We start from the raw sequence: 115343 nt of genomic DNA, 5'->3' as shown, positions 1-115343 counted from the left end.
GGGGCGACCTGCCATTGTTGCAGCTCTTTTAATGTACTGCGCACCGCACGCGAGCGATCATCTTCAGCCATCAGGTACTGATCTAACCACTGTTGCACACGCTGCAGACTGTGCTGGTACAAGGCTGGCTCTTGGCGCATCAATGCAACCTGAGCCTGCTCCAGCATCAAATGCATATTTTGCTGTAGATAATAAAACTGATCGGGCGTTAGTGGTGCTTCCATGGCGACATCGCGCTCACGCAAGCGCACCATAGTACTGAGCGCATTGCTCATGTTATTCCACAGTTGCCAGTACCAGGCCTGTGGTTCTTCACCCTCGGTCTCCACCGCTTGTGCCTGTGGACGCTTCAGTTTTTCTGGCAGCCAGGGCAAGTCTTGCAGCGACTGTTGCAGGCTTTGCAGTCGATAAACAGCACCGACACTATCTAAAGCGGGCACTGCTCGTAGTGTTTGAATCTCATTTGCCAGGGTTTGGCGCACGGGATTCAAACGAGGATTGCGACTTTCCAACAGCACATTATCTGCCGCTTGCAGCATGCTTAAAGCACCGCTCCAATCACGCTCCAGCTGCAGCCTTTGATTGGCCAAACGCAACAAATACTCGGCTTCGGCCAGCAGCCAGTCCTGGCGCTCAGCACCCGGCAACTTGGCCAAACGATCGCTGTTGCTATCGATTTGCTGACTCAAACGGCTGATATCTGCCAGCAGTTGTCCAGTTTGCTGTTTTAGCTGTTGCTCTTGCTGCTGTATCGCTCCGGACTGCTGCTGTGCTTGCTGCAAACGATCTTTAAGTACTGCCAGCTCAGACGTTGTTTGCTGTTGCTGCTGCCAGCCCAACCAAGCACCGTAGCCGGCCACAGCAAACAAGCCCAGCATCAGCACCAAATTGATCCAAGATAACGGATGCGGCCCTGTGCGCTGGGCTTTTTCTGCCGAGCTATTGTTGCTTGGTTTGTCATTGCTTGGATTTGTACTCGGCTTCTCTGCGCCTGGCTTATCTGCAGCCGCAGTTGCCGCTTTGCTGGCGCTGGGCTTAGTGTCAGCTTCCGCCTTAGTGCCAGCCTCGCTAGGCTCATTGCCCTCCGCCACCACGTCAGGTGTTTGCGGCGGTTGTGGTTTGGCTGCGTCCTGTTGCTCGGACGGCTGCGGATCAGATGAAGGGGTGCGTTCGCTCACCGTTGGTTTCCTTGTCTGGCTGCCGTCGTCAGCAGCGAATTAATCTCTATGCAAACATTGGCTGACACAGGTCAGCATATCCTGATCACGGGCACTGGCGGCCTGTATCACGGGAATACCCAGTGCTTGTGCCTGCTCAGCCGCGCGTTGACTGGGCACCACTAACGCACGGATGCGCTGGGCCAAATCAGGCACCTGCTGGTACACAATATCCAGTGCCTGACTGCTGCTCAACAGCAGCAGGGGTTTTTGTGCCAGTCGCTGCGGCCAGTCGTTAACGTCCACCACCTGGCGCTGATACAGCTCGGCGTAATCAACCTGTGCCCCTCTTTCCTTTAATACCGAGGCCAGAGTTTCACGGCCGCCTACACCGCGCCAAATCAATACTTTGGTACCAGCCATGCGGGCAGCGGCCAAACTTGGCAACGCCAGCAGGCCGTCACTATCAAACTGCTGCAGTGGCATGCGCACACGCAAGCCGGCTGCTTGCAAGACTTCAGCGGTGGTCGGGCCAACGGCATACCAGTCGATTCCTACTGGCGCTTGGGGCCAAAACTCGTCCAACCAGCGTAAGCCGTGTTCAGCGGCGTTACGGCTGATGGCAATCACCGCCTGATAGTGATCCAGGTCGATCATACTCTGCCTGAGAGCTGCGTTAGACGCCAGCGCCTCGATACGGATGAGTGGCCGATGAGTGGCCTCAACGCCCAACTTAGCCAGCCCTTGCATCAGCTCATGCTGCTGGCCTTCAGGACGGGTGACCAGTACCTGCATCAGTCGACCTTATGACCATAAACGTCGGCCAGGATATCGCCAGCCCCTTGCTCTAACAGGTGCTCGGCGACGCGAATACCGATCGCTTCGCAGTCGCTGGCAGCGCCTTGTTGCTCGCTGCGCAGCATACGAGTGCCATCAATACTGCCGACCAAACCGCGCAAATGCAGTTGCTCACCATCTAGGGTGGCATACGCTGCGATAGGGACCTGACAGCCACCCTGCAGACGGCGGTTCAGTGCTCGCTCAGCCAGTACACAAGCCGCCGTTGGTTGATGGTGCAAAGGTTTTAACAGCTCATGAATGGCGCTGTCCTGGCTGCGCCATTCAATGCCTAATGCGCCCTGACCGCCAGCCGGCAACGACTGCTCAGCGCTGATGTAACTGGCGATGCGGTTCTGCATTTCTAATCGAATCAAACCCGACGCTGCCAGGATGATGGCATCGTATTCACCCGCATCGAGTTTGCTTAACCGGGTTTGCACATTGCCACGCAGGGTTTTGACTTCAAGATCGGGCCGCGCCTGTTGAGCCTGACACTGGCGGCGTAAGCTTGATGTGCCCAATACTGCGCCCTGGGGCAGCTCTTCCAGGCTGGCATAGCGATTAGACACAAAGGCATCGAGTGGACTTTCGCGCTCACAGATAATGCCCAGCTCCAAGCCTTCAGGAAACTCCATCGGCACGTCTTTCATCGAGTGCACTGCAATGTCCGCTTCGCCAGCTAACATGGCGTTTTCCAGCTCTTTTACGAATAAACCCTTGCCGCCAATTTTGGCCAGCGGGGTATCAAGAATTTTGTCGCCCTGGGTGGTAAAGGTAACCAGTTCAATCGTCAGGTCGGGATACAGCGCCTGCAGACGGGCCTGAATATGCTCGGCCTGCCACATGGCGAGCGGGCTCTTGCGAGTGGCGATACGCAGATGGGTCACAGCAGTCATAACGATCCTTTCAGTCGGGCCAACGGCGGCAGCAGCGCCACCAGAACAATGGCGCTGATGATACCAGCGCCATCGCCGCAACCGAAATGATCGCTGTCAGTAGTAGGTCAGCTGCTGGGCTTTGCCGCTAAACACACGGTAGGCAAAAATGGTGTAGCCAATGATACATGGCAGCACCAGCAAGGCGCCGACAAAGATAATCCACAGCGACTCAGGGCTGGCAGCGGCGCCATAAATGGTCATTTGCTCGGGCACCACATAGGGGTAAAAGCTGTAGGCCAGGCCCTGAAAACACAAGCCAAACATGGCCGCAGCCAACCAGAAGGGCCAGCGATAGAAGCGATCGCGATGGTAGGGCATGCCCGCCAGCAAACGATCCAGGGCCAAGACTAGCAGTGCCGTCAGAAGCGGAATCGGTGCCAACAGAATGATTTCCGGCAGGCTAAACCACTTGGCAAAGATACGCTCATTCACCAAAGGAGTAACCAGAGAGATGGTCGCAATCCCCACTGCCGTTAGCCATAAACTACGTCGCGCCCAGCGTACCGCACGACGCTGCAGCTCGCCTTCGGTTTTCATCACCAGCCAGCACGCCCCCATCAGGCAATAACCCGCAGCCAGCGAGATGGCCACCAACAAGGCAAAGATGCTGGCCGACAGCGACGACTCAAAGCCCATGATATACAGCCCGAGCATATAGCCCTGACACAAAGCCGCCAGCAAAGAGCCTGCAAAAAAAGTTTTATCCCAGCGCTGCTTGTGCAGAGAACGCGCCTTAGCACGAAAATCAAAGGATACGCCACGTAAAATCAGCGCCATCAGCATCAAGGTGGCGGGCAAATACAGTTCAGATAAGATCACCCCATGAGCCGCTGGAAACGCCACCAGCAGCAGGCCAACACTGAGCACCAGCCAGGTTTCATTGGCATCCCAAAACGGCCCGATAGAAGCAATCATGCGATCTTTCTGCTCATCATCGGCTGCTGCCATCAGCATGCCAACGCCCAAGTCGTAGCCGTCGAGAATCACGTACAGCAAAATCGACAGCCCCATCAAGGCTGCAAAGGCAACGGCCAGCCAGTGGCCTTCGGTCGCTAATACGTCCATTACACACCCTCCTGTTGAAAGGCCACGGCTAACGGCTTGGCTTCATTGGCACTAGGCTCAGGTAAATGCCCAGCCCTGCGTGCCAGGTAAAACAAGGTACCGATAAAAGCACTGATCAAAAGGCCATAAAGAATTAAATAGCCGGTTAAGGTGGTGGCAATCATCCCCGCTGCCACGTCGGAGGCGGCATCCGCCGTCAGTAGCACGTCTTGCACCAGCCACGGCTGGCGACCAATTTCGGTGGTATACCAGCCCGCCACGGTGGCCACCCAGCCGGCAAAGGTCGTGGCGACCAAGGCCTTGGCCAACCAGGGCTTGGGCTCACCCTGACGTTGCAGTTGCCAGGCACCGAGCCAAGACAGCAGCAGCATTAACATGCCAACGCCCACCATAATGCGAAAAGAGAAAAACAGTGGCGCCATAGGCGGATGGTGCTCAAAGGCATCAAATCCTTTTAACTCGCCGTCCCAATCATGGGTCAGAATTAAACTGGCCAGCTTAGGGATCTTAATTTCGTAGTGATTGGTCTGCTGCTCGGCGTCGGGAATGGCAAATAGACGCAGGCCAGCACCTTGCTCCGTTTGCCATAAGCCCTCCATGGCTGCCACTTTTTGTGGCTGATGTTCCAGGGTATTGAGGCCGTGCAAATCGCCCATGAATATTTGCAGCGGAATCAAGCCTGCGGCCAAATAAATGCCGGTTTTTAACCCCGCTTGCACCCCCCCAGAGCGATCACCACGTAGCCAGCGATAGGCGCTCAGGCCAGCCACCAAGAACGCCGCCGTTAAGCCAGACGCCAGTAGCATATGAGACAAGCGATAAGGCATGGAGGGGTTAAAGATAATGGCCCACCAGTCCGTCGCGTGGGCAACACCATCGCGCATTTCAAAGCCAGCGGGCGTGTGCATCCAACTGTTGAGTACCAGAATCCAGAACGCCGATAGCGTTGTGCCTATCGCCACCAACAATGTCGCCGTGGTATGCACCCGATTCGACACCCGGTTAACGCCAAACAGCATAATGCCAAGAAACACCGCCTCCATAAAAAACGCGGTAAGAATTTCATAGGCCAGCAAGGGGCCAGCGATATTGCCAACGGTTTCCATAAAACCGGGCCAATTGGTGCCAAATTGGAATGACATGGTAATGCCCGACACCACACCCAGGGCGAAGCACAGCGCAAAGACTTTGACAAAAAACTGGTAGGCCGCCATCCACTGATCGTCAGCGGTGCGATTAAAGCGCCATTTGAAAAACAGCAGCACCCAACCGAGGGCAATGGTGATGGTAGGAAAAAGAATGTGGAAAGTAATATTGGCGCCAAATTGCGCCCGAGCCAGCATTAACGCATCAAGCGTCTCCATAATGCCTCCAAAGTGAGAAAGTTCTGAATAACCCACAATCCCGTAGAGGTTATTCACAGCTTTCTGACTGAGCGGGCAAAGTATGCCAAAAGCGCCGCCGTCGCTACCTGTATAGAAGTGTGCAGAAATGGCAATACGGCCAGCCAGCACAAGGTATCACAGAGCCACGTGGCAGTGCTGTGACAAAAGCGCACGCCGGCCGTGCAACTCAGTGTTGCAATCGGTCGAACAGATGTTAGGCGGGGTTTTTGCTTGTGCCGATGGCAGTACTAAAGGCCAAGGTCAAAGTTCACGCATCGCCCGACGCACCATAGGGACATGGCGGCGACTCACTGGAATACCTTGAGCGTAGCCGCGCAGATACAAACATTGGCCACCGCCGCTTTGTGCCTCTAGCCGCTCAATGCGTGAACGCGCCACCAGGGTGCTGCGATGAATGCGCAAAAAGCGCTCGCCAAATTCGTCTTCTAGCTGGCGCAGCGAATCGTCGATCAGAGTTTCGCCGCCTTCGTGAAAAACACTGACGTACTTATGATCGGCAGTAAAAAACAACACCTCTTCCACTGGAATCAATTGCAGCCCGGCGTGAGTACGAGCACTAAGGTGACTGCGTGCACCGCTATTGCCGACGACGCGCTCAGGATGCTGCTGCAACCACTGACTGGCACGCTGCAAGGCTCGGGTCAGGTTTTCTTTGCCAACCGGTTTCAGCAGGTAATCGAGGGCTTGCACCGAAAACGCTTTTAGCGCGTGCTCTTCATAAGCGGTGCAAAAGACCACCAGCGGTGGGTTCGGCAGCTGCTGCAGCCGCTCGGCGGTTTGCAAACCATCCAGCTCAGGCATTTGAATATCGAGCAGCACCAGATCAACGGGGTTATCGCGCAGCCACTCGACGGTGGAGGCGCCGTCGCCGGCTTCTGCCACCCATTCAAAATTGTCATGTTCTAACAGCAGACGCTTCAGGCGCTCCCTGGCCAGGGGCTCGTCGTCTACCAGCATGACACGGTATGTCATTTTGCCTTCCTCGGTAATATCAGCGTGGTGCGATAGTGGCTGCCCAGATGCTCGGTGTGCAGTTGCGCCTCACCGTCGTACACCGCCTGCAAACGCGCGCGAATATTGCTTTGCGCCATGCGATTGCCAGTGCTAGCGACGGGCTTTTCTGGGCAGCTATTGTCAATCACTATGCGACAACTGTCTGTGCGGCTAAGCACAGTCACACGAATTTCACCGCCTTGGCGGCGTGGTTGCACACCATGATAGACGGCGTTTTCCAGCAATGGCTGCAGCAACAATTGTGGCACAGCGATATCCGGCAGCTCACTCAAATCTGGCCAATAGAGCTTAAGCCGCTCACCGAGGCGCACCTGCTCAATATCGAGATACCCTCGACCCAGCTGCAGCTCAGTGGCCAAAGGCACCAAGCGGTCATCGGCTTTTAATACGGCGCGGAATAAACGTGCCAGGTCGACCAGCATTTGCTCGGCTTTATCCGGGTCGACCACAATCAGTGACGCCACGGTATTAAGGGTATTAAAAAAGAAATGTGGCCGGATATTGGCCTGCAACACCGCCAAGCGAGAACGTAACTCAGCTTGGGCTTGCTGACGCCATTGGCTTTGCACGTAAAAATAGCGCAGTGCCATGGCAGCAAAAATGGCGGCAATCAGCTGATTGCGGGCGACCCAGAACCAATCGGTTGGACCCTGATTAAGAGGCCAAAGCCATTCACTGGCGAGGCTGACCAACAAAGTCACCAATTGAGTGGCCGCCAGGGCAGCGGCGCTGGCCACAGCAACACTGCAACGGGTCAAAAAGCGTCGTAACTGACACACAAAAGCCACCGACAACAGGGCGACCCACAAAGCAAAAAACGACACCAATGAAAAGCGTTGAATAGAAAACTGCTCGAGCCCGGTTTCCACCAGGGTCAACGCCAATACCAAGGCCTCCGTCACCCCCAGCAACAGGATCACCGCCCGGGTATTGCACAAGTCAGGCAGGAAAAACGCATCCAGTTCGGCTTGCGACGGACTGTTTTCATCAACAGCAGCAGATGACTTCACGACGAAACTCTTAAAGGCAATAACAGCTTTCAGTGTTGCCACAGAAGCGCGGCCCTGCAAGGCCCGGCGCGCCAATTGACTCACCACTCGCCTTATTTGCGAGGCCTATCGCGTAATTAACATCATGGACAGCGGCAACAGCATCATTTGGTTGGCCACCTGTCTGCCGCTATACTCGGCCACCGCAATTGAATGCCGACGTTGCTAAGACGCAAATCCAAACGACGCCAATACGACGCAATTAACCGACATTATTAAAAAGGTGCGCCATGACTGATCAAACCAATGCCTCCTGGGGTGGCCGTTTTTCCGAACCGACCGATGCTTTTGTCGCCCGCTACACCGCTTCCGTCAGCTTTGATCAGCGCATGTACCGCCAAGACATTCAAGGCTCCATTGCCCACGCCAAGATGCTGTGCAAAGTCGGCGTATTAAGCGAAACCGAGCGCGACGACATTATTCGCGGCCTAGAAGAAGTGCGCATTGAAATTGAGCGAGGCGACTTTAACTGGTCGGTCGAGCTGGAAGATGTGCATATGAACATCGAAGCAGCACTGACGCAGAAAATCGGCATTACTGGCAAAAAGCTGCACACCGGCCGCTCGCGCAACGACCAGGTCGCGACCGACATTCGCCTCTACTTGCGTGATGAAATTGACGTAATCGCGTCAGAGCTAACGCGTTTGCAGCAAGGCCTGATTGAATTGGCCGAGCAAGAAGCTGACACCATTATGCCAGGCTTCACCCACCTGCAAACGGCGCAGCCAGTAACCTTTGGCCATCATCTATTGGCCTGGAACGAAATGCTACAGCGCGACTACAGCCGGCTGATGGATTGTCGTAAACGTATTAATATCTTGCCTTTAGGCGCAGCAGCGCTGGCCGGCACCACCTACCCCATTGATCGCCATTACACAGCCGAGCTTTTAGGCTTTGAGCGGCCGACGGAAAACAGCCTGGATTCCGTCTCCGACCGTGATTTTGCCATTGAATTTACCAGCGTTGCGGCCATGATCATGATGCATATGTCGCGCTTCTCCGAAGAGTTGGTGTTGTGGGCGTCGGCGCAGTTTCAGTTTATTGATTTGCCAGATCGCTTTTGCACCGGCTCATCCATTATGCCGCAAAAGAAAAACCCGGACGTGCCCGAGCTGGTGCGCGGCAAAACCGGCCGCGTATACGGCCATATGATTTCTTTGTTAACGCTGATGAAATCCCAGCCCCTGGCCTACAACAAAGACAACCAAGAAGATAAAGAGCCACTGTTCGACACCGTCGATACCCTGCGGGACAGTTTGCGCGCGTTTGCCGATATGGCACCGCACCTGCAAGCGAAAAAAGACAGCATGTATGAAGCGGCCAAGCGCGGCTTTTCTACCGCCACCGATCTGGCCGACTACGTTGTGCGCAAAGGCATTCCCTTCCGCGACGCCCATGAAATTGTCGGCAAGGCCGTGGCCTATGGTATTGAAAGCGGCAAGGACTTAAGCGATATGACGCTGCAAGAACTACAGCAGTTCTCTGCGCAAATCAGCGACGATGTGTTTGAGGTATTAACGCTGGAAGGCTCGGTTGCTGCCCGCGACCATATTGGCGGCACCGCACCAAACCAAGTGCGTGCTGCAGCAGGTCGGGCCAAAGTAGCAGTGGCTGAGCGTTAAAAGAACGCGTCGTGTCTGCGTCAAGCATTGAAAGGGCACTGACGCAGACATAAAAAAGCGGGGGCACTTAGCCCCCGCTCAAATCTATTCTTTATTCGTTTTTTTGCCAAACCAGCTGGCGACATCCACCACCTGTACAAAGCGAAATACCAACACCGCGTGCATCAAGGCAATGATAATGCCCATTCCTTGCTGGCCACTGGACATCATTTCCCACACCAACGCTGGTAACACCAGGATTGGAAACCAAGCGATATAGCGGTAGAACACTCGCTCGAATGTGCTGGTGGCTGGGTTGGAGGTATTGTTATTGTTTTTCATCGCTGCTCTAAGCTTCTATGAAAGTGCAAATCGAGCTTAGCACACCACCTTTTGATACATTATGTGATTAGCAATTAGTAGTAACGGTTAAAACTCGCGCAAAATCTTAATTTATAATCGTTCTAATCAGCATTGCTGACGGAAATATCAATCTCAGTTACTGATTCTTTAATCTGCTGCCAATCATCCTTCAGCCGAATTTCACCATTAACAGCTCGATAACAATAGATTGGTTCAACAACTTCACCAGCTAGCTCACAGTAACCGATGTTCTCGTCCAGGAAACCTGCAACCTGATGATCAGCCACATTGGCAATAGCGATTAAATTCTTATCTTCAGATAACAGATAGAGCTCTTTCATAGATTTTCCTCCAATACTCTCATTGTTATACTAGCGTTTCCCTTTACTACAACTGACTGCCCTCCAGAGAGTATTAGCTCAGCTTCATTTAGATACCTAGAATGAGAAATATTCCCCCCGCTATGATGAGCAACAATTCTATTGCCGACAGCCCTGGCAGCTGAGCTTACATTTTCAGAGAGAAATGGGTTGATTGACATATATCGATATCCACTAGAAGCAACTGAGTTGAGCAAGGTGATACCACCTACGATAAGACTTCCCCCATCAAATACCTTATTTGAAGTCGGTGCACCAGAGGCTACAACGGAACCGCTGTCTGAGACACTGCTGGTTGAGTTCGTAAAAACTAGCTTTGCAACTTTACCCGCCGGACAAGTATACAATGTCCGCGTTCCTGACGAATTGTTTGAAAATATAGTAACAATATTTACTGCCATAATTTAAATACCTTTAAAAATTCCACTTTCGAATAGGGGCTTAAAGCCTTCTTTCTTAACTTGATTTCGAATCTGATCAACTTCTTCCCTTGTATAGAAGCTTTTAAACTCGTAACCATCTTCGTTTTCATTTGCTACCAACACTTTTCCAGCGTTGCCATATGCACCTGGCATATTTAATGTCGCTGCATACCCCTGCGCTTCATCACGATAAGCCGCAGCCTGATCTGAATGACCTAAAGCATCGTTGGCGTATTGCTGTGACTGCTGTGTCCAGTTCTCAGCCGTATCCGCCTGAGTTGTTGCCCGATCAGCTTGCTCACTGGCTAGGCTCACCTCCGCCTTTGCCTTTAACACTTCAGCTTCAGCTAAGGAAACCTGCTGCGCAGCATTTGTTGCAGATTGCCCGGACTGCTGCGCTTGTTGCTGTGCACTGCTGGCGTGCTGCCGTGCGGCATCAGCAAAACCACTGGCCTGCTGAGCAGCGCTGCTGGCGTTGTCGACTTCGGTTTTGGCAGCCTCTACATGTTGTTCTGCTGCCTGTTCGTACTGATGTACATTAGTGACTTTTTGCCCCAGCCATTGCCCAAACTGGGTAAGTGAATTGGCCCATTCTGGTAATGAGGAAAAAAATCGGTTTGCTTTACTGGTAAACTGATCCTGACTATCGGACCGGTTTGGAAGGTCTGCGGCGATATCTTTAATCGCCGGCGGATCATTGGAAATAGGATTGCTCATATTAATCCCTCTATATTAATTGTTAAATCATCAAATTTGGCATTGCTTTGTGCAACATCGAGCGAGCGATAGAATCCATATATCAAGCTGCTTTCACGTCGTTCTGTGCCTATCCACACAACAGGTGTAGAACGCAACTCATCTAACAGGTTATATACATAATCGGCCTTAGATGATGGCACCATTACGGGTGCACGCAGGCGCTTAGCGCTTTTACGTCGTACAAACTTAGTTTCTCCAAATTCGTTGGTATCGGCAGTAGAAAAGTCTTTAATGCCTGGGTTCATACCAAATAGGGTATCGCCGATTTGGTGCTGGAATCCCATCACCAGCATGCCACAACGCGCTTCGGCACCTTGCTTAGCTATGCTGATTCGAATAGCTGAGCCACCGTAGTTGGGCAAATCCAGCACCACCAGGTCACGTTTGCGTTTGATCGGTTGAAAAAAGTAGGTATACCAGTCGTATACGCCGCTGTTATCCAGCAGTGCATAGGTTTTGTCGTATACCACACCGTCATTGCTATCAATCACTTCAATGCGCACGCTGTCGGCAAAGACATTAAACAACGCCAGGCCATTGACTACCGAGGTCGGCGTTACTTCTACCTGGATGCCTTTTCCCTCGCCGGCAAAGAACGGTGCGGCGCTTTCACTCTGGCTACTGACTGCCGCATCAAACAATCTGTGGCTATTGACTGGACCCAAACGGGTCCAGTCGTTATTGCTAATGGCAGGCGCTTTATTGGTGACAATATTGGCTTGCCAAATATCATTACCGACAATCACTTTACTATCTTTAGGCCACTGCTGCTGTGACCAGCCGGGGTAGTTTTCATTCACCATATTGGTGATTAAGTTAGCCCCTTGAACTTGAATGGGTTTAATTATTTTCATGCCACTCCCTCTAACGGCTCAATCTGGCGCTCAGCCGGCATGCCGACGGCATCCCAATCATCCATAGTATTGGCGGTAACACTGGTTGAAATACTGATGCTGCGTAAATAGCTCTGCACCAGCGCTAATTCATTACGAATCGCTTCAACGCTGCGGGTTAAGGTATCTGAAGATTGCTGTGCATTAGATTGCACATTACGACGCACGGTGTTGGCAACATCTGCAGTCAATACCATTTCATCCCGATGCAATTCTGCACGATAACCATCAAAAGGAACGCGGTTAAGTCCTTTGGCATGTGACCCGTGCGGTGTATTGCTCAAATGTTGATTAATATTGTAACGCACGTCTTCCAATGTCAATTCGCGTTGAACTAATTTATTACCCCAATAAGCAAGACCTTCTTCGTCAATATCACGCCCCAACAACTCCCGATATAGACTTCTAAGATCAGCGATTAAATTCGGGTTATATTTTTCTAGAATATTGTTCTTATATTCGGCACTATTCTCGATTCCCCATTTCACGTCATTTAGGTTGAAGTTATCGGCCAATAACTTGTCTGACCAATAATTCAAACCTTCTTGATCTGGTGCGCGACTCAGCAGCTGCTGGTATAGCTGATGAATACCTTGAGGATTAGAGCTATTCAAATCGATGTTGTTATGAGCTAGCGCTTCATCTGCCTGGGCAGATCTTAAACTGTGAACTGCACTTTCAACTGACTGGACGCTCTCATTGATGCCACGTAACTCTTGAACTTCTTGTTCATGCTGGGTATAGATCGCATTTAGGTTATCTATTTCCAACTGAGCGGCCATCTCAGCAATCTTTAATTGCTGATCAAACTGGGTTTCAATCAGCTCTATTTGATTCTCTGCAGTACGTAACTGTTTTTCTGCTGTTGATAACTGTGCATTGCCATCTGTATCCAGGCGCTCTAATAGTGCCAGGGTTTTACGCTGCTCCCGCTCAAAGGAAATACCGTCCACATATTGGCTAGAATCAATATCCGTGGCCTTGCTGGCATATTCTCCTACGTCGGTTAATACGCCATTGCTGGCTGCCAGCTGCAACTTAGCCACAGCCTGCTGTCTGTCCAACTCCTGTAAAGGTTGCACCTTATCGCGCAGCGAGTCATAGGCACTGCTGATTTGCTTAACGGTATCTTTAAGCGACGAGACTTGTTCTTTGGCAGAATCCACGCGCAACTTTGCGCTTTCAATAGCAGTCTTCTTCTGCTGTTCCAAAGCGTCTTTATCAAGCTGCAGTTGATCTTGGACATACTGAACTTTTTGATCAATAGCTGATCGTAACGAGCTAAGTGATTTATCAGTACTAGCTCTAGTTTCCTCTAGTAGCCTCTCTGACGCTTCTTCCAGGGTTTCTATATAACTTACAAACATATCGCGTGAACGAGAGATACTTTCATAAGCCTCCGCACCGGCCTCAGTTTTGAGATCCAGTTCGTCTATCATAGTTGCCATACCCTGATTGCTCTTAGGCAACTTTAGATTCAACTCGCCGTACTTATTATTTAGTCGCTCTATCTCAGAATTGAGCTGGTCAGTGATTATTCGGTTACGATCTTGGTCAGTTAAGAATGAATCAGCTAGCTCTTTGCTAGCCGAAATCATTTCCGATTCACTACCAAACAGATTTATCAATCTCTCTGATGCTTTGCCCAAGGCAAGTCCATTAACACTTTCAAGAGAACTATTTAAGCCATCAAGACTAGCGGAAACAGATTCAATGTAGGTTGCTGTACGACTCAATGCGGTGAACGCGTCATCATCAACATTTTCAATAAATGATGCGACCTCGGGTAAACCATCTGCAGCTGACGTTAGCAGTTGATTGACTACCGCGGACATCAATTCAGCTTGTTCCTCCGCCCCCATACCAGCTGTACCGATGTCGCCCAAAAGGGATGGATCAACAGCATTCACAGCTTTCTCAATTTCTTCACTACTGTAGCCTAACCTATCGGCCAGCTCAGCTAGCAGCGCTATTCCTTTGTCAATTGAGTATTGAAATGCTCCCTCTAAGGCTTCATTTCCTTTCAAGAATATTTTCCCGCCAAGATCTTGAAAAGTACTTACATCGATATCGGTTAAATTACCGGACAAGGTTACTCCGATATCATCAACTGCCCGGATTTTTACTGTATCGGGAAAATCGTCAGTAGATGAATAGCCATAGTCATTTGCATTGATGAAAGTGGAACCTTCTAGATTCGCATATTTACCGTCTTCATTGCCAAAATATAAAGCTGAAAGCTCTTGTGCGACAGTTATTCCTAATTTATCTAAACCTCTTTGTGCATTTGACTGTGCATTTATTATTTCACGATTAATCCCGACGAGCTCTGACATAGAGTCGGCTGTCTGCTGACTGCTATCAGCTATTAAATTTGATTTTTCACTAATGTCACCAAGGTACAGCTGTAGTTCCTCAGCACGATCTTCTGCACCGGTATATTCATCCTTGTCAGATCCACCAAACAGCGAACCACCAATAATTCCCCCAATCGCTCCACCAACACCAGGCATTACAGCATTGCCTATTACTGTCCCAAGTACGCTGCCGATTTGCTGTCCCGTGTTATCCCAGTCACCAGTAATCAAAGATTCTGTTAGAGTAGCTGCTACCGACTCCATCGCCTGCTCAAAGTCTTGTTGCAAAGCGTTGGCTGCTTTCATGCCTTCGTTTCGATCGTATAGCTCTCCGGCTAACTTACCGGCTTCCTTTACCTGATCTGCAGTTGCATTTGCAGTTAGTTTGGCTTGTTCCGCCTGTATGAACTGCTCCCTCGCTGTTTGTTCTTGTAGCTGAAGTTGTTGTTTAAGCTGTGATATTACGCCTTGGTCTTTTTGAGCATTCACCAGCTTGCGTTGCGCGTCTTCAGCTGCTGCAATTTTTTCAATCAGCTCGGTAGTTACGTTTGATGATTTAAGTTGTTTGAGGTTTTGCTGGTCCTGTATCTCAGACTGCGCTTCCCTCAATGTATAGCCTTGTTGCAGAAGCTCGTTTTCAGTCTCTAGTGTTTGCAGGCGTTGAAGCGCCTTCTCATTTGCCTTTTTTGACTCCCCGTCAGTGTCTTCATTCGCTTTATTTTTCTTAGTATCGTGATATTGCTGAAGCTTAAGCTCACCCAGTTTCTGGATTTCTTCTTTGGTTGCTTTGGTAGCGTCTCGTTCAGCAATTGAGTCAACAATGCCCGCTCGGCGCGCCTCGTTAATGGCTTCTATTTTTTGGCGGGCTGTTTCATAGGCTTGCTCGTTTTCAGCGCTGACTTCAGCACGAGCGTTGTCGAACTCTCCGATTAAATCGAAGGTATCGCCATCAAACGGGTTGAGCAAATCCAAAAGTTCTTTGCCAACCGCTTCGGCAACAGGAAGGGCCCCATGCAGTTCGTTGCTGAGGACATCCACAAAGGCACTGCCATAGGCACTGCCGGCATCAATTAGCGATGCTATTTCAATGGTCATCAGCTGAATCAACGCTCTGGTATTCTCAGGCAAGCCAGAGATCGCCTCAATCAGTAAATTGGCTGCTTCCGGACCCGTGGCGGAGACCCCAAACAGGTCTTGCATTACAGATTCGGCAAAGCTTGTAAACTGTTGGGCGATTTCATCAGGCACCAATTGCTCATATAAAGCATTGATGTCGTCACCATAGCCGCTGAATCCTGCAAAAAATGCATCCACTTCCGCAGCCATTTGCCCTGAGGCAAAGCTATCTTTAACACCATCAGACAGCTTTTCTACATCTGTTAGAAAGCCATCAATAGCTTCTTTACCGACACCCGTTGCCTTAGACAAGTCATAAATGGCAAGCCCTAGCTCAACGGCTAATCCTGCTGCGGGGATGGCTTTGCTACCGAATCTAAACAGGCCGCTTAGAGACGTCAGGCTCGATTTAGATTTTTTTCCAGTTTCAGATACCGCATCGGCTAGACTTGAAAGCGCCGTTGCACCCTTGTCTGAACCTGACACAAGGCTACTAAGACTGTTTTTGAAGGCCATTGCCTTCTCTGCTGTAGCTGATGCTTTGGAAACGATGTCCATCGCATCGGCGATATTATTCAATTTTGGTGAAGCATCACGTAAGCTCTTGGCTAACTCACTGCTTTTTCCAGTAAGAGCAGACAGTTGATCTGATAGAGGTGTCACTTTAGTGGTAGTCGAACTCGCTGCATTTCCAGCTTTATTGACAGCCTCCGATACTTGATCTGCCGAATCCTTGGCCCCCTGCGCTCCTACTAAGTCTATTTCATACTCTGAAATGGACTTTGCTGCCGATCGAACATCCATCAGCTTTGCATGAAGTTCCTCGAGGTTCTCTATTGAATCACCAGTCTTCACCCTTATTTTTAATGTAAATTTTCTAGCCACGTTTTTCACTCAATGCGTTGAGTGCGCCGATTTCAATCAAGCGCACTTTTTGAAAGGTTTCTGCGGTTTTTTCGATATTCATCATTCGCATGACCGATTCCACCGCACTGTAATCGAGGCCTGTCTGCACACCGGACATACCGGCAAACCGCCATTGGGTGCTGCATGAGCAAAACACCTCAAAAGCGAGGCAGTTTTCCTCATACAGTTGAAATTCTTCAGGCGGCTGAAGATGATCATAGGTGTTGCTTGATAAGCCAAAGGCACTGAGATCATCTTCGAGTGATTCGTGCCCGGATGATGCTCCCATCACCCAAGCACGGCCTGCATCTTTTAGGTTTTGCTCTGGCCCTTTTTTGCGTAACTATCCTGGTAGGCGGCCCAAATGGCTTGGGAGATGTCCGGATCAGAGCGCAGGGCTGCGAGCATGTCGTCACCGCTTAAGCTCTGACCGTCATGGCCTTCCATCTCTACGCCTTCGGCGCCTACAAATACGACATCCAAGGCTTTTTCGTCATCGGCGCCTACACGCTCGAGTTCGGCCATATTCAAGGTTTTGAAAATGCCAACAAATTCGCCTTGTTTTTCTTCGTTACCTTCGCGGTAAGTAACAGCAACTGGGTATTGGTAGGTACGGTCGGTTTTGATCTTAAACATGTGATATTCCTTACTTAACTGTGATTTGAATTTCGTCGTTACCGGTATTTGGATTGATCGTTAATGGCACTTGCAGCATTTGCATACCATTAAGATCCGATTCCGTTGGTGCACCGGTACCTACTTGCGGGCAATCAATTTGTACGATATTGCCGGCCTCGGTGCCGTGCACTAGGCTCAGTGTTCCCAAATCGCCCTGGCGAGCTTTTTCATATAGGTTAATGGTGGCCAAATCTGGCTCTTCGACGGTAGCGCTGCCACTTGGTGCACGGCCGTTAATTTCAATGGATGAGCTGCTGCCTACCACCTGGTGCTTGACGACTTCGATGGCCATATCCAGTGACAACTGGTTAAAGCTCAACGGCAGGCCGTGCAAGGTAAAGGACGGCGTATTTGCAGCGGTGACCGGCATAGGCGTTTGGTAAGCACTAAAGTCAGCATCCGTTGGCATATCGCCATTGGCAATCGGTGAAAATAGACCCTTAAAGGTAAAGCTCATTACCGGAATGTTGTTGACATCAAAGGTAAAGGAGACTGAGCCACGGCCGCCGGTAAATTTATGCAATACGCTGTCACGGTTGATATATGCCGTTAATGATTCTTCGGCGCCCGTCACTGGGTTATAAACCACATCTGAGCCATCGTTAACGGTCTCTTTAAAGCCACAAGCACGCATCAGTGGTGACCAAGCGGGGGCAGCGCCAGCGGTACCTGATCCTGCCAGTTCTACTTCGACGGTGAGTTCGACGTGTTTTTCACCGGCAATGGTTTGCGCGTTGCCAAAGTAAGGCCGATCCAGTTGGCGCTGAACATCGTCACCGGCCAGAGGGGTTAGAGAAATGGAGCGCGTTAATACCGCATTCAGGGCTGCCGTTGGCGCTGCATCATCACCATAAGTGTTTTCAATAGCCGCCAATAGCAGACGGCGATTAGTACGATTTTTCATTTTTTATCCTAATCTTTGTGTAGTTAGATATGGAGGGTATATACAGACCTATATAGCCTTTCTGTTACCTGCCCTTCATATTGCATTTCTGTCTTTTTATTCGTGGCTAACCATTGCCCATTTTTCATCTGGGCGTCGATTTGCCGTTCAAGCATGCAGTTTTTACTGTATACCTGAGATAAGCTTGTCTCAGTGTTTTGGCGATAACCAAAGTATATGTGAACATCTAGTTCACGATTTCCACTGCTATTTATTTCATTGCTCAATAGAGCAGGAACAACACGAACAACCGGGAAGTCTTGTTCCGATAGATTGTCCTCCAGCCCGATTAGGCTACTTACAGCATCAGTATGCTGGGCAAGATCATCAACGATGGCCTGCAATAAGGTTTCGGTATGCACAAGTTACCTCGGCTCTGTATTTCTGATTGTCAAACCAGCCAATCAGTGTTGGTATTATCTCTTTATTCTGTCACCTAGTGTTCAAAAACAGGTTAAGGATTCAATTTTTTCCCTTACTTTTATATCCTGGCTTTTGCAACAGAATATGTGGTTATTATATCGAGAGTTTGTAACCTATTGATCCAAAATATGTTAAAGCTTTAAATTAAATTCTATTTTTTGTTGAGCAAATGCTGATGCATAAGTTGCATGGTACTATTCATTTGCTTTAACTCGCCCTGCACGCTGGTCAACTTTTGTGCCGCGTCATTTATTTGTGAGTGCAATGCCGCCATGTCTTCATGGCTAGGTGCATGTGCTAGGTCACTTTCTAACAAAGTGACCCGCTCATCGATTTTTTTAAGGCGCGAATAGAGCTGCTCTCGCACACTGACAATACTGGATTCATTAGCTTTATATCGACTTAGCATCCAGGTATACACGGCAAATGCTAAGATGATGACTACTTGGACAATATCAAACCAAAATTTCAATGCACGATAGTCTAGCTCTGGCATAACTCATCCGCCGCTGCGATACCCGAACACTCCCGACAATAATGTCGCCGGTGTTGCTGGTAACCATCCAGATAATCACCACAGTAGCTGCACAGTCTCAGGTCTTCACAGTGGCTGAGTTTTCGGTTATTTTGTATATTTATTTGCTCTTCATCATTTAGTTCATCGTACCATTCCGTATCAATGTTCATAATTACTCCGTTATTTTTTCAGTACTGGCACCAGCTTTTCACAGCTACGGCCGACTACATACCCGCCGATGCCAATCTGCAATAGGTTCCAAGCCTGTTCACTTAGGCGAAAGTGAGTTAGTCCTAGCGTGTCTAATACCACTAGTACTAAGAAAGTAAGCATAGTAATAGGTCGCCAGTTTCTTTGTAGCCAGCTTTCACCTTGCGCTTCTTGTACCAATATTTTTTGTTGATTATCGATCAGTGATTTTTCGCTTTCGAGTATGGCCTTTTTAAGATCAATTTCAGCAGTTCTAATCTGACCTTTTATATTGTCCTTTTCTTCCGCCGAGGTATGTAGCTCATCGACCAGATCAACGAGTTTATCAAGCGATGAAGACAACAGTTTATCCCATAGCATAGTTCACTCCGTCTGGTGGCTGATATGCCGTTGCTATGCAGAGTGTATGTTTAGATTCTTCATCAAAGTCTTCATACATCCATCTATGCACATCAAATCCAGGGCAGGTTTTATTGCTGAGTTGGTTATGGCCCAACACTTTAAGTTCTGTGCCTAGTTGCTTTTCTAACAATTTGATTAACTGCTCTAAGGCTTGCCATTGCTGTTGGCTGTATTGATCGCGGCCAATCAAACAAATACCAATACTGCCACGGTTGTGACCGCGGGTGTGGGCGCCACTTTCATTCAGCGGTCGCCCAGATTCAATACGGCCATCAATGCGAATAACAAAGTGATAACCAATAGCCGATAATTCTGGCCTATGTTCAGGCGCAATCAGCAGGTTACGTTTAAAACCTCGATGTCTATGCCATACGTCGATATCCTCGGCGCTGTGATGACGCCCATTTGGGGTATCGCTGCAGTGCAAGATAATGCGGTCTATTTGTTCAAGTGTTTGATAATTACCCATGTGACCTCCATTAGTGAGCTATTGGCTGCCGGGCAGTACGTTTTTTATTGATCAGTCGATATACATGAGTTCTGCTAATGCCATATTTTTCCGCCAGGATCATGGGCTTTAAGCCCTGCTCGGCCCAGTCGCGATAGAGTGCGTCATCGCGCAGGCTGGAATCCATGCGTTCACGTTTGGGGAAATAAATATGGCGGCCGCCACAATATTGGGTCAGCTCGGTTAGCAATACGTGGCAGACTTTATCCGCCGCTTGTTGGTCGTAACCCATGCGCTGTAATGCGCCGTTACACAGTTCTGCAATGGCACAATAGTCTCTCGCCCATTGTTTTTTGTCCGCTGCCGACAGGTGATGAATGTGCTCTTCCCAATGCCCTTGCGTAGCGTTATTGGCTGTCACGTCAACGTACTCCTTTTTGTTTGCACAAATGAGAGTGCTTCGTCAGCTATGCCAAATCAGCAGGGCTTCAAGCACAGTACAAACGTGCTTTTTTGCTGTAATATGGCACAATTGAGCGACACAGCGGCTTACGCCGACCGCGAAGCTCATTTTTGAGTGGCGAATCACTCATTTACGGAAGACATTCTACCCCTTGCCTCACTTGCAATCAATCATTTATGCTATACAAAACGCACAAAGTAACCCCTTTTTGATAAACATGGGACAGAGTAAACAACCATGAGCGATGATCACCACGCCAATCATTCAGTTTTGACAGGCATAGCCTCCCGTATATCATTGGTGGCAGACACAGTCGGTGGAAAACGCCGCCTAGCGGAGCTGATTCAAGTATCGGAGTCTCAGGTACATCGCTATAGCGCCAAAGACAGCGATCCCAAAATCTCGGTATTGTTGGATATGGCCGCCGTCGCCGGGGTACGGCTGCAGTGGCTGATCAGTGGCGAGGAACCGGTGTTTTGTCGCGATGGCGATGGCACCAGTGAAGGAACAGTGGCGCAAGAGTTTGCATTGATTCCTGGTTATAACGTGCATGTGAGTGCGGGCAACGGCAGTATTCCGCTGGATGAGCAACCAGCGCGGCGGCTGGCGTTTCGTCATCGCTGGCTGTCCTATCGCGGCCTTAACGCCAAAGATCTGGTCATGGTGTATGCCCGTGGTGACAGTATGGAGCCCACCATTGCCGATAACGACACCTTAATGGTGGATACCAGCGACACCCTGCCCCAAGACGGCCAGATCTTTGTTATCCGCAACGATGGCCACTTGTTGGTGAAGCGCACTCAGGTCGCGCCAGGTCAGGGAGTATGGCTGCTCAGTGACAATCCTAGCTATGATCGTTTGCTCCTCAAGCTGCAAGATACGCCCGATTTGGAAGTGATTGGCCGGGTGGTGTGGATCGGCAAAAACGTATGACCCTGCCGCTGGTTTACCATCACAACTATTCCTGCCCCTTTCCGCAGCAACACCGATTTGTGATGTCTAAGTTCCGGCGTTTATATGAATATTGCTGTCAAACAGGGCTGGTTAATAACAACCTGTACCAACCAGAAGCCGCCAGTGTGCAACAGCTGGCGCTGGTGCATTCACCCGAGTATTTACAAGGTCTGATACAAGAGTCTCTTGATAGCCGAGTGTGGCGTCGTATCGGCTTGCCCTGGAGCCAGGGGTTGATTGATCGTACCTTAACGGCTCCCAACGGCACTCTGCTGAGCGCACGGCTGGCGCTGCAATATGGTATGGCCTGCCATTTGGCTGGCGGTACCCATCACGCCCACCGCGACTTTGGTTCTGGCTTTTGCTTAATCAATGATCTCGCTTATAGCGCGCAAACTCTGCTTAATAGCGGTGAAGTAGACAGTATTTTAATCTTTGACCTGGATGTGCATCAGGGCGATGGCACCGCCGCCATACTGGCCAACGAACAACGGGCCTTTACCTGCTCCATTCACTGCGAAAAGAATTTTCCATTTCGAAAATCCGCCAGCGATCTGGATATCGGCCTCGACAAGGGCCTTGTGGATGACGCTTATCTGGCTCAGGTCGAACACACCCTGGTATCGCTGTTACAGCGCTTGCAGCCCGATTTGGTGCTGTATGACGCCGGTGTTGATGTCTGGGCGGACGATGAATTAGGGCATCTGAATATCAGCAGCCACGGCATTCGCCAGCGCGACGAGCTGGTCTTAACACACTGCTTAAGACGCCATATTCCGGTCGCTACTGTGATTGGCGGTGGTTACGACCGTGATCACCAACGTTTGGCCCAGCGTCACGCCAGCATTATTGAAACGGCGGCTGAGCTGTTTCCGTTGTACCTGTAAATACAGCCAGAATTTGCTGCTGTAACCACTGTAGCGCCGGGTCACGCAGGGCTTTTTGATGCCAATATAAGTGCAGTTGTAACACTGTCGACGCTACTGGAAATGGCTTTACCAACCACTGCTGTGGCTGCTGGCTGGCCAGTTGCAGAGCATAGTCTTGTGGCACGGTTAACAGCAGATCTGTGCTGGCGGCCAGCTGCAATGCGGCGTAGTAGTTCTGACAGCGCAGCACAATGCGCCGTTGCAACCCTTGTTGAGCCAAGGCGACATCTTCCATACCTGGCCCCTGCGGGCGACTAGAGACTTGCACATGTCCCCAGCCAAGATAGTTATCCACATCCCACGGCTGTAACAAGGCGGGGTGTTGCTGGCGTATTAATACCGCCAGCTGTTGCTCACCAATGCATTGGTGAGCAATGTCCGATTCCACCGGCAGCAGCACATCGGCAGCAAAATCGATATTGCCATTGCGCAATGCCATCACCAGCTCTCGCCGTCGCTGACGCACACTGCGCAAGCGTATGCCCGGTGCTTGGGGCAGGATATGGCTCACTAGGGCTGGCAAGGCCGTTGCTTCGAGTAAATCGCGCATGGCCAGGGTAAATTGTCGTCCTGAGCGGCTGGGCTCAAATACCAGACCTTCATCCAAGGTTGATTCCAACTCGGCTAAGGCGCTGCGAACTCGTTCAATAATGGCCCTGGCCAAGGGGGTTGGCACCATATGCCGGCCACTGCGCTCAAATAGCGGATCGGCAAAGCGTTCTCGTAACCGGCTTAGTGCATGGCTGACGGCCGGTTGGGATAAATGCAGTCGCTCACTCGCGCGGGTTAAGTTGCCTTCCTGATAAATCACATCAAAAACGACAAACAAGTTAAGGTCGGTTTGCGATAATTTCATGGCCGCCTCTACAGCTAGTCTCCGCAGCAGTGTAACTGAACTGAACATGAATACACGCGTTCCAAAAATGGCATAAAGCGTTTACCCACGGTGGTTTTGCAACAGTGTTGGATCCGTTAGCCTTAGGCAAGATTCAACCTGTGAAGGAACACACAATGACTTATGGAAAACTTTCTTACTCTTTGTTGATTGGCTTGGCACTTAGCGGTTGTGCCCAACAGCAAATTGGGCCTCAAGCCAGCTTTGACAGCGGCAACGATAGCAATGCTCCATTGCAAGTGTCGGCCTCATTTTTGCCTGTTTTGTGCAGTGATCAGATTGGCTACCTGGCGTTTACTATGCACAACCCCAGCAATGAGTTTTATACCTTAAACCAGGCCGAGCTGAAGTTTGATCTCGATCATGACAACCAGTACCGAGTATTAGCCGGAAAAGAACTGCTGGCCTGGGCCGATGCCCAAACCAATCTCTCCCTGCGCAATGAACATAACACCAACTTGGCGCGACTCGCGGCCGTCAGTGTGGCAAGACTCATCGCAGAGAGCAGTGACGATAAGACCACCAGGGCCCTTGCCACCGGAGTCGCAGCAGTGACCGCAGCGACGACACTAGACGAGTCTGCCCAGCTGGCGTCTATACCGCCCGGTACTAGTTCCAATCATCTTTACGAAGATCAACTGCTGGTTCCACCGGGTATGAGCCGCACTTTCTGGGTCGCCTTACAAGCACTGCCTGAGGCCCCCTTGCTGCATAAGGTGAGTGTTAGCTACCAAGATAACCAGCAGCAAACTCAGCAGTTCAGCGCCAAGATTAATGACTGGCAAAGCTGCTCATGGCAGCAACAGCGCATAGCCAACTTAAGACAGTGGGGTGTGTCGGAAGGGCTGGTCACCGTGCGCCGAAGCGCTAGTGGATCTAACCAGTATTTGTCCCATAATTTGCTCCAGTTAGAGCGGCAATATCAACAGCAACATGAGCTGGCCAGCGATTATTAAACATTGACCCTATAGCGGCGCCTCCGTATCTTGACAGTGTCAACATTCAAGGAGTCGCCCATGTCCGACTATCAGTGCTTTAGCGTTGAACTGCAGGATCACATTGCTCACCTGATCCTTTCCCGCCCCGATCAACTCAACAGTATGAATCAAGCATTCTGGCAGGAACTGCCGCTGTGCTTACGTGAGATAGAGGCTAGCGGTGATGCCCGTGTGGTGGTGATTTCATCCACAGGTAAACACTTCTCAGCAGGCATGGATTTGGCAGTGTTTAGTGACCCTAAGGCAGTCCCCATGACGGGCGACCCGGGTCGTATGGCCGAGAATCTAAGACGAGTGGTGCTGCAACTGCAGGACTCCCTCAGCAGCTTGGAACAGGTGCGTTTGCCAGTATTGGTCGCCATTCAAGGCGGCTGCATAGGCGGCGCCTTGGATATGGTGTGTGCCGCTGACTGTCGCTACGCCACCGAAGATGCCTATTTCACCATTAAAGAAACCGAACTGGGCATGACTGCCGATGTCGGTACCCTGCAACGTTTACCCAAGTTAATTGCGCCAGGCGTGGTGCGAGAGCTGGCCTATACCGGGCGTAAGTTCGGTGCGCAAGAGGCGCAGCAATTAGGGTTAGTGAACCAAGTGTTTGCCGATCAGCAAAGCATGCTGGCGGAAGTCATGAACATAGCCGCGCAGATTGCCACCAATTCACCGCTGGCAGTGACAGGCTGCAAAGAGATGCTGAATTACAGCCGTGACCACAGTGTTGAAGACAGCCTCAAATACATGGCCACCTGGCAAGCCGGCATGTTCCGCCCCACGGATATGATGAAAAGCTTTCAGGCCAAAGCGGGTAAGTCGGAGCCTGAGTACGATGCGTTGTTTGCGATAAAGCCGCTTTTCGAATCGTAAAAGGGATAAGCCCAGCCTGACCGGCTGGGCTACAACATTAGAAACGAACGTTCGCACCTACCATCAATTGCGTCATGGCTGTGGTGACGTCAATCTCCTCGTCACTGCCGATAACCTCTATGCTCTGCCAACCGATCGCTTTAATTTGCAGGCCAGCCTCTAAATCAAAATGATCAGTGACCTCAAACAAAGCACCACCCGACAAGTTCAAGGCAATACCATTGAGGTCATCGCCATCAGCGAACGCATACCCAGTGTCTTCCCAAGTGTATAAGCCTAAACCGATGCCCAAGTAGGGTTTAACCCTGCTCTCGCCGAATGGAAACTTGGCATCAAAGTCGATACCGCTGAACTCGTGCTCTATATCGGCATCGTCTACCTCAGCATCAATGCCGGTAAAGCTCAACTGCAGGCGATTACCGGCTTGGGTGACATAGCCAATTTTCAACGCCACCGTACCGGTATCAATATCCTGAGTAAGCGTCGAAGACGACACGTCAAATTCGTTTTCACCGCTGCCGGCCGCCAGATCCAAGCCAACATATAGATCAGCATGAGCTGCCATAGGAAGAGCAGCAGAGAGTGTAAAGGCCAAAGTGGCCAAGCGTTTCATCAAGACAGTTCCTTAGTCTTAGTACTTTTATTAGGCTGCCAATTAACGGCAGTTGCCAGGCGCGCATTCAACCACACAGCCCCGCAAGATGAAACAGATCGTCTACTCTGAGAGATGAATCGAAATCGGAGATAACACCGTGAGCGAAGGATCATTCCGTCTAGTAACCCGTAGCGATTTTGACGGCTTGGTATGTGCCGTGCTGTTTAAAGAGCTGGGTATGATCAACGACATTCTGTTCGTTCACCCGAAGGACATGCAGGATGGCAAAATAGAAATCGGTGCCAACGACATCACCACCAACCTGCCTTATGTAGCAGGCTGTCATTTATGCTTTGATCACCATGCATCCGAGCTCAGCCGCCGTGGAGATCAGCGTCCTGATAATCACATTATCTTCGAAGACGCTCCGTCCGCAGCTCGAGTGGTTTATGACTATTACGGTGGCCAAGCGCGCTTCCCCGATATCAGCGACGACATGATGGAAGCTGTGGATAAAGCGGATTCAGCCCAGTTCACTCAGCAAGAAATCTTGCATCCACAAGGCTGGGTGTTGCTGAACTACTTGATGGACTCCCGCACCGGCTTGGGGCGCTTTCGTGAATTTCGCATTAGCAACTATCAGCTGATGATGCAGCTGATCGACTACTGCCGCGATCACAGCATTGAGGAAATTCTGCAGCTGCCGGATGTGAAAGAGCGAGTTGAGCTGTACAACGAGCAGCGGCCGCTATTTGAGGATCAAATCCACCAATGTTCCAGCGTCTATGGCAATCTGGTAGTGCTTGATTTACGCCAGCAAGAAACTATTTATGCCGGAAATCGTTTTATGATTTATGCGTTATTCCCCGAGCAAAATATTTCCATTCATGTGCTGTGGGGGCTGAAGCAGCAAAACACCGTGTTTGCCATTGGAGGGTCTATCGTAAACCGCAGCCACAAAACCCATATTGGTGAGCTGTGCTTATCCTATGGCGGTGGCGGCCATAAAAATGCAGGGACCTGCCAAGTAGACAACGACAAAGCAGAAACCGTGCTGCAGGAGTTGATTAATAAAATCACCAGCGATGGCTGAGTTTAAAAATACCAGCCAGCGCCGGCAAAATATTGCTGTACCAAACCGCCATGGGTCAGTGGGCTATCGCTCACTGAGTGGTCGTACTGATAATGACGCAACCCGATAAACATTCCGACATTTGTATCATCAAAGCGGTAGCTAGCAATTAATTCAAGCTCTAGCGACCAACCAGCATCAGCGTGATAGGTTTGCTGTTGCGATTGACTCAACTCGTTTTGCTCAAGGCCAAAATAATAATTATTAAGCCCCGCACTTTGTCGCTGAAGTCCGGCCACACTCAATAAGATAACGGGAGCAGAAAGGCCGATATCTAACTCATCGCGTCGGTACAGTAATAACTCAGTCTCGCTGCTGTTGTGACGTTGACTGATATCCTGTAACCAGGCAAAACGCGCAAACCAGCCATTGGTAAAACGTCGACCTAGCTGTAAACCCACTTCAAATGCGGCTTTGCGTTCTTGTAAGTGGTAGCGGCTTAACACGTCACTATTGTCAATCTGCTGCTGAGATAAGGCGTTGTGGCTGCGTAAATTACCAACGGCTGAGGCAAACCAAGTGCCATCTCGATAGAAGTTATGGCCAAAGCGATTGGCCTCGATGAATACCGGGCCGTAACCGCCAAACACCAACAGTGCTGGGGTTGTTTGCGCCGGCACATCACGAAACACACTAATGCGATGATTTGCGGCTAATGACCATAAACCGTAAGCGGGCTCTGTCACTGAGGCGATAGCATCATCGGCGCGCACAGAGCTACTCAACAACGACATTATCTGAGTAGCAATCAATAAAGATGTTCTCACGCTAATCATGCGCTGCTCCGTTGTGCGGAAAGAATTGTGCTTCGCAATCTAGCAATAAATACATCGCGGTGGCTGCAGTGATTTCCATATGTCAGACAATAAAAAACCCGCACTGTTTTCACAGGGCGGGTTTTTAACTGCAGCAAACTTAACGCTTGCCGAGTTTTTCGCGGATCTGCTGAATGGTACGCAGTTGCGCTGCCGCTTCGGCCAGCTGAGTCAATGCACGCGAATAATCGAAATCCGCGCCCTGATTCGCCAGAGCCTGCTCGGCATGCTTCTTCGCTTCCAGAGCTGCCGCTTCATCCAGGTTATCTGCCCGTACCGCAGTGTCGGCCAATACCGTAACGATATGTGGCTGAACTTCCAGGTAACCACCGGAGAGATACACGATCTCTTCGCTGCCACCTTGCTTAACGATACGGATCGGACCTGGCTTCAACGGTGTCAGCAGGGGAGTATGGCCGGGTTCGATACCCAAATCACCTAACTCACCAGTGGCAACCACACGCTCAACCAAGCCTGAAAACAGGCTTTCTTCCGCGCTGACAATATCGCAGTGGACTGTCATTGCCATAGTCGATTCCTCTGTTGCGGTGCGGTCAGCGCAGCGGCGCTGACCTCAACCAGTTACAGCTTTTCCGCTTTCTCGATGGCTTCGTCGATGGTGCCACACATGTAGAACGCCTGCTCAGGCAGTGCGTCGTAGTCACCGTTCAGAATGCCTTGGAAACCACGAATGGTTTCTTTCAGAGAAACGTACTTACCAGGCGCACCGGTAAATACCTCGGCCACGTGGAATGGCTGAGACAGGAAACGCTCGATCTTACGGGCACGGGCTACCAGCTGCTTGTCTTCGTCAGACAGCTCGTCCATACCCAGAATCGCGATGATGTCTTTCAGCTCTTTATAGCGCTGCAGAACACCCTGCACACCACGAGCACAATCATAGTGTTCGTTACCGATCACCAGAGGATCCAGCTGACGAGAAGTAGAGTCCAGTGGGTCAATCGCTGGGTAAATACCCTTAGCAGCGATGTCACGAGACAGTACAACGGTGGAGTCCAAGTGAGCGAAGGTGGTCGCTGGCGATGGGTCAGTCAAGTCATCCGCAGGTACGTATACCGCCTGGATCGAGGTGATCGAACCAGTTTTAGTTGAGGTAATACGCTCTTGCAGAACACCCATTTCTTCAGCCAGAGTTGGCTGATAACCTACCGCTGAAGGCATACGACCCAACAGTGCAGAAACCTCGGTTCCCGCCAGGGTGTAACGGTAAATGTTGTCAACGAACAACAGTACGTCTTTACCTTCGTCACGGAACTTCTCAGCCATGGTCAGACCGGTCAGAGCCACACGCAGACGGTTGCCTGGGGGTTCGTTCATCTGGCCGTAAACCATCGCTACTTTAGAGTTAGGCTTGTTTTCCAGGTCAACAACACCGGATTCCGCCATCTCATAGTAGAAGTCGTTACCTTCACGAGTACGCTCACCAACACCCGCGAATACAGACAAACCTGAGTGTGCCTTAGCGATGTTGTTGATCAGCTCCATCATGTTTACGGTTTTACCAACACCGGCACCACCGAACAGACCAACCTTACCACCCTTAGCGAATGGGCAGATCAGGTCGATTACTTTAATACCAGTTTCCAGCAGCTCAGTGCTGTTGGCTTGCTCGTCAAAGCTTGGCGCCAGACGGTGAATAGAAGCACGCTCCTGCTCACCAATGTCACCACACTCGTCGATAGGACGACCCAGTACATCCATGATACGACCGAGGGTTTCAACGCCCACAGGTACCTGGATAGGTGCATTAGTGTTAGTAACAGGCAGGCCACGCTTCAGGCCTTCTGTCGAGCCCATCGCAATGGTACGAACCACGCCGTCGCCCAGCTGTTGCTGAACTTCAAGAGTCGTTTCAGTACCATCCACGGTCAGGGCGTCGTAGACCTTAGGTACGTTGTCGCGTGGAAATTCCACGTCGATCACGGCACCGATGATCTGTACGATACGTCCGCTCATATACGGTTCCTCTTAACCTAAATACTTTGCTGCCGGGCTATACCGCCGCGGCACCGCCAACGATTTCAGAAATTTCCTGAGTAATAGCTGCCTGACGTGCTTTGTTGTACAGCAAGTTCAACTCATTAATCATGCTGCCCGCATTATCGGTGGCGTTTTTCATTGCCAGCATACGTGCAGCCTGTTCACAGGCATTGTTTTCTACGACACCCTGATACACCTGTGACTCGATGTAGCGCAGCAACAGGCCATCAAGAATGCTGGCTGCGTCAGGCTCGTACAGATAATCCCAGGAATGCTTTCTGTCGTCGCTTTCGTCTGCCTCTAGTGGCAGCAGTTGTATGGTTTGTGGTTGCTGAGTCATGGTGTTGACGAATTGATTGTGCATGATAAACAAGCGATCAATCTTGCCTTCGTCGTACGCATCCAGCATAACCTTGACCGAGCCAATCAGGCTGGCCAGTTCCGGCGCATCGCCCAAGTGGGTAGCAGACGCCAGCACATTTCCACCAAAGCTAGAGAAGAACAGGTTGGCTTTTGCACCCACGGCGCAATAGTCAACATCAACCCCTTGGTCTTTCCACGCTTTGCTTTGTTGTGCCAGGCGCTTGAACAAGTTGTTGTTCAAACCACCACACAGGCCACGGTCGGAAGATACCACGATAAAACCAACGCGTTTGATTTCGCGTTCTTCCAGATATCGGTGACGATACTCGCTGTTGGCGATAGCAAGGTGGCTGGCTACCTGACGGATCTTATCCGCATAAGGCCGGCTTTCTTGCATGCGCAGCTGAGCACGACGCATCTTACTTACAGCAACTTTTTCCATTGCTGAAGTAATTTTCTGCGTGCTTTGTACGCTCGATATCTGCTCTTTAATCTCTTTTCCGACTGCCATAATTAAGCTGCCTTCAGTTGAGTTAAGCCAGCTGGCGGCTCTTTACAGAGACGCCAGCGCCGGACTTACCAAGCCTGAGTGCTTTTGAACTTCTCAATACACTCTTTCAGGCCAGCGGCGATATCATCATTGAAGTCACCTTTTTCGTTGATCTTCGCCATCAATGCAGCGTATTCGCTGTTGGCGTAGCTCAACAAGGCGGCTTCGAATGCCTGAATCTTGTCCACTTCAACGTCTTTCAGGAAGCCTTCGTTGGCAGCAAAAATCGACAGACCCATTTCGGCAGTCGACATCGGTGCGTACTGACCTTGCTTCATCAGCTCGGTGACCGCACGGCCATGTTCCAGCTGGGCACGAGTCGCATCATCCAGATCCGATGCAAACTGAGCAAAGGCTGCCAGCTCACGATACTGAGCCAGTGCCAGACGGATACCACCGCCCAGTTTCTTAATGATCTTGGTTTGTGCTGCACCACCTACACGAGAAACCGAAATACCGGCGTTCATCGCTGGACGTACGCCAGAGTTGAACAGGTTGGTTTCCAGGAAGATCTGACCATCGGTGATCGAGATCACGTTGGTTGGTACGAACGCAGATACGTCACCACCCTGAGTTTCAATGATCGGCAGAGCCGTCAAAGAACCCGTTTTGCCTTCTACGCCGCTCACTTGTTTCACATAGTCTGGGTTAACGCGACATGCACGCTCCAGCAGACGTGAGTGCAAGTAGAAAACGTCACCAGGGTAAGCTTCACGACCTGGAGGACGCTTCAACAGCAGCGAGATCTGACGGTATGCCCAAGCTTGCTTGGTCAAATCGTCATAAACGATCAGTGCATCTTCACCACGGTCGAGGAAGTATTCACCCATCGCACAGCCACCGTAAGGGGCCAGGAACTGCATTGCTGCAGGATCCGCTGCACCGGCAGCAACGATGATGGTGTGTTCCAGAGCGCCGTGCTCTTCCAGCTTGCGTACTACGTTAGCAATCGAAGATTGCTTCTGGCCGATAGCCACGTAGATACACTTAACGCCAGTGCCTTTCTGGTTGATGATGGCATCGATAGCCATCGCCGACTTACCAGTCTGACGGTCACCAATGATCAGCTCACGCTGACCACGGCCAATTGGCACCATGGAGTCAACCGCTTTATAACCCGTCTGCAGTGGCTGATCGACGCCCTGACGAGCGATAACGCCCGGTGCAACGCGCTCAACAGGAGCAGTGGTGTCAGTGTTGATTGGGCCTTTACCGTCAATTGGGTTACCCAGAGCATCAACCACGCGGCCCAGCAGAGCTTCGCCTGTTGGTACTTCCAGGATACGGCTAGTACATTTAGCAGTTTGACCTTCAGCCAGACCTTTGTAGTCACCCAGGACTACGGCGCCAACAGAGTCGCGCTCCAGGTTCATGGCCAGGCCGTATACACCGCCTTCAAATTCAATCATCTCACCGTACATAGCGTCGGCAAGACCATGGATACGAACGATACCGTCGGAAACAGATACGACGGTGCCCTCGTTCTGGGCTTGTGAAGTCACATCGAGACTTTCGATGCGTTTTTTGATGACTTCACTGATCTCGGATGGATTCAGTTGCTGCATGCATCGTCCCTCAAACTAGGATTTCATCGCTTCGGCTAATTTTGACAATTTACCTGTGACCGAGCCGTCGATTACCAGGTCGCCTGCACGAATAACGGCGCCACCGATGAGAGACTCATCGACTTCGCTGGTTAAACGTACGTCGCGGTTCAGCCTGGCTTTCAAAGCCTGCGCCAGTTTATCGGCCTGTTCGCTGCTCAGTTCGTGTGCAGAAGTCACGACCACATCGACCGTGTTTTGCAGTTGAGCTTTCAGCTCTTCGAACAGGGCGGCGATTTCAGGCAACAGCGGCAAGCGCTTGTTTTCGGCCAGAACGGCTACCAGGTTTTTGGCTGTGTCATTCAGTTTGTCGCCACATACGTCAATCAACGTCTGTGCTTGCTGAGCAGAGGTCAGAGAAGGATGCACCAGCACTTTTGCCATATCGGCATCGGCAGCAAAGGCTGCCAAAGTGGCCAGGTCAGAAGACCAGGCGTCCAGTACATTTTTCTCTTGTGCTTCAGCAAACACAGCTTTGGCGTATGGCCGAGCGAGAGTTGTTAATTCAGCCATGGCAACCTCGCTTACAGTTCGTCAGCAAGTTTATCCAACAGCTCAGAATGAGCAGCAGGATCAACTGACTTACCGAGAATCTTGGCTGCGCCGGCAACGGCCAGCTCAGATACCTGCTTACGCAGTTGTTCTTTAGCGCGGTTCACCTCTTGCTCAACCTCAGCTTGAGCAGCAGCTACCAAACGCTCACCTTCAGCACGTGCGGCGTCTTTCGCCTCATCGATGATCTGGTTTGCGCGCTTGCCAGCTTGTTCGATGATTTCAGCAGCTTGTTCTTTGCTTTCACGTAACTGGTCTGCTGCTCGTTTTTGAGCCAGCTCCAGGTCACGCTCTGCGCGGTTAGCCGCGTCCAGACCATCGGCGATTTTCTTTGCACGCTCTTGCATGGCACCCAACAAGTGAGGCCATACAAACTTCATGCAGAACCACACGAAGATAGCAAAGGTGATGATCTGGCCGATTAGAGTCGCGTTAATGTTCACGCCAGAGTCCTCATGTTCGTAAGTTAAGGAAGTTCGTTAATCAATGAACCCTTAGGCAGCGAACATCAGGTACAGACCCAGACCAACACCGATCATTGGTACGGCGTCCAACAGACCAGCGATCAGGAACATTTTACCTTGCAACATTGGACCCAGCTCAGGCTGACGAGCAGTACCTTCCAGCAGACGACCACCCAGCAAACCGAAACCAATTGCAGTACCCAGAGCACCCAGACCGATCATCAGAGCCGCTGCCAGGAATACCAGACCTTGTTCCATAATTTTCTCCAAATAGAGTAAGTTAGTTAAAGTGAGTTAAGGGTTAAAAAATTAATGATCTTCGTGCGCCATGCTCAGATACACGATGGTCAACATCATGAAAATGAACGCTTGCAGTGTGATCACCAGAATGTGGAAAACTGCCCAAGCCCATTGCAATACACCGCCCAACAGACCCATGAATGCACCGGCAGAGAACATCAACGCGATAAGGATGAAGATCATCTCACCGGCGTACATGTTGCCGAACAGTCGCAGACCCAAAGAGATCGGCTTAGCGATCAATGCAACAGATTCGAGGAAGAAGTTAACTGGAATAAACAGCGCCTGCACCACAGGGTTTTTCGCATTAAACGGGTGCAAGGTCAGTTCACCAACAAAACCTCCGATACCCTTGATCTTGATCGAATAGAAGATCATCAGGGCAAATACAAACAGCGCCATACCCAGGGTGACGTTTACGTCGGTAGACGGCACGACTTTCATATAATGCACACCGAACAAGCCAAAGATGGTCGGCAATACGTCAACTGGAATTAAGTCCATGAAGTTCATCATGAAGACCCAGGTAAAGATGGTCAGAGATAGCGGTGCTACCAGTGAACTTTTACCGTGGAACGATTCTTTAACTGTGTTGTCGATAAACTCAACAACGAGTTCAACGAAGTTCTGCATACCCGTTGGCACACCGGTGCTGGCTTTTTTTGCCGCACGCCAGAACAGGAACATAATCATGGCACCCAGGCCAATCGACCAGCCAAGTGAGTCGACATGAACGGCGCTGAAGCCCATATCCGCCGCTTCTTGTTTGTTATGCGCCAGGGTCCAGGTGGCTTCCGTCAGTTCACAGTTAGTGACGGTTTCACCCGCGTCGTTGGTGCAAGTCTCACGCACATAACCTGCCGGCAATTTGCCGTAGGTAAGGTTGGTGAGGTGGTGCGAGATATACTCTTGGGAGTTACCAGCCATTGTTCACTCTCAATTCCAAAGGTTTATAAATTCGCTATCTTGGCTGAGGCTAAAGCCCCCAGCTGCACTGTTATGAAGCCCACAAACAGTGCCAGAACATTCAGTGGCTCAACACGCTGGAAGATGACGCCAAAACACAGCGCGGTGAGCACAAATTTCCAGGATTCGCCCTGGTAGAACGACTGCACAATACGTACAGATGACCGCGCACCACTGTACCTGAATGCGCTCCATATAAAATACGCATTGGGTAGAGCGCAGGTCAGACCACCCAGTAAGGCGGATTTTGCCGCCACGCCACTGTGTAGCCACGCCATCAGCGCAACCAGAATCGTGAGCACAAGCTGAAAAAGCACGATCCGGTAGACCGGAGGTCGTGGTATGCCGGGCATCCAGAGCCTCGCTGATTGGCCAATTTCTTGCAACAGCCTATTTTTCAGGCGCCGTGATTATATTGACTCGCCCTTGCAGCATCAACAGAAACCGAAGGTTGTATCAGGCTAATTGACTGTATTTTGATGATGTGGGCCATTCACATTGTGAATGGCCAAATATAACGATACGAAATGTTAACGCGGATCTTCATAATAGGCACAATGCCTTATTAATCAGCGTATTATCCCGTATGGAGCAACAAGGTCGAGAGCCACTGCGGTTCATGCCCGACCTTATTTGATGTGGGCCAAAATCCCTTCTAATTCGTCCACGCTGCCGTAGTTAATGACCAGCTTGCCCTTGCCTTTATTGCCATGCTGAATTGCGACGTTAGCGCCCAACTTATCCCCTAACACCTGCTCTAAACGCTTGATGTCTGGGTCCGCCGCCGCTTTTTTAGCCGCTGCAGCGGGTTGTTGCAGCTGCCGCACCAGCGCTTCGGTCTGGCGTACATTCAGGGCTTTGGCCACCACCTGAGCCGCCGCTTCGCTTTGCTGACCGCCTTCCAGTGCTAACAAAGCACGCGCATGACCCATGTCGATATCGCCGTGCTCGAGCAAACGCTTAACATCCTCATTGAGGTTGGTCAGGCGCAGCAAATTGGCCACAGTCGCGCGGTTTTTACCCACGGCTTCGGCCACTTCTAACTGAGTCAGCTCAAATTCTTGCTGCAACCGCTGCAACGCATTGGCTTCTTCCATCGGGTTGAGATCTTCACGCTGAATGTTTTCAATCAGCGCCATGGCGATGGTGGTTTCGTCTGACACCAAACGAATCAGCGCCGGAATGGTGTCCAGGCCCGCCAGCTGACAGGCACGCCAGCGCCGCTCACCTGCAATCAATTCAAATTGCTCGCTCTGACCGCTCAAAGGCCGTACGACCACAGGCTGCATCAGCCCTTGGGATTTGATCGACGCTGCTAGCTCTTCTAACGCTTCTGGCTGCATATCGCGCCGCGGCTGATATTGGCCCGGCTGAATCCACTCTACCGGTAAACGACGTAAGCTACCGTCTTGCAGTTTTTCTTCGCTGTGCAGTTGCGGGGCTGCAGCTACTTGTTCAGCGCTGATGGTTGTTTCAACGGCGGCTTTGCTGCCCGCCATCAAGGCATCCAGGCCTCGTCCTAATCCACGTTTTTTCTTAACCATGAGTGTTCTTAGTGTTGTCGTCAGTACTCACTAGAGTGAGGCATCTGCGGGAACTTTTTCACTGCGGCGATTAAGCTCACCCGCCAGCGCCAGATACGCCACGGCTCCGCGCGACGTTTTATCGTAAATCAATGCCGGTACACCATGACTCGGTGCCTCGGCCAAACGTACATTGCGCGGGATGACGGTACTGTAAACACGATCGCCAAAGTGCTCGATCAGCTGGTTGGAGACATCCACCGTCAGACTGTTACGCGGGTCGTACATGGTACGCAGCAGACCTTCGATCTGCAGTGCCGGATTCGCCGATGCTTTTAATGACTCTATGGTCTGCATCAACGCACTGAGACCTTCCAGGGCATAGTATTCACACTGCATCGGAATCATCACGCCATGGGCTGCCACCAGCGCATTCAACGTCAGCATATTCAGGGATGGCGGACAGTCGATAATGATGAAGTCATAGTCCGGACGCACCTCTGCCAGCGCTTCGCGCAAACGGCTTTCACGTCGGCTCATATCCATCAGCTCAACTTCGGCAGCGGTCAGATCGGCATTGGCCGGTAACACATCAAAGCCGGCCTCTTGCGAGCGCTGAATAGCCGCCGCGGTGCGACACTTGCCAGTCAACACGTCATACAAAGACAAGGCCAGATCATGTTTGTCGATGCCGGCACCCATAGTGGCATTGCCCTGTGGGTCCATATCAACCAGTAAGGCACGACGTTTGGTCGCCGCCAGCGAGGCACTCAGGTTCACCGCCGTCGTGGTTTTACCAACACCGCCTTTTTGGTTCGCTATCGCCAGTATCTTATTCATACTGTCCGTCCTGTTGTTATCGGGCTCAGTCAGCTGCATCACTCGCCCACCTGTGCCGATCGTAATTGCAACAGATGACGTTCCGCATCCACACCCGGAATCCGTATGGCATGGGATTGCACGACTTCAAAGCGATTCTCAAGCTCGGCAATCTCCTGATCTGGATATTGCCCTTTCATGGCCAAGAAGTAACCCTTCGGTGCACATAAATGCTGGCACCAATGTGTCATATCGTACAAAGAAGCAAATGCCCTGCTAACGATCATATCGAACGGCTGCTCAGGTTTATAGGCCTCAACACGCTGGTTCACAATGCTGACCCGCTGCAGCTTAAGACTGGTTTTAGCCTGAAACAGAAAGCGTGTTTTTTTGCCGTTGCTGTCCATCAGGGTGAAATCTTTCTCTGGGTTCATGATCGCTAGCACTATGCCAGGCAGACCCGGCCCAGTGCCGACGTCAGCAATATGCTGAGCATCACCCAGATACGAGTGCACCGCCAAGCTGTCTAGTAGGTGCAAGGCCACCATATCAGAGGGCTCGCGAATGGCGGTTAGGTTGTAGGCTTTGTTCCATTTCAGCAGCAAATTAAGGTATTCCATCAGCTGCTGTTGTTGGAAGTCTGTTAATTCAATATTGAGTGCCCGTGCTCCATCGCACAGTTGCCGAGTTAAGGCGTCCATCAGGACTCGCTTCCACCAGTATAAAAGCGGCCATACTACCACAGCGCTGCCGATGGATACGTGCTGCAGCACGCTCAACTGACGATTGCGCATCATTATTCAATGTGACTGACTCCACCACACGCAACCAGCTGTTGGCAAATTCAGCCGCGTTATTGTCAACATGACGTAGGGGTTATAGGCCTGTCATCAACCTAAGCGTATGCTGACGGCCAACACATTAGCCGGAATTCGCATGCAACCGTCGTCTCATTGGGGTCCTATCCTGGCCGCTGCTGTTGCACTGGTACTGGTGCATGGCATGGGCCGTTTTGTATACACCCCCTTGCTGCCACTGTTGGTCGACGACGGATTGCTCAGTTTGGCTCAGGCTGCCAGCCTGGCGAGCTGGAATTACGTCGGCTATTTGGCGGGTGCCCTATTGGCACTGTGGCTATTTCAGCGTCGCATGAGTCATAGCGGACTGCTGCTAGGGATTATCGCCAGTGCGGTGCTGTCGCTACTGCAAACCCAGGCCGACAGCTATACACCACTGCTGTGGCTGAGGTTATTCAACGGCGTCAGCAATGGCGTGGTATTTGTGCTGGCACCTGCACAGGTGCTGGAGTGGCTGGTAAAACACCACAAAGGCCATTTAAGCGGCTTAATGTATTTAGGCGTGGGGACCGGCTTGCTAGGCAGCAGTGCCTTGGTGGATGCCACCCCCATGCTTAGCGGTGCCGATCGCTGGTGGCCAGCAGCCTTGGTGGCGATTCCTTTAGCGGCCTGGAGTGGCTGGTATCTGTATCGCTTACCCGCCGCTCATCCTGCTAGCGAGCAACTACAGCGCCCAGCGCTACTAGATCGCGCCAGTCTGCCCTTGTTTGCCGCCTACGCCGGTGCTGGACTGGGCTACATACTGCCAATGACCTTCTTGCCGGCGGTATCGCAGCAGTGGCAATTGAGCATTCAGCCCAGCGCTTGGTTAGTGGTGGCGCTGGCCTCTTTACCGTCAACTTGGCTATGGAATCATCTCGGTGCACGCTTAGGCGATAAACCGGCATTGCTGGCCAACTACGCCCTGCAAGCAACAGGCGTGGCGGCCTTATTATGGTTCGACCACAGCCTGGCCGGCTTGTGGCTATGTGCCGCATTAGTGGGCGGGACTTTCTTAGGCTCAGTGTTATTAACCCAGCGCCTGGCCCGCCAGCTACACCCGCATCAAGGGCCGCGTTTAAGTGCCGCTTTGATTGCGCTGTACGGCTTCACTCAACTACTTGGCCCCTGGCTGGCGCGCTTGGGCTTGCAGCAAGGCATGGATCTGTCATCGACCTTTATTGTTGGGCTAGCAGCCTTAGTGTGGGCTTGGCTATTAATGTGGTGGGTGCCGACAGATGCCAAAAGCTAACTGGACCATTGCGCCAAAAAGTGGGTGCTCTCCACAGATGCGTCAAAAAACTCTTCCTTGGCAGCCAGGTAATCGGGCTGCACAAAAAACTGCTGCTGTTGCTCTTCAGTGGCAAAGGCGATAACAAACAGTCGGTTAAAGTCCTCGCTATTCTGGGCTTTCAATACTTCAGACACCTTAACGTCGTATAGGAAGTCGCCACCAAAGCGCGCCAAGATCGGCATCATCGCCTGGCGGTACTGTCGATACAGCTCGTCATCTTTGACCATCAATCCAACTAACATGTGATACATAGCAGTGTCCTATATATAAAAGTCCACTGTGACAATGTCACTGGCGCCGGACCAGTCTTAACCATGAAACAGTCTGGTTCATGCCGTGAGGTCAATGCAGCCGTCATCGCACTCAGGTACAGTGCGCTGTTTTTCTGTATCGAGTCCTTTGCGTATGCCTGCTTCTCATCCGCTGTCTCAGTGGGCTGAAACCAGCCTGCAACCTCTGATTAAACTGATTCGCTACCAGCTGTGGGCACAGATACTTCTGGCTCTGGCGCTGGGATTGGTCGTGGGCACTTGGCTGTCGCCGGAAGGCGGCCGTGCTGTCAGCCCAGAGCTGGCTTACAGCTTGGCCGAATGGATCAAGCTGCCTGGCACGCTGTTTTTGAATCTCATTCAAATGGTGGTGATCCCTCTTGTTATCAGCTCGATTGTGCTCGGTGTGAGCAGCGGCAGTGAAGGCGATTCCCTGCAGCGCTTAGGTATACGCATTGCCCCCTATTTTGTCTTAACCACCACCGTTGCCGTGACCATCGGCATTAGCCTGGCGCTGTTAATTCAGCCGGGCAATTACGTCGACGTCGATGCACTGATGTCCAGCGCGCCAGTCACCGCAACCAGTGATACGGCCGTTAGTGCGCGTGCCTCGCTGCCGCAGCATATTTCTAACCTGATCCCCACCAATGTCACCCGAGCCATCAGTGAGCAGAGCATGTTGCAACTGGTGATATTTTCGATCTTTGTTGGCTTAGCCTTGGCCAGCATTCCACGCAAGCGCATCGCTGCGTTACGCGATGTGGTGGAAGGCGTGCAAGAAGTGTCGATGAAGGTGGTGAGCTGGGCCATGTTGCTGGCACCTTATGCGGTGTTTGGCATGATTGCTGACATCGCCATTCGAGTTGGCCTGGATGTGCTGTTGGGCATGTCGGCCTACGTCGGCACTGTGTTGCTGGGTTTGTTATGCCTTTATATATGTTACTTGTTGATTATTGCCCTGCTGGCACGGCGTCCTGTGTGGCCCTTTGCGAAAGCCATTCGCCCGGCGCAGTTGCTGGCGTTTTCCACCTCTAGCTCGGCGGCGGTGATGCCACTGTCATTGCAAACGGCGCAGCAAGATCTGCAGATAGACGAAAGCACCGCGCGTTTTGTCATCCCGTTAGGCGCCACCATCAATATGGACGGTACGGCGTTATATCAGGTTATTGCCGCCGTATTTCTGGCCCAGGTGTTTGGTGTGGATATGGAGCTGCATCAAATCATATTGCTGGCGGTGACCACGGTCGGTGCTTCCATTGGCTCACCATCGACGCCCGGCGTAGGGATCGTTATTCTGGCGACAGTATTGACCAGTGTCGGTATTCCCGCTGAGGGCATCGCGCTGATTCTAGGAGTCGACCGCATCCTCGACATGTGTCGTACCGCGGTTAACGTCAGTGGCGATTTGGTCGCCTGCTGTGTCATGCAGCGCTGGGTATAAGGAGAATTCATGCTGTCTGCGCGCCATTGGCTAACCAGCCTTAATGTTCAAATTTTGCTGGCCGCCGTGATCGGCCTGGCATTGGGTTATGGCCTGAACGGCCTAGCCGATGATTCAACACTGAAAACGGAAGTCTTGTATTGGGCCAATATCGTCGGGCGATTTTTTATCGACCTGCTGAAGATGATATTAATTCCGCTTATCTTCACCTCAATTGTGGTCGGTATCGCTAGCCTGCAGGCGCACCATCAGGCCGGTAAAGTATGGCGCTATGCGCTGTTCTTTTTTGTCTTGTCGATGCTGTGCGCCATGGTGCTGGCACTGGTAATGACGGCTTGGGTCAAACCGGGTGGCGATTTACAACTGGCGATGTTTGCCGATGCCATGGCGCAATTTGAAGCCAAGCAAATGAGCGGCGGCGAGTTTTTTGCGCAAATCCTGCACAGCCTGCTTCTAAACCCAATCGCTGCTATGGCCCAGGGAAAAATCTTACCGGTGGTGGTGTTTGCAATTTTTCTTGGCATTGCCCTGATGCAGCACAGCAAACATAAGCCCGACAGTCCGCGTACTTTATTGTCGAGCCTGCAAGAGCTGCTAGCACTGTTGATGCTGATTGTTAACTGGATTATGCGCATAGCGCCGCTGGGCGTGCTGGCCTTGCTCACCAAGTTGATGGCCACACAAGATATGAACCTACTGGCCACCATGGCCGAGTTTATTGTGCTGGTGTTTGCCATCACCATTATTCATGGCGTGGTCATATTGCCTGGCTTGATGTATCTGTTTACCGGTCGCAAGCCGCTGTGGTTCTGGCGCGCTACCCGACCAGCCCTGATTACGGCCTTTGCCACCAGCTCCAGTGCCGCGACCTTGCCATTGAGTTTGCGCTGTGCCGAGCAAGGCTTGGGGGTCAATAAAGATGTTGCTGGTTTTGTGTTGCCGGTCGGTGCCACCATGAATATGGATGGCACGGCGCTGTATGAAGCGGCGGCTGCTTTGTTTGTTGCCTACTTGGTCGGCGCAGATTTAACCATTGCCCAGCAAATTGTGGTGATGCTGACCGCCATGGTGGCCTCCATGGGCGCACCCGGCATTCCCAGCGCTGGCATGGTCACCATGATTATGGTGCTACAAGCCGTAGGGCTACCTGCTGAGGCCATTGCGATTTTGCTGCCGATCGACCGCATTCTTGACACCATTCGCACCGCGGTGAATGTTCAGGGCGATTTAACGGCAGCGGTGGTAGTGGATCATCAGCTAAATAAAGGCAGTCATTAAAACCCCTTTTTCTCATTTTGACGTTGTTAAAAATCGGCTCTAAATGCTCATTTACTACAGTAAACTACGCTTTATCGCCGGTTTTTGCCTCGTCAAAATTTCGCCTCAGTCGTTTTTCTATGCCCCCTGAGCGTAATGGCGGCTCGCTTAGAAGTAGCCTCTAAAGCGATACCCAGCCATTCTGCATGCCTTTGGCAATGGCTTGGGTGCGGTTGCTGACTTCCAGCTTGGCTAGCAAAGCCGATACCTGATTGCGCACCGTGCCTTCGGCTTTAAAAATACGCACGGCAATATCGCGGTTAGATAAACCCTCTGCCATTAGGCTTAACAAAGTGGTTTCTGCATCATTCAATACGATTGTGTCGGCAACATCGGAGCGCTGCTTACTCAGCGCCTTTAAGGTGAGTTCAGGCTGCAACGCCAGCTCGCCATTAGCCACCCGCTCAATGGCCTGCACCAGTACCTCCAGCGAGGTATCTTTTAGCCAATAACCACGCGCGCCGGCGTACAGGGCATCGGCCATCAGCTCGGCATCATCGAAGGTGGTTAATACCAAACAAGCTGGAACCGACTGGCCGTTATTCTGAACTTGCTGTAAAGCTCGCAACACACTGAGGCCGTCTCCTTCCGGCATACGCATATCCAAAAGAATGACCTGAGCCTCTACGTCACCTTGCTGAAAACGCTGCAAAAAGGCATCGCCTCCACTGTCTTGACCGCAGACCTTTACTTGCTCACTCATGCTCAGCAGCGCCGCAAGGCCATCGCGTACCAACTGTTGGTCATCCACCAGATGAACGCCGATTTTGTCCAGCACGGTTTTTGTCTTCTCGGTATCAATCGTCAAAATCTGCCTCCATGACCAACCCCTGCTCCGTCATCACTGCGCGAAAATGCCCATCTAGTGCCACCACCCGCTCATTCAGGCCGGTTAATCCATTGCCATATAAGGGGCTAGAGCCGACAAGATCCAAGTCTAACGCCTGTTCGCTTTCGACAATACGCAAGCTCAGACGGTCGTCATTGCTAGCAATGCGAATCCATAGGTGCTCGGTAGCGCTGTGCTTTAACGCATTGGTAATGGCCTCTTGGCAACAGCGCAGCAAGCAATGAGCCAGCTTGGCTTGCGCCAGTTTGGCATGGGGCTGGATATCGAGATGCACGGTTAAGCGCGGTAAGTGCTGACATAAATCGCGCAAGGCACTGGCCAAGTCTATCTCGCTGTGGCGTTTGTCGCTCACCACTTGGCGAATAGTGGCTAGGCTATCACGCGCCTGTTGATAACAATGATCTAGCCGCTGCTGTAACGCCTCGTTATCGCCTTGCAGAGCCTGGCGGCGAGCGACATCCAACTGCAGAATCAAGCTGGTAAGTTGGTGCCCAGCGTCATCGTGTAACTCACGCGCCAGATTCAAGCGCTCGTCATTGGCAATGGTTTGACTCAACAGCGCTTGCGTACTGTAAAGCTCAGCGTGACTCAACTGCAATTGCTCACGCTGCTCACGTTCCTGATTCAATTGCTTGCTCACTACCCAGGCAAAACCATGAAAGGCACCAAACAACAATACACTGCGGCCCAGCTCTGGGTCTTGCCAGTACAGCCAGTGAATCCCAGCAAATAGCAGCATGACCACACCAGCAAACACAGCACTGGCGCGCTGACCTAAGCAGGCTGTGGTGAGGGAGGTCAGCATAATGCTGTAGACCAGATAAATATTGCTGATCGATTGCAGCATCAACGCCGCCATCAGCATTACAACGACGGCCAGCACCGCCATACGCCAGCGCTTTTGCTGCCAGCTGTGCTCATTGAGCAGCAATAAAGTACACAGCAGCATCAGCCCATGCAGCATGCTCTCCAGCAGCCAAGGTTTATCTTGCGTTATTAGCTGCGTTAATCGCGGCGTTGCTACCACGGCCACGGTCGCCAAACACAGCAGCAACCAAATCGGAGTAAACGACCAGTAGCGATTGTTCAGTAATGTATTTATACGCGGCACACAGCTCACACCTTGTATGGAACTGCTGGCATCCTGACGCGGCTTGGCGGGCGAGGCAAGCCTGTTAAAAACATCGTGACAAATGTCACGGCCACATCATGACACCTCACACTGTGGCGGCGCGCCAGGGTTGGGCACACTGGCCTTACATTGATTCGAGCTGGAGGCCACACCATGTTGCAGAACTATTTTTTCACTTTGCCTGAGTGGGCGCTAACTTTGCAAAACGCCGCCCTGTGGCTACATATTGGTACGGCCAGCCTAGCGTTATTGGCATTCTGGCTGCCGCTGGCGGTACATAAGCGCAGTCGTTGGCACCGTTACAGCGGTTGGCTCTATAGCGGCCTGATGGCGACAACGGTGGTTAGCGCCCTGGCCAGTCAAACCCTGACCTTGCTCGACCCTTGGTCGGTTAATGCATTGGCCAGCGACGTCGCCGGCGAGCACATTATTGCTATTCGCCGCACGGGCTTGTTTTTATTAATGCTGTGTCTGCTGGTGGGCTGCAGTTTATGGCAAGGCCTGCGCACAGCTTATTGGAAGGTCAAACGCCCTGATCCCAGCAAAGAGTGGCTATTGCAAACCGCCATGGGCCTGACCGCTGTAATCGCTGCACTGGTATTAATATTGGGCATAATAAATCAAGCGCTGTTATTGGGGCTATTTGCCCTGGCAACTCTGTGGCTGATGAGCGATATGATTCGCTATTGGTGGCGCGCTCAGCCAGCAGCCTGGTGGCAAGCACATCTGGCTGCCATGCTCGGCTCGGGTATTGGTCTTTACACCGCCTTCGGTGCTTTTGGTGGCCGCGCTTTACTGCAAGCCTGGGTCGGTGACAGTGCCATCTGGATGGGTTGGTTGCTGCCCAGCGTGATAGGCACTATAGGCATTAGCTGGGCGGCACGGCGTTTTCGACAACTACCAAAAGCAAAACAACCGCTAGCCTAAGGTGCAAAGCACGCTGTGCTAAAGAATGTCTTCAGCACAGCGTTTCGCTTTTTTTCATTGCACCAATATGACTATCAACAAGTAGCGACAAAGGAGACTAATCATCTAGCTCTACAATGGGATATACATGCTTCTCGTTGTTATACAGCACAGTGCAGCGTTGACCTTGATGCTCAAAGTCACGCTCTCCGCCAACCACTAGAACTTGATTTTCTTTATCGTTATATAAGTACGCAACCTCAACTTCTTTAGGCAGCTGCTGATTCGTTGATAAGGCATCTATGTACTCAAAGTCTATCACCACATCTTCTACATAGAGGTTTTCACCAACCTTAGTCAGTTGCCTTTTATTTCCTGAATTATCGACTCTATAACCATCGCTAAAATTAAAGACGATTTGTTCAATCACTTGCCAATGAGTAGGACCCTGCCCATTACACTCACCTTTTTTAGAACCATCGATATGAAGCAGAAAATCACTTTCATTCATATTTAAGAGACTGCGACTTGGCTTGGCCAGGGTAAAGAAAAACTCTGAGCTTTCTTGACTGGATTCTACGGTAAATTCAACCTCTGTCACTCGGTCCTCTGGAATATAGATCCAGCGCTGTTGAGGATTCTTTAGTTCTTTTAGTGCTTCAACAAAACCTGTATCTGTAGCGCTGTTCGCTGAGGAAACAGACAACGTCAAATCCGCATCATCGCTGTCGATTATGGCCAGTGCGCCTTGGCCCGGCTCTGGTAAATACTTCAGCGTTAACTGCGTACCCTCAAGCTTGGCGGTGTGGCTGGTATTAAACAGAACCTGATCATGATTCTTTAGCTCACCATCTGCGCCGGGGGCCGGGCTGGAGGTATCGCCTCCACCTGAGGTATCTGGCGTAGTCGGCTGCGGATCGACAGTTGGATCTTCGTCACTGGAGCCACCACAGGCCGATAAAGCTAAAGCCAAGGCAATAGCCATTGCAGGTTTTTTCATCATAGTTTCCTTAACATAATTAATGATTTTTATTCCATCCATTAGCGCTGTGTATGCCAGGGGGGGGCATTTAAAAAGTACGGGCATGATAGTTACCATAGGAAAGTGCAGAAGCACTCTATATCCTTACTGTAAACTCCAGAAGACTTTTACACGTATATCAGTGCCCCAAAATAGGCACTGATAACAACGGTGTTACTTTCGCTATTTTTATCAGTCACCCACTTCTACAATTGGATACTCATACCGGTCATTGTTATAGTTTACACGGCAGTACTGGCCCTGATGTTCAATGCCACGTTTGACCGCACCGATCTCGATTCTTCCTGTCTGACTATCATAAACATACTCTGCCTCAATTTCCGTGGTCAACAATTGCTGCTCTGGATACACCAAGTACTTGAAATCCATGGATAAATTGTCTAAAAAAGAATTCACGCTGGTTTTTCTAAGCTGCTTTTTATTCCACGAACTATCAACCCTATATCCATCTGAGAAATTTACTATTATTTGTCTTAATAGCTGCCAACTCTTATTTACAAGTGGTGTATTATTTTTCCTATTATTGTCACATTCGGCTGATCGATTTCCAACAACATTAAGGAGAAAATCACTTTCATCCATATTTAAAAGTTTGCGACTTGGCCTTGCTAAGGTAAAAGTGAACTCCGAATTTTCTTGACTGGACTCCACTGTAAGCTCAACTTCCGTCACACTGTTTTCTGGAATATAGATCCAGCGCTGTTGAGGGTTTTTCAGTTCTTTTAGTGCTTCAGCAAAACCTGTTTCGCTAGCGCTGTTTGCAGAAGACACGTACAAGGTCATCTCCGTATCATCGCTGTCGATTATGGCCAGTGCGCCTTGGCCAGGCTCTGGCAAATACTTAAGCGTTAACTGCGTACCTTCAAGCTTGGCGGTGTGGCTGGTATTAAACAGCACCTGGTCACGATTCTTTAGCTCACCATCAGCGCCAGGGGCTGGGCTGGTGGGATTGCCTCCACCTGAGGTATCCGGCGCGGTCGGTTGCGGCTCGACAGTTGGATTTTCATCACTTGAGCCACTACTTGAGCCACTACTTGAGCCACCACAAGCCGATAAAGCTAAGGCCAGCGCAATGGCCATTGCAGGTTTCTTCATCAAAGTTCCTTAACATATTCAATGATCGTTATGCCATCCTTTGGCGCTGCCTAAACCAAGGCACTGTAGCCGCCGAGAATACTCGGCAAAGTCGCTACTTTTAGCCAGCAGGCCGACCCTTTCTACACAGGCTAAGCGTCAGTAACATAGGTACTGAAATCAGCAACTAGGTCATTAAGATAGGGTTAAATAGGAGCCATCTTGTAACCGCATACGGGTGGCGACTCAATGTGTCATTTGTCATTATCGTTTGGCAAGAGCAGGAAACAGCGTTCCAGTGGTGGGGACAGCGTGATTGCCTAACGCGAAGAGGCTGTGGTGCTTGTTATTTACGATAGAGTGTTGCCGATTCGTTTTTATTGCCGCCATGCCCTATGCCCTCCTTGGGGGATCTAATCCCTCATGCCAAGCGGGCGAACTCCCTGCGTTGCGCTGCACAGGCCATTGCTCCTTTGTCGTCAATGCTGTGGTCGCCGCAACACCAACAGCCTGCATCCCGGCAGGATGTTGGCTGGCGCTGCCATCCAGGCAGCTCCTGCGGGCACAGCCATTGCCAACTTAGGCGGCCTGCTAAGGCGCAGGAAACCTGCACGCGGGACTGAGAACATATCCATTAGGTTAGGCGACTAGGTTGTATCGATCGTGTAATTTAAGACTCGTGGATGTCTACCTTGCAGTACTTCCGGCCCGCACTGTTATGCAAGAAGCGCCTCTAGTAAATCAAACGGGTATTCGTGTCCCCACGTATCTCGATATGATTGTGACATCAATTTTCCCATAGAGTCAGCCACTTCAAATACTGTTTGTTGGTAGCTAAGTGAAAGACTTTTAGATTTGTCTTTATTCTCAATATATGAGCACAAAGACTCTGGCTTCTTTATCGCCCAAGGAACATCATCTGGAGAATAAAACTTGTATATATTAACGATTAATTCGTCCCCGATTCGAGACAACTCTAAAATATCCGATGAAGGCTCTTTAACTGCTAGAACAAATACTGGACCGAAGCTAGACTTTAGCTTAACAAGTCCCTCAATTAGTTCCCTTGGGGTATCCATGATGTACGAGCACTCACATAAATATTCATTTTCGCCCAGGCACAAAGTTATCCACCCGTAATCATCTGGAAAAATGAAATCTAAATATGTACTCATAATCTCATGTAAAACCCACAATAAAAGCGGCTTCAAAATCTTATCATAATCGTGATACACCTAAAACTGTAATTACTTCAGTTTTTTACTGTAATCACACCTTGCATTGTGAATATTCACCGCAAAGAAAAATCTCATAGTATCATTAGCTACGCAAGTAAGACACCTAACTCAATAGCTTACGAGCAGATAAGTACATAGCTTTCAGGTGGCTTAGGGCGACTTGCGCTAGATGAAAGTTAGGACATCTATTCTAACAACACTAGACTGTGGATTTTAGCCACTTAGCAAAGTAAACTCGGGTGTGGAGGCATCTAGCACCGGTCAAACCAATCCACCACAGGTTAAAGCTATGCGGATGCAAAGGCTTCGGCAATAATGACCCGCTTTACTTTCCCTCTGACGCCAAGTATTAGGAAAATCATGATCAATCGACGGTTATTGCTGAGCATTTCTGGCACAGGCACGCTATTTTTTCTGTGTATCTTGTTGGCCACCGTATTGCTACAAAAGCCGCTTGAGAGAACGGCCATCGGATTTATCAGTGACAAAGTCACGCAACAGCTGCATGAAAAACTAGATAACCTGCTGGGCTCAGGAGATGCCCAGCCTAAGTTGGCACAAAAGCTTTTTCTGGCCGAGTATCAATCTGAAGTGCTGGCACTAAAGCAAGACCTTGAATGCATTAAAAGCGCTTTGAACTCCACCTTAACTAACGCTCCAGCGACATCCACGACGAATGACCTTATAAAAGCCGCTCTTGTTGCGTTACCACGGCAAAGTAAATTGTGGGAGTATCAAGTCATTCAAGCGGGATTGCAGTCTTTGGCTACCGATGTTTCCAGCCGCTATCAGCAGATATGGTCTGACCTCACCAACGACATACGAATATTTTCAGCTATCAACTGCGCTAGCTTTTTATTGGTATTGGCACTGGTCTATCGACAGAAAACTATACCCACTTACCTGTCGCTATGCGCCTGGGCGCTGCTATTTTCCACCGCCATCAGTATCCTAATCTATGTGTATAGCCAGAACTGGTTCTACACCATACTGTTCAACAAGTATTACGGTACCAGTTATTTCACACTGCTGGGTTCTATCTTTGGCTATTTACTGTTTAGGTTAAGCATCGAGTATGGCGTAGCCAAGCTGACCCAAAAATCCGACTTCAAAAAAGCAGATGGACGCAGTAGGGTGACAAATGGAAGTTAATTGGCATGACGCCCCACTCAAAGGTCTAGCGCTACTTAACTACTCTTTTGCTTTTATGGTATCAATCGAGATCGCTGCAAACGACTTTTTACCCAAGAGAGAAAGCTAGCATGCCATACCTTGACTTGGCTGCTGCCCTTTTTAGGACCATTTTTGACCCATCGAATGCTTCAAATTGGATGGACTAAAGGTTCTGGCAGCGGCGGTGATGGTATTGTGCCGCCTGAGTAACTCTGGACCAATTGAAGACGTTAGAGCAACCAAAATCATTATCTAAAGGGTTGATACGATGAGCTTAGATATTAAAGAAAATATTATATCTGTTGACTGGTCAAAGTATTCGGGACCAGAGTACTACGATCCAAAGGAGCTGGTTGAATCCCTTATTCATCTAAGCTCTTACAATGAGTCTAAAGCAAGACATGGTTTAGATCACAAAGTCCTCTCTGCAGTAGGAAACAATCACGCTGGTACTTATTATCCTGCCATTCTCGAGGCAGCAGACCTACTCATTGAAATGGAGCAGTCTTCTGATCAGGAAAAGGTAAGGAAGTGCGCATATTGCATACTCAATAACTTGTACTACTTTCAACCTGATGTAAGCAACTACAAGGATTATAGTTACGAGCATATACTTTCATTTGTACGAGAAAAGCTTTCAGATTACTCCGACTAACACCGCTATCGTTGCCTTAAAACCTGTTCAACACATACTATGAATGAAACACAAACAAGAATCGACGCAAAAATAGCAAAATACAAGTGCACACTAATGAACGACACCAAATGGCGAGAGGTACTTGATGCTATTGGAAAGCTTGATATGCCAGTGCAGTTTTCATTTGTTCAAGACGAAAAGTTCAAAGGACTAACCAAGTTTCCTGAAGGTGGAGCAGAGGGCAATCATGCAACAGACTGTACAGTACATGGCCCTTTTTTATTAAAAGAGATATACGCCATAAGATGCCCTCGATTTGAAGAAAAACCCGATCCAAATACTGGTAAGAAGTACCAAGACGATACTAAGTACACGCTATTCATTGATTACCTTGCTCAGCTGGGGCAGTTACCGTTGACCGAAGACGAAGATGGTGTAGTCATTAGTGGATATCAAAAATAACTACAGCGTGATAGTGGTTACTCATAATGACGTAGGCCGCCACGTCAATGGCAAATACCTGCGGCAACGATAATAGCTTATCTTCCAACCAGCCTCGGCGATGCTCGTAACACTGGCCGCTCAAGTGATCCGTACCACATAGAAAAGCGCGCCGTACACAGCGTGATACACAGTGATAATACGGCGTGGCGTCGAGGGAGACCTGATGTTTTCTGGGTTTAGGCATAATGACACTCCGACTCTGCAGCAGCTGAATGTCAGCCTAGTCGCTGCAAAGTAGGCTGCCACCAGCGTGACAGCTTAGAATGGGTGTCCATGTTGTTGGCTCATGTTGTTGCTGGCTCATAATGGCGTAGGCCGCTACATCAATAGCAAACACTTGTGGCAAAGACAGCAACTTATCTTCCAACCAGCCACGGCGGTGCTCGTAGCACTGGCCGCTCAAATGATCCGTACCACACAGAAACGCGCGCCGTACACAGCGCGATACACAGTGATAATACGGCGTGGCGTCGAGGGAGACCTGATGTTTTCTGGGTTTGGGCATAATGATACTCCGGTTCTGCGGCAGCTGATATCAGCCTAGCCGCTGCGGAGCAGGCTGCCATCAGCGTGACAGCTTAGAGTGGGTGTCCCTGGTGTTTGCTGCCTTGACACCGGGAGAGCGTCTATATATGTCCTTATTGTTGTTATTGTTTGTCGGTATTTTTTTCGTTTTGTTTCTTGGCCTTTTCCCAAAGGCGAGTGAACTCATCTTGTGAAATCTCTTTTTTTGCTTCAGTCAATTCAAACTCTGGTTGATCAGTAAAGAAATATTCTTCGTCATATTCATCAGTTGGAGTTGCCCAGTAAAGGACATCTCCAAACACATTGAGGTGACGAGTAATAACACCTTCTTCTACCTCACAGAAAAATTCACCTTCGTCGCCATCATGAGATTCTGTATAGAATTTATAGTACTTCATTTAATCAAGAACCTTACCTGAGTTAACAATCCGGTTAGTCAAATCCAAGTTATTGTCATTCAAAATAAATTGGACACCATTCCTAGGTTGGTTTCCTTTTGTCGTCACGCCTTGGCGCCTTAGCAGGCCGCCGACGTTGGCAATGGCTGTGCCCGCAGGGGCTGCCCGGACGGCAGCACCAACAAAAGGCCTACAGGGACGTAGGCTTTTTGTGATGCGGCGACTACAGCATTGGTAACAAAGGAGAAAAGGCCTGCGCAGCGCAAGGCAGGGAGTTCGCCAGTCCGGCGTGAGGGATAAGATCCCTCAATGAGGACATAGAATTTAGCGTTAATAATTACCTCGTTGGCGAGGGCAAAAAATGCTCACTGACACAAAGCCCCCTACAACTTAAAACTCTCCGCATGATGCAATTGCCCCTGCAACTGCGCCGCAGCATCTAACGTCTGATCAAGCGTTTGCTGCTGAGCTTCTAGCAATAAGCGTTTGGATTCGCGCAATACCCGGCCGTCATGTACCGCCATTTGCCGCGCTAAGCCCAGGGCCGTGCCCAACAGCTGATCGTCGGCCACCACCTGCATCACCAAGTTCATGGCCAGTGCTTCGTCGGCGCTAAAACGCCGACCCGTCAGTGCCATGGCCATGGCATGTTGCATGCCTACCCGCCGTGGCAGCAGCCAAGCACCACCGTCGCCAGGAATCAGCCCCAGCTGAATAAAGCTTTCGGCAAACACCGCAGAGCGGGCGGCAATGGCCATATCGCACATGCACACCAGATCATTGCCGGCGCCAATGGCGGCGCCGTTGACGGCGGCAATGGCCGGCACTTGCAGGCGGGCAAAGGCGCGCGGAATGCGCTGAATATAATTGCGGTAATTGTCGCTCAGTTGGCGCTCATCACCGGCAAACATACCAGTGCGGGCCTGCATGGCTTTGATATTGCCACCACCACTAAACACGCCGTCGCTGCCGGTCACGACCAATACCTTCACCGCCTGCGGGCCGGTTAATGAGGCATTGATTTCATCGATCAGCTGTTCGATGGCGTCGATCATATCGGCATCGGAAATCGCATGTTTGAGCGCCGCCCGGTTAAAGGTCGCCAGTACGATGCTGGGCTCATCATTGCCGTCGTGGCAGCGTTCTACCAGTAATGCCGGGCTGCTGTCAGTCATGCGGTTAGTCCTGTTTGAGTTCAGCAATGTCTTTGAAGTAATCCAGCGTCTGTGGGTTAGCCAAAGCATCGGTATTTTTCACCGGCTCACCATGCACTACGTTACGTACCGCCAGCTCCACCAGTTTGCCGCTGATGGTACGCGGCAGCGCCGGCACCTGAATGATTTTGGCCGGCACATGGCGCGGCGTGCAATGTTCGCGAATGCGTTGGCGAATTTGCTGGCGCAGCTCATCGTCGAGTTGCAAGCCATCGGCCAACACTACAAACAGCACCACCCGCACGTCGTCTTGCCATTGCTGACCAATCGCCAGGCTTTCCTGCACTGTGGCTAACTGCTCTACTTGGCGATAGATTTCTGCGGTGCCAATACGCACGCCACCCGGGTTTAATACGGCATCGGAGCGGCCGTGAATAATCAGGCTATTCCAGCTATGGCCATCTTGCTGATGAGCGCTGAACTCGGCGTAATCGCCATGGGCCCACATGCCGTCAAAGCGGTCAAAGTAGGCGCTGCGATAGCGCTCACCGTCGGCATCGTTCCAAAAGCCCACCGGCATAGAAGGGAAAGCATGGCGACACACCAGCTCGCCCTTTTCACCAGGCGGGCAGGATTGACCTTGCTCGTCACACACATCCACTGCCATGCCCAGGCCCGCACATTGCAGCTCACCGCGATACACAGGCAGCAGTGGATTACCTAAGGCAAAGCAGGAAATGATGTCGGTACCACCCGATATGGAGCACAGCGCCAGGTCACGGCCAATGGCGTTATAGACGTAGTCGAAGCTTTCATGGGCCAGTGGCGAGCCTGTGGATAACAATGTGCGTAATTTTAACGGCCGTTCGATAGGCCGCTGCTCGGCCTTTTCCAGCGCGCTGATGTACTTAGCACTGGTACCAAACACGGTAACGCCTTCGTCCTCGGCCATTTGCCACAGCACTTCAGGCCCAGGATGAAACGGCGAGCCATCGTACAGCACCACAGTGGCTCCGGTGGCGAGGCCCGACACTAGCCAGTTCCACATCATCCAACCGCAGGTGGTGAAATAAAACAGCACATCGTCTGGACCAACATCGGTGTGCAAACGCAGCTCTTTAAGATGCTGCAATAAGGTGCCGCCAGCGCCATGCACAATGCACTTAGGCACACCGGTGGTGCCAGAGCTGTACATGATATATAACGGGTGATCGAATGGCAGTGAGGCAAACTGCAGCTCGCTGAACTCATTATCATCGTCATGGGTCGCTAGAAACTCGTGCCAACTCCAAGCGCCGTTAGGCGTGCTGTCACAACCTGGGTAAGGCACAGAAATCAGCTGCTCGGTCGGCAGCTGCAAGGCATCACGCAAGGCCGCTACGCGCTCGCTGCAGTCGATCCATTTGCCGGCATAAAAGTAACCTTGAGTAGCGATCAGCAGCTTTGGCTGAATCTGGCCAAAGCGATCCAATACACCATTAAGGCCAAAATCCGGCGAGCATGATGAAAACAAAGCGCCGATGCTGGCGGCTGCCAACATGCTAATGACGGTTTCCGGCACATTGGGCATAAAGGCAGCGACACGGTCACCGGCCACAACGCCACGCTGGCGCATAGCGCTGGCGGCTTTTTCGACCTGTTGGTACAGCTGGCGGTAGCTTAGGCTGGTGCGAATGTCCTGCTCACTGCGAAATACCAAGGCGGTTTTATCGGCCGAGTCATCGTTCATGGCCGGGCGCAATAAGTGCTCGGCAAAGTTAAGCCGCGCGCCTTCAAACCAACGTGTTTGACGCAGATCACTCGATTCTTGCAGCACTTGGCTGGCTGGCTGATGGGCTTGAATATCAAAATATTGCCACAGCGACTGCCAAAACTCGCCGCGCTGCTCGATGCTCCACTGATAGAGCTCGTTGTAATGCTCAAAATTGTGCTGTTGCTGCTCTGCCAGCCAGTGCATGTAATGTTGCATTTGACTGTGCTGGCGGCGCTGTTGTGAGGCCTGCCAAAGCGCTGTTGTGCTCATCCTTGTGACTCCCTGACTGCTGCAGCCTGCTTGGCTGCGATGGCTTTACCGGCTTTGCTGCTGTGATCGCGCTGCAATTGCTGTGAGATCCAAGCGCCTGTTATGGCCAGTTGCTGAAGATCGACGCCACAGCTTAAACCCAGACCTTGCAGCAGGTACACCACATCTTCACTGGCAACATTGCCCGACGCACCCGCAGCATAAGGACAACCGCCTAAGCCAGCCACCGAACTGTCGACGGTGCGTACACCCAGCTCCAGGGCGGCATGAATATTGGCCAACGCCTGGCCATAGGTATCGTGAAAATGTACCGCCAGCTGAGCGACGGGTAACTGCATGGCCAGTGCACGAATCAGTTCACGGGTTTGCTTTACCGTGCCGACGCCTATGGTGTCGCCCAGCGATACCTCGTAACAGCCCATTTCCAACAAACTCTGACTGACGTCCAGCACGGCATCAATGCTGACATCACCCTGGTAAGGGCAGCCCATCACAGTCGACACATAACCGCGTACCGGAATGCCAGCAGTGCGAGCCGCATCTACCACAGCACGCGCCCGCTCCAGTGATTCGGCCACGCTGCAGTTGGTGTTCTTCTGGGTAAAAGCATCGGAGGCCGCGGTAAATACCGCCACTTCTTTGGCATCGGCACTGAGGGCGCCATCTAGTCCACGTAAATTGGGGGTTAACACGCTGTAGCGCACGTCGGATCGGGCCTTCAGCTGCTGCAATACGGCATCGCTGTCCGCCATTTGCGGCACCCATTTAGGCGATACAAAACTGCCGGCTTCAATGCGCGTCAGGCCGCAATCTGCCAGCCGTTCGATCAGCTCACAGCGCAGCGCCACCGATAGGGTTTGCGCTTCGTTTTGCAAGCCATCGCGGGCACCGACTTCGACCAGAGTTACGTGATCTCGCATTAGGCCGGCTCCTCAGTTTGCACAGCGTCACTCAGCACCACCAACTCGTCGCCCTCGCGTACGCTGTCACCGGCTTCACATAGCAGTTGCTCGACTACCGCATCATGACCGGCGCGAATGCTGTGCTCCATCTTCATGGCTTCCATAATCATCAGCACGTCACCGGCCTTTACGGTATCGCCGGCGGCAACGTTAACCGCCAGCACATGACCAGACATAGGCGCATGCAAGCCACCATGGTCATCTTCATGCTGTTCACCTAACCAACGTTGGCGTACAAAACGCTGACTGCCGTGCTGATCAAACAGCACCATATCGTCATCGCTGAGCAATACCCACTGGCGCTGTGGCAACAGTTGGTACAAGTCCTGTTCAACCCGCTGTAGCTGGCTGCGATAGCTCTGACCGTCCATCTGCCAGGCCTGACCAATACGCTCAGCACTGACACGCGTTTCACGGCCATCGGCCAGCATCAGCGTCAGTTGTCGGCTAGCGGCCAAGTTGGGCTGAAAGCCATCGGCGTGCCAGGGGCTGTGGACATTGGAGTTCAGGGTTGGCAGCAGCAGCTCAACCAGTGCGGCACTGTGCCAGTCCGGTGCTTGACTGGCTTGCCAATCACTGCGGTCGATTAAATCGGTGCTGAGGTCGGCGTCGACAAAAGCCGGGCAGCTGAGCAAACGCAACAGAAAATCGCGATTGGTTTTGACCCCATCGATCAGCAAGTCGGCTAATGCCTGGCGCATCAAACGCAACGCTTGCTCACGGGTGTCGCCATGCACGATCAGTTTGGCCAGCATGGGGTCGTAATGCGGGCTAACTTCATCGCCCTGGCGCACACCGCTATCAACGCGCACCTGAGTGGTGGCACGTGGTTCACGCCAAAGGTTAAGGGTGCCAAGGGCGGGTAAAAAGCCATTGTCTGGGTCTTCGGCGTACAAGCGCACTTCAATGGCATGGCCAGTACAGCGCAGTTGCTCCTGCGTCAGCGGCAGGGCATGGCCACTGGCAACCAACAGCTGCCAATGCACTAGGTCTTGGCCGGTGATCATTTCCGTTACCGGATGCTCCACCTGCAAACGGGTGTTCATTTCCATGAAATAAAACGAGCCGTCGGTATCGAGCAAAAACTCCACCGTGCCGGCACCGACGTAGCCAATGGCGTGGGCAGCGGCCAAAGCCGCTTCACCCATGCGCTGGCGCAACTCCGAGGTCATGCCCGGAGCCGGCGCTTCTTCAATGACTTTTTGGTGACGCCGCTGCACCGAGCAATCACGCTCAAACAGGTACACGCCATTGCCTTGCTGATCGCAGAACACCTGCACTTCAACATGGCGTGGTTTACGCAAAAAACGCTCAATCAATAACCGATCATCGCCAAAGGCATTGGCGGCCTCACGCCGAGCGGCGGCAATTTCAGCGCCCAGCTCGCTTTCTTGTTCGACGATGCGCATGCCTTTACCACCGCCGCCAGCACTGGCTTTTAGCAGTAATGGAAAGCCGCAGTTCAGTGCTTCGGCTAACAGCCGTTCGTCACTTTGCTCATCTCCGTGGTAGCCCGGCACCAAGGGGACTTCTCGGCCACTCAACAGCGCTTTAGCGCTGGCCTTATCGCCCATGGCATCAATGGCATCGGCGGGCGGGCCAATAAAGATCAGTCCGGCCTCGGCCACGGCGCGGGCAAAGCCGGCATTTTCACTTAAAAAACCATAGCCAGGGTGGATAGCATCAGCGCCGACCGCCTTAGCGGCAGCAAGAATTTTATCGCTGCGTAAGTAGCTATCGCTGGCTTCATTGGCACCAATGTGCACCGCTTCATCGGCCATATCGACATGCATGGCGTAGCGATCGGCATCGGAGTAAACCGCCACACTGGCAATGCCGAGGTCTTTTAAGGTGCGCATAATGCGCACGGCGATTTCACCACGGTTGGCGATTAAAACTTTTTGCATCATGCCTTGTGCTCCTCGACGGGCGTTGGCTGCTCGGCTGGAGCAGACTCCTTGTCCGGCGTTACCTGCCAGCTAGGCGATCGTTTTTGAAGAAATGCTGTTAGCCCTTCCTGCCCTTCGTCACCGACGCGCAGGCGGGCTATCAAATCGCTGGTGGAATACAGCAGCGCGTCATTCAGTTCACTGCCTTGCTGCTGAATCAAGTGCTTGGTCGCCGCCATGGCCTGGGGACCATTGGCCAGCAATGCCTGACACCACTGCTGCAGCTGATCGTTTAAGTCGTCTTTGGCCACCACTTCATGCACCAGCTGCAGTTGCTGCGCTTGTTGCGCACTGATCAGCTCGGCCGTTAGCCAATAGCGTCGTGCTTGTCTGGGCCCCATCGCCGCTAACACATAGGGGCTGATGGTGGCCGGGCTTAAACCGAGTTTGACTTCGCTTAAGCAAAAACGGGCATCGCTACTGGCGACAGCCATATCGCAGGCACAAATCAGCCCCAAGGCGCCACCAAAGGCCGCTCCTTGCACCATGGCAATGGTGGGTTTGGGAAATTCATACAGGGCTTTTAGCATCTGTGCCAACGCCAGCGCATCGGCTTGGTTCTCTTGCTGGCTGCCGTCTTTTTGCTGCTTCATCCAATTTAAATCGGCGCCAGCACAAAAGTGCTTGCCCTCGCCAGCCAGCACCAATACACGCACGCTATCGTCGTCTGCCAGGCGTTCAAATTGCTGTTGCAGTTCAGCGATTAGCTCGGCATTAAAAGCGTTGCCAACTTGCGGGCGGTTGAGTGTTAGGCGGGCTATGCCCTGTTCAATTGCAACGGTGAGCATAAGGCCTCCTACATACGGAATACGCCGAAGCGGCTGGAGCAGGCTTCGGCTTGATAACAGCTAGACAGCGCCAGCCCCAACACCCGACGGCTATCGGCTGGGTCGATCACACCGTCGTCCCATAGGCGGGCCGAGCTGTAATAGGGATGGCCTTGGCGCTCGTATTGCTCTCGCACCGGCTGCTTAATCGCTTCTGACTGCTCATCGCTCCAGCTTTGGCCTTTTTTCAGTGCCGCTTGCTGTTTTACCTGCGCCAATACGCCAGCTGCTTGCTCACCGCCCATCACAGAAATACGAGCGTTGGGCCACATAAACATAAAGTTGGGATCGTAAGCACGGCCGCACATACCGTAGTTGCCAGCACCAAAGCTGCCACCAATCACTAAGGTCAGTTTTGGCACATTGGCACAGGCCACGGCGGTCACCATTTTGGCGCCATGACGGGCAATGCCTTCGGCTTCGTATTTAGGGCCGACCATAAAGCCGGTGATGTTTTGCAAAAACAGCAAGGCAATACCACGCTGGGCACACAGCTGAATAAAGTGCGCGCCTTTTTGCGCCGACTCAGAAAACAGGATGCCGTTGTTCGCTACGATGCCGATGGGCATGCCATAAAGGCTGGCAAAACCACATACCAAGCTAGTGCCAAAACGCGCCTTAAATTCATCAAACTCAGAGCCGTCAACCAGCCGCGCAATTACCTCACGCACATCAAAGGGCTGGCGGGTATCGCTGGGGATAATGCCGTACAAATCATGAATATCATGGCGCGGCGGCGTAATCGGCTGGCTCGGTTCTGGGCTGGCCGGCCAATTCAGCCGAGCAACGGCTTGGCGTGCCAGCTGCAGCGCATGGGCATCGTTCTCTGCCAGATGATCCGCTACGCCAGATTGCTGGCAGTGCAGCTCACCGCCGCCTAACTCTTCGGCGCTAACGTCTTCGCCGGTGGCCATTTTCACCAGTGGTGGGCCAGCCAGGAAAATCGTGCCTTGGTTGCGCACAATAATGGATTCATCGGCCATCGCCGGCACATAAGCCCCGCCTGCGGTACAAGAGCCCATAACCACAGCAATTTGTGGAATGCCAGCGGCACTCATATTGGCCTGGTTGTAAAAGATGCGACCAAAGTGATCGCGATCGGGAAACACTTCATCCTGACGTGGCAGATTGGCACCGCCAGAATCGACCAAATAAATACAGGGCAAACGGTTCTGGCGGGCAATATCCTGCGCCCTGAGGTGCTTTTTCACCGTGATGGGGTAATAACTGCCGCCTTTGACCGTGGCGTCGTTGGCTACCACCATGCATTCGACGCCATGAACACGACCGATGCCCGCCACTACACCGGCGGCAGGCACATGTTCATCGCCGTACATATCATGGGCGGCCAGCTGGCCAATTTCTAAAAACGGGCTGCCGGCATCCAGCAATTGAGCGATGCGCTGGCGCGGCGGTAATTTGCCGCGCTCGATATGACGCTGCATGGCGGCCTCACCGCCGCCTTCAGCAATGCGACGCGCTTGCTGGTTAAGGTCATCAACCAAAGCCTGCATATGGGCACGATTTTGATCAAAGGCAGGGCTTTTTAGCTCTGCCCGGCTGTTGAGCACAGGCATTACAGATTCTCCTGCAACATCTCACGACCGATCAGCATGCGCCGCACTTCTGAGGTGCCAGCACCGATTTCGTACAACTTGGCATCACGCAGCAGGCGGCCAGCATCGTATTCATTGATGTAGCCATTGCCGCCTAACAGTTGGATGGCATCCAGTGCCATTTGCGTGGCTTTTTCAGCGCAATACAGAATCACACCAGCAGCATCTTTACGGGTGGTTTCACCACGATCACAGGCCGCTGCGACGGCATATAGGTAGGCGCGACTGGCGTTCATGCTGGTATACATATCGGCCAGCTTGCCCTGCACCAGCTGGAAGCTACCAATTGGCTTACCAAACTGCGTGCGTTCGGCAACGTAGGGCTTAACGATATCCATGCAGGCTTGCATGATGCCGGTCGGACCACCCGACAGCACCACACGCTCGTAATCGAGGCCGCTCATCAATACCTTCACGCCTTCGTTGAGGGTGCCAAGAATGTTTTCCACTGGCACTTCAACGTTATCGAATACCAACTCACAGGTGTTAGAGCCGCGCATGCCCAGCTTGTCGAGCTTAGGACTGCGCGAGAAACCGGCCCAGTCACGCTCAACGATAAAGGCGGTAATGCCGTGTGGACCTTTATCAAAATCGGTTTTGGCATAAATCACGTAGACATGGGCATCTGGGCCATTGGTGATCCACATTTTGCTGCCGTTAAGCACATAGTGATCGCCTTTTAAGTCGGCGCGCAGTGTCATGGACACCACATCCGAGCCAGCATTGGGCTCACTCATGGCCAGCGCACCAATGTGCTCGCCGCTTACCAGCTTGGGCAAATACTGTTCTTTTTGCGCTTCAGTGCCATTGCGGTGAATCTGATTCACACACAGATTCGAGTGCGCACCGTACGACAAGCCCACTGAGGCCGACGCACGGCTAATTTCTTCCATCGCGACGACGTGGGCCAAATAGCCCATATCAGCACCACCGTATTGCTCGCCGACGGTAATGCCCAACAGCCCCTGCTCACCAAAACGGCGCCACATGGGCATTGGAAATTCGTTATTTTTGTCGACCTCAGCCGCAATCGGAGCCAATTCCTTTTGCGCAAAGCCATGAACCTGTTCGCGCAACATATCCAGGGTTTCGCCCAGGCCAAAGTTAAAATCTTTCATGGCCAACCTCCTCAGGTGGTTGTAACAGTGATTAAGTTATTATTTTTGCAGTTGATGGGGCTCTAACGCCTGGCGAGCTTTTAGCTCGGCATCGTCTAGCTCTTCCATCATGCGTTGAATATCGTGCAGCTGTTGCTGCAATTGCTGGCGGCGGCGATCAATGGCCGACAGCAGTGACTCCAGCTGCGGCCGATTGGCCGAGGGGTCGTACATATCAATCAGCTCACGGCTTTCTGCCAACGACAGACCCAAGCGTTTGCCGCGCAAAATCAGCTTTAGCCGCACTCTATCCTGGGGCGAATAGATGCGAGTTTGCCCCTCGCGCTGGGGGCTCAGCAGCCCTTCCGCTTCGTAAAAGCGAATGGTGCGGGTGGTGATATCAAACTCGTCGGCCAGGTCGCGAATACTGTAATGGCTGCGTTCTTTCACGCTCATGGGTGCTCACTCTTCATTCTTACGTTTACGTTAACGTAAACCAAAAAGCGGCGACAATGGTGATGGCCCGAATAGCCCTATGGGGTGGCTAAGCACAGCCAACAAACGCCGTTAGCGATATTGAAAGGAATGGAGATGTACTGTGCCTTCGGTGCTCTGCGCGAGCGAGACGCTGGCTACAGCACCGCCGGCACAATGGAGAGCACTAGCAATGCGGCCATGCTGAGGTTGAAGGCTTTTTGCCGTTTAGGCGGCTGCAAGTAGCGCTTTAATAGCCGACCAAACACCAGCCACAACAGGCCGGTGGGAATGGCGGTGGCCAAAAACACGCCGGCAAACAACAGCGCCTGTTGCCAAGGAGCAGTGGGAACCTCTAAACAATTCTGCACAGCTCTGCGCGAGTGCAGCAGGCTTTCAGAACAAGGCGGCGATGGCAGGAAATGGCCAGTCCTTTTCAACATCGATAACGACGTTATGGAAGGCTGCCGCCCGCGCCCTACGGGGAGCGCCAGAGAACTCCAGCTCTGTGTCGCCGATTTTTGCTGTAGCTGGCTAGAGCGGCAAACCGGCTTCGTGATCTAAAGCCCTCTGGCGATCCAGAGCGGGCACCGAATTATTCAGAGGTTCCCTAACCGAGCCATACACAGCCACAGCACCGGTAACCATCATCCAGGATTTGCCGTTAATCCACTGCAGCAGCGCTGCCTTAGTAAAACCAATGGGCGCAGGTTTTTCTTGCTCCAACTGGCTCACCGGTGCCGTGGCCAGCAGCCAGGCCAAATAAGCGATATACGCCAGGCCCAGCCACTGTACCCAGTCGACCAAGCCTGTGCCCTGCAAACCGCTGCTGAGGACAAAGGCCACCAGCCACACCATGGCCGGAAAGAAAGGGAACCTCTAAACAATTCTGCACAGCTCTGCGCGAGTGCAGCAGGCTTTCAGTACAAGGCGGCGATGGCAGGAAATGGCTAGCCCTTTTCAACATCGATAACGACGTTATGGAAGGTTGCCGCCCGCGCCCTACGGGGAGCGCCAGAGAACTCCAGCTCTGTGTCGCCGATTTTTGCTGTAGCTGGCTAGAGCGGCAAACCGGCTTCGTGATCTAAAGCCCTCTGGCAATCCAGAGCGGGCACCGTATTATTCAGAGGCTCCCTAGTACAATGCCAGCAAACAACGGCAAGCTGTTGCGCACTCCGTAGTTAGCACCGGCGGCCATCAACAAGATGTTGTTAGGCCCCGGCGTGACCGCGGTAATAAAGGCAAACAGCAATAGAGGAGCCAGTGTCGTCAGCAATTACAGGTATCCATGGTGCTCAAATACCTTGCGCAAGCTGGCCACTGGCATGCAGCCCGACTTGAGATACACGTCGTGGAACTGGCGATCCAGCTCGTCGGATTCCAGCTGCTTTTTATTGACATCTATGATGTCTTGCTTTAGCTCCCACACCATACGATTACCAGTTAAATAGCTGAGCGGATAGCCTTGCTCACTGCTGTACCAGTTAAGCTCAGCCTGCACACGACCATCGGTAAAGCCGGTGGCGGTTTTAAGCAATTTGGCGGCATTTTCAAAAGGATCGTCACTGCTGAAGTCCAGATCCAGGCCGACCTGCAAGTAGTCTTTATTGCCGGTCATAAAGTACAAGTCGATACCGACACGAGCAACTAGGCGCAAAATTTCTCGCTTGGTGACAAAGCGCACCTCATCCACGATATCGTCACTGACGTAGCCAATATCGAGCATGTAATCTTCCAGCATGGTGGTCCAGCCTTCGGCATGCTCATTGGCAGAATAGATGCGGCGAATAAAGGACTCATGCAACGCCGCCGAGGCAAACTGCAAATGGTGACCCGGTGTACCTTCGTGCACCATCATCATGGGAATACCGAGCTGATTGTGCTCCGCCAATTGATCTTCTTTCAGTGTCAGATACACCATGCTGGTTTTTTTGCCTTCACGCAGCGCCAGCGGTGGCCACATTGCACCGGCTGGAATCACAGGCTCGAGGAAATCTGGCGTTTGCAAAATACGCATGCTTTGCTGCTCAGGCAGCGGGAACAAGGTATTTTGTTGAATAAAGTCTTCAATTTTCTGGCGGTGCTCATGATAATAGTCCAACACCGAATCTAAACGCTCGCCTTTAATTTCTGCGGCGAAATGATTATTTAAAAACTCATGCAAATCCGCTTGGCTGGTAGTGGCATCCAGGTCGTATTTTTTTACCAGTTTATCGGTCAACTCCGCCAACAGCTGCTGGGTTTCAGCCATAAACTCGCTGGCCATGGCTGCCAGTTGTGCTGGCGTTTTATCTATTTGGCGCAGCGCCAACAGCTCTTTGACCTTGTCTTCACCAATGGCAAAATCGTCAATGGTATCGCGGCTTTTCAGCTCGCTAAGGTAATCACCCAAAGCTGTATTACAGGCCTCAATTGCCGCTTTCAGCTCGGCCAACTTGCCATAGCCAATTTGCTCGGCCCAGTCGTAAATGGTGTCGAACAGCGATGGAATGCCTTCACCTTGCTCCAATTCGGTGGCGCACCAGCGAGTAATCGGCTGGGTAATCACCTGCAGCTCCGTGCTCAGGTAAGCTGGTGCCATTTGCAGGCGTGACAAGATATCATCCAAGCGTGGCTCTGGCTCACGCTCATCGTTAATAAACAGCTGGAAGATACCAGCACTGATACCATCCACACCGTTTGGCATGCGACGGCGCTGTGGCTCGCCATGTTGCTGCAAGTTATGAAAAAACAGATCCAGCTTGAGCGAGCGCTGCATCAGCTCAATATCCAACTGCTGCTCAAAACCGTCGGTTTCTACTTGCTGAAGCTGCACCAGCAGCGCTTCTGCTGCTTGCATATGCTGCTGCTCAGCTTCCAGGCTAGGGTCGCCCAAGCGATCAGAGTCTTCTAACACACCCAACGACAGTCGGGTATCTAAGTCGCTTAAAACGTGCTCACGGTAGGCTTGCTCGGCTTGACGAAAGGTCAGCATGGTTATTTTTCTCCAAATTCGAGGGCGCTGGGGTCGATAATCCAGCGCGATGGCGGCAGGCTAGAGCAAATTTACAACCGAGGGAAGAGCAGATATTGCAACACGACTTTCCAAATGTCATGTTGTACACCACAACCCTATAGCATGCGGCGATTATCTGTTCTCACAGCATGTCACCCTCTAAGGGTTCGAATATTGACTATGGGGCTAGGCTGATAATTAAGTATCGATTGAAAAGGCTGTTACTCTGTAACTTAATTGCAAATTGACATTAATGTAATCATCTAAAAATTAGCCTTATCGGCATCTATCTATCCGACTGACCATGACGCTTTACCAGCGACAGTTATGAATTGGTATTCTGATAGTTGACGCGCATCAAACCATAATCAATGACTTATAATTGGTATATTTTACAATTAGTCCATTAACCACATAGATAGTTCGGTTTTTACTATGTCAGAAACAACTTTTTTAAACATCGATCTGGATCTGGAGTCTCAGAATGATCTACAACCCTTGGTTGATGCATGGGGGGAGGAAATATTTGTATTAGGCCTGGATAACGATGATGGCATCTGGCGTGGATCTTTCGAAACCATGGAGGATGAAGCTGAGAAAATCATAGATAAATACTATCAGTTGGTCACTGGGCTTTCACCGGAGCTGAGAGAGCTGTGGAATAGAGCCAGTCAGCGTATATTTGATATTGGCTTTGAAGCAGGCAGTGACTTGCGAGTATTCCAATCACATCTATCAGCGCAAGCAATCGCGAAAATTTGCAGTATTAGTGGCAGTATTACTATGACCATCTATTCAAATAACGAAGAGTAGCCACTTATTATCGTTTTTGGCCCAGAGCCATCTAGGGCCGATCAGGCTGTTATAAACAGAAAATCCGTCTATTAAGTCGTACAAAAGGATGTTTAACAAATTTAAAATAGGATGATCAACACAGAATGATGGATTTTAGCCCTTAGGCGATGGGTTGGAGCCCGCTTTTACCTAAGTTTATCGAACGGGGTAAACGGTGCTCCTCATACCTTGCGCAAGAAAAACGGACCTCAGGCAGCAAAAATCTAAATAATGTTAATAGGCCCTAGGCTGACTCCGATTTCATTTGGCTTACTGAGATAAGGCCGCAACAATCAGACCAGCAAGATATAAGCCCACACCAAATAGCCCATGATTAACCAAACTCCCCCATCTGGCCTTGGCCGGATTAGGTGTACGACTGGCTGCTACGCCGGCGCCAAAGGCAGGTTGCATAATAAAAAATGGAAAGATGACTGTGGCTAAGCCGACAGCCAATGCCGGCGCCAGGCTAGGTTCCGATAGCCAGCCCATACCTTGCCAAAGCACCAGCCCTGCCGCAAAGACTATTCCTACCAGGTAATGCAAGCACCAGCCAATAAGGCCTTCTGCCGGCATCTTGTCAGCCTGTTGAATAGATCTGTGGGTAAAAACACCCTTGCTCATATGGCCCACCCAGCGCCCAAAGCTGGCGTAATCTGGCACGTTTGAGCCCAACAGCCTCTGTCGCAGCCAGTTTATTAGATCGGTCCACAGGGTTGCACCTATACCAACTGCGATAATGATCCAAATGCTCATCTTTTTTACTCCTATTCGCCATTTCAGTGCTATCTTGCAACTTGAAGTCAGCTTTAAGTCAAGGAGTAGAGAGTGGATATTTCTTCGGTTGCCAAAAAATCCGGAATTGCCGCTTCGACGTTGCGATATTATGAAAAGAAGGGACTAATTCAATCGGTCGCAAGACACGGGCTTAAACGAGTATTTCCAACCAATATCATGCAGCAACTGGCATTAATCTCCTTGGGACAGTCTGCTGGCTTTTCCTTGGATGAAATCCGCCAGATGTTAGGACCAAACGGTCAGCCTGAAATTGATCGGGAAAAGCTCCGACAAAAAGCGAAAGAAATAGACGATACGATCGCTCGGCTAAGCTCAATGAGAGATGGGCTTCTTCATGCTGCCGAATGCAAAGCAACAACTCATCTGCAGTGTCCTAAATTTATTAAAATACTAGAAAAATCACTCGATGTACGAAGAGTCAAATAGTTTTCTACCCAGTAGAAAACTATTTATTTATATGATTAAAATATGTCAAAAGTATTACTCTAATTGTGAAATATTGCACACATCAAAAAACTGCTCAAAAACCACTCAAATCGGTCATAATTTAAACAAAAAAGGCTGCAAAAACATCGCAGTGCAAATTTTGACCAATCAGTATCAGTTCAAATATTGACCAATTATGCTCTGCAAACGGCCATCTGACTTCATTGACTGCAGAGACTGATTAAAACTCTCAACAAACGCTTGAGAAATAGATTGCCGGCTCATCATAAAATAGATGTTGTCCGAATAAATGGGGCTGTATTTTTCGACTTTATCGCTTAAACCCAGCTCTTTTAGTCCAGCGGCAGCAGAAAATGGGTCGGCCAATATGCCATCGAGTCGATTGGCCGCGAGTTTTTTATAGTTAGTAGCGTCATCAGCCGCACTTTGCAGGTTATCAGCAAATTCCGCTGTGTTTTCCACAGCTTAGAAGCTTTGTTGTGAGAGGCACGCATATGTCATAAAAATCACAATTGGCTGTTTATTCCAACTGGATTGGAAGTGACAGTAATAGATAGGCGAAAAGCACGAATAGATTACAGCGAATAATGATCAATAATGTTTTGCAATCGGCCGTCCGACTGCATTGCATGCAGTGACTGGTTAAAGGCTTCAACAAAGCGACTTGATAGCGACTTCCGACTCATTAAAAAATAGTAGTTATCGGAACTAACAATCAGATGCTGCTCTATTTTATTCGATACATTGAGTGATCTAGCGATGGCTTTAGCGGCATAAAAATCGAGTAATGTGCCGTCGATACGGTGACTGACCAGCATTTTGATATTGGTGATTGCATCGTTTGCCGGTATTAAATTGGCTGCAAACTCCGGCGCTTCGGCCAATGTTAAAAACATGTCGCCATAGTGTGAGCCACGCACAATACCCAACTTAAACTCTGTTTTTGTGAGGTCTTTTAAGCTGCTAAGACCGGCATACAATGCCGACTTATCGGCCGCAACAAATAACACCAGGGCGTCACTGCGGTAGGGAAGGGAATAAAAGCCATATTGCTCACGCTCAGGCGTACGTAATACGCCTGACGCCATATCAACCAAGCCTTGTTCAATATCTAGCAACAAGCGTTTCCAAGGCGTTTCGACAAATGTTATCGGGCAACCCATATCGGCCAGTACGGCTTTGGCGATATCTAGGTCGAGGCCGGTGTATTCACCGTTTGCTTTCAGCGAATAGGGCGGCCAGGATTCCCAGCCAAACACCACCTCATCTCTTGGACAAGCAGACCACACAGTCATGCTGAACAACAGCAGGCATGCAACTCTAAGCATTTGCAGCTCGCCCCCTCATCAAATGAATAGGCGCCTTCAGGTCTTCTGAGGGTAGCTCACATAAGGGCTACTACGATAACAGCCACTACCGTGAAGATGTGTTAACTGGCCCTAGCCGCGCGCCGCAACCTATCATGAATGGCCAGCCACTCAGGCTGTTGCGGTGGTGTTAATAGCCACAGCTCGTCAAAGCCGCGTTGATCCATTTCATACAAAGCGCCATACAGCTCACGGCCGTAGCCCACGGCATCCGCCGGCAGTAACCGAGCGCTGGTGGGAGCGAACGCCTGCAGCCATTTAGCATCATGCGCCAACAGGCCAATGCCGTTTTCTGCTTGTGCATCGGCATCGACCAGGCGCAATGGTGTATGTGGCTGATAGTGAGCCCTTACATTGCCGGGTACTACTGCTGTGTGCTGCTGTGGCAGCTCGACCTCATAACCCAACACCTGTTCGATTTGCGCCTTGCTAATCGGGCCTGCACGCAAAATACGCACCTGTGGGCCGCAGACATCAACAATGGTCGACTCCAGGCCCCATTCACACGGGCCACCATCCAACACCGCTTCGATGCGGCCATCAAGGCCGGCCAGCACTTGCTCAGCCGACGTCGGGCTTAATGATTTATACGGGTTAGCCGACGGCGCCGCCAAGCCACCACCAAAGGCTTGCAGCAAGGTCGACAGCAGCGGATGGCTGGGCACCCGCAGCCCCACCGTCGGCAAGCCGCCGGTCACTTCGCTGGGCACATGCTCGGCTTTTGGCAGTAATAGGGTGAGAGGGCCTGGCCAAAATGCCTGCGCCAAGGTGTGCGCTGACGGCGGAATATCCCGAGCCCAATCACTGAGCTGTTCCACATGGCCAATATGCACAATAAGGGGATGATTGGCTGGGCGCTGCTTAGCGCTAAAAATGCCGTTAACCGCCTGGGCGTTACTGGCATCGGCGGCCAGTCCATAAACGGTTTCAGTGGGCACGGCCACGCGTCCACCAGCCCTTAAAATGGCCAGCGCTTGCTGTACTGTCGATAGCCGTAACGTTGTTATGGATGCGGTGATTTTGCACATTCAGGGATTACACAAAAGACAAAAATAGGGGTCGGCGAAGGTTTCGCAGGCTTTGTTCGATTCATGCTGACAACGACTGCAGTGCCATCGCTGCAACTTGATCTGTTGAGTTGGCGCAGAGCATACCTCACACGGCAAACCAGGTGTTTGCGCCACCACAGCATAGCCCGGATAGTCACAACTCGGACACGGGTTTTGCAGCTGCTGTGCCAGGGCTTCAGCGGCTTGGCGAATGCGACAGCGACGTTCCGGGCTGTGCAGGGCTCTAAGGTCTGGCTCAAGGGTGATGGGCCAGCTTATACACAGGTTTTCGATATCGGCGGCATGATACAGGCCCTTGTGGATAACGTCAGGCTGCCTAAGTATCCAACCCTGCTGGGGATACGCTTGCAAACTCTGCTGCAGCTGCTCGTTATTACTCGCGCTAATGGCTTTGACCGCCACCGGGCCTTCGGCCTTGGCCAGCAAATGGCTGTCATGGCGACGATCATACAGCACCAGCAATTCGGTATTCCAATGGATGCCGGCAGGCCCAAGACCAAAACTGCCTTCACTGCCTAGCCCCCAATCGCTATCGGCCAGCTCACAGGCTAAGCGGGCCTTGTGTGTGGCACACTCCAGCGGGCTAAGCAGGCGTTCCACCTCACCGGCAAAGGTGCCTAGCTGGTCGGTATTGAACTGATCATATTCACTCAGCTCAATACCAAGCGGTGCCAGCGCCGGAGCAATGCAATCACGCTTTTGATGCTGGCTGAGCAAGACAATTGTATCTGGGCCCATCAGGCCGCTCCCTGCTGGTGGTGCTGCAAAGACTCAACGGCTTGCCACTGGCCCTGATAATAACGCTCGATGCCACTGCCATCGGTTAAGCGAAATAAGTACAGCCAGTCGTTATCCACCAGCTGGCGAACAGAGTCATGGCGCTCGATGATCGCTGCCATGGCGTCGCGTGGTGCATCGATATACACACTGATGCGCAGTGGCTGGTGCATCCACTGCTTGCCATCGTGTAACGACTGCTTCGATAAGCCGATGCGCAAATCACCACCATTGCCTTCAAATACGCCCAAATGGCCACCGACCACATTGTGCAGCACCTTATTGCCACTGCCGTATTTGAGATTGTCGGTCACCGAGGCGTTGTACTGCATATTGATCCAGTGGGTTACCACCATAGGCGCCGTCATAATCAGCTCCAGTACGCCATAGCCATAATCCTTGTGCCAGTCATAGTCATGCAAAAACACTCTGCCGCCTAAGCTCAAGGCCCGTGTGCGAGCCCTGGGGGCAACGATAAAGGCGGCGTTATTGGCCAGCCCCCACTCCGGGCGAACTTCCGACCAATCGCTGGCACGGCGGCGCAGGTGGTTATCTAACTCGCTGTCATCGGGCAGCAAGCCTAGCGCTTTAGCGCGCTCGCGCTGGGCCTGCTTTCGTGCAGCCTGAAGCCAAGCCGCCAGCTCGCTATCGGCACTGACACCGAATAATTCGATGTCATCTGTGGTGGTGTTATGCAGCGCAGCAACAAACTCCACGTCATCGGCGATGGCATGTCCGCGCTGGCGCAGCGCTAAACGCAGGGAGGGATCGTTTAATAAGCGCGCCAATACCCGCACATTGATTTCTCCCGTTTGACCACCACAAGCACCGCAATCCAGGCCGGCGGCATGGGGGTTGTTACGGCTATGGCTGCCATGGCCAACCAATAGTACCGTCGGCGCAAAGTGCGTTAGTCCCATGGCGGTTAAAATGCCATGGGCCAGATCAGCCTTCTCCTGCAGCGTCAGTGGGCGCTCACCTTGGCTTAATAACCAGGGTCCATTGCCAGGTTCCAGCGCATTCAATGGATGAGAATCCCCAGGCGTGGGCCAGAAGCTGTTTTTCAGCAATTTAAATAGCGACCACCAACCCGCGCTTTCTACCATGCTAAAAGACGAGCTGGCGCTATTACCCCATTGTTGAAAACGCAGCGCTCCCAGCTGTGTTTGCTGGCGGCGTTCAGCCAACGCCTGTCCATCAGGGCCAGCTTCGCTAACACGGATAGCAGCGCGCAGCAGCCCGGGTAATTGCGGCCGCACGCTATGACCTCCAGCCGGTGCGTATTCCAGTGGCAGGCCAAAGAAGCCAGCAAAGCCCAAGGTTTCGATGCCATCATTTTGCGCTTCTAGGGCTCGGCGCATGACTTCGGAGCGCACATCAATACAAAAAGCCGCTTGCACGGCTGGCCGCTCAGTACGCGCTGTTGCCTGCCACGACTGCGGCTGTTGCAATTGCTGCTGTAACCCTTGCTGATAAGCGAGTTCGCTGGCACGTTGCCATACCCACAGTGGCGCTTGCGCTTGGCGGTGTTGCTGCAATAAGGAAGGCAGCAAGCTCAGTTGCTGGCGCCATTGATGCAGCCACTGGCGTGCTTGCTGTGGCCGCTGCACATGGTGGTAGCGCCATAACACCAGCTCCCAGGCCAGGCGAATGGCCAACAGTTGTGGTAGCTCGTCTCGCTGCTCGCCATCTAGCCGCGCTTGCCAGCGCTCATAAGCCAGCCAGGAGGCCCAGCCATTAATGTCGAGCAGCAGCGCATGGCCGTAGTCAGTCATCACTTCGCTGCTGACGCCAAGCTCCGTGAAGGCCTCAAGCAATAACTCTTCATGATGCTGTGGCAGCGCTTTAAACGCCGTCATTAACCCTGAGCTGGCCATTAAGATGGCGATGCCGCGATCTTTGACGGTGACATCCAGCCAGTCGCGATAGAGGCTGTCGGTCGCTGGTACCACGCCGTCATGCTGATAACGAGCGGCACAAAACTGACTGATCTGATGGCTGATTTCATCGCGCCAAGCCACCTCGTGAGCATGGTCACGGCTGGCATCAAGCCAGTCACTGATATTGTGCCAGTGGCTCAGTTGCGCCGGCTGCTGCAACGCAGCGACCAAGCTGTGCTGATCGCCTTGATAATTCAACTCAGCACCGGCCTGGCTCAGCTGCGTTGCACTGATGGCACTGCGCTGCCATAAACGAGCGTAATGTTGTGCTGGCATCAGCACCTTGGCACCGGCCAGGGCATCGAGCTTAGCGGCCACGTCCGCTATCGGCTGATCACGCATTTCCCACCAAGGGTTGACGGCAATCAACTGATCCAGCGGCCAAGTGGGAGCAATGCGTTGCCCGGCTTGCTCAACTGCATGTAATAGCTGTTGTAACTGGACATCCTGGCTCATGGCAGACTCCTTAGTGGTCGGTCGCAGACTGAGTTAAATGCTGACGCTTGGCGTTGGCCCGCTGTGGCACCCGTGTTGGCCAAAGGCGCAAGGTGGTGCGGGTAAACCATTCATCCAAATAAAAGCCTGCGTACAAATACAGGTTCATGCGTTGAGCGGCGTTGCTATCGCTGTGACTGAGCCAGCTGCGCAGAGCAAACAAGGCACACACCAGCACAGCCACCCAGATATCGTTCCAGCCAGATACCGCCATCTGATAATCCGGCAATAACGCCGCGCTGCTGAGTTTGAGCAGGCTATAAACCGCTAATAACACCATGGCCAGCAAGCTCCAGCGCATTAGGCTGACGTCATCACGGCGAGCCAATAACACAGTGAATGCCAGCGCCAGCAACAACCACGGGCTATAGGGGCCGGTCGGCGTCAGTAGGGCACAGGCACTGGCCACCAGAGGCCAGCTAATAACCGCCGCTAACAGCCATGAGGCTTTGCCAGCCGTGCGTGCCGGCAGCCACTGCTGCTGCAAATATTGCTGCACCGCAGAACCTGCATTGAGAAAGGCATAAGCCTTGTACAGCGAGTGGGCAACCAGGTGTAACAATGCCAGCTCAAACAGCCCTAAGGCGCATTCCACAAGCATCAAGCCCATTTGTGCACTGGTCGACCAGGCTAGGCGGACTTTAATGCTAATCCGCGTTGCCATAATCAAGGCCGCCAATACCGTGCTGATGCCCGCGACAACCAGCAGCAGCCATTGCGCTGGCTGAGACAGCAATAACAAGGGCGCAAAACTGATCAGCAGAAAGCCACCGAGGTTAATCACACCGGCATGCAGTAATGCCGATACCGGTGTCGGTGCTTCCACCACTTGCATCAGCCAGCCATGCACTGGCAATTGGGCGCATTTGATCAATGCCGTAGCGGCAATCAACAACATGGCGGCTTGTTCGTTTGCCGTAAGCACAGGAGCAGAGCCATAGGCGGCGACTATGTCAGATAAATAGGCGCTGCCATGCACCTGATAGAGCAACACAAAAGCCGCCAGTAAGCAGCATTCTGCCAGCCGTGCCAGCAAGAATTTTTTGTGCGCGCCAAGGGCCGCGCGCGGACGTTCGGGGTAAAACATCAGCAGATTATGCAGCGCCCAACTGATCGCCACCCAGCCAAGCCATAACAGGGCCAAGTGGTTGCTGATGATCACTAAGGTGACTGCAGCCAAAGTGAGCTGCAGCCATTGAGCGTAGCGCCACGCATTAGCCTCGCCATCCATAAAGCGTTGGGAATAACGCATGATCACCAGCGCCAGCAAACTGATCAGTGCCAACATCACTAGGGTCAGTGGCTGCAGTTGCAGTAACGGCAGAGGTTGCAGTTGGCCTGCTGCATAGGCCAGCGCCAATACGCCGGTTAGCACTAACGCTGCCAACGGCAGCTGTAGAGATAAATGGCAGCGGTCACGCTGACCGCGGCTTTGTCCTGCCCCCATCACAAACAATACCGGGATCGCCAGTAGCAGCAGGGTGTTGAGGGTATCTGTCAGCGCCCAGTTCATGGTGCCTCCTGCCAAATAATGGTCATTTTTTGAACCCTGTCAGTATCTGCAACGGCTTGATTTCAGTAAAATAGATATATCTTTAGAAACCGTTCTGTATTTGAGAACGATGTTGCTGCACCTAGCCTGCTAGCAGCCATAGAGTCCGCCCTCGGGGCCGTTGAGATGGCTTGATCCGCACAGCAAGGGCTTGCGAGGAATTGTTATGAGTCGTCTGAATTACCATCACTTATATTACTTCTGGCAAGTAGCGTGCAGCGGCAATCTGACCCGCACCGCTCAGCAATTGCACGTGTCGCAGTCGGCGCTGTCAGCACAGATTCGACAGCTTGAGCAAAGCATGGAGGTACAGTTATTTGAGCGCAGCGGACGGCAGCTGGTGCTGACGTCAGCCGGTAAGCGAGTGCTTACTTATGCAGAGGATATTTTCCGTAAAGGTGAAGAGTTAGAGTCCTTACTCCGACACGGTGTCGAGCCTGAATATCAGCAGCTGCGCATTGGCATGCTGTCGACCATGTCGCGTAACTTTATTGAGAACTTTATTTCGCCCTTGCTGCACGATCGGCGGGTGCGCTTTAGCCTGCATGCTCGCGGCATGAGTAACTTGCTCGACGGTTTGGCGCGCCATCAGTTTGATCTGGTGCTGACCAATACCCAAGTGCCTGTTAGTGGCGATCAGCAATGGCAAAGCCAGCGCTTATCACATCAGCCACTGGCCATCGTTGGTCCGCCTGACTTCCAGCCAGAGGGGGAGTTTCCCAACGGCTATCAACATATGCGCTGGGTGTTGCCCACCGCACAAACCGAGCTACGCGCGGCCTTCGATGGCTTTTGCAGCCTGTATCAGTTTGAGCCCGATGTATTGGCCGAAGCAGACGACATGGCCATGCTGCGACTGTTAGCCCGTGACAGCGGCGCCTTGGCGCTGCTGCCAGAGGTGGTGGTGCGCGACGAAATGGCCAGCGGCACCTTGGTCAGCTATATGACCTTGCCCAATGTGCACGAAAACTTTTACGCCATTACGGTTAAGCGCCAATTTGTACCGCCGGTATTAACGCAGCTGCTGAATCAACAGTCGTTAAAGACAGGCAGTACCAGCTAGTTCATCAGTTAACTGCCAGCCGGTGCCGGCTTTTGCCAGCGATAAGCAAAGCGGTTAGCGCGAAGGGTATTATTGGCCGACAGCCATAACATGGCAGCAAAAGCCAAGGCCAAAATCTCCAACAACCAAGCGGAAAGGCTTGATGTTATTGGCAGGGTATTGTCTGGCAATAATCCAGCACACCAGGATACCAGCGCAATGGCAGCATAGGCGGCGGCGCAACATCGTTTTAGTTCAACGACGCTGCTGGCGGCGTCTCGAAAAAACGCCCAGATGACACAGCTGATAAATACCAAATAATAACTGCCAATATACACCGCATTAATATTGCTGCCTTCGCTGCCAGGCACTAACGGCCATAGACGACCGACCACCATAGCGCTGGCAATGCCCGCCATACAGCCATAACTGACGCCTAGAGTGAGGGCCGTCATATTATTTAATACGTTGGCCGGAGCGTTTTTTTGCTGGCGCCGTTTTTCCAGCCACAGCAGGTTGCCACTATAAAATAAATAGGCGCCGCCTAAGCCCAATATAAAATACATCCAGCGAGTCCAGTCGCCGCCATAACTGCCAAAGTGCAATGAAAAAAAGCTACTGACAATTCGACCCCAAATGCCTTCGTCGCCTTTAGGGTTGGTGCTGTAGGTCACCTTAAGGGTAAATGGATGCAACATCAGTATGTCACCCACCGGGTTGATCATCATACGATCGTTATTAACCAACTCCAGTCGGGCCGAAGCCCGTGGGCTACCTAAGCCAGACAAACGAATCGTATGCAGTTGATAGCCCGGCATTTGCTGCTCGGCGGTGGCAATAAAAGCAGACAGCGGCGGTAATTGCTCAAGATCATAAATCTGTTTATCTGGCGCTGCGCGTTCAAACAACGGCTGACCGTCGTAAACTGCCTCAAGGCCAGCATAAAACTGATCATGGAAGGCAAAGACCACCACGCTAAAAGCAATAATGATATGAAATGGCAAGCTCACCACACCTACAAGATTATGAGTGTCGAGCAAAAATCGAAAACGCCCTTTATTGTGTCTTAACGCCAAAAAGCTTCGTGCTATGGTCGGCAATAAAAAAATCAGCCCAGACACCAGAGCCAAAAAATAGGCGATAGACGCGACTCCCATCACGTACACGCCCAGCTGCTCATGGCCGACTTCACCGGCGATGCCGGCGCTGCGGTGCAACTCATCAATGAGCTTGGCTAAATGATTACTGGGCGCCTGGTAGCTGTGTACTTCACCGTCTTCCATATTGGCGTAGTGCAATACGGCATCGACGCCCAACTCAGGCCGCCCGGCTTGCCAGCTCAACGCTGGCCCCTGGCCGTGCACATTGATAGTGAGACTATCAATACTGTCTTTATGTTGATGGATGGTGTCATGTAGCAGCTTATCCAATGCATCAACATCCTTGGCATCACCGGCATTAAGCTGATGCACGCCTGCATCTGCCCACTGCTGAATCTCAGTCTGAAACATGGTCAAGGCACCAGCAAAAAAGCAGATAAACAACAGTAGCCCGGTGCTAATGCCAGTCCAGCTATGGATGGCTTGGTAGGTTCGAACAATATCACTGCGAATTTTCATGCCTTTTATCCCATCACGCGCAGGGCAATAAAGAGCCCCCAACAAATACCATTAGCCAACCCCAGTACCTTGGCGGCGCTCTGTGCACTGGTGAATAAGTAGCTGGCGCTAAAGACGCTTAGCCAGATGGGCGTCACCATCCACATGTTGAATTGTGCCTTGGCACCTTGATGCAAGCCGCCTGGCCCATGCCAGGCAAATAGGGTCACTAATCCGAATGCCAGTAGCAGTCCGCCAACTAGGCCGATGGCTGTTTTGCTCCACCACTGGGGTTGTATGCGCTGAGCGTTGGAAGTTCGTGCGTTAGTCATGGGGCACACTCCGATCATCCGTTAGCTGGCAATAACAACGTTTAGCCAGGTACAGCAGCGCTGGTAACAAAAATGCCTGCACCATCAGCTGAGCGCACCAATACACGGCGCTGCTGGTGCCCTGGCTTATGGCGGCGACAAAGAGCAGCACTAGCAGCACCAGGCTTGCTTTAAGCCAGCTGTGCGGCAGTGGTGTTGCCAGTAAGACCTGATTGCGATGGCTGAGATACAGCATCAATAGGGCCGCAGTGCTGGCAAGGGTGAGTAGCAAATGAGTGTTGTAGAGCATGATAAACCCGGCTTGAGTGTTCCAAGGGTGAGACGTTGTTAAAGCACCTCTTCAGCTGTTTATGATAATGATTTGCACTAGCACTTATGTATGGTAAAAGTGCACCCTACCTACGGTCAGATAACATATTTGCCGACAGCCCAAAGCAGGCGGGCGAGCGCAAAAGACACGTTAGAGGCAGTCAGTGGCAGAGAAGCAACGCTTACGAATAATCGATAATCCGCTACCGGATTCCAGCGGTCAGCTGCGCTTTTTGCGGCTGCGCCCTGGCTTCGACCTTAAATACGAAGATCTTTCTATTCACAAGAGCCAGAAGCTAAGCATGGCCTTTGAAATCGGTATCCGCATGGTGTTTGCCTTTCATGGTGCCACCTATATTCGCATCGGCCACCAGGAGATTTGCTTTGATAGCAAATCGCAGTTTTCGGCAGCGTTATTTCCGGTACTAGAAAACTCTTTGGGATATAAAAAGTTTGATGCGGTTGAAAATAAAAAAGAGCTGGTGGTTTTTTTAAGTATCGCTTGGCTGGAGCAATCCCTTTGTGCTGACGATCTGGCTGAATTTAATGGGTTAATTTCCGAGAATTTAAGACCGTTTTATTTTGGCACTACGCCTATGCTGCAACAACAGCTATCACAGCTATGCTGCGCTGAGTTCTATGAACTAAAACCACTGCAGCAAGAAGCCGCATGCTTAACTCTGGTTCATGAAGTGATTCAGCTGGTTTTGCCCAAACGCCAGCAGGATGCTAACGAACGATTCAACCAGATCGCCGATAAAATTGACCTGATTTTATCGATGGAAAATAGCCATAAGTTATCGATAAAACAAATCGCTCACCAATGCCATAGCAATGCCACCTCTATACAGAGAATCTTTAAAAAACGCCATGGAATTACCTTGGGTAATTACCGCCGAAAATTACAGCTGCAACGCGGCCATTCAGCCTTGCTGTCTGGCGCTTCAGTATTGGATGCCGCGCAATTTGCCGGTTATAGCCATTTGCAAAGCTTTAGTGATGCCTTTCGTGCTGAATTTGGCTGCTTGCCTAGCGCCATTAAACGCGGATGCAAAGCTAAGCCTGTGATCCAGCCATCCGCTCAACATTCACCACAGAAATCGGGTCCGCAACTAAGCCAGTAACGATAATGCCTCTCATTTGAGTTAAATCACCTCTGTGCTACCGTCGCCGCCTTCTTTTCGAAGCAGACTGTTTGACTTCAGAATATGAGAGGCGACATGAACCATCCGAATAAGGCTGCAAAAGCCACTAAGGCCAACAAACCCTATGCATTGGCGTTGCTCCCCACGGCGATTGCCACAGCACTGTTACCAACCCCGCTGCTGGCGCAACAGCCGACGTTGGAAGTCGTTACCGTGGTGGGAGAAAAGACTGAGCGTTCAATTCAGGACACCACCTCTTCTGTGTCTGTGATTGGCGAACAAGAACTCAACAGCTTGAAGCACATAAGTATCAGCAGTGCCGTGGCTGAAGTGCCTAATGTGGTGGTGGCCTCTGGCTCTAAGCCCAATATTCGTGGTGTGTCGGGCAATGGTTCAGCCACTGGCTTTAACTCCTTTACCGGTGGTGCCAAGGCGCGTGTTTCCCGCCTGGTCGATGGCGTGGCCGAGCCCTTTGTTGCCGATATGACAGGCGATACCGGACTGTGGGATATCGAGCAAATCGAAGTTTTCCGTGGACCGCAATCCACCAATAACGGCCGCAGTAGCATAGGCGGCAGTATTTATATCAAAACCAAAGATCCCAGCTTTGATTGGCAAGCCAAGGCGCGCTTGGGCGCCAGGAATCAAGATCAGCTGATCGATACGTCGGTGATGGCCACAGGCCCGCTACTGGCCGACACCCTGGCATTTCGCTTTACCGCCCAGAGGCTAGACGGCGATACCTACAACAAGGGCACGGAGCACCCAACACACCAGGCCGACTTCGATCTAAATGAGCTAAAAACGCAAAAACTGCGCGGCAAGTTGCTGTGGAAACCCGGTGCCCGTGAAGATATGTCGCTGTTGCTCAGCCACAGCCGTGCGCAAGAACAAGGCGATGCCGGACGCGAATACTTTGGCGGCGATGATCCTTGGGATTTTATTCCCGTGACCCAGCGCTATATGGATACTCAAGCCGACACCACCAGCCTGAAATTCGATTATCAATTAAATGCACAGCTGTCGTTTGAACTGCTGGCGGCCACCACAGATTATCAATGGGGTTTTGACAGCTATGAAGTCGACCCTGCCGAGCAAAGCCGCGTTCGCTTACAAGAAGACGACAACAGTATTGATGCCAAGGTCAGATTTGAGCTGCCGCACAGCCGGGTAAAAGGCTTTGTCGGGGTGGCTTATTCCGATCGTCAGCAAGACTTTGAAAACCGTGGTGGCAGCTATGAATACGACGGTGATGACCAATCATCGTCGAGCGCCTTTTACAGCGAAGTTGAAACAGGTCTGAGCACTAATCTGAGTCTGACCCTTGGCTTACGCGGCGCCAAAGAAGAGCAGCAGCGTACCTTTAATGCACAGCAGCAAAGTGCCAAACTGGATCGCGATAAAACCCTGTATTTGCCCAAGCTAGTGCTGAAATACCAATTGAATGAGGATGCCACCCTGGCTGCCAGCAGCCGTAAGGGCTACAACCAAGGCGGTGGTGCGCTCGATTCCCGCAGCAATGAATATTATTATTTTGACGAAGAATCGGTGTACGCCCACGAGCTGAGTCTTCGCTCCAACTGGCTGGACAATACCCTGGGCCTAAATGCCAACCTGTTTTACAACCGTTATCACGGCTACCAGGCCTCCAACAGCCAGCGCCGCATCATCAATGTGGATAACGCCCACACCTACGGCCTGGAAATGGAAGTGAATGCCCTAGTGGGCAGCGACTTAGAGCTACGTTCAGGCCTTGGCTTATTGGAAACAAAAATCCTCGATGGCGGCAGCGATTACAGCGAAGCCGACGATAACCGCTTGGACTCAGCGCCCGGCTTTACCGCCAATATCGGCAGCCGTTATTGGCTCAGCCATGCTGTAAGCCTGGACCTGTCTGCCAGGTACGTGAGTGAATACTTTGGCGATATTCAAAATACCGAAGAACGCCAGGCCGGCGACTATTGGCTGGCTAACCTGCAACTGGCCTATGAACAAGGTGATTGGTTATTGCATGCCTTTGTGAATAACCTTACCGACGAGCACGCACGCACCCTCAACGACCCAGGCTCAACACGCCGTGGCACAGAGCCCTATGCCTCTATTGTTGATCCACGTACGATAGGTGCATCGGTGACCTATACCTTCTAACGGCGCATCAGAACAGCTTCATTGAGCCACCAGCGTTTTATCCACAGCGGGTAATACGCTGGTGCCGTTAAACGGGCGATGGCTGTGTGTAAGGGGCTTGCTATAGCTGAACTGATGAAAGAAGTCTGGATCAATAGATACAATTGGCAAAGACAGTTGTTTTCCAACGAAGCACAGTAGCGCTGTGCGGTCATTTACCGGAGTGATTAGATCCGCTTTATGCTACTAATTTTTTCCACTGCAGATGATAAGGCAAAATGTCAGACTTTAAAGAAGTATACAATAACTTGATTACAAATGGAGTGATCGGGCGGAATAATACAGGGTGCTCCTACCATGAAATTAAAGTAATTGAAGATAAGTACGGGATTACTCTTCCTAAATCCTACAGAGATTTTTTAGAAGTCTGCGGAAAGGCATGCGAAGTATTCGATGAAAATGAATTTTATTACCAATATAAATATGTAGAATGCATGACTGAACAGTTATTGCAGGACCGGATAGAACTGATTCAGGAGGCTGATGAGTTCGAGGATTATAAGGAATTTCCAGAGAACATATTTTTCATATTGGATCGTTATGGTGAAGAGTACCTTTACATTATTGCGGAAGGCGGAGTTGACACAGGAGTGTACTATCACAATTACCCTGACGATACATTTGATCTAATATACGATTCTGTGGGCGACTGGTTCAAAGTACATGCTTTGGATATGAGAAAATTAAGAGATAACAGTTTTTAAGGAAAGCAGAAACCCAGAACAACAATTCCACCAACACAATTCAACGAGCAACACGGACACCCATCCCAAGTCCTTAAACTAATCGCAGTTGTCGGTTCACTTCGAGTGGACAGGTTGACGCTCACATTGACCTGTAGCTGGCTGACACGGGAGTTTATACACCTCTGGGCACCGAGCAATATTATTGCAGCTGATAAAATAGAACTTCACCAAGTTTCAATCTTGATTAAATCGGCGCCATTCAGCCAGAGATTTTTATTTTTCAGGGATTATTTTAAAATTTCACAAACCCATCTGACCAACTACCAAAAACATAGCACTCCATTGATATGCCCTATGGGTAAGAATTGCATCCTTAGGTTCGTATAATTGCCATGAGAATAAAGTGATAAAACATATCAAGATCCAGATTTATTATTAAACTCCATATTAATAACTTCATTAACATCTGGGCTTCCTTTGATGTAAATAAAGGTGTCTACAAGCTGAAAGAGATTTTTCTTCTTCTCTTCAATTTCACTTTTAATATAATAAAAATTGAATGTATATGTCATCATTATCCCATCATCTGAATATATTCCTGGGCGTTTTTTTATGAATATGAATCTATCTTCCGAATACACCCCGTATTCAGGCTTGGCTTCTACTCTATATCGGTGATAGCCAATATCATTTTGGTTTTTGTGTTCAGAAACATCAATCGTTATTCCCCTATATTTCTTGTTGTAGTATTCGACACCATAATCCAGATATTGTTGTACCTTAAGATTGTTCGGCACAACAGAAACGACCAATCCACCGACATGCTCTCCTTTGAAGTGAATTTGAATCTTCCTCATTGAATGAGGGTTGAAATCCAAGCTAACGTCATCACCATAGGTAAACGCGAAGCCCAGATCATTACTGTCGAATACTTCTTTACAAAGGGGTTCTACCGACAACGACAATGCTACAATCCCGAACAGTACTAACCTTATACTTTTCATGAACATTTATCCTTAGATTCATTTCGATACCATTCAGGAGACAGTACATACAATGCAGACATCCATCAAAACCTTTTCTTCCCGACAAGTAATAGTGCAACAGGTATTGTACTGCCGCATACACAGCACCGAGCAACACGGATACCCACCCAACACTCCGCCGTTTTTAGCGTGTCTGTTAGCCGCCTGAGCTGGTTATGGCGGTGTCCAAAAAACCTAGGAAGAACCCCATCAGCACGGTTCCGCGTCGTAACCTTTTCAATAATCGCCTCTGTCACTATTCCGAGACGACGCCATTTGCCAGAAAAGAAGACTCAGTCCCCCAAGGCTGTTTTGCAGTGCCACATAAACTTTCGTCATTTTTTCTTAAATGATTCCTTAAAGAAAGCTATCAGCGACTTAGTGCTAAACAATGAGCTTTTGCTGCGCTGTTGGTTAGACTCAGCGCAGTAGATAAGCTCCAAGAAGCGGCTGGCTCAATATACATTAATAAATAATGGAAAACTTATGACTATTCGATCAAACGCTACCATTTTATCGATGGTATCCGCACTGGCTCTGCCAATCAGCGCTACCGCCATGCAAGTTGATATGCAGTTGCTCAATGCCAACGGTAATCAAGTGATTGGCCATATTACCCTGGAAGACAGTGATTATGGCCTGGTGCTTACCCCGGTCCTTGAGCAACTGACACCTGGCATGCACGGCTTCCATATACATGCAAAAGGGAGTTGTGCTCCGGCGAACAAAAATGGCAAGCAAGTGCTGGGCGGCGCTGCCGGAGGCCACTTTGATCCGGACAATAGCAAGCAACACGGTTTGCCTTGGACAAATGGCAATCATAAAGGTGATCTGCCAGCCTTGTTCGTTGATGCCAAAGGAAAGGCTGAATACGCCGTATTGGCTCCACGGCTGACTCTCGAAGACGTTAAGGGCAAGGCCATTATGGTCCACGCCGGAGGCGATAATCACTCAGATCACCCTGCACCTCTCGGAGGCGGTGGTTCGCGTATGGCCTGTGGCGTGATTCCTGAATAATAACAGTGCTCTACCAGAGAGCATGCTGGCCTAAAAGACGCGAATAATGACTTAATGCCCCATAGATTAGATCTGCGTTCTGGCTGGCATGCCATCAGAGTGTGATTGCCTAGCTTATACTTTTAGTACTAGTTAAAACGGCGGATCACTGTGTGTTCCAATTTCAAGTCGTTCTTTCTGACAACGACAGCGTTTGCAATAACATACCGGAGACGAAATGTTGCCACCACGGAAAATCTACTTCAAAGAAGAAGTTATCGGTTACCTGATTGATGGGAATGCCGATACATTTGTTGTGTGGGGAACTTGGAAGTGTATAAGGTCTTCAGCCTTGCAAGACTTCTATAAGTCAATTGAAGAAGGGCAGGAAACTGTTGTTCATATTGGATCTCCGGTGTCTGTTCTGTTTGGACTGGTTACAGAGAAACCATCGCGCTGCATTGAGATTAATTTGACCTCATAGACAGCACATAGATTATCCTCAAACTTTTGGTTTTTCAGAAGAAGAACACGGACACCAACTCCAAGCTCTACAAATTTCAGTGCCTCTGCTCGCCGCTAAAGCTCACAATGGTGGTGCACATAAAAGCTGGGCAAAAATCCCGTCAGTGTTATGCCGCGTCGCAGCCTTTCAATAATCCCCTGCCGCTCCGCCCAATCGGCCTAAGATGCCGCCGTTAGCCTGCGTAGCTGACCAGGCTGCGCTGCATGGATGCAGAGCAAGGAAACAGGGCGCGGGATTCGCTCTGTTTGCGTGCCGCCCGTGGGCAAGCAGGCTTACGGATAAACGCCATCTCGGCTGGGAGCGGGATTGTTAAGGGGGGCGACCCCCCCTTAACTGATTAAGCCCGAGCGCAGCGGGCGAATTATCTCGATGACCATTCAGGATAAAATAGGGGAAGCTATTCCACTAAGCGATTTTAAGTTACTTATTTGCAGCCAAGCAATTTAATTTCAGCAGAAAATGTGGCAAGGCATGCAAATGCTTAAACTTGTTAAGCCATTCTGGATCGAAATAGACTCCCTCCCTTGCCAGAGCCGCTGTTTTGATTTTGAATGGGCTCAATTGACCTGAGAAAAGATCTATGAAGCGTTGTCCTTGGTCCGAGTCATCAGAACGAGAGATCCATTACCACGACCATGAATGGGGCGTGCCCGTCCATGATGATCGACTGCTATTTGAAATGCTGATTTTAGAAGGGGCCCAGTCGGGGCTTAGCTGGGCAACCATTTTGCAAAAACGAGCAGGCTATCAGAATGCATTTGATCAATTTGATGCCGAAAAGATCGCCAAATATACCGACAAGAAAATTGAAAAACTGCTCGCTAACCCAGACATAGTGCGCAATAAGCTAAAGGTCAATGCTGCCGTTACCAATGCCAAATGTTTTTTAGAAGTCCAGAAAGAATTTGGAAGCTTTGATGCTTTTATATGGTCTTTTGTGAATGGCAGCCCCATTAACAACCAATGGACATCTGTTGACCAAGTACCGGTATCCACACCCGAGTCCGATGCTATGAGCAAAGCTTTAAAGAAGCGAGGCTTTAAGTTTATTGGTACAACCACCTGTTATGCCTATATGCAGGGCGTGGGTATGGTTAATGACCATCTAACGTCCTGCTTTCGATATAATCAGGTTAAATAATGATTGCTGGAATTTACATCGTTATAAGAGATTAGGGTGTGTATCCATGCAGTCTAATAGAAATAGTAATTTTGATGGTATACTGTTCGCTCTCTTTTTATCTATTTTCTAGTTCAGATTTTTTCTTAAAGAATAGTATCTACCACTGTTAAACGGTTAACTATTTTTTCTTGACATATCTTCCTTTAACCGAAGAAATATACATGTGAAATGGGAAATAAAAATAGCAATAACTGCATACAAGTACATATTCGAGCGAACAATGTCACGATAGGACATATAAGTATCTACAGACACATCTTCACCAAGAAAAAGCTCGCCATCAACTTCAACATCAAACAGATACCTTATAGATGAGCGAAAAAATAAATCATCGTAATATACAAAACACACTTCTTTGCCAACCAAACCACTCAGATAATCTCTTACCTCATCCCGCTTGCCGATCATAAACTCAAGCTTTTCATATCCTACAAGATAGGAATAGCTTCCCGTCCCTTTATATCGACGACGGTAACTTTCGCCTTTATAAATACCACATATTTTTTCACTTTTTTCGATATCCTGGGGAGACATACGCCAAGCATCATATTCCCCCGACAAGCAAGAGTACAAAATAAACAACAGCGCGAGCCAACCCACGGGGGAAACTAGCCCTTTACAGTAACCACTAGACATAGTGTTATCTTTCTCTTAGCGACTCATTACCATAGCGAAATACAGGAGTTAGAAAGAACTCACTGGTACGCAGACTACCTGTTTTTCCAGCGTTACCTCCATTCCCGTTTGCTACTCCAAATGAGCAAACGGCACTCGTACAGAAGCAGAAATGCCTACACCAAACTCCAAAGTTTTCAGCCCCTCTGGCAGCCGCCAGAGTTCGCAGTGTCTGTACCCATTAAACTAAACGGGAACCAACCACTTCTATGCCGCGTCGTAGCCATTCAGTGATCGCCTCTGTCGCTACGCCCAATCGGCCTAAGATGGCGCCGTTAGCCTGCGAAGACGACTAGGCTGCTCTGCATGGACGCAGAGCAAGCAAACGGGGCGTGGGAATCGCCCTGTTTGCGGGCCGCCCGTGGGCAAGCAGGCTAACGGATAAACGCCATCTCGGCCGGGAGCGGGATTGTTAAGGGGGGCGGCTCCCCCTTAACTGATTAAGCCCGAGCGCAGCCGGGCGAATCACTCAGCCAGCCCTAGCGCGTTATTCACAATGTGATAAACAGCGCCTGGGAAGCCATGGCAAGCAGGTTAACGGATAAACGCCATCTCGGCCGGGAGCAGGATTGTTAAGGGGGGTGGCCCCCCCTTAACTGATTAAGCCGTCATCTGGCTGGCCAGCCGGTTCTTTTTCAGATGAATCAGAATCTGGCTGATGGCGGCCGGGGTAATGCCGGAGATGCGTGATGCCACGCCCAGAGTCGCTGGGCGTACCTGGTTAAGCTTTTGTTTTACTTCATTGGATAAACCACCAATGCCGTCATAATCGAGGTCTTCTGGCAGGGCGGTGTTTTCATAGCGGCGCAGCTGCTCAATTTCCTCCAGCTGACGGGCAATATAGCCGTCGTATTTGGCTTGAATTTCAACCTGCTCTGCCACTTGTGGGTTATCCACAGGTTCGCCTTTAAGGCCGGCGACATCGGCATAAGTGAGCTTTGGTCGCTTGAGCAAATCGTGCAGATTGTACTCGTGGCTAATAGCAGCTTCACCCAACGCTTCTAGCTGCTTGGCAGCTTCGGTGTTGGGTTGCACCCAGCTGGTTTTCAGGCGCTGGCTTTCGGCTTCGATGGCATCACGCTTGGCGTTAAAGGCGGCCCAGCGCTGATCGTCGACCAGGCCCAGCTCACGGCCGATTTCAGTCAGGCGCAAATCGGCATTGTCTTCACGCAGCACTAAGCGGTATTCCGCGCGGCTGGTAAACATGCGATAGGGCTCTTTGGTACCCATGGTGATGAGATCGTCGACCAGTACGCCTATGTAAGATTGGTCGCGGCGCGGCACCCAAATGTCTTTATCTTGCGCGCGCAGGGCGGCGTTTACACCGGCCAGCAGGCCTTGGGCACCGGCTTCTTCGTAACCTGTGGTGCCGTTAATTTGGCCGGCAAAATACAGGTTGTGGATAAACTTGGTTTCCAAGCTATGGCGTAAATCACGAGGATCAAAAAAGTCATATTCGATGGCATAGCCAGGGCGCGTGATATGGGCGTTTTCAAAGCCACGCATGCTGTGGATAAGCTGTAATTGCACATCAAATGGCAATGACGTGGATATGCCGTTGGGGTACAGCTCATTGCTGGTTAAGCCCTCGGGCTCAACAAATACCTGATGGCTGTCTTTATCGGCAAAGCGCATCACCTTGTCTTCAATCGACGGGCAGTAGCGTGGGCCAACACCTTCGATCACTCCGGCATACATAGGCGAGCGGTCGAGGTTATTGCGGATTACGTCATGGGTTTGCTCATTGGTATGAGTGATGTAGCAACTCACTTGCTCTGGGTGCTCATCTACCGAGCCCATAAAAGACATCACTGGCAGCGGTGTATCACCTGGCTGCTCTTGCATGACCGAAAAATCGACACTGCGACGATCAATGCGCGCAGGAGTACCGGTTTTTAACCGGCCAACGTTAAACGGCATCGCTCGTAAACGCTCAGCCAAGGCAATCGACGGCGGGTCACCAGCACGGCCGCCTTTGTGGTTTTCCATTCCAATGTGGATAACTCCACCCAGGAAGGTACCTGTGGTTAACACCACGCTAGTAGCAAAGATGCGCATGCCAGTGTTGGTCACAACGCCTTGCACAGTACTGCCGATACCGTCGCCGGCAACGATCAAGTCGTCACAAGCGGCCTGAAAAATATCGAGGTTGGGCTGGTTTTCCACAATCTGGCGAATGGCAGCGCGGTACAAGGCGCGGTCGGCTTGCGCCCGTGTAGCGCGGACCGCTGGGCCTTTACGGCTGTTCAGGGTACGAAACTGAATGCCGGCTTTGTCCGTGGCCCGCGCCATGGCGCCGCCCAGAGCATCAATTTCTTTCACCAGGTGGCTTTTACCAATGCCACCGATGGCCGGATTGCAGGACATCACCCCGACGGTATCTGTGTTGTGAGTCAGTAACAGGGTTTTACTGCCAGCACGCGCCGCTGCCAGCGCAGCTTCGGTACCTGCGTGTCCACCGCCGACCACAATCACATCATAACGAACCGGATAATCCACCATTCACCTCAAAAATATTACCGTGGCCTTACCGCAAGGCCGCAAAAGGGCGCGCATTATAACAGCGAAGTCAGCCAACGGGCAGCGCTTTGTGCAAATTTTAACCAGCAAAGTTATGCCCGTTATCCACAACCGGCTTATACCTGTGATCAGAGTTATTCGACCCACCCACAGTTTTAAGCAAAAAGCCTATGTTTCAGTGCCTTAGGATGTTGATAAAGCTTTGGATGAGTGGGGATAAATGAAGTGTTCATGGATTTATTCAGACTGTAGATAAAAATAAACCCAGGTCATGCCCGGGTTTTATGCACGCTCTCAACAGAGTTACCAACAAGTTAAGCAGTAGATGAGTCGTCGCTGGATGAATCGTCGCTGGATGAATCGTCGCTGGATGAATCGTCGCTGGATGAATCGTCGCTGGATGAATCGTCGCTGGATGAATCGTCGCTGGATGAATCGTCGCTGGATGAATCGTCGCTGGATGAATCGTCGCTGGATGAATCGTCGCTGGATGAGTCGTCGCCGGATGAATCGTCGCCGGATGAGTCGTCACCGCTGGTAGGCGCAGCAAAGGTCATAAACAGCAGACGATCGTCGTCGCGTAGATAAAACTCCAGCTCACCGGCGCTGTTAATACCGGCATAGCCGGACATGGGGGTATCGGAATCGACATCGTCACCGGCACAGCTATCGCGATCAGTTAAACTGGCCAAATAAAGATTATTGCTGGTGTTCACTGTGGATAAGGTGCCGCGAAAGTTGCAGCCGCTATTGCTTTCACTGATGCCAAGGCCGGTAAACGTGGCACTGGTATTGGACGCACGTGATAAAAACAACTCGTAACCTTCGGCTGTCCACTTACCCACAGGCGTTAACCGGCCGATGGAGCTGTTGTTGCTCCAACTGCCATCATCGGTGAGTTGCACGCGGCCACTGGTGGAACTATTCACAGCAAAAGCCCCGACCAAGGTATCGTTACTGCTACTGACCGAGGTTAACTGAAGATCAAAGTCGTAGTCTTGGTTAGTGCCGTCAGCCAACAGTTGCTCGGCATCGGCTTCTGAGCCGACATTTAGGCTGTAGCTTTGCAACGCCAATAGCGCCGTTTGCTCGGCACTGGCAAAGGTGACTGTGCCGTAATAACCACGGCTGCTGTCTACGCCATACACATTGCCGTTGTAAATCAGCATTCGAAGGCCGCTGACGCCGTCAAATTCGCCATTCCAGTAGCCGTTTAACGCCTGGGTTGCGGCGGCGACTTCATCGCCTTCATCGTTCGTGACTTCGCTGCTCTTATCAGGTGCCGCCAAACAGGCCGTTAACAATAACGGCGTAACTGCCCAGCAAGATCGTTTTAAACCTGTCATAACCTTATCAACCTTGTGACTAGGGAAGCTGTGAATAACTTTATTATTAGCCGCCTCATAGGGTTATCGGTCAATCACTGAAAAACTGTAGCCTGTTGCTAGCGTAAGCCGTCAGCGGCTTCATTTCGGGCTTTGATAACTCTGCTCATCAATCTAATAGCTTGGTAGTAGATTCTCGGGGTTTCCACACAGCCTGTGTATAACTCTGTGATTTAGTTTTTTATAAGTGTCATCAAGCAAGGCTTGCATTCTGTTGTTGCGCGTGCATAACTAACGTCTGTTAGGCCTATTAACTCTATCCGCAGGGAGAACACCGGATGTCTGAAATGCGTGATCAGCTCAAGATGATAGCCACGGAACAAATTCGCCAAAAAACCCTGGCTGCCGCCAGTTTTCGTGAGCTGGGTAAAGCCGCAGGCATTAAATCCAGTTCAGTGCATTACCACTTTAAAAGCCGCGATGCCCTATTGCTGGAGCTGGCCAAGGATTATCACAAGCACTTCTTTAACGAATTGCAGCGCCGCTGTCGCGATATCAGCAGTCCACGCCAGCGTTTGACCATTTTGGCCGACGTGTTCTGCAATGATCATAAACAGCAGATGCAGTGCTTATGTCAGGCCTATGCTGCCGGAATCGACAGCCTTAATGACGATCACCGCCAAGTGGTGCAAACCTTTTTCACCGAGCTGCAGCAGTGGATCAGCCATAGCCTAGCCAACGCCCGTTTATTGGCGTTGCCACGCGACGAGCTGGCGAAAGTGGTGGTCAGCGCGCTGGAAGGGGCGTTGATGATTGATCGTGGTGAGGCTGAGCAAACCCGTCTGCAAGCCACCAAAGCCTGGCTGGCCACCTTAAGTAGCTTGTAATGGTGTTCAGTTAATCGGTTAAACACATCTCGAAATCGCGATGATCGGGTGAAAGACGGTCATCGCAGCCACTCAGCTCGCAATTAAACTGTCATTAGCTCACCTGTCAGCAAGGCTTTATCGGCGCTAAAGTTTAACCATCAAATAACCCTGCCATAGGTGCCGTTATGACCACAGCTCAGGAAATCAGTGCCAGTATTGAAATACCTGGTCGGAAGATGGATTTTGAATTTGAGCTGGATGATATTCCGCGGCACTGGTTTGCCAACGACGCCTTTCGCTCGACCTATATGAATGCTTTGTCCTGCCTTTTTCCCGAAGGTGAGCGCATGTTTATGGACGCAGTTCGCGCTCATAAAGATAAAATTTATGATGAAAAACTACTTCAGCAAATAAAAGGTTTTATCAAGCAAGAAGCTATTCATGGACATGAGCACGCGCAATATAACGATTATTTAAAAAAGTGGGGCTACCCGATTGACCGCATAAATCGTATAGAAAAGGCCGAAAAAATATGGATGAAAAAATGGGTGCCTAAATCTCACCGTTTAGCCATAACCTGCGCATTAGAGCATTTTACTGCCATTATGGCTCATCAGGTATTAACCGACCCACAAGCAACCGAGGGCATGCATCCGCAATTTAAGCAAATGTGGCGCTGGCATGCCATCGAGGAAACAGAACATAAAGCTGTCGCTTATGATGTTTATCAGCAGGCGGTTGGAAGTTACTGGCTTAGAATTATTACCATGATTAATGTCACTATCATGTTCTGTCTTAGAACCAGTCTTTATCAGGCAGTTTTTTTATGGAAAGACGGTAAATTATTTCATCCAAAAACCTGGTGGAAAGGTTTTGAGTTTTATTTTTTAAAGCCAGGAATGGTAAGAAAAATATGGCGTGATTATTTAGATTATTTTCGCCGTGATTTTCATCCTTGGGATCACGACAATCGTGAGCTACTGGGTCATTGGCAAGCAGAACAGCAAAGCTATAAGACGGTCTGATAGATCATTAGAGTGTTTAGGGCCACAACGGCCCTGACCCTTCTATACTGCTGCTCATAGTTCTCGGTAGCGAGGGGCGACAATGCTTGGTTGCTTTCGATGGTTAACCGTACTTTGGCTAGCTCAAGCCATCGGTACCCAGGCAGACACGTTGCGAGTAGCTGTGGGGCTGGCCTTGCCGCCATATGTTATCGCCGACCAAGACAGTGGCTTTGAGCTGGATATCGTGCGCGAAGCGTTAGCCAGCCAGGGCCATACCCTGATTCCGCTCTACGCTCCCTTTCGACGTGTACCCGAGCTGCTGATGCAACAGCAGGTGCATGCCGCCATTACCGTCACTGAGCAAACCGTGGATAACTCGGCTTTTTTATCTAAGCCCTACATCACCTACCGCAACGTCGCCGTGGCACTGGCCAAACGAAACTTGGCACTGCAATCATTCGCAGACTTACAGCCCTACAGCGTGTTGGCGTTTCAAAACGCGCGTCGTTATTTGGGCAAAGCCTTTCAGCAGCAGGTCGATAAAGCCGCCGATTATCAGGAGGTCGCCCGCCAATCAGCGCAAATCACCATGCTGTACGGCGAACGTGTTGACGTGATTGTGCTTGATATCAACATCTTTCAGTACTATCGCCGGCAAGAGCAAAAGGTCAGTACCCAGCAAGCTGTGGATATCTTTCGTTTGTTTGAGCCTGTGCACTACCAGATGGCTTTTAGTCGCGCACAATGGCGCGACGATTTTGATAAAGGCATTGAGGCACTCAAACGCAGCGGCCGTTACCAGCAGATTATCCAGCAGTACCTCAGTTCTGAATCACTTACCTATACAGAAGCTGCCGAAGATCTCGCCCAATAGATCATCGGCGCTGAACTCGCCGGTGATTTCATTCAATGCCTGCTGTGCCATACGCAGATCCTCTGCCAGTAACTCTCCAGCCGCCATTCCTTGCAGCTGCAAGCGACCCGCTTCCAGTGCCGCAGCAGCGCGATGTAAGGCATCGATATGGCGCCGTCGAGCAAGAAAGCCACCTTCGGCCGCAGCATCAAAGCCCATCACCTGTTTTAAATGCTCACGTAAGGCATCCACACCCTGTTGCAACTTGGCCGACAAGGCTAAAGTCGGTACCGCTTCATCTGTGCATTCACCCACCGCTAACCCCGCCAGATCGGCTTTATTACGGATCACGGTTAAGCGGCCTGATTGCCACAGAGTTTCTGCCAACTCATTAGACTGTTGTTGGCCGTCATACAGAGCGTGTAACAGCGTCAGCGGGTCGGTCTCCTCACTGCTGCTGTCGATCATTAACAATACCCGATCGGCCTGTTCTATCTCTGCCCAGGCGCGCTCAATGCCGATACGTTCTACCTCATCAGGGGCATCGCGAAGGCCAGCGGTATCAATGATGTGCAGTGGCATGCCATCAATGTGGATATGTTCCTTTAACACATCACGGGTGGTGCCAGCGATATCGGTGACAATGGCGCGCTCCTGGCCAGCCAGGGCATTCAACAGCGACGATTTACCGGCATTGGGGCGGCCGGCAATCACCACATTCATGCCTTCTCGTAGCAATGAGCCTTGATTGGCTTCGCGCAGTACAGCCGACAAAGCCTGCTCAACCTCAGTTAACAGGGCATCGACCTTGCCATCTGACAAAAAGTCGATTTCTTCTTCGGGAAAATCAATCGCCGCTTCAACGTACATGCGCAGGTGGATAAGTTGCTCCAGAAGGGTGTGGATACGTTGTGAAAACTCGCCCTGCAGCGAGCGCAAGGCACAGCGTGCCGCTTGCTCAGAGGCAGAATCGATCAAGTCGGCAATGGCCTCGGCCTGGGCCAGGTCCATTTTGTCGTTTAAAAAGGCGCGTTCGGAAAACTCACCGGGGCGCGCCAAACGACAGCCCAATGCCACCACCTGCTGTAACAGCAAATCCAACACCACAGGGCCACCGTGGCCTTGTAGCTCAAGCACATCTTCGCCGGTGAAGGAGTTGGGGCCAGCAAAGAACAAAGCAATGCCTTCATCCAATACTTCGCCGCTGACGGCCTTAAAGGGGCCATAGTGGGCGTATCTGGGCTTAGGGGTAAGACCTAGCACCGCATCGGCCACCTTAAGCGCCAGCGGCCCGGAAATACGAATAATGCCAACGCCACCACGACCAGGGGCTGTAGCAATGGCTGCGATAGAGTCTTGGTGAAGGGCGTGGGTCATGTGCGGTCCAGAGTTGGAAAAGGTACGGAAACGCGTGATTGTACCTTAGCCCGCAAAAGAGGGCAGGCCCTGCGAATGCAGGGCCTGTTTCATCAGGATTGTTTTTCGATCTGGCGAGTAATGTAGTACTGCTGAGCAATCGACAGGATGTTGTTCACTACCCAGTACAGGACCAGTCCGGCCGGGAACCAGAGGAAGAACACGGTAAAGATGATGGGCATAAACTGCATAACCCGTGCTTGCATCGGGTCCGCGGGTGCTGGGTTGAGCTTCATTTGAATAAACATCGAAGCACCCATGATCAGCGGCAGGATGAAGAAAGGGTCTTTGATCGACATGTCTTCAATCCACAGGAAGAAAGGCGCCTGACGCAATTCAACCGACTCCATCAATACCCAATACAGGGCGATAAACACCGGCATCTGAATCAGGATTGGCAAACAACCACCAAGTGGATTGATCTTTTCATCGCGGTACAGCTTCATCATTTCCTGACCCAGCTTTTCACGATTATCGGCGTAACGCTCTTTCAGCTCCTGCATCTTCGGCGCAACTTTGCGCATGTTGGCCATGGAGCGATAGCTCATCGCCGATGGCTTAAAGAACAGTATCTTAATCAAAATGGTCAAAATGATGATGGCCACACCCCAGTTGCCAACACCGCCACCGAAGTCGATATCAAACCAACCAAACACGCTGATTTCACCGGATTGAATAAAGTTGAGCACAGCAAACAAGGGTTGCGCGATAAACCACAGCCAGCCGTAGTCGATGGTCAGATCCAGGTATTCGGCGATATCACCCAAGTGTTTTTGGTTTTTAGGACCTATGTATAGCTTGGCGCCCACGGTTGCTGTGTCACCAGCTGCCACCTGAGTAGCCTGGCTGTAAAAACCAAACAGGTAGTTACCAGAGCTGTAACGGCCATTGTAGGTGTGAGGCTGGTCTTGGTCTGGGATCCAGGCCGACAAGAAGTAGTGCTGCAACATGGCCGCCCAGCCGCCATTCACGACCTCTTTGTAAGGGCCGTCTTCCAGATCGTCAAACGACACCTTTTCGTATTTGTTTTCCTCGGTGGTCAGCGCCGCGCCCAAATAGGACTGCATGCCCATTTGGTTGCCTTGTGATGGATCACCAGAACCGTCACGCTTTAACTGAGCGTAAAACACACCCTGCCACGGCTGATCGGAAATATTGTTGATGCGATAGCTAACATCGACCAGGTACTCACCACGGACAAAGGTGAAGATCTTTTCTACTTCGACTTTGTCATTGCGGTGGGTCAGCACCACTTGCAGTGACTGCTGATCGTCACTTAATTGATATTCGGTTTGCTCGCTGGCAAACAGTGCTTTGCCTTGGCTGTCGATGCCATCACGACCTAATAAACCGCTTTGGGCAACATAAGTCCGGCGCTCATTGCGCTCCAACAGCACAAAAGGCACATCTTTTTGCTCAATGGAAGCGGGATAGGCGGGCAGCAATACTTCAACCACCTCACCACCCAGAGGATCAATGGTCAGGTCGAGTACGTCAGTTTTTACTTCAATCAGCTGTCCTGAAGCCTGCTGAGCTGGTTCAGCAGTAGCGGCACTGGTTTCTACCGCTGGCGCATCGCTATCAGCGCTTTGAGCTGTACTCGTGAGAGGAGCATCTTGCATCGACGGCGTGGCCGCAATCGGCTGGCTGTCCTGGGGCTGGCTGGCATAATCGTCGTTCCAGGCCAGGATCAGCATGTACGTACAAATGGCCAAGCCAATAAGAATAATCGAGCGGCGGATATCCATGATTAGGGTTTCCGTTGACTACAGTTGGATGAATGGGAATCGGGTACCGGATCGTATCCATGGCGGCCCCACGGATGACAGCGCAACAAGCGCCGAACGGTCAAATAGCTGCCACGCCAGGCGCCATGGCTCTGAATGGCTTCAATGCCGTATTCAGAACAGGTCGGATAATAGCGACAGCGGCTAGGAATCAGTGGACTGATGGCGATCCGATAAAAGCGGATGAGCGACAGCAAACACTTAGCGCCCAGACTTGGGTCGCTGTTTGCGTTGACCTGGAGCTCGTTTTCCATGGGTTGGACGCTTCAATCGGAACCAAAGGGCGTCAATCATCTCACGAATCTGCTGGTTGTCTAGTGCTACCAATCCCCCTCGGGCCAGTACCACTAAGTCTAGCGACGGCAGGTCATGCTGATGCAGACGAAACGATTCTCTAACAAGCCGACGAACGCGATTGCGAGCGACAGCATGTTTGATTTGTTTCTTTGCCAACACAAAACCAATGCGAGGGTGCCCGCATTCGTTAGCACTGGCCAATACCAACAGGTGAGCAGTGCTGCCGCGTAATTCAGTGTGATCAAAGACCCGCTTGAACTCTGCTGGTTTCAACAACCGAGAGTGACGGGGAAATCCGTTATCAAGCATCGATCAGCGGCAGCGAAGCAGTATTAAGCAGACAGTACGTGACGGCCTTTGGCGCGACGACGAGCCAATACCTGACGGCCGTTTTTGGTTGCCATACGAGCACGGAAGCCGTGAGTACGCTTACGCTTCAGAACGCTTGGTTGAAAGGTACGTTTCATAACAAAGTCACTCGGTTAAGAGAATTAAGCCAAGACCCCAAGCACTATCTCGCGATAATCACCATGGGCCTGAAAATTAAGGCCGGCAATTGTATGAGAAAGGATCAATGAAGGCAATGACTGAATTTTGATCACAGTAGCATTTTGTGTCGCGCTTCTGCAGTGCTGTAGCCCAGTGAACTAAACCATCAAGCCAGTGTTGCTTATTTTGCCATGGTGACGAAGTTATCCAATGTTCACATTTTTGAATAAGTGAATACATGAATGTCTTTTGAGAAAGAGAGTAGAAGTTCGTTATTTCTATTCTTAAGTAGGCTGATTTCTGTGAGTAACCATAAAAAACCTATATAAAACAATACCTTACAGAGATGATAACGCTGCTTATAAGGACTGAGTTAGCTGCGAATTGGTAGCGGAATAACCGTGGATGAAAGTGGCATTTGTACACAACGGTTTTTTTGCTGCTACTTTCGTCCACATTTGTTCAGTTGTTATTGTGTAGTCATCCACAGGGCAGTAGATATCTATGAGTGTTTTATCAACGCCGCTCGAATATGCTGTGGATAACCCAGAGGGCTTACAGTAGAATGGCGGGCTGTTTTGCGCATCGCCAATATCATCTGAATTTGAGGTAGCCGTGACCGCTTTGTGGCAAGAGTGTTTGGGTCAGCTGCAGCATGAGCTGCCGGCCCAGCAATACAACACCTGGATTCGTCCGCTGGTTGCTAGCGCTGACGATGGCCAGTTTGTGCTCAGTGCACCGAATCGATTCGTTAAAGACTGGGTAAAAGACAAATACCTGCAACGCATTCAAGAGATACTGTCTGAGTTGAATGGTGGTCGTATTACCCACGTCGAATTGGCAGTCGGTGAATCTCAGCCTATGTTCCGCCCGCAAGTGAAGTCGCGTCCGACCTCGCCACCACCGCGCCCTGCGCCTCGTTCAAATAGCCAGGCTAACTATGGCTTTGCGGCCCCCAGAGGCAGCGCGCCGCCAATGCAAGGCGAGTTACTAGATGATGTGCCAGAGCCTGTGCCGCAAAGGACGGTGACTGCGTCCCATCGCCATGAACCTGTGCGTTCACGTGAGCGCAATGTACAGGTTGAAGGGGGATTGAAGCACCAGAGCTTTTTGAACGAAACCTTTACCTTCGATACCTTTGTGGAAGGCAAGAGCAACCAGTTAGCCCATGCAGCCGCGCGTCAGGTGGCAGAAAATGCCGGCGGATCGTACAACCCACTATTTATATATGGTGGCGTAGGTTTGGGTAAAACCCACTTGATGCATGCTGTGGGTAACTATCTGCAAAAGAAAAATGGCAATGCCAAGGTGCTGTATGTGCATTCCGAGCGTTTTGTTCAGGATATGGTCAAAGCACTGCAGCTAAATGCCATCAATGAGTTCAAGCGCTTTTATCGCGGCTTGGATGCGTTGCTGATTGACGATATTCAGTTTTTTGCCGGCAAAGAGCGCTCCCAAGAAGAGTTTTTCCACACCTTTAATGCCTTACTGGAAGGTGGTCAGCAGATGATTCTGACCTGTGATCGCTATCCAAAAGAAATTAATGGCCTGGAAGAGCGATTAAAAAGTCGCTTTGGCTGGGGTTTGACAGTTGCAGTGGAGCCACCGGAGTTAGAGACTCGGGTCGCCATTTTGATGAAGAAAGCCGAGCAAACCGGAGTTCATTTGCCCGATGATGCGGCCTTCTTTATCGCTCAAAAGATACGTTCGAACGTGCGTGAACTAGAAGGTGCGTTAAAGCGCGTGGTGGCCAACTCACACTTTACCGGCAGTGAAATCACCCTGCCGTTTATTAAAGAGTCGTTGAAAGACTTGTTGGCGCTGCAGGATAAGCAAGTCAGTGTGGATAATATTCAGCGTACCGTGGCTGAGTATTACAAAATTAAACTCTCTGATTTACTATCTAAGCGCCGTACCCGCTCGATTGCTCGGCCGCGACAAGTGGCCATGGCATTGAGCAAAGAGCTGACCAATCACAGCTTGCCAGAAATCGGTGATGCTTTTGGCGGTCGAGACCACACGACAGTGCTGCACGCATGTCGTAAAATTAAAGAATTGCAGGAATCCAGCGCAGATATTCGGGAAGATTACAAAAACCTGTTGCGCTCACTGACAACCTAGACAGAGTGGAGAACCATGAAATTCGTTATCTCTAGGGAAGCCCTTCTTCGGCCATTGCAGCTGGTGGCGGGTGTGGTGGAAAAACGCCAGACGCTACCAGTGCTGTCGAACGTGCTTCTGGAGGTCCAGGGTCAGCAATTATCGTTGACGGGTACAGACCTGGAAGTCGAGTTAGTCGGTCGGGTAACGCTGGATGAGGTTGGCCAGGAAGGTGAAATTACGGTACCGGCGAAAAAGCTGATGGATATTTGCCGTACCTTGCCTGATGGTGCACAAATCGAAGTTGAACAAGATGATCAGCGCGTCAATGTTCGCTCTGGTCGTTCTCGCTTTACCTTATCGACGTTGCCTGCGACTGAATTCCCGAATGTGGAAAACATTGTCGGCGAGCAGCTGTTCACCCTTGAGCAAGGCAAGCTGCGCCGCGTGATCGAGCAGGCTGGTTTTGCCATGGCGCAGCAAGATGTGCGTTATTACCTCAACGGCATGCTGTTTGAAGTGAGCGCTCGTCAGTTGCGCACGGTCGCGACGGATGGTCATCGTCTGGCGACGGCCTTCGTTGATATCACCGGCTTGGACACGACTCAGCAAATCATCGTGCCGCGTAAGGGCGTGCTGGAAATGGCTAAGTTAATGGCCGATCCAGAAGCCAGTGTCGAGGTGGCGCTGAGCAGTAATCACCTGCGTCTGACCACTGAGGCCTTCACCTTTACCTCTAAGCTGGTCGACGGCAAATTCCCTGACTATGGTCGTGCCTTCCCTAAAAACGGCACTAACGTAATGATGGCTAGCCGTCAGGAACTGCGTCAGGTATTGCAACGCACCGCTATTTTGTCGAATGAAAAGTATCGTGGCGTGCGTCTGGTATTGGGCCCAGATCTGTTGAGGGTTTTTGCTAATAACCCAGAGCAGGAAGAAGCCGAAGAAGCCATGGCGATTGAATATCAGGGCGACGAGCTGGAAATCGGCTTTAACGTGCTGTATCTGCAGGACGTGCTGTCCGCCATTGATGTCGAAAAAGTCAAAATTACTCTATCTGATGCGAGAACCAGTGCCGTGGTGGAAGCGAACGAAGAGTTCGAAGGTGGTGGCGCGACCTATCTGGTTATGCCGATCATCATGTAGGTTGACTGACGAATCATGCCTATTCGGCAACTCAATGTCAGTGGTGTGCGTAATCTGCAGCCACTGGCATTAGCCCCTCATCCTTGCATTAACTTTCTTTATGGCGACAACGGCTCAGGTAAGTCGAGTGTGTTAGAAGCCATTGCGCTAATGGCGTCTGGAAAGTCTTTCCGTACCAGCCAAATCAAACATGTACTGAATCACCAGCAGGAGCAAATCGAGCTATCGCTGGAGCTCGATGATGAGCATCTTGGCTCAGCTGAGCTGTACAGCTTGCGACTGAAAACCGGTGATCAGTTATTAAAGGTGAATGGCTCGGTATTAACCAGTCAGGCCGAAGCGGCACATTGGCTACCAGTTCAGGTGATTGAGCCCAATACCTTTCGACTATTGTCGGGTTCGCCAGAAGAACGTCGACAGTTTATCGACTGGGGTGTGTTCCACGTGGAACACAGCTTTATGGATCACTGGAAAACCTTCCGCAAGCAATTGAAGCAGCGCAATGCGGTACTAAAGCAAAAGGAACAGCACTGGCTTGAGGTATGGAACCCCGGTTTTATAGAAAGTGCCGAAGCAATCGATGGTCAGCGTCAGGCTTATCTGGATCGCTTTCGCCCCGAGTTTGAGGACATTCTGGCTAAGCTCGATAGCAGCATCGATGTACAGATTCAATACTACCGCGGCTGGGATAAGGATACCGACCTTGCAGACGTGCTGGAGCGTCAGCAAGAGCGTGATTTAACGGTTGGCTACAGCCAATCCGGGCCCCATAGGGCAGAGCTAAGAATCCGCACTGGAAAACTGCCAGCGGCTGAAATACTGTCGCGTGGTCAGCAGAAAACTGTGGTGGCTGCCCTTAAGATTGCCCAGGGCAGTTTGTTCCAAAAAGAGAGCCAAAGACGCACCATTTACCTGGTGGATGATCTGGCATCTGAGTTAGACGAAAAGCATCGTTTTGCTTTATGCAAACTGCTGGAAGACTTAAAATGTCAGGTCTTTATCACCAGCATCGATAAAGACAAGCTAACGGACATCTGGCGTCCAACGGCCAGCAAAGTGTTCCACGTGGAACATGGTGTGGTCATGGAGACAGACCTCGCCTCGTTACCGGCCAGCACAACTCACGAATGATCTTCCTTGATGCCAATCTGGGCATCAGGGATATTGCGATTTAAGAGGAACACCGAATGAGTGAGCAGAGTTACGACTCATCCAGTATTAAGGTCCTGAAAGGACTGGATGCCGTGCGCAAGCGCCCAGGCATGTACATTGGCGATACCGATGACGGCACTGGCCTGCACCACATGGTATTTGAGGTGGTCGATAACTCCATCGACGAGGCTCTGGCAGGCCATTGCGATACCGTCGACGTGGTCATTCACCCAGATAACTCAGTGTCCGTGTCGGACAATGGTCGTGGCATACCGACCGAGCTGCACCCCGAAGAGGGCGTATCTGCGGCAGAAGTTATTCTGACGGTACTGCACGCCGGCGGTAAGTTCGACGACAACTCCTATAAGGTGTCGGGTGGTTTGCACGGTGTGGGTGTTTCCGTGGTGAACGCCTTGTCTGAAAAGCTTAAGCTGACCATTCGCCGCGAGGGCAAGGTATTTGAGCAGGAATACACCCATGGGGTGCCAGACTACCCACTGAAAGAAGTCGGTAGCACCGATAGTACAGGCACTATGGTGACCTTCCTGCCATCGAAAGAGACCTTTACCAAAACCGAATTCTCTTACGATTACTTGGCTAAACGTCTGCGTGAGCTTTCGTTCCTGAACTCCGGTGTACGTATTCATCTGAAAGATGAGCGTGTTGCCGATAAAGAAGACGTGTTTGAGTTTGAAGGCGGTTTGAAGTCCTTTGTCGAATTCCTCAATGAAGGCAAAACGGCACTGAATGACGTCTTCCACTTCAACTCTGAGCGCGAAGATGGCATGTCGGTGGAAGTGGCAATGCAGTGGAACGACAGCTTCCAGGAAAACATTTTCTGCTACACCAATAATATTCCACAGCGCGATGGTGGCACCCATTTGGCGGGATTCCGTGCAGCGCTGACTCGTACGCTGAATTCTTACATTACCCAGGAAGGTCTGGATAAAAAGAACAAGGTGGCGACTACCGGCGATGATGCCCGTGAAGGTTTGACTGCGATTATCTCGGTGAAAGTGCCTGATCCTAAGTTCAGCTCTCAGACCAAAGATAAGCTGGTATCGTCTGAGGTGAAACCTGCCGTTGAGCAGGAAATGGGTCGTTTATTCCAGGAATACTTGCTGGAAAATCCACAAGCCGCAAAAGAGCTGGTGGGTAAGATGATCGATGCTGCCCGCGCTCGGGAAGCTGCCCGTAAAGCGCGTGAAATGACTCGCCGCAAGGGTGCACTGGACATCGCAGGTTTGCCAGGCAAATTGGCCGACTGCCAGGAAAAAGATCCGGCGTTATCTGAAATCTACCTGGTGGAGGGTGACTCGGCCGGTGGCTCTGCCAAACAAGGTCGCGATCGTCGTACCCAGGCGATCTTGCCGCTTAAAGGTAAGATTCTGAACGTCGAAAAAGCACGCTTCGACAAAATGCTGTCGTCGGCGGAAGTGGGCACTCTGATTACCGCATTGGGTTGTGGTATCGGGCGTGAGGAATTTAACCCAGATAAGCTGCGTTATCACAGCATCATTATCATGACGGATGCTGACGTCGATGGTGCGCATATCCGTACCTTGCTGTTGACCTTCTTCTTCCGTCAAATGCCAGAGATTATTGAGCGTGGCCATGTCTTTATTGCTCAGCCGCCGCTGTACAAGATCAAGCGTGGCAAACAAGAGCAGTACATCAAGGATGAAGAGGCGTTAGAAAGTTACCTAACACACGTTGCACTGGAAAAGTCGGCGCTGCACCCGAGCACCGAAGCCCCAGCTATTACCGATGAGGCTTTGTCTCAGCTGGTGGCCGATTATCGCGAGACTCAGGATGTGATTCGTCGTCGCGGTAACCTGGTGCCTGTGCATGTGTTGCATGAAATGCTGAGCCTGCCCCGTTTAACGGCGGACGATATGTTGGACGTCAACAAGGTTCGTAGCTGGACAGAAGCCCTGAATGAACGTCTGCCAGATGCTGGCCGCTCAGGTAGTATGTTCCACGTGGAACCTCAGCAAGATGCCGAACGTGGCTGTCACAATGTTCTGGTGAAGGTGGTTACCCATGGTATCGCCAAAGAACACGTGCTGGATCAGGAATTCTTTAAAGGCGACGGTTACAAGCGCATTGCTGATATGAGTGAGCGTTTGTCTGACCTGTTAGACGAGGGCGCGTATATTCAGCGTGGTGAACGTCGCCATGAAATAGAAGACTTCTGGGATGCAGTGCAGTGGTTGCTGCACGAAGCTCAGAAGGGCTTCAATATTCAGCGCTATAAAGGGTTGGGTGAGATGAACCCAGGTCAGCTTTGGGAAACCACCATGGATCCTGAAGCGCGCCGCATGCTGCGTGTGAGCATTGAAGACGCCATTGCGGCTGACAAAATGTTCAACACCCTAATGGGTGATGATGTGGAACCGCGTCGAGCCTTTATCGAAGCGAATGCACTCAATGTTGCTAACCTGGATTTCTAATCGGGTTGGTGATTTCTAGATAAAAAAGGGAGCCTTGGCTCCCTTTTTTATTAACTCTCGTTTGCCTTCGCTTAGCTCTGCTTCTCAGCCGCAATCACGCTGATTTCTACTAATAACTCTTCTCGCGCCATCGATGCTTCGACACAGGCGCGGGCAGGGGCATGGCCCTCTGGTACCCAGGCATCCCACACCGCATTCATGGCAGCAAAGTCGTCCATGGTTTTAACGTATATGGTGGCGGACAGCATATGCTCACGGTCACTGCCGGCTTCTAGCAGCAGTTCGTCCACCTTGTCGAGCATGGTTTGTGTTTGCTCGCTGATGTCTTGATTAGGCTGGCCTGTGGCTTCATTGCGCGTTACATCTTTGCCGACTTGTCCGCACAGATAAATCACACCATTATGCTTAACGATACGGCTCATACGGGCTTTGGTGTGCTGGCGAGTGATTTGGCTCATGCTGGGATTCCTTATAGCGATCGGATTAATCGCGGTATCATAACTCAGCGCTGTCGAAGCACTGAATAGCTCTGCGCTGTGATCGCCATAGGAGCCTGACTATGAGGCTTATTTGGTGTGATGGTTATGAACACGAGCTCGAGTGGCAAATCCAAAGTCTTCAGGCCACAGTGGGCACCCAGTTATTCAGCCGTTGTCTGATAGCAGCGCGAATAGGGTAAGCAGTTATCCATTTGTTCACTTCATAGATGAGGATATTCCATGGCACTCGAAACCTGGCTGGCTTTTTTGTTGGCATCGATACTGATTTCTATCTCTCCGGGTGCCGGAGCGGTGAATACCATGAGCAATGGTCTGCGTTTTGGCATCGGTGGCAGTATGCCTGCCATTATGGGCTTACAGTTGGGCTACCTTGCCCAAATTATTTTGGTCGGTATTGGCTTAGGCACTTTGTTAGCGACGTCACAGTGGGCTTTTGAACTGGTGAAGTGGCTAGGGGTCGCGTATCTGGTGTGGTTGGGCTACCAAAAGTGGACACAGCCTGTTCTGGAGTTAGATGCCAGCAGTACTCAGCAAAGCAACAAATCACAGCAGTTCTGGCAAGCGGCGTTGGTGAACCTGAGCAATCCCAAAGCTACTATCTTCCTGGTTGCCTTATTTCCTCAATTTGCCAACCCGAATGCAAGCAACCCGGTTGAGCAGTATATGGTGATGGGCAGCACGCTAGTGATGGTCGATATTATTGTGATGATCGGCTTTGCGGGCTTGGCCGCTCAACTCAAACGCTGGATGCACAGTGCTGCGCACCAGCGTTTGCAAAACCGCATTTTCGGCGGCTTGTTTATCAGTGCCGCCGGGGTGATGGCCAGCTACCACAGAGGTTAATCCGCAGTGGCTGGTTGGTTACCAGGCTAGTGTTTGGCTGTCGTTGCCTAGCAAATAATGAAAGTGCTTATCCTCTGGGGTGACCACTGCTCGAATGGGCTCAGCACCAAAATAGGGCAGTTCAAAGTTATGCTCCACACCACTGCTGACGGACCAGCAGCTGTGCCGAATTGGTAAACAGCCATACTGGCGTTCGAGCGTCGAGGTTTTTAAATCTAACGCCCGTCCAATTGGCGTCTCGCCGATCTGATCTGCTTGGGCGAAGATCGGCGCCTCAACCATATTCAACAGCTTTGCCGACCTAGGCGTTGTCCAATGCAGGGTCTGGCGGCGACTATCTGAAATGGCCAACGCTTGTTGATCAAACCCTTTCGCCAGTTGTTGCTGAGCAATGGTCCACAGCTTAAAGGCATTACTGTTATCGATGAGGGTCAGCCACTGTTGCGGTTCAAATGGCCCATCAATGGGCAGTGCCGTACGGTATAGGCTAACGAGGTGATGTTCATGGGCGACAATCGTTTGCACACTGCTGTCTAACGGCGTTGTCGCCAAGGGAAAGGGCAGACCGGGCAGCAGTACATTGATTGCATGCAAGTGGGCAGCGTTATTATCTGACGTGGCCAGATACCAGCGTTTATCTGCCGACACCTGACTGGCACTGTCCAGCAGGGACGTATCAGAGCCAATGCTAACGGTTTTCTCCAGTCGGTAGGACGACTGATCTCGTTTTAGTGGATATACGCCGATGGCACTGTGTAAGCCGCTATCGGTAGGGAACTGACCCGCCACTAATAAATAGCCTGGTTGCTCCACTACCATATTGCTGGGGCTATGGTAGGCAAACGGCTGGGGTAGCTCGGCATGGCCATGCAGGCTCAATTGCTGGTTTAACCAGTGATAGCGATATACACGATGACGTTCGCCATCGGATAACAATAGATGCAGACTATTTTCACCTGCACCCAGCTCTAATGTTGATAACCCTTGAGTATCGAGTATTAAACATTGCTCGCTGATCGCTTGAGCTTGCACGTCAACACTGAGCAAGTGCACTTTCACTCGCAGCGGCAGCGACTCATCACGATGGAACCAGGTGCATTGTGAATCATCCTCTTGCCCCACTTCAGTGTTATCACTGCGGCCGATAACCTCGGCACTGAGGGTGGCGATATGATTGCCTAGCTGCTGACTGGCAATCAGTTCACCTGGCACCTTGGCACTGGTTTGTGGATGTGGGTTAAGTGGATCGTCAATCGAGAACGCGGTAATGCGAGTAATAAATTGGGCTTTTTCACCGACTTTTTGCAGCCGGTTGGAATAGACCGAAACGATCTGCTGATCAGCGTGATACAGGTTGTGATCGCCAGAGTTAAAGCGCGTTAGCTCGAGGCGGTTAACTTCTTGGTAGTGCGCTCCCTGGCGTTTTTGTATTACCAGGTCAACTGGGATATTGCAGGCCAAGTCTGGACAGTTAGCCAGGCCTGGTTCATCCGCCAAGTAGAGGTAGTCGCCCACGCTAATGGCGCGATCGTTAGCAAAGCAGGAAAGTGTCAGTAATGCACAGGCACTGACAAGCCACGGGGTAAATTTCATAGTGAAATCCCTTTGTCTTGGTTATCAGTCCTTGCACGCTGACTGTAATTTTCACAAAGCGGCTTGCATAGGTGTTTTTGTTGTCTTTACCAAGGCTCTACAATTCAACTCAATTATCACAAGCCCATTCGCGCAACCATCACAGGCCCAGTGGCAAGCCTGATTGTGCTAATGTGCGCTCGCTATTAATCCGATGACTGTCGGACGCTTTTATGGAGAATAATTATGAACGCTGTCGTTGTCGCAGTGGTGTTGATGCTGGCTTTGAGTCTGGCGCGCATGCACGTGATGCTGGCTATGATCATTGCTGCCTTTGTCGGCGGTCTGGTGGGGGGGCTGGACATATCCGCCACCCTCGACGCTTTTAACAAAGGTATTGGTGGCGGAGCGGGCATTGCTCTGAGCTATGCCTTATTGGGTGCCTTTGCCGTCGCGATTTCAATGTCTGGCCTGCCACACCTATTGGCCGATAATATTTTGCGCCGTATGGGACGCGAAGCTGGCGGCCGCGACAGCCGCTATCTGAAGAACGCGCTGATGGCACTGTTGTTGGTCGCGGCGGTATCGTCACAGAACCTAATCCCCATTCACATTGCCTTTATTCCGATTTTGGTACCGCCACTACTGTTGGTGATGGCTAAGTTGCGGCTGGATCGGCGTCTGGTGGCCTGTGTTTTGACCTTTGGTTTAATCACGCCTTATATGTTTTTGCCAGTCGGCTTTGGCAACATTTATTTGCACGATATCTTGCTCGGTCGAGTGGCGGATGCAGGCCTCGACGTTGACGGCGTGTCCGTGGTCGGAGCCATGGCGATACCGGCAATGGGCATGCTGGCAGGTCTAGCGTTTGCGGCTGCCTTTACCTACCGCGCCAAGCGCGACTATGACGTGTCGTTAATCGAAGCCACCGAGCAGGTTGAGCGTGAATACAATGCTAAGTCGTTGTGGGTCGCGGGTGTCGCCATTGTGTTGGCCTTTGCCACTCAACTGTGGAGCGGTTCTATGGTGTTGGGTGCCATGGCCGGCTTTATGCTGTTCTCTGCCACTGGTGTGGTGCGCTGGAACGAGTCCGAAGGGGTGCTGGTCGACGGCATTAAGATGATGGCATCCATCGGCTTTATTATGATCGCCGCGGCGGGCTTTTCTGAGGTGCTCAAGACCACTGGCCACATCGATACCCTGGTGAACAGTGCTGCCAGCTGGTTGGGGGACGACAAAGCACTGACGGCGTTTTTATTGCTGTTAGTGGGCCTGTTGTTAACCATGGGCATTGGCTCATCGTTTTCCACTATTCCAATCATTGCTGCCATTTATGTGCCTTTGTGCATGCAGCTGGGCTTTAGCCCGATGGCGATTGTGGCGTTAATCGGCACGGCTGGTGCACTGGGCGATGCTGGTTCTCCGGCGTCGGATTCGACCTTAGGGCCAACGGCCGGTTTGAATGCCGACGGTCAGCACAATCATATGCGTGATACTGTGATTCCCACCTTTATGCACTTTAACCTGCCGTTATTGGCGGCGGGTTGGCTGGCGGCCATGGTGCTGTAAGCAATCGGCTAATCGCGATCAAGCCTTGCCAGTGGAAGGCGGCGATAATGCCGCTCTCAGACAGGGAGACACCCTATGGCTAGCTTGGTTGCCAGAGCCTTGGCTCTGCTGGAAGACGATCTTCAATCGCCGTGGCAGTTAGATGAATTAGCATCTCGCTGCCATTGCCATCCCACCCATCTGGTGCGCGCCTTTGCTCAGCGTACAGGCTATACGCCCATGGGCTATTTACGTGCTCGACGATTAACGCTGGCGGCTCAGCAGCTCTTGCATGGCGGTGATGCTTTACCGTTAGCATTGGCTCTGGGCTATCAGTCGCAGCAAGCGTTTAGTCGTGCCTTTAGGCGACAGTTTGGCATGAGCCTGACGCAGTTACGTGAAGCGGGCGAAATACCACCGTCGCGCTGTGTGACGGAGCTGCACCTGCCATCTACCGACGTACCAGCTATGCCCGTTGTGGAGCGTTGTGAATGGCCCAGGCTGCAGCTGGCAGGGGTGCAGTTAGCCTTATTGCCATCACAGCGCAGCGCCATCCCCGGCTTGTGGCAACGCCTTTATCGCTTACAGCCTGAAGCGGTCAACAAACCTGCGTTTGGTGTAGTCAGTGAGCGCTCACTAGACGGCTGTTTGAGCTACACCGCAGCCATTGCATGTCAGCAACCGCTGAGCAGTACAGCCTCCGACTGGCAGCAGTGGTCTTTGGCCGCCGGCAGCTATATGAGTTTCACTGGCATTAAATCGCCACAGCAGTTAGCGCCCTTGATGAGCTATATCTGGGACGTTTGGTTACAACAACAAGGACGAGATTGGCTAAACGAGCAAGCCATGACTTTGGCCGACCAGCCCTATTTCAGCCATATCGATGAACGCGGGCAGCTATCTGTGCATATCCCGCTGCAGGGCATCTCAGAATAATTCGGTGCCCGCTCTGGATCAGCAGAGGATTTCGGATCACGAAGTCGGTTTGCCGCTCTCAACAATTGTCGACACAGGGCTGGAGTTCTCTGGCGATCCCCGAAGGGCGCGGGCCACTGGCCTCCATAACGTCGTTGGTGAGGTTGAAAAGGACTAGCCATTTCCTGCCCCACTGCCTTGTTCTAAACGCTTGCTGCGCTCGTGCAGGGCTGTGCAGAATTATTCAGGACACTAGGTTAAAAGCGCTTGCCGCTGTTATCGGCGGCAATGTACTCACCGCTAAAGGGCTGGCTAGAAATGCGATCAACCTCGCTGTTGATCCAGTCTTCTACCTGCTGATTGAGCTCGGCAGTGGAAAGCCCGTCACTTTCGATTGGCTTGCTGATTACCACATGTATGGTGCCAGTCCGTTTTACCCAATGATGATTGGGCCAGTATTCACCTGAGTTGTGTGCTACGGCGATAACGGGCGCGGCGGTTTTGGTGGCCAGCATGGCGCCGCCTTTGGAAAAGGTTTTGCGTTTGCCGGGCTCAACCCGAGTGCCTTCTGGAAAGACCAGTACATGAATGCCGGCACGCAAACGTTCGCCGCCTTGCTGCACCACTTGTTTGAGAGAGTTGGCTTTTTTACTGCGGTCGATAAAAATCGGCCGAATTAGGTTGAGTGCCCAGCCAAACACCGGCAAATACAGCAGCTCTTTTTTTACCACCTGTACATGAGGCGCCAGAATGATGGGCAGAAAAAAGGTTTCCCAGGTGCTTTGGTGTTTGCTCAATAGTACATAGCCACGACCATCTTGCGGAATGTTCTCACTGCCTTCGACCTGCCAACGCAGCCCGGCAACGTACCAGGCGCACCACATCACCAGCCGACAGTAGATGCCCATAATAAAAAAGTTGCGGGTTTTAAGCGGCAGAAAAGCACCAATGACAAAGCTGGGCAACGCCCACAGCAGAGTGATCAACGTTAGCAGCAGGTAAAATACCAGCGAGCGCAAGGCATCGAGCGCGCTGGCAGCAGGGGCCGTTACACTGGCGTTGAGGCCGCTATCTGATCTCATGAGTCCTCCGGGTGGTGCGTATAATCCAATCAGGATTTATACCACTTCCCATGCCGCTGGCCGTTGCCAGGGCAGCTAAAGACTCTTTCTAAACGCTTGTTTGATGGTTCAAATACCAATCGACAAAGGCGGCAAGATCATCAAATACGGGGCTGTCGGCAATGCTGGCATCGTTTGCCAACTTTTCTTCGCTCTGTGAGCCTTTGCCGGTGCGGACCAGTGCCGTATGGCAACCGGCGCTGTGGCCGGCCTGCAAATCGCGCAGAGAGTCGCCGATCATCCAGGCGTTATCGATATCTGCCTGGGATAGTTTTAGTGCTGCGCGGATTTGCTCAATTAACCCTGGCAAGGGTTTGCGGCAATCACAGTGATCGTCTGGGCCATGGGGGCACCAGGCAATATGGGCAAAATGACCGCCATACTGGGTGGCCAAGTGGCACATTTTTTCATGCATGGCATCCAAATCGACCAGGCCGAAATAACCACGCGCCAGACCCGACTGATTGGTTGCTACCGCTACTGTGACGCCAGCATCACACAAGCGACCGACGGCTTCAGCGCTGCCGGCGATGGCGATCCACTCGTCGACAGACTTTACGTAAGCATCGGAGTCTTGATTCAGTACGCCGTCGCGGTCGAGAATAATCAGCCGGGTCATGGGGTCTCCTGTTAAAAACTGCTTCTGTACAGCGGTTCTTTATTGCTTTCGAACGAGCGATTCACAGGCTTCTGATCCTTGTATTACAAGAGAACAAAAACATGGGGAAAGTCTGGCAGAGCAGGCGAATCACGATGGGTGACGTGGTTGTCATCATCACCATTAACAGAGTGTGCTTTGTCACTGAGGCCTTTATCGTAAGAAACTCCCCCGCGAGGCGGGGGAGTAAAGACAGTCAGTTAGCCCTGGTTTAACAGGGCGATATCAGCGATGGCAATAAACAAACCTTGCAGCTGCTTAAGCAGTGCCAAGCGGTTGTTTTTGACCGCGTCATCATCGGCCATCACCATCACGTTATCAAAAAAGGCATCAACCACATTGCGCAGACCCGCCAGTTCGGCAAGCGCCGGCTGATAGTCACCAGCGGCAATCATAGGTGTGACGACATCACGTTTAGCCGCCACTTGCTCAGCTAACGCTTGTTCGGCTGCTTCGTTAAGCAGCGCTGTGTTGACTTCAGCGATCACCGCATCACTGCAGTTTTTAGCCAGAATGTTAGAAACTCGCTTGTTGGCGGCGGCCAGAGCTTGTGCCGATTCCAGCTGATAAAAGCTGTGTACGGCCTTAACACGACGATCGATATCCAGCGGCTTAGTCACGCCTAACGCGCGTACAGCCATAAAGACTTCGGCCGGAATATTGGCGTCTTGATACCAGGCGCTAAAGCGATCCAGCAAGTACTCGGTTAGTGTGGCTTTAGTCTCGGCTTTTAGCTCGGCAGACCACTGGTTATCGATGGCCCAATCGAGCAGCTCGCTTAAGTCCAGGTCGATGTTTTTTTCCACCAGAATACGTAGCACACCCAAAGACGCTCGGCGCAGCGCAAAGGGGTCCTTAGAGCCGGTCGGCAGCTGGCCGATGCCAAACAAGCCAACCAAAGAGTCCAGTCGATCAGCCAACGCAATGGCGGTACCGGTGGCCGTGGCCGGTAGCTCGTCGCCAGCAAAGGCAGGCATATATTGCTCAACCATGGCCGCGCAGACATCGGCAGGCTCACCATCGTGCTCGGCGTAGTATTTACCGGCCAGGCCTTGTAGGTCGGTAAACTCAAACACCATTTGCGACACTAAGTCGTTTTTGCACAGCTGAGCGGCGCGTGCGACCAAGCTGGTATCGGCTTGCATCGCCGTGGCAATTTTTTGCCCCAAGTTAGATATACGACGGGCTTTATCGGCGATGGTACCGAGCTGGTTGACCCAAACGACGTTTTCTAACTTATCAAAACGGCTGGCCAGGCTTTGCTTGCGGTCGGTATTCCAGAAGAACTTGGCGTCGGCCAGGCGAGGGCGAATCACCTTTTCGTTACCGGAAATCACTTGCTGCGGGTCTTTCGACTCGATATTGGCCACGGTAATAAAGTGGTTTAGCAGCTGACCGTCTTTCATTACATGAAAGTACTTTTGGTGCTCTTTCATCGACGACACCAAAGCTTCGGCTGGCACCGTCAGGAATTCTTCATCAAAGCTGCCGGCCAAGGCCACGGGCCACTCATTGAGGGCGGTGACTTCTTCCAGCAAATCATCTTCAATAACGGCTTCGCCGCCCAGCTTTTCGCCGGCGGCTTTTACTTGCTCGGCGATCAAGGCAGAACGCTCAGCAAAATTGGCCATCACATAGGACTGGCGCAGTGTGCTTTCATAGGCCTCAGGTGAGCTAATCACAACATCACCAGGGGCATGGAAACGGTGGCCACGTGAGGTATTGCCAGATTTCAGCTCGAGCATGTCAGCGTCGACCACCTTATCGCCAAACAGCATTAGCAGCCATTGCGCCGGGCGCACAAACTCAACCCGGGTCGCGCCCCAGCGCATGCGCTTAGGAATCGGTAATTTCTCCAGGCTGTGCTGGACGATCTCGGGCAGCAGCTCAACGGTGTTTTTGCCGGCGATGGTGCGTTTGATCATCAGCTTGCCAGCGTTTTTGCCTTCAGATTCTGGCGCTTCCACCAGCGCTGAGGCATCAATGCCAGCGCGTGAGGCAAAACCTAACGCGGCTTTGGTCAGATTGCCGTCGGCGTCGTATGCGATTTTGGCTGGCGGACCAAACAGGGTTTCTTCCTGATCGGCTTGTTTAGCGGCCAGATCAGCAATGCGCACGGCCATGCGACGCGGAGCGGCAAATACTTCAACCTTGCCAACTTCCAGCTTGGCGTCAGTGAGGCCCGCGACGATGCCATCGGCAAAGGCTTGCGCCAGTCCTTTCAGCGCCATCGGTGGCAGTTCTTCAGTTCCCAGTTCGACTAAAAAGCTGTTATGGCTCATTACTTTTTCTCCTGGGTCTGAGCATCTTTATCTTTGGCGGCCTGCCATTTGGCCAACACTTCCTGGCGAATGGATTCTTCAGCCAGCGGGAAGCCTTTTTCTGCACGACTGTCGTAGTAGGCGTGGGCAACGGCGCGCGCCATGGTACGGACACGCAGGATATAACCCTGACGCTCGGTGACTGAGATAGCGCCACGGGCATCGAGCATATTGAAGGTGTGTGAGGCTTTCAGTGTTTGCTCATAGGCCGGCAGCGGCAGACCCGCGTCGATTAAACGCAGGCAGTCTTTTTCATACTGGTTAAAGGCCTGGAACAGGAAATCGACATCGGCGTGCTCGAAGTTGTACTCCGATTGTTCGACTTCGTTTTGGTGGAACACATCGCCATAGGTCACGGCTTTGCCATCTGGACCGTAGGTCCACACCAGATCGTATACGCTGTCTACTTCTTGCAGATACATGGCGATACGCTCCAGACCATAGGTGATTTCACCGGTCACGGGGTAACACTCAAGGCCACCGGCTTGTTGGAAGTAGGTGAACTGAGTCACCTCCATGCCGTTGAGCCATACTTCCCAGCCCAAGCCCCAGGCGCCCAGGGTGGGGCTTTCCCAGTTGTCTTCGACAAAACGAATATCGTGCACCAGCGGATCAATACCCAAGGCTTTCAGCGAGTCGAGGTACTTTTCTTGAATATCGAGCGGCGATGGCTTCATTACCACCTGAAACTGATAGTAGTGCTGTAGGCGATTTGGGTTCTCGCCGTAGCGACCGTCGGTAGGACGGCGACTGGGCTGCACATAGGCCGAGTTCCAGGTCTCTGGGCCTACCGCACGCAAAAAGGTATGCACGTGGAAAGTGCCGGCACCGACTTCCAGATCGAGAGGTTGATTGATAACACAGCCCTGATCGGACCAGAACTCCTGCAGGGCCGCGATCAGACCCTGAAAGGTTTTAATATCGTGGCGGCTTTGACTCACAACGGTTCACCTTGGCTTGGCGCCTGCGCGCGCATGGAAAATAAAGGGCCGGATTATAGCAGCGGTGGGGCGGGATAACAGCCCGCCGGAAGCGGGCTGTTACGTGGCTCAGGATTCGTCTGCGCAGCAAGTGACGCTACCGACCGGGCAGCGGTTCACCATGGGCGCACAGTTTTGACCAACAACCGCATTGTGGCAGGGTTGTATACAAAAGGTTCAGAGCCACCTGTGATGGCGAACAGCACTAAAAGACCAGCGATGCTCCTCGTCCAACAAAGCGTTCCCCCTGGCTGTTAAAGCGAATGGTTTGACGGTGGCCAAAGGAATAGACGAAATCACCCATAAGCTCAAAATCTTCAGATTCAGGCGTGCTGACAGTGCTTGTCCAGCCATTAGCATCCAATCTGTATATCTGGGCCGAATATGTTTTACGCCCGATGCCATAGCTTTGGTCCGATGTAATCAGTGTCTGGCCCTGTGTCGCGATTTCTGATGGTACACGCGGCATAGAGGCTGGAAACGGTTGGAATTTTACTAACCCTTTGTCTGTCCACTCATAAAGGCTATATTTGCGGCTGGCATCGTAAGCTATGGTTATCCATTTATTGGAGAAAGATACAAAATCGTCTATTGCCGTTATATTGGACTGAAACATCTTTGACCATGACTCGCCATCTGAGCTGATATAATAAGTACGTGTTTTATCTTTACGATTGTCCAAAAGCGAGGTCACCAAGGTATTGTCTAGAGTGAAAATTTCTCTAGCGCTCGATCCAAGTGGCAGGTCAAATTTGTCCCAGTGTATGCCATCTTCTGATCGATAAAGAGCATCTGGCTCTGATCCAAAGTGGGTAAACAAATGGTCTTTGGTCGCAACCGTGTGACCATATATTTGCTGCTTCGGAATATTAGTGACCTGTTGAGTCCAGAAAATTCCATCATCAGAACTATATGCAATGGCATTGTTTTTATCGGATGAAATAAACCAAAATTTGCCATGATATTTAGCATACTCATTAAAAATCTTGGTACTGTAAGGTAAACGGGAAACTGCAGGCGTCACATTATGCCAGTGTATGCCGTCAAGTGTCCGGTAGCGTTCATTGGTGACACCAAATGCCCTTAACTCACCATTAAACTCATGCATATGCATCGGACGATCCTGGTGGTCCTGAGCATAATCACTATCACCCGGCAAATTTAGAGGGAAACCTTTTAAGGGTTCATTCACAACCTCAGACCCGTCTCCTAAAATGACTGCCAGATAACTGCCTTGAGCGTATTCCGGCAGCATATCTTTCTCAATATAAGGAATTGAAGTATTTGGGAATTGTGAAGAGTGAAAGTGGTCGTACCGGGAATCTGGTTTATTATTGATGTTGATTCCGAAAATGTAGCTTTTCCCCTGATAATTGATTGAGCGAGCATAATTATAGAGGGTCAGGCCGGTCAATGCGGTATTCCAGTTGCTAGGGTCGGTACTGGTAATAAACATAGGGTAGCGGTTTTTATCAGTATCTTGGTCTACTGAATCGAGGGTAGACTCCAGTCGTTGATCAGAGCCAAAATCATAAATATCGGGTACATATTTCCAGGAAACATTTCCAGTTGTGCCAGCAAAGTTAATTTCCTCCAGGGAGTAATCCAATTGGAAGTCGAGATTACCAGCATACATATCTACATTAGGTACATTGACAGCATACTCTTGCCACTGATAACCATCATCACTGACCCAACTGGTTCTGCCGAGTATGAGCAACTTGCCACCAACGGCGAAAAACGAGTAACTGTGTTTAATGTCTGGAAGAATATGATCGGTTGACCAATGTCTGCCATCGCTTGAGGATAATAGAATCTTATCGGAAGAGCAGGAGCCATTAGTGCAGTGATCCCTCTCTGCCAAAACCCAGATCTTATCGTTTAGAACAACGTATTGAGAGCTGGATATCTCATCAACAGGGAAATTGCTAGGTTCGAAAATCCAGTTATCTCCATCATCTGACGACCACAGATGAATCGGTTGGCTACCCAAGACATTGTTATCTTGATCAACCATCCATAATCGGTTGTTCAAATTGAATACTAATTTAGGATCTGGTAAGTCGTTGGAGAAACTGAT

The 115343-nt window shown here is 51.2% G+C and carries 113 protein-coding genes and 2 pseudogenes (2 of these 115 only partly in view); 31 read left to right on the top strand and 84 right to left on the bottom strand.

The window, feature by feature from the left end:
• The 7 genes from AC55FS_RS02060 to AC55FS_RS02030 all read right to left on the bottom strand — a co-directional run.
• Window positions 1–1178: the 5' portion of a uroporphyrinogen-III C-methyltransferase gene (locus AC55FS_RS02060; protein ID WP_496934403.1), read on the bottom strand. 118 nt of this gene lie to the left of the window's left edge; 1178 of the gene's 1296 nt are visible here — the first part of the coding sequence; its start codon is at window positions 1176–1178; the stop codon falls past the left edge of the window.
• A gap of 39 nt (window positions 1179–1217) precedes the next feature.
• Window positions 1218–1952 (bottom strand): uroporphyrinogen-III synthase, encoded by a 735-nt coding sequence (locus AC55FS_RS02055; protein WP_496934402.1) that lies wholly within the window; start codon window positions 1950–1952, stop codon window positions 1218–1220.
• Window positions 1952–2893, bottom strand: coding sequence for a hydroxymethylbilane synthase (gene hemC, locus AC55FS_RS02050; protein WP_496934401.1), 942 nt, complete (start codon window positions 2891–2893; stop codon window positions 1952–1954). The genes AC55FS_RS02055 and hemC overlap by 1 nt, the downstream gene beginning before the upstream one ends.
• 96 nt (window positions 2894–2989) lie before the next feature.
• A complete protein-coding gene (cydB, locus tag AC55FS_RS02045; RefSeq protein ID WP_496934400.1) occupies window positions 2990–4000 on the bottom strand; it encodes a cytochrome d ubiquinol oxidase subunit II in 1011 nt (336 codons plus the stop codon).
• Window positions 4000–5364 carry a cytochrome ubiquinol oxidase subunit I gene (locus AC55FS_RS02040; RefSeq protein WP_496934399.1) on the bottom strand — a complete coding sequence of 455 codons (1365 nt, stop codon included), beginning with the start codon at window positions 5362–5364 and terminating at the stop codon, window positions 4000–4002. The genes cydB and AC55FS_RS02040 overlap by 1 nt, the downstream gene beginning before the upstream one ends.
• Window positions 5365–5646: 282 nt before the next feature.
• Entirely contained in the window at window positions 5647–6378 is a 732-nt protein-coding gene (locus AC55FS_RS02035) for a LytR/AlgR family response regulator transcription factor (protein ID WP_496934398.1), read from the bottom strand.
• Window positions 6375–7430, bottom strand: a complete 1056-nt coding sequence (locus AC55FS_RS02030) for a sensor histidine kinase (RefSeq protein WP_496934397.1) — start codon at window positions 7428–7430, stop codon at window positions 6375–6377. Before AC55FS_RS02030 ends, AC55FS_RS02035 begins: the two co-directional genes overlap by 4 nt.
• A gap of 269 nt (window positions 7431–7699) precedes the next feature.
• Between AC55FS_RS02030 and argH the strand changes: the two genes are divergently transcribed.
• Window positions 7700–9091 (top strand): argininosuccinate lyase, encoded by a 1392-nt coding sequence (argH, locus tag AC55FS_RS02025; protein WP_496934396.1) that lies wholly within the window; start codon window positions 7700–7702, stop codon window positions 9089–9091.
• A gap of 84 nt (window positions 9092–9175) precedes the next feature.
• Here argH and AC55FS_RS02020 read toward each other — a convergent pair whose 3' ends face one another.
• The 15 genes from AC55FS_RS02020 to AC55FS_RS01950 form a co-directional block, all read right to left on the bottom strand.
• The gene (locus tag AC55FS_RS02020) at window positions 9176–9412 is read right to left on the bottom strand and encodes a hypothetical protein (protein ID WP_496934395.1); all 237 of its coding nucleotides are present in this window, start codon (window positions 9410–9412) and stop codon (window positions 9176–9178) included.
• Window positions 9413–9534: 122 nt separating this feature from the next.
• Window positions 9535–9774, bottom strand: a complete 240-nt coding sequence (locus AC55FS_RS02015) for a hypothetical protein (RefSeq protein ID WP_496934394.1) — start codon at window positions 9772–9774, stop codon at window positions 9535–9537.
• On the bottom strand, window positions 9771–10214 hold the full coding sequence (locus tag AC55FS_RS02010) for a hypothetical protein (RefSeq protein WP_496934393.1): 444 nt from the start codon (window positions 10212–10214) through the stop codon (window positions 9771–9773). The genes AC55FS_RS02015 and AC55FS_RS02010 overlap by 4 nt, the downstream gene beginning before the upstream one ends.
• 3 nt (window positions 10215–10217) lie before the next feature.
• The gene (locus tag AC55FS_RS02005) at window positions 10218–10952 is read right to left on the bottom strand and encodes a hypothetical protein (RefSeq protein WP_496934392.1); all 735 of its coding nucleotides are present in this window, start codon (window positions 10950–10952) and stop codon (window positions 10218–10220) included.
• On the bottom strand, window positions 10949–11848 hold the full coding sequence (locus AC55FS_RS02000; RefSeq protein ID WP_496934391.1) for a hypothetical protein: 900 nt from the start codon (window positions 11846–11848) through the stop codon (window positions 10949–10951). Before AC55FS_RS02000 ends, AC55FS_RS02005 begins: the two co-directional genes overlap by 4 nt.
• On the bottom strand, window positions 11845–16245 hold the full coding sequence (locus AC55FS_RS01995) for a DUF4214 domain-containing protein (protein WP_496934390.1): 4401 nt from the start codon (window positions 16243–16245) through the stop codon (window positions 11845–11847). The genes AC55FS_RS02000 and AC55FS_RS01995 overlap by 4 nt, the downstream gene beginning before the upstream one ends.
• Window positions 16238–16555, bottom strand: coding sequence for a DUF1799 domain-containing protein (locus tag AC55FS_RS01990; RefSeq protein WP_496934389.1), 318 nt, complete (start codon window positions 16553–16555; stop codon window positions 16238–16240). Before AC55FS_RS01990 ends, AC55FS_RS01995 begins: the two co-directional genes overlap by 8 nt.
• A gap of 23 nt (window positions 16556–16578) precedes the next feature.
• Window positions 16579–16902 carry a hypothetical protein gene (locus tag AC55FS_RS01985; protein WP_496934388.1) on the bottom strand — a complete coding sequence of 108 codons (324 nt, stop codon included), beginning with the start codon at window positions 16900–16902 and terminating at the stop codon, window positions 16579–16581.
• Between the two features lie 10 nt (window positions 16903–16912).
• Window positions 16913–17848, bottom strand: a complete 936-nt coding sequence (locus AC55FS_RS01980) for a phage tail tube protein (protein ID WP_496934387.1) — start codon at window positions 17846–17848, stop codon at window positions 16913–16915.
• A 23-nt stretch (window positions 17849–17871) separates the two neighbouring features.
• The gene (locus AC55FS_RS01975; RefSeq protein WP_496934386.1) at window positions 17872–18249 is read right to left on the bottom strand and encodes a hypothetical protein; all 378 of its coding nucleotides are present in this window, start codon (window positions 18247–18249) and stop codon (window positions 17872–17874) included.
• A 212-nt stretch (window positions 18250–18461) separates the two neighbouring features.
• Window positions 18462–18806 carry a DUF2730 family protein gene (locus tag AC55FS_RS01970; RefSeq protein WP_496934385.1) on the bottom strand — a complete coding sequence of 115 codons (345 nt, stop codon included), beginning with the start codon at window positions 18804–18806 and terminating at the stop codon, window positions 18462–18464.
• Window positions 18794–18997 (bottom strand): hypothetical protein, encoded by a 204-nt coding sequence (locus AC55FS_RS01965; protein WP_496934384.1) that lies wholly within the window; start codon window positions 18995–18997, stop codon window positions 18794–18796. The genes AC55FS_RS01970 and AC55FS_RS01965 overlap by 13 nt, the downstream gene beginning before the upstream one ends.
• A gap of 10 nt (window positions 18998–19007) precedes the next feature.
• Window positions 19008–19397: a 3TM-type holin gene (locus AC55FS_RS01960; protein WP_496934383.1), complete on the bottom strand. Its 390-nt coding sequence runs from the start codon at window positions 19395–19397 to the stop codon at window positions 19008–19010.
• Complete coding sequence (locus AC55FS_RS01955; RefSeq protein WP_496934382.1) at window positions 19384–19908, bottom strand: N-acetylmuramoyl-L-alanine amidase; 525 nt, start codon at window positions 19906–19908, stop codon at window positions 19384–19386. The genes AC55FS_RS01960 and AC55FS_RS01955 overlap by 14 nt, the downstream gene beginning before the upstream one ends.
• A gap of 10 nt (window positions 19909–19918) precedes the next feature.
• Window positions 19919–20308 (bottom strand): Mor transcription activator family protein, encoded by a 390-nt coding sequence (locus AC55FS_RS01950; RefSeq protein WP_496934381.1) that lies wholly within the window; start codon window positions 20306–20308, stop codon window positions 19919–19921.
• Between the two features lie 279 nt (window positions 20309–20587).
• On the opposite strand from AC55FS_RS01950, the gene AC55FS_RS01945 reads away from it, so the two are divergent.
• Both AC55FS_RS01945 and AC55FS_RS01940 read left to right on the top strand, forming a co-directional pair.
• Complete coding sequence (locus tag AC55FS_RS01945; protein WP_496934380.1) at window positions 20588–21283, top strand: S24 family peptidase; 696 nt, start codon at window positions 20588–20590, stop codon at window positions 21281–21283.
• The gene (locus tag AC55FS_RS01940) at window positions 21280–22191 is read left to right on the top strand and encodes a histone deacetylase family protein (RefSeq protein ID WP_496934379.1); all 912 of its coding nucleotides are present in this window, start codon (window positions 21280–21282) and stop codon (window positions 22189–22191) included. Before AC55FS_RS01945 ends, AC55FS_RS01940 begins: the two co-directional genes overlap by 4 nt.
• Here the strand turns inward: AC55FS_RS01940 and AC55FS_RS01935 are convergent.
• Window positions 22151–23089: a LysR family transcriptional regulator gene (locus AC55FS_RS01935; RefSeq protein WP_496934378.1), complete on the bottom strand. Its 939-nt coding sequence runs from the start codon at window positions 23087–23089 to the stop codon at window positions 22151–22153. The genes AC55FS_RS01940 and AC55FS_RS01935 overlap by 41 nt on opposite strands.
• A 155-nt stretch (window positions 23090–23244) precedes the next feature.
• Between AC55FS_RS01935 and AC55FS_RS01930 the strand changes: the two genes are divergently transcribed.
• Together AC55FS_RS01930 and AC55FS_RS01925 are read left to right on the top strand one after the other, a co-directional pair.
• Window positions 23245–24084, top strand: coding sequence for a hypothetical protein (locus AC55FS_RS01930; RefSeq protein ID WP_496934377.1), 840 nt, complete (start codon window positions 23245–23247; stop codon window positions 24082–24084).
• Between the two features lie 60 nt (window positions 24085–24144).
• Complete coding sequence (locus tag AC55FS_RS01925) at window positions 24145–24990, top strand: crotonase/enoyl-CoA hydratase family protein (RefSeq protein ID WP_496934376.1); 846 nt, start codon at window positions 24145–24147, stop codon at window positions 24988–24990.
• Window positions 24991–25027: 37 nt separating this feature from the next.
• Here the strand turns inward: AC55FS_RS01925 and AC55FS_RS01920 are convergent, their stop codons facing one another.
• A complete protein-coding gene (locus tag AC55FS_RS01920; protein ID WP_496934375.1) occupies window positions 25028–25603 on the bottom strand; it encodes an outer membrane beta-barrel protein in 576 nt (191 codons plus the stop codon).
• A gap of 139 nt (window positions 25604–25742) precedes the next feature.
• On the opposite strand from AC55FS_RS01920, the gene AC55FS_RS01915 reads away from it, so the two are divergent.
• Window positions 25743–26678, top strand: coding sequence for an exopolyphosphatase (locus AC55FS_RS01915; protein WP_496934374.1), 936 nt, complete (start codon window positions 25743–25745; stop codon window positions 26676–26678).
• Between the two features lie 2 nt (window positions 26679–26680).
• Here AC55FS_RS01915 and AC55FS_RS01910 read toward each other — a convergent pair whose 3' ends face one another.
• From AC55FS_RS01910 to rsmG, 13 genes are all read right to left on the bottom strand, one after another.
• Entirely contained in the window at window positions 26681–27493 is an 813-nt protein-coding gene (locus tag AC55FS_RS01910) for a MipA/OmpV family protein (RefSeq protein ID WP_496934373.1), read from the bottom strand.
• A 139-nt stretch (window positions 27494–27632) separates the two neighbouring features.
• Window positions 27633–28061 carry a F0F1 ATP synthase subunit epsilon gene (locus tag AC55FS_RS01905; protein WP_496934372.1) on the bottom strand — a complete coding sequence of 143 codons (429 nt, stop codon included), beginning with the start codon at window positions 28059–28061 and terminating at the stop codon, window positions 27633–27635.
• A gap of 53 nt (window positions 28062–28114) precedes the next feature.
• Entirely contained in the window at window positions 28115–29509 is a 1395-nt protein-coding gene (gene atpD / locus AC55FS_RS01900) for a F0F1 ATP synthase subunit beta (RefSeq protein WP_496934371.1), read from the bottom strand.
• Between the two features lie 37 nt (window positions 29510–29546).
• A complete protein-coding gene (atpG, locus tag AC55FS_RS01895) occupies window positions 29547–30407 on the bottom strand; it encodes a F0F1 ATP synthase subunit gamma (RefSeq protein ID WP_496934370.1) in 861 nt (286 codons plus the stop codon).
• A gap of 65 nt (window positions 30408–30472) precedes the next feature.
• A complete protein-coding gene (gene atpA, locus AC55FS_RS01890) occupies window positions 30473–32011 on the bottom strand; it encodes a F0F1 ATP synthase subunit alpha (protein ID WP_496934369.1) in 1539 nt (512 codons plus the stop codon).
• A gap of 15 nt (window positions 32012–32026) precedes the next feature.
• Window positions 32027–32563 carry a F0F1 ATP synthase subunit delta gene (locus tag AC55FS_RS01885; protein ID WP_496934368.1) on the bottom strand — a complete coding sequence of 179 codons (537 nt, stop codon included), beginning with the start codon at window positions 32561–32563 and terminating at the stop codon, window positions 32027–32029.
• 11 nt (window positions 32564–32574) lie between these two features.
• Window positions 32575–33045, bottom strand: coding sequence for a F0F1 ATP synthase subunit B (locus tag AC55FS_RS01880; protein ID WP_496934367.1), 471 nt, complete (start codon window positions 33043–33045; stop codon window positions 32575–32577).
• Between the two features lie 51 nt (window positions 33046–33096).
• Window positions 33097–33324: a F0F1 ATP synthase subunit C gene (gene atpE / locus AC55FS_RS01875; protein ID WP_015488783.1), complete on the bottom strand. Its 228-nt coding sequence runs from the start codon at window positions 33322–33324 to the stop codon at window positions 33097–33099.
• Window positions 33325–33375: 51 nt separating this feature from the next.
• Window positions 33376–34293 (bottom strand): F0F1 ATP synthase subunit A, encoded by a 918-nt coding sequence (gene atpB, locus AC55FS_RS01870; RefSeq protein ID WP_496934366.1) that lies wholly within the window; start codon window positions 34291–34293, stop codon window positions 33376–33378.
• Window positions 34294–34316: 23 nt separating this feature from the next.
• Window positions 34317–34685, bottom strand: a complete 369-nt coding sequence (locus tag AC55FS_RS01865; RefSeq protein ID WP_496934365.1) for an ATP synthase subunit I — start codon at window positions 34683–34685, stop codon at window positions 34317–34319.
• A gap of 276 nt (window positions 34686–34961) precedes the next feature.
• Window positions 34962–35876, bottom strand: a complete 915-nt coding sequence (locus AC55FS_RS01860; RefSeq protein ID WP_496934364.1) for a ParB/RepB/Spo0J family partition protein — start codon at window positions 35874–35876, stop codon at window positions 34962–34964.
• A 30-nt stretch (window positions 35877–35906) separates the two neighbouring features.
• On the bottom strand, window positions 35907–36695 hold the full coding sequence (locus tag AC55FS_RS01855; protein WP_496934363.1) for a ParA family protein: 789 nt from the start codon (window positions 36693–36695) through the stop codon (window positions 35907–35909).
• Between the two features lie 38 nt (window positions 36696–36733).
• Entirely contained in the window at window positions 36734–37375 is a 642-nt protein-coding gene (gene rsmG, locus AC55FS_RS01850) for a 16S rRNA (guanine(527)-N(7))-methyltransferase RsmG (RefSeq protein ID WP_496934362.1), read from the bottom strand.
• A gap of 235 nt (window positions 37376–37610) precedes the next feature.
• Here rsmG and AC55FS_RS01845 point away from each other — a divergent pair, with 235 nt between their 5' ends.
• The gene (locus tag AC55FS_RS01845) at window positions 37611–38762 is read left to right on the top strand and encodes a YbfB/YjiJ family MFS transporter (protein ID WP_496934361.1); all 1152 of its coding nucleotides are present in this window, start codon (window positions 37611–37613) and stop codon (window positions 38760–38762) included.
• Here AC55FS_RS01845 and AC55FS_RS01840 read toward each other — a convergent pair.
• Window positions 38759–39055, bottom strand: coding sequence for a DUF1330 domain-containing protein (locus AC55FS_RS01840; RefSeq protein WP_496934360.1), 297 nt, complete (start codon window positions 39053–39055; stop codon window positions 38759–38761). The genes AC55FS_RS01845 and AC55FS_RS01840 overlap by 4 nt on opposite strands.
• A 154-nt stretch (window positions 39056–39209) precedes the next feature.
• Here AC55FS_RS01840 and AC55FS_RS01835 point away from each other — a divergent pair, with 154 nt between their 5' ends.
• Both AC55FS_RS01835 and AC55FS_RS01830 read left to right on the top strand, forming a co-directional pair.
• Window positions 39210–40514, top strand: coding sequence for a dicarboxylate/amino acid:cation symporter (locus AC55FS_RS01835; protein WP_496934359.1), 1305 nt, complete (start codon window positions 39210–39212; stop codon window positions 40512–40514).
• 9 nt (window positions 40515–40523) lie between these two features.
• Complete coding sequence (locus tag AC55FS_RS01830; protein WP_496934358.1) at window positions 40524–41792, top strand: dicarboxylate/amino acid:cation symporter; 1269 nt, start codon at window positions 40524–40526, stop codon at window positions 41790–41792.
• A gap of 160 nt (window positions 41793–41952) precedes the next feature.
• Here AC55FS_RS01830 and AC55FS_RS01825 read toward each other — a convergent pair whose 3' ends face one another.
• Window positions 41953–42639, bottom strand: coding sequence for a response regulator (locus tag AC55FS_RS01825; RefSeq protein WP_496934357.1), 687 nt, complete (start codon window positions 42637–42639; stop codon window positions 41953–41955).
• Window positions 42629–43792: a sensor histidine kinase gene (locus AC55FS_RS01820; protein WP_496934356.1), complete on the bottom strand. Its 1164-nt coding sequence runs from the start codon at window positions 43790–43792 to the stop codon at window positions 42629–42631. The genes AC55FS_RS01825 and AC55FS_RS01820 overlap by 11 nt, the downstream gene beginning before the upstream one ends.
• 174 nt (window positions 43793–43966) lie before the next feature.
• On the opposite strand from AC55FS_RS01820, the gene AC55FS_RS01815 reads away from it, so the two are divergent.
• On the top strand, window positions 43967–44740 hold the full coding sequence (locus AC55FS_RS01815) for a DUF2306 domain-containing protein (protein ID WP_496934355.1): 774 nt from the start codon (window positions 43967–43969) through the stop codon (window positions 44738–44740).
• Window positions 44741–44837: 97 nt separating this feature from the next.
• Here AC55FS_RS01815 and AC55FS_RS01810 read toward each other — a convergent pair whose 3' ends face one another.
• The 3 genes from AC55FS_RS01810 to AC55FS_RS01800 all read right to left on the bottom strand — a co-directional run bounded on the left by AC55FS_RS01810 (window position 44838) and on the right by AC55FS_RS01800 (window position 48046).
• A complete protein-coding gene (locus tag AC55FS_RS01810) occupies window positions 44838–45761 on the bottom strand; it encodes a hypothetical protein (protein WP_496934354.1) in 924 nt (307 codons plus the stop codon).
• Between the two features lie 171 nt (window positions 45762–45932).
• Entirely contained in the window at window positions 45933–46856 is a 924-nt protein-coding gene (locus AC55FS_RS01805; RefSeq protein ID WP_496934353.1) for a hypothetical protein, read from the bottom strand.
• A 695-nt stretch (window positions 46857–47551) separates the two neighbouring features.
• Complete coding sequence (locus AC55FS_RS01800) at window positions 47552–48046, bottom strand: hypothetical protein (RefSeq protein WP_496934352.1); 495 nt, start codon at window positions 48044–48046, stop codon at window positions 47552–47554.
• A 387-nt stretch (window positions 48047–48433) separates the two neighbouring features.
• Between AC55FS_RS01800 and AC55FS_RS01795 the strand changes: the two genes are divergently transcribed.
• From AC55FS_RS01795 to AC55FS_RS01785, 3 genes are all read left to right on the top strand, one after another.
• Window positions 48434–49225 carry a hypothetical protein gene (locus AC55FS_RS01795; RefSeq protein WP_496934351.1) on the top strand — a complete coding sequence of 264 codons (792 nt, stop codon included), beginning with the start codon at window positions 48434–48436 and terminating at the stop codon, window positions 49223–49225.
• A 289-nt stretch (window positions 49226–49514) separates the two neighbouring features.
• Window positions 49515–49901, top strand: a complete 387-nt coding sequence (locus tag AC55FS_RS01790; RefSeq protein WP_496934350.1) for a hypothetical protein — start codon at window positions 49515–49517, stop codon at window positions 49899–49901.
• A gap of 96 nt (window positions 49902–49997) precedes the next feature.
• Window positions 49998–50345 carry a hypothetical protein gene (locus AC55FS_RS01785; RefSeq protein WP_496934349.1) on the top strand — a complete coding sequence of 116 codons (348 nt, stop codon included), beginning with the start codon at window positions 49998–50000 and terminating at the stop codon, window positions 50343–50345.
• On the opposite strand, the pseudogene AC55FS_RS01780 reads toward AC55FS_RS01785, so the two are convergent.
• The 15 genes and pseudogenes from AC55FS_RS01780 to AC55FS_RS01710 form a co-directional block, all read right to left on the bottom strand.
• Window positions 50344–50571: pseudogene (locus tag AC55FS_RS01780) on the bottom strand (transposase); the annotation flags it as partial. The gene AC55FS_RS01785 and the pseudogene AC55FS_RS01780 overlap by 2 nt on opposite strands.
• Window positions 50572–50673: 102 nt before the next feature.
• A pseudogene (locus tag AC55FS_RS01775) lies at window positions 50674–50892 on the bottom strand (hypothetical protein); the annotation flags it as partial.
• A gap of 142 nt (window positions 50893–51034) precedes the next feature.
• Window positions 51035–51310: a hypothetical protein gene (locus AC55FS_RS01770; protein WP_496934348.1), complete on the bottom strand. Its 276-nt coding sequence runs from the start codon at window positions 51308–51310 to the stop codon at window positions 51035–51037.
• Window positions 51311–51693: 383 nt separating this feature from the next.
• Window positions 51694–52485: an enoyl-CoA hydratase-related protein gene (locus AC55FS_RS01765; protein ID WP_496934347.1), complete on the bottom strand. Its 792-nt coding sequence runs from the start codon at window positions 52483–52485 to the stop codon at window positions 51694–51696.
• Between the two features lie 4 nt (window positions 52486–52489).
• Window positions 52490–54487: an acetoacetate--CoA ligase gene (locus AC55FS_RS01760; RefSeq protein ID WP_496934346.1), complete on the bottom strand. Its 1998-nt coding sequence runs from the start codon at window positions 54485–54487 to the stop codon at window positions 52490–52492.
• Window positions 54484–55407 (bottom strand): hydroxymethylglutaryl-CoA lyase, encoded by a 924-nt coding sequence (locus AC55FS_RS01755; protein WP_496934345.1) that lies wholly within the window; start codon window positions 55405–55407, stop codon window positions 54484–54486. Before AC55FS_RS01755 ends, AC55FS_RS01760 begins: the two co-directional genes overlap by 4 nt.
• Window positions 55407–57359, bottom strand: a complete 1953-nt coding sequence (locus AC55FS_RS01750) for an acetyl/propionyl/methylcrotonyl-CoA carboxylase subunit alpha (protein WP_496934344.1) — start codon at window positions 57357–57359, stop codon at window positions 55407–55409. The genes AC55FS_RS01755 and AC55FS_RS01750 overlap by 1 nt, the downstream gene beginning before the upstream one ends.
• A complete protein-coding gene (locus AC55FS_RS01745) occupies window positions 57356–58186 on the bottom strand; it encodes an enoyl-CoA hydratase/isomerase family protein (protein WP_496934343.1) in 831 nt (276 codons plus the stop codon). The genes AC55FS_RS01750 and AC55FS_RS01745 overlap by 4 nt, the downstream gene beginning before the upstream one ends.
• An 8-nt stretch (window positions 58187–58194) precedes the next feature.
• Window positions 58195–59802: a carboxyl transferase domain-containing protein gene (locus AC55FS_RS01740; protein WP_496934342.1), complete on the bottom strand. Its 1608-nt coding sequence runs from the start codon at window positions 59800–59802 to the stop codon at window positions 58195–58197.
• Window positions 59802–60959, bottom strand: a complete 1158-nt coding sequence (locus AC55FS_RS01735; RefSeq protein WP_496934341.1) for an isovaleryl-CoA dehydrogenase — start codon at window positions 60957–60959, stop codon at window positions 59802–59804. Before AC55FS_RS01735 ends, AC55FS_RS01740 begins: the two co-directional genes overlap by 1 nt.
• A 39-nt stretch (window positions 60960–60998) precedes the next feature.
• The gene (locus tag AC55FS_RS01730; RefSeq protein ID WP_094059125.1) at window positions 60999–61394 is read right to left on the bottom strand and encodes a MerR family transcriptional regulator; all 396 of its coding nucleotides are present in this window, start codon (window positions 61392–61394) and stop codon (window positions 60999–61001) included.
• A gap of 176 nt (window positions 61395–61570) precedes the next feature.
• Window positions 61571–61783, bottom strand: a complete 213-nt coding sequence (locus AC55FS_RS01725) for a hypothetical protein (RefSeq protein ID WP_496934340.1) — start codon at window positions 61781–61783, stop codon at window positions 61571–61573.
• A 163-nt stretch (window positions 61784–61946) separates the two neighbouring features.
• The gene (locus AC55FS_RS01720) at window positions 61947–62258 is read right to left on the bottom strand and encodes a hypothetical protein (protein ID WP_496934339.1); all 312 of its coding nucleotides are present in this window, start codon (window positions 62256–62258) and stop codon (window positions 61947–61949) included.
• A 277-nt stretch (window positions 62259–62535) separates the two neighbouring features.
• The gene (locus tag AC55FS_RS01715; RefSeq protein WP_496934338.1) at window positions 62536–62688 is read right to left on the bottom strand and encodes a hypothetical protein; all 153 of its coding nucleotides are present in this window, start codon (window positions 62686–62688) and stop codon (window positions 62536–62538) included.
• Window positions 62689–64386 carry a DUF885 family protein gene (locus AC55FS_RS01710; protein WP_496934337.1) on the bottom strand — a complete coding sequence of 566 codons (1698 nt, stop codon included), beginning with the start codon at window positions 64384–64386 and terminating at the stop codon, window positions 62689–62691.
• A gap of 456 nt (window positions 64387–64842) precedes the next feature.
• Between AC55FS_RS01710 and AC55FS_RS01705 the strand changes: the two genes are divergently transcribed.
• Window positions 64843–65220 carry a hypothetical protein gene (locus tag AC55FS_RS01705; protein WP_496934336.1) on the top strand — a complete coding sequence of 126 codons (378 nt, stop codon included), beginning with the start codon at window positions 64843–64845 and terminating at the stop codon, window positions 65218–65220.
• 291 nt (window positions 65221–65511) lie between these two features.
• On the opposite strand, the gene AC55FS_RS01700 is transcribed toward AC55FS_RS01705, so the two are convergent.
• Window positions 65512–65997, bottom strand: a complete 486-nt coding sequence (locus AC55FS_RS01700) for a DUF2938 domain-containing protein (protein WP_496934335.1) — start codon at window positions 65995–65997, stop codon at window positions 65512–65514.
• A 72-nt stretch (window positions 65998–66069) separates the two neighbouring features.
• Between AC55FS_RS01700 and AC55FS_RS01695 the strand changes: the two genes are divergently transcribed.
• Window positions 66070–66465, top strand: a complete 396-nt coding sequence (locus AC55FS_RS01695; RefSeq protein WP_496934334.1) for a helix-turn-helix domain-containing protein — start codon at window positions 66070–66072, stop codon at window positions 66463–66465.
• Window positions 66466–66639: 174 nt separating this feature from the next.
• On the opposite strand, the gene AC55FS_RS01690 is transcribed toward AC55FS_RS01695, so the two are convergent.
• From AC55FS_RS01690 to AC55FS_RS01665, 6 genes are all read right to left on the bottom strand, one after another.
• Window positions 66640–66948 (bottom strand): transporter substrate-binding domain-containing protein, encoded by a 309-nt coding sequence (locus AC55FS_RS01690; RefSeq protein ID WP_496934333.1) that lies wholly within the window; start codon window positions 66946–66948, stop codon window positions 66640–66642.
• 113 nt (window positions 66949–67061) lie between these two features.
• The gene (locus AC55FS_RS01685; RefSeq protein WP_496934332.1) at window positions 67062–67781 is read right to left on the bottom strand and encodes a substrate-binding periplasmic protein; all 720 of its coding nucleotides are present in this window, start codon (window positions 67779–67781) and stop codon (window positions 67062–67064) included.
• A gap of 134 nt (window positions 67782–67915) precedes the next feature.
• The gene (locus AC55FS_RS01680) at window positions 67916–68797 is read right to left on the bottom strand and encodes an L-threonylcarbamoyladenylate synthase (protein ID WP_496934331.1); all 882 of its coding nucleotides are present in this window, start codon (window positions 68795–68797) and stop codon (window positions 67916–67918) included.
• Window positions 68798–68881: 84 nt separating this feature from the next.
• Window positions 68882–69661, bottom strand: coding sequence for a DUF6671 family protein (locus tag AC55FS_RS01675; protein ID WP_496934330.1), 780 nt, complete (start codon window positions 69659–69661; stop codon window positions 68882–68884).
• The gene (locus tag AC55FS_RS01670) at window positions 69661–72096 is read right to left on the bottom strand and encodes a YbcC family protein (RefSeq protein ID WP_496934329.1); all 2436 of its coding nucleotides are present in this window, start codon (window positions 72094–72096) and stop codon (window positions 69661–69663) included. The genes AC55FS_RS01675 and AC55FS_RS01670 overlap by 1 nt, the downstream gene beginning before the upstream one ends.
• Before the next feature lie 10 nt (window positions 72097–72106).
• Window positions 72107–73648: an NADH-quinone oxidoreductase subunit L gene (locus AC55FS_RS01665; protein ID WP_496934328.1), complete on the bottom strand. Its 1542-nt coding sequence runs from the start codon at window positions 73646–73648 to the stop codon at window positions 72107–72109.
• Between the two features lie 205 nt (window positions 73649–73853).
• On the opposite strand from AC55FS_RS01665, the gene AC55FS_RS01660 reads away from it, so the two are divergent.
• Window positions 73854–74750 carry a LysR family transcriptional regulator gene (locus tag AC55FS_RS01660; protein WP_496934327.1) on the top strand — a complete coding sequence of 299 codons (897 nt, stop codon included), beginning with the start codon at window positions 73854–73856 and terminating at the stop codon, window positions 74748–74750.
• 8 nt (window positions 74751–74758) lie between these two features.
• Here AC55FS_RS01660 and AC55FS_RS01655 read toward each other — a convergent pair whose 3' ends face one another.
• The 3 genes from AC55FS_RS01655 to AC55FS_RS01645 are packed head-to-tail and all read right to left on the bottom strand — an operon-like array spanning window position 74759 to window position 76948.
• Window positions 74759–76348, bottom strand: coding sequence for a PepSY-associated TM helix domain-containing protein (locus AC55FS_RS01655; protein ID WP_496934326.1), 1590 nt, complete (start codon window positions 76346–76348; stop codon window positions 74759–74761).
• Window positions 76349–76353: 5 nt separating this feature from the next.
• Window positions 76354–76659 carry a hypothetical protein gene (locus tag AC55FS_RS01650; RefSeq protein ID WP_496934325.1) on the bottom strand — a complete coding sequence of 102 codons (306 nt, stop codon included), beginning with the start codon at window positions 76657–76659 and terminating at the stop codon, window positions 76354–76356.
• A complete protein-coding gene (locus AC55FS_RS01645; RefSeq protein WP_496934324.1) occupies window positions 76652–76948 on the bottom strand; it encodes a hypothetical protein in 297 nt (98 codons plus the stop codon). Before AC55FS_RS01645 ends, AC55FS_RS01650 begins: the two co-directional genes overlap by 8 nt.
• A 184-nt stretch (window positions 76949–77132) precedes the next feature.
• Between AC55FS_RS01645 and AC55FS_RS01640 the strand changes: the two genes are divergently transcribed.
• The 3 genes from AC55FS_RS01640 (at window position 77133) to AC55FS_RS01630 (ending at window position 81004) form a co-directional block, all read left to right on the top strand.
• Window positions 77133–78092 carry a helix-turn-helix domain-containing protein gene (locus tag AC55FS_RS01640; RefSeq protein WP_496934323.1) on the top strand — a complete coding sequence of 320 codons (960 nt, stop codon included), beginning with the start codon at window positions 77133–77135 and terminating at the stop codon, window positions 78090–78092.
• A gap of 96 nt (window positions 78093–78188) precedes the next feature.
• On the top strand, window positions 78189–80261 hold the full coding sequence (locus AC55FS_RS01635) for a TonB-dependent receptor (RefSeq protein WP_496934322.1): 2073 nt from the start codon (window positions 78189–78191) through the stop codon (window positions 80259–80261).
• A 257-nt stretch (window positions 80262–80518) separates the two neighbouring features.
• Window positions 80519–81004, top strand: a complete 486-nt coding sequence (locus AC55FS_RS01630; protein WP_496934321.1) for an SMI1/KNR4 family protein — start codon at window positions 80519–80521, stop codon at window positions 81002–81004.
• A 398-nt stretch (window positions 81005–81402) separates the two neighbouring features.
• On the opposite strand, the gene AC55FS_RS01625 is transcribed toward AC55FS_RS01630, so the two are convergent.
• Entirely contained in the window at window positions 81403–81990 is a 588-nt protein-coding gene (locus AC55FS_RS01625; RefSeq protein ID WP_496934320.1) for a hypothetical protein, read from the bottom strand.
• A gap of 507 nt (window positions 81991–82497) precedes the next feature.
• On the opposite strand from AC55FS_RS01625, the gene sodC reads away from it, so the two are divergent.
• The gene (gene sodC / locus AC55FS_RS01620; RefSeq protein ID WP_496934319.1) at window positions 82498–83028 is read left to right on the top strand and encodes a superoxide dismutase [Cu-Zn] SodC; all 531 of its coding nucleotides are present in this window, start codon (window positions 82498–82500) and stop codon (window positions 83026–83028) included.
• A 1085-nt stretch (window positions 83029–84113) separates the two neighbouring features.
• Entirely contained in the window at window positions 84114–84674 is a 561-nt protein-coding gene (locus AC55FS_RS01615; protein ID WP_496934318.1) for a DNA-3-methyladenine glycosylase I, read from the top strand.
• 156 nt (window positions 84675–84830) lie between these two features.
• Here the strand turns inward: AC55FS_RS01615 and AC55FS_RS01610 are convergent, their stop codons facing one another.
• From AC55FS_RS01610 to AC55FS_RS01600, 3 genes are all read right to left on the bottom strand, one after another.
• Entirely contained in the window at window positions 84831–85352 is a 522-nt protein-coding gene (locus AC55FS_RS01610; protein WP_496934317.1) for a hypothetical protein, read from the bottom strand.
• A 639-nt stretch (window positions 85353–85991) separates the two neighbouring features.
• Window positions 85992–87890: a tRNA uridine-5-carboxymethylaminomethyl(34) synthesis enzyme MnmG gene (mnmG, locus tag AC55FS_RS01605; protein ID WP_496935931.1), complete on the bottom strand. Its 1899-nt coding sequence runs from the start codon at window positions 87888–87890 to the stop codon at window positions 85992–85994.
• A 335-nt stretch (window positions 87891–88225) separates the two neighbouring features.
• Window positions 88226–89257, bottom strand: a complete 1032-nt coding sequence (locus tag AC55FS_RS01600) for a hypothetical protein (protein WP_496934316.1) — start codon at window positions 89255–89257, stop codon at window positions 88226–88228.
• A gap of 317 nt (window positions 89258–89574) precedes the next feature.
• Here AC55FS_RS01600 and AC55FS_RS01595 point away from each other — a divergent pair, with 317 nt between their 5' ends.
• The 3 genes from AC55FS_RS01595 to AC55FS_RS01585 all read left to right on the top strand — a co-directional run bounded on the left by AC55FS_RS01595 (window position 89575) and on the right by AC55FS_RS01585 (window position 91986).
• Window positions 89575–90123: a TetR/AcrR family transcriptional regulator gene (locus AC55FS_RS01595; RefSeq protein WP_496934315.1), complete on the top strand. Its 549-nt coding sequence runs from the start codon at window positions 89575–89577 to the stop codon at window positions 90121–90123.
• Between the two features lie 167 nt (window positions 90124–90290).
• Window positions 90291–91130, top strand: coding sequence for a metal-dependent hydrolase (locus AC55FS_RS01590; protein ID WP_496934314.1), 840 nt, complete (start codon window positions 90291–90293; stop codon window positions 91128–91130).
• Window positions 91131–91212: 82 nt separating this feature from the next.
• The gene (locus AC55FS_RS01585; protein ID WP_496934313.1) at window positions 91213–91986 is read left to right on the top strand and encodes a substrate-binding periplasmic protein; all 774 of its coding nucleotides are present in this window, start codon (window positions 91213–91215) and stop codon (window positions 91984–91986) included.
• Here the strand turns inward: AC55FS_RS01585 and mnmE are convergent.
• The 5 genes from mnmE to rpmH form a co-directional block, all read right to left on the bottom strand.
• Window positions 91945–93342, bottom strand: a complete 1398-nt coding sequence (gene mnmE, locus AC55FS_RS01580) for a tRNA uridine-5-carboxymethylaminomethyl(34) synthesis GTPase MnmE (RefSeq protein WP_496934312.1) — start codon at window positions 93340–93342, stop codon at window positions 91945–91947. The two genes, AC55FS_RS01585 and mnmE, sit on opposite strands and share 42 nt — an antisense overlap.
• Window positions 93343–93434: 92 nt before the next feature.
• A complete protein-coding gene (yidC, locus tag AC55FS_RS01575) occupies window positions 93435–95129 on the bottom strand; it encodes a membrane protein insertase YidC (protein WP_496934311.1) in 1695 nt (564 codons plus the stop codon).
• 2 nt (window positions 95130–95131) lie between these two features.
• The gene (gene yidD / locus AC55FS_RS01570) at window positions 95132–95422 is read right to left on the bottom strand and encodes a membrane protein insertion efficiency factor YidD (RefSeq protein ID WP_496934310.1); all 291 of its coding nucleotides are present in this window, start codon (window positions 95420–95422) and stop codon (window positions 95132–95134) included.
• Window positions 95370–95774, bottom strand: coding sequence for a ribonuclease P protein component (gene rnpA, locus AC55FS_RS01565; protein WP_496934309.1), 405 nt, complete (start codon window positions 95772–95774; stop codon window positions 95370–95372). Before rnpA ends, yidD begins: the two co-directional genes overlap by 53 nt.
• A 23-nt stretch (window positions 95775–95797) precedes the next feature.
• Window positions 95798–95932, bottom strand: coding sequence for a 50S ribosomal protein L34 (gene rpmH / locus AC55FS_RS01560; protein WP_094059166.1), 135 nt, complete (start codon window positions 95930–95932; stop codon window positions 95798–95800).
• Window positions 95933–96569: 637 nt separating this feature from the next.
• Here rpmH and dnaA point away from each other — a divergent pair.
• From dnaA to gyrB, 4 genes are read left to right on the top strand one after another with little or no spacing between them, the layout of a single operon-like run.
• On the top strand, window positions 96570–98075 hold the full coding sequence (gene dnaA / locus AC55FS_RS01555; protein ID WP_496934308.1) for a chromosomal replication initiator protein DnaA: 1506 nt from the start codon (window positions 96570–96572) through the stop codon (window positions 98073–98075).
• A 15-nt stretch (window positions 98076–98090) separates the two neighbouring features.
• On the top strand, window positions 98091–99200 hold the full coding sequence (gene dnaN / locus AC55FS_RS01550; RefSeq protein WP_496934307.1) for a DNA polymerase III subunit beta: 1110 nt from the start codon (window positions 98091–98093) through the stop codon (window positions 99198–99200).
• 15 nt (window positions 99201–99215) lie between these two features.
• A complete protein-coding gene (gene recF / locus AC55FS_RS01545) occupies window positions 99216–100331 on the top strand; it encodes a DNA replication/repair protein RecF (protein WP_496934306.1) in 1116 nt (371 codons plus the stop codon).
• 56 nt (window positions 100332–100387) lie between these two features.
• Window positions 100388–102805 (top strand): DNA topoisomerase (ATP-hydrolyzing) subunit B, encoded by a 2418-nt coding sequence (gene gyrB / locus AC55FS_RS01540; protein ID WP_496934305.1) that lies wholly within the window; start codon window positions 100388–100390, stop codon window positions 102803–102805.
• 71 nt (window positions 102806–102876) lie between these two features.
• Here the strand turns inward: gyrB and AC55FS_RS01535 are convergent, their stop codons facing one another.
• A complete protein-coding gene (locus tag AC55FS_RS01535; RefSeq protein ID WP_496934304.1) occupies window positions 102877–103263 on the bottom strand; it encodes a RidA family protein in 387 nt (128 codons plus the stop codon).
• Window positions 103264–103524: 261 nt separating this feature from the next.
• On the opposite strand from AC55FS_RS01535, the gene rhtB reads away from it, so the two are divergent.
• Window positions 103525–104148: a homoserine/homoserine lactone efflux protein gene (gene rhtB, locus AC55FS_RS01530; protein ID WP_496934303.1), complete on the top strand. Its 624-nt coding sequence runs from the start codon at window positions 103525–103527 to the stop codon at window positions 104146–104148.
• Window positions 104149–104166: 18 nt separating this feature from the next.
• On the opposite strand, the gene AC55FS_RS01525 is transcribed toward rhtB, so the two are convergent.
• Window positions 104167–105741 carry a hypothetical protein gene (locus AC55FS_RS01525; protein WP_496934302.1) on the bottom strand — a complete coding sequence of 525 codons (1575 nt, stop codon included), beginning with the start codon at window positions 105739–105741 and terminating at the stop codon, window positions 104167–104169.
• Between the two features lie 225 nt (window positions 105742–105966).
• Here AC55FS_RS01525 and AC55FS_RS01520 point away from each other — a divergent pair, with 225 nt between their 5' ends.
• The gene (locus AC55FS_RS01520; protein ID WP_496934301.1) at window positions 105967–107289 is read left to right on the top strand and encodes a Na+/H+ antiporter family protein; all 1323 of its coding nucleotides are present in this window, start codon (window positions 105967–105969) and stop codon (window positions 107287–107289) included.
• Between the two features lie 75 nt (window positions 107290–107364).
• Window positions 107365–108204, top strand: a complete 840-nt coding sequence (locus AC55FS_RS01515) for an AraC family transcriptional regulator (RefSeq protein ID WP_496934300.1) — start codon at window positions 107365–107367, stop codon at window positions 108202–108204.
• A gap of 236 nt (window positions 108205–108440) precedes the next feature.
• Here AC55FS_RS01515 and AC55FS_RS01510 read toward each other — a convergent pair whose 3' ends face one another.
• The 5 genes from AC55FS_RS01510 to AC55FS_RS01490 all read right to left on the bottom strand — a co-directional run.
• Window positions 108441–109265, bottom strand: coding sequence for a lysophospholipid acyltransferase family protein (locus AC55FS_RS01510; protein ID WP_496934299.1), 825 nt, complete (start codon window positions 109263–109265; stop codon window positions 108441–108443).
• A gap of 88 nt (window positions 109266–109353) precedes the next feature.
• The gene (gmhB, locus tag AC55FS_RS01505; RefSeq protein WP_496934298.1) at window positions 109354–109923 is read right to left on the bottom strand and encodes a D-glycero-beta-D-manno-heptose 1,7-bisphosphate 7-phosphatase; all 570 of its coding nucleotides are present in this window, start codon (window positions 109921–109923) and stop codon (window positions 109354–109356) included.
• 239 nt (window positions 109924–110162) lie between these two features.
• Entirely contained in the window at window positions 110163–112244 is a 2082-nt protein-coding gene (gene glyS / locus AC55FS_RS01500) for a glycine--tRNA ligase subunit beta (protein ID WP_496934297.1), read from the bottom strand.
• On the bottom strand, window positions 112244–113224 hold the full coding sequence (glyQ, locus tag AC55FS_RS01495) for a glycine--tRNA ligase subunit alpha (RefSeq protein ID WP_094059181.1): 981 nt from the start codon (window positions 113222–113224) through the stop codon (window positions 112244–112246). The genes glyS and glyQ overlap by 1 nt, the downstream gene beginning before the upstream one ends.
• Before the next feature lie 244 nt (window positions 113225–113468).
• A protein-coding gene (locus AC55FS_RS01490) for an Ig-like domain-containing protein (protein WP_496934296.1) crosses the window boundary here: on the bottom strand, window positions 113469–115343 show its 3' portion. The gene runs 558 nt beyond the window's last position; the window shows 1875 of its 2433 coding nt (coding positions 559–2433); its start codon lies beyond the right edge, outside the window — the gene reads right to left on this strand; it ends in the stop codon at window positions 113469–113471.

The organism is Bacterioplanes sp. CLAM21 (genome assembly GCF_059641015.1).
Note: the sequence above shows the minus strand (reverse complement) of the source record. Positions and strands in the feature narration are given on the sequence as shown.

What these genes read in the sequence shown, in the direction of transcription:
- AC55FS_RS01635 (WP_496934322.1), top strand. Translation starts at nt 78,189, where the DNA reads ATGAACCATCCGAATAAGGCTGCAAAAGCCACTAAGGCCAACAAACCC.
- AC55FS_RS01735 (WP_496934341.1), bottom strand. Translation starts at nt 60,959, where the DNA reads ATGAAAGATTTTAACTTTGGCCTGGGCGAAACCCTGGATATGTTGCGC.
- AC55FS_RS01650 (WP_496934325.1), bottom strand. Translation starts at nt 76,659, where the DNA reads ATGACTAACGCACGAACTTCCAACGCTCAGCGCATACAACCCCAGTGG.
- AC55FS_RS01885 (WP_496934368.1), bottom strand. Translation starts at nt 32,563, where the DNA reads ATGGCTGAATTAACAACTCTCGCTCGGCCATACGCCAAAGCTGTGTTT.
- AC55FS_RS01815 (WP_496934355.1), top strand. Translation starts at nt 43,967, where the DNA reads ATGTTGCAGAACTATTTTTTCACTTTGCCTGAGTGGGCGCTAACTTTG.
- atpE (WP_015488783.1), bottom strand. Translation starts at nt 33,324, where the DNA reads ATGGAACAAGGTCTGGTATTCCTGGCAGCGGCTCTGATGATCGGTCTG.
- AC55FS_RS01905 (WP_496934372.1), bottom strand. Translation starts at nt 28,061, where the DNA reads ATGGCAATGACAGTCCACTGCGATATTGTCAGCGCGGAAGAAAGCCTG.
- AC55FS_RS02005 (WP_496934392.1), bottom strand. Translation starts at nt 10,952, where the DNA reads ATGAGCAATCCTATTTCCAATGATCCGCCGGCGATTAAAGATATCGCC.
- glyS (WP_496934297.1), bottom strand. Translation starts at nt 112,244, where the DNA reads ATGAGCCATAACAGCTTTTTAGTCGAACTGGGAACTGAAGAACTGCCA.
- AC55FS_RS01670 (WP_496934329.1), bottom strand. Translation starts at nt 72,096, where the DNA reads ATGAGCCAGGATGTCCAGTTACAACAGCTATTACATGCAGTTGAGCAA.
- AC55FS_RS02015 (WP_496934394.1), bottom strand. Translation starts at nt 9,774, where the DNA reads ATGAAAGAGCTCTATCTGTTATCTGAAGATAAGAATTTAATCGCTATT.
- AC55FS_RS01940 (WP_496934379.1), top strand. Translation starts at nt 21,280, where the DNA reads ATGACCCTGCCGCTGGTTTACCATCACAACTATTCCTGCCCCTTTCCG.
- rpmH (WP_094059166.1), bottom strand. Translation starts at nt 95,932, where the DNA reads ATGAAACGTACCTTTCAACCAAGCGTTCTGAAGCGTAAGCGTACTCAC.
- AC55FS_RS01920 (WP_496934375.1), bottom strand. Translation starts at nt 25,603, where the DNA reads ATGAAACGCTTGGCCACTTTGGCCTTTACACTCTCTGCTGCTCTTCCT.
- atpD (WP_496934371.1), bottom strand. Translation starts at nt 29,509, where the DNA reads ATGAGCGGACGTATCGTACAGATCATCGGTGCCGTGATCGACGTGGAA.
- AC55FS_RS01810 (WP_496934354.1), bottom strand. Translation starts at nt 45,761, where the DNA reads ATGGATGGAATAAAAATCATTAATTATGTTAAGGAAACTATGATGAAA.
- cydB (WP_496934400.1), bottom strand. Translation starts at nt 4,000, where the DNA reads ATGGACGTATTAGCGACCGAAGGCCACTGGCTGGCCGTTGCCTTTGCA.
- recF (WP_496934306.1), top strand. Translation starts at nt 99,216, where the DNA reads ATGCCTATTCGGCAACTCAATGTCAGTGGTGTGCGTAATCTGCAGCCA.
- AC55FS_RS01945 (WP_496934380.1), top strand. Translation starts at nt 20,588, where the DNA reads ATGAGCGATGATCACCACGCCAATCATTCAGTTTTGACAGGCATAGCC.
- AC55FS_RS02020 (WP_496934395.1), bottom strand. Translation starts at nt 9,412, where the DNA reads ATGAAAAACAATAACAATACCTCCAACCCAGCCACCAGCACATTCGAG.
- AC55FS_RS01745 (WP_496934343.1), bottom strand. Translation starts at nt 58,186, where the DNA reads ATGCTCACCGTTGCAATTGAACAGGGCATAGCCCGCCTAACACTCAAC.
- AC55FS_RS01805 (WP_496934353.1), bottom strand. Translation starts at nt 46,856, where the DNA reads ATGAAGAAACCTGCAATGGCCATTGCGCTGGCCTTAGCTTTATCGGCT.
- sodC (WP_496934319.1), top strand. Translation starts at nt 82,498, where the DNA reads ATGACTATTCGATCAAACGCTACCATTTTATCGATGGTATCCGCACTG.
- AC55FS_RS02010 (WP_496934393.1), bottom strand. Translation starts at nt 10,214, where the DNA reads ATGGCAGTAAATATTGTTACTATATTTTCAAACAATTCGTCAGGAACG.
- AC55FS_RS01630 (WP_496934321.1), top strand. Translation starts at nt 80,519, where the DNA reads ATGTCAGACTTTAAAGAAGTATACAATAACTTGATTACAAATGGAGTG.
- AC55FS_RS01955 (WP_496934382.1), bottom strand. Translation starts at nt 19,908, where the DNA reads ATGGGTAATTATCAAACACTTGAACAAATAGACCGCATTATCTTGCAC.
- rhtB (WP_496934303.1), top strand. Translation starts at nt 103,525, where the DNA reads ATGGCACTCGAAACCTGGCTGGCTTTTTTGTTGGCATCGATACTGATT.
- atpA (WP_496934369.1), bottom strand. Translation starts at nt 32,011, where the DNA reads ATGCAGCAACTGAATCCATCCGAGATCAGTGAAGTCATCAAAAAACGC.
- rsmG (WP_496934362.1), bottom strand. Translation starts at nt 37,375, where the DNA reads ATGGACGCCTTAACTCGGCAACTGTGCGATGGAGCACGGGCACTCAAT.
- gyrB (WP_496934305.1), top strand. Translation starts at nt 100,388, where the DNA reads ATGAGTGAGCAGAGTTACGACTCATCCAGTATTAAGGTCCTGAAAGGA.
- AC55FS_RS01855 (WP_496934363.1), bottom strand. Translation starts at nt 36,695, where the DNA reads ATGAATAAGATACTGGCGATAGCGAACCAAAAAGGCGGTGTTGGTAAA.
- AC55FS_RS01925 (WP_496934376.1), top strand. Translation starts at nt 24,145, where the DNA reads ATGTCCGACTATCAGTGCTTTAGCGTTGAACTGCAGGATCACATTGCT.
- AC55FS_RS01520 (WP_496934301.1), top strand. Translation starts at nt 105,967, where the DNA reads ATGAACGCTGTCGTTGTCGCAGTGGTGTTGATGCTGGCTTTGAGTCTG.
- AC55FS_RS01510 (WP_496934299.1), bottom strand. Translation starts at nt 109,265, where the DNA reads ATGAGATCAGATAGCGGCCTCAACGCCAGTGTAACGGCCCCTGCTGCC.
- AC55FS_RS01600 (WP_496934316.1), bottom strand. Translation starts at nt 89,257, where the DNA reads ATGACAGGTTTAAAACGATCTTGCTGGGCAGTTACGCCGTTATTGTTA.
- AC55FS_RS01755 (WP_496934345.1), bottom strand. Translation starts at nt 55,407, where the DNA reads ATGCGAGATCACGTAACTCTGGTCGAAGTCGGTGCCCGCGATGGCTTG.
- AC55FS_RS01965 (WP_496934384.1), bottom strand. Translation starts at nt 18,997, where the DNA reads ATGAACATTGATACGGAATGGTACGATGAACTAAATGATGAAGAGCAA.
- AC55FS_RS01700 (WP_496934335.1), bottom strand. Translation starts at nt 65,997, where the DNA reads ATGAGCATTTGGATCATTATCGCAGTTGGTATAGGTGCAACCCTGTGG.
- AC55FS_RS01990 (WP_496934389.1), bottom strand. Translation starts at nt 16,555, where the DNA reads ATGGGAGCATCATCCGGGCACGAATCACTCGAAGATGATCTCAGTGCC.
- AC55FS_RS02055 (WP_496934402.1), bottom strand. Translation starts at nt 1,952, where the DNA reads ATGCAGGTACTGGTCACCCGTCCTGAAGGCCAGCAGCATGAGCTGATG.
- dnaN (WP_496934307.1), top strand. Translation starts at nt 98,091, where the DNA reads ATGAAATTCGTTATCTCTAGGGAAGCCCTTCTTCGGCCATTGCAGCTG.
- AC55FS_RS02000 (WP_496934391.1), bottom strand. Translation starts at nt 11,848, where the DNA reads ATGAAAATAATTAAACCCATTCAAGTTCAAGGGGCTAACTTAATCACC.
- AC55FS_RS01930 (WP_496934377.1), top strand. Translation starts at nt 23,245, where the DNA reads ATGACTTATGGAAAACTTTCTTACTCTTTGTTGATTGGCTTGGCACTT.
- AC55FS_RS01765 (WP_496934347.1), bottom strand. Translation starts at nt 52,485, where the DNA reads ATGACTGACAGCAGCCCGGCATTACTGGTAGAACGCTGCCACGACGGC.
- AC55FS_RS01845 (WP_496934361.1), top strand. Translation starts at nt 37,611, where the DNA reads ATGCAACCGTCGTCTCATTGGGGTCCTATCCTGGCCGCTGCTGTTGCA.
- hemC (WP_496934401.1), bottom strand. Translation starts at nt 2,893, where the DNA reads ATGACTGCTGTGACCCATCTGCGTATCGCCACTCGCAAGAGCCCGCTC.
- AC55FS_RS02040 (WP_496934399.1), bottom strand. Translation starts at nt 5,364, where the DNA reads ATGGAGACGCTTGATGCGTTAATGCTGGCTCGGGCGCAATTTGGCGCC.
- AC55FS_RS01590 (WP_496934314.1), top strand. Translation starts at nt 90,291, where the DNA reads ATGACCACAGCTCAGGAAATCAGTGCCAGTATTGAAATACCTGGTCGG.
- yidD (WP_496934310.1), bottom strand. Translation starts at nt 95,422, where the DNA reads ATGGAAAACGAGCTCCAGGTCAACGCAAACAGCGACCCAAGTCTGGGC.
- AC55FS_RS01750 (WP_496934344.1), bottom strand. Translation starts at nt 57,359, where the DNA reads ATGATGCAAAAAGTTTTAATCGCCAACCGTGGTGAAATCGCCGTGCGC.
- AC55FS_RS01740 (WP_496934342.1), bottom strand. Translation starts at nt 59,802, where the DNA reads ATGCCTGTGCTCAACAGCCGGGCAGAGCTAAAAAGCCCTGCCTTTGAT.
- AC55FS_RS01865 (WP_496934365.1), bottom strand. Translation starts at nt 34,685, where the DNA reads ATGCCCGGCATACCACGACCTCCGGTCTACCGGATCGTGCTTTTTCAG.
- AC55FS_RS01610 (WP_496934317.1), bottom strand. Translation starts at nt 85,352, where the DNA reads ATGTCTAGTGGTTACTGTAAAGGGCTAGTTTCCCCCGTGGGTTGGCTC.
- mnmE (WP_496934312.1), bottom strand. Translation starts at nt 93,342, where the DNA reads ATGACCCACGCCCTTCACCAAGACTCTATCGCAGCCATTGCTACAGCC.
- AC55FS_RS01675 (WP_496934330.1), bottom strand. Translation starts at nt 69,661, where the DNA reads ATGGGCCCAGATACAATTGTCTTGCTCAGCCAGCATCAAAAGCGTGAT.
- atpG (WP_496934370.1), bottom strand. Translation starts at nt 30,407, where the DNA reads ATGGCAGTCGGAAAAGAGATTAAAGAGCAGATATCGAGCGTACAAAGC.
- AC55FS_RS01710 (WP_496934337.1), bottom strand. Translation starts at nt 64,386, where the DNA reads ATGCTGACCTTTCGTCAAGCCGAGCAAGCCTACCGTGAGCACGTTTTA.
- yidC (WP_496934311.1), bottom strand. Translation starts at nt 95,129, where the DNA reads ATGGATATCCGCCGCTCGATTATTCTTATTGGCTTGGCCATTTGTACG.
- AC55FS_RS01525 (WP_496934302.1), bottom strand. Translation starts at nt 105,741, where the DNA reads ATGAAATTTACCCCGTGGCTTGTCAGTGCCTGTGCATTACTGACACTT.
- AC55FS_RS01790 (WP_496934350.1), top strand. Translation starts at nt 49,515, where the DNA reads ATGAGCTTAGATATTAAAGAAAATATTATATCTGTTGACTGGTCAAAG.
- AC55FS_RS01860 (WP_496934364.1), bottom strand. Translation starts at nt 35,876, where the DNA reads ATGGTTAAGAAAAAACGTGGATTAGGACGAGGCCTGGATGCCTTGATG.
- AC55FS_RS01665 (WP_496934328.1), bottom strand. Translation starts at nt 73,648, where the DNA reads ATGAACTGGGCGCTGACAGATACCCTCAACACCCTGCTGCTACTGGCG.
- AC55FS_RS01615 (WP_496934318.1), top strand. Translation starts at nt 84,114, where the DNA reads ATGAAGCGTTGTCCTTGGTCCGAGTCATCAGAACGAGAGATCCATTAC.
- AC55FS_RS01960 (WP_496934383.1), bottom strand. Translation starts at nt 19,397, where the DNA reads ATGCTATGGGATAAACTGTTGTCTTCATCGCTTGATAAACTCGTTGAT.
- AC55FS_RS01910 (WP_496934373.1), bottom strand. Translation starts at nt 27,493, where the DNA reads ATGATTAGCGTGAGAACATCTTTATTGATTGCTACTCAGATAATGTCG.
- AC55FS_RS01685 (WP_496934332.1), bottom strand. Translation starts at nt 67,781, where the DNA reads ATGACTGTGTGGTCTGCTTGTCCAAGAGATGAGGTGGTGTTTGGCTGG.
- gmhB (WP_496934298.1), bottom strand. Translation starts at nt 109,923, where the DNA reads ATGACCCGGCTGATTATTCTCGACCGCGACGGCGTACTGAATCAAGAC.
- AC55FS_RS01795 (WP_496934351.1), top strand. Translation starts at nt 48,434, where the DNA reads ATGATCAATCGACGGTTATTGCTGAGCATTTCTGGCACAGGCACGCTA.
- AC55FS_RS01980 (WP_496934387.1), bottom strand. Translation starts at nt 17,848, where the DNA reads ATGAAAAATCGTACTAATCGCCGTCTGCTATTGGCGGCTATTGAAAAC.
- AC55FS_RS01935 (WP_496934378.1), bottom strand. Translation starts at nt 23,089, where the DNA reads ATGAAATTATCGCAAACCGACCTTAACTTGTTTGTCGTTTTTGATGTG.
- AC55FS_RS01595 (WP_496934315.1), top strand. Translation starts at nt 89,575, where the DNA reads ATGTCTGAAATGCGTGATCAGCTCAAGATGATAGCCACGGAACAAATT.
- AC55FS_RS01985 (WP_496934388.1), bottom strand. Translation starts at nt 16,902, where the DNA reads ATGTTTAAGATCAAAACCGACCGTACCTACCAATACCCAGTTGCTGTT.
- AC55FS_RS01770 (WP_496934348.1), bottom strand. Translation starts at nt 51,310, where the DNA reads ATGAAGTACTATAAATTCTATACAGAATCTCATGATGGCGACGAAGGT.
- AC55FS_RS01835 (WP_496934359.1), top strand. Translation starts at nt 39,210, where the DNA reads ATGCCTGCTTCTCATCCGCTGTCTCAGTGGGCTGAAACCAGCCTGCAA.
- AC55FS_RS01705 (WP_496934336.1), top strand. Translation starts at nt 64,843, where the DNA reads ATGTCAGAAACAACTTTTTTAAACATCGATCTGGATCTGGAGTCTCAG.
- AC55FS_RS01535 (WP_496934304.1), bottom strand. Translation starts at nt 103,263, where the DNA reads ATGAGCCAAATCACTCGCCAGCACACCAAAGCCCGTATGAGCCGTATC.
- AC55FS_RS01645 (WP_496934324.1), bottom strand. Translation starts at nt 76,948, where the DNA reads ATGCTCTACAACACTCATTTGCTACTCACCCTTGCCAGCACTGCGGCC.
- AC55FS_RS02035 (WP_496934398.1), bottom strand. Translation starts at nt 6,378, where the DNA reads ATGACATACCGTGTCATGCTGGTAGACGACGAGCCCCTGGCCAGGGAG.
- argH (WP_496934396.1), top strand. Translation starts at nt 7,700, where the DNA reads ATGACTGATCAAACCAATGCCTCCTGGGGTGGCCGTTTTTCCGAACCG.
- AC55FS_RS01625 (WP_496934320.1), bottom strand. Translation starts at nt 81,990, where the DNA reads ATGAAAAGTATAAGGTTAGTACTGTTCGGGATTGTAGCATTGTCGTTG.
- AC55FS_RS01970 (WP_496934385.1), bottom strand. Translation starts at nt 18,806, where the DNA reads ATGCCAGAGCTAGACTATCGTGCATTGAAATTTTGGTTTGATATTGTC.
- AC55FS_RS01785 (WP_496934349.1), top strand. Translation starts at nt 49,998, where the DNA reads ATGAACGACACCAAATGGCGAGAGGTACTTGATGCTATTGGAAAGCTT.
- AC55FS_RS01655 (WP_496934326.1), bottom strand. Translation starts at nt 76,348, where the DNA reads ATGAAAATTCGCAGTGATATTGTTCGAACCTACCAAGCCATCCATAGC.
- AC55FS_RS01760 (WP_496934346.1), bottom strand. Translation starts at nt 54,487, where the DNA reads ATGAGCACAACAGCGCTTTGGCAGGCCTCACAACAGCGCCGCCAGCAC.
- AC55FS_RS01730 (WP_094059125.1), bottom strand. Translation starts at nt 61,394, where the DNA reads ATGAGCGTGAAAGAACGCAGCCATTACAGTATTCGCGACCTGGCCGAC.
- AC55FS_RS01830 (WP_496934358.1), top strand. Translation starts at nt 40,524, where the DNA reads ATGCTGTCTGCGCGCCATTGGCTAACCAGCCTTAATGTTCAAATTTTG.
- AC55FS_RS01515 (WP_496934300.1), top strand. Translation starts at nt 107,365, where the DNA reads ATGGCTAGCTTGGTTGCCAGAGCCTTGGCTCTGCTGGAAGACGATCTT.
- AC55FS_RS01840 (WP_496934360.1), bottom strand. Translation starts at nt 39,055, where the DNA reads ATGTATCACATGTTAGTTGGATTGATGGTCAAAGATGACGAGCTGTAT.
- rnpA (WP_496934309.1), bottom strand. Translation starts at nt 95,774, where the DNA reads ATGCTTGATAACGGATTTCCCCGTCACTCTCGGTTGTTGAAACCAGCA.
- AC55FS_RS01585 (WP_496934313.1), top strand. Translation starts at nt 91,213, where the DNA reads ATGCTTGGTTGCTTTCGATGGTTAACCGTACTTTGGCTAGCTCAAGCC.
- AC55FS_RS01660 (WP_496934327.1), top strand. Translation starts at nt 73,854, where the DNA reads ATGAGTCGTCTGAATTACCATCACTTATATTACTTCTGGCAAGTAGCG.
- atpB (WP_496934366.1), bottom strand. Translation starts at nt 34,293, where the DNA reads ATGGCTGGTAACTCCCAAGAGTATATCTCGCACCACCTCACCAACCTT.